The organism is Sphingopyxis sp. (assembly GCF_036675685.1).
Classification (GTDB): Bacteria; Pseudomonadota; Alphaproteobacteria; order Sphingomonadales; family Sphingomonadaceae; genus Sphingopyxis.
Window position 1 is genome coordinate 1 of the sequence record NZ_JAKFEM010000006.1, and the last position, 93153, is coordinate 93153.

Sequence of the window (93153 nt, forward strand, 5' to 3'; positions counted from 1 at the left end):
GCGCTCGACACGAGGCCGCCGCCGCCGAACGGATAGGGCGGCGGGTCGAGATAGATCGAACTCGGCGCGGGATCGAACGGGATGAGCGCGCCGCTGAACGGCGCATAATTGCTCGTGAAGCGCCCGACGTCGGCCGCTTTCACCATGAAGCCCGTGCTTGTCATGCCGAGCGGGTCGAAGAGCCGCGCCTTCAGGAACGCATCGAACGCCTGCCCCGACACGACCTCGATCAGCCGCCCCATCAGGTCGAGGCCGATCGAATAGCTCCATTTCGTGCCGGGTTCATAGACGAGCGGCAGCGCGGCGAGCCGGTCGGCCATGACAGCAAGGCTGGGTGCGGGCGTCACCGGCGCAAAGCCCGGGATCGGCAGGCGGCTCGCCTGCCCGCCGACGATGCCGGCATCGTCATAGGCCTTTTTGATCGGGCCCTTCTGGACGATATTATAGCCGAGCCCCGCGGTGTGGGTGAGCAGGTGGCGCACCGTGATCGGCCCTTTCGCCGGGCGGACGTCGGTGATCGACCCGTCGGGCGTGTTTTGGACCTTCATGTTCGCGAACGCGGGCAGGAAGTCGGCGATCGGCTGGTCGAGCTTCATCTTGCCGTCTTCGATCAGCAGCATCGCGGCGATGCCGGTGACCGGCTTGGTCATCGAATAGAGGCGCCAGAGCGTGTCGGCGCCGACCGGCGTCCCCCGGTCGAGCGATTGCACCCCCGCGCCGAAAAAGTCGGCCGGCGCCTGCCCCTTGCCGATCGCGGCGAGCGCGCCGGCGAGCTCGCGGTGGTCGACGAAGCCTTTGATAAAGGCATCGGTCGCGGGATAGAGCGCCGAACCGTCGACTTTCCACGCGAGCGCGGCGCCCGGCAGCAGCGCGGCGGTTCCGCCCAGCGCCAGTCCGCCCAGCAGCGCCCGGCGCGAAACCATCATGTTCATGCGTCTCTCTCCAGCATCTTGTCGACCAGCTTGCGATAGAGCGTCGGTAGCCCCGCCGCGTCAAGGTCCGAGATCGGCCACCATTCGCCTTCCGCTGCGGCACCGGAGACTTCGGGGGGTGCTTCGCGGCGCGCCAGCCGCAGCGTCAGGTCGAAATGGGTGAAACCATGGTCGACGCTGACAATCCCCGACTCGGCCCATCCCGACTCAGGGGGGCGCTCATCGGTCCACTCGCCGCCGGGCAGCGCGCGCATCCCGCCGAGCATGCCCTTGTCGGGGCGGCGGACGAGCCAGACCCGGCCGCGCTCCTCGATCCAGTGCGCGAGGCCGTGGCGATGCGGCTTAGCCTTCTTGGGCGGCTTGACCGGCAGCCGTTCGATGTCCGGGCGGCCGCGCGCGCGGCAATCGGCCATCACCGGGCAAATCGCGCAGGCCGGGCCGCGCACAGTGCAGATGGTCGCACCGAGGTCCATCAGCGCCTGCGCGAAGTCGCCCGGTCGATCGGAGGAAACAAGCGGAGCCAGCGCCGCGCGAATCTCGCGCTTCGCCATCGGCAGCGGCGTTTCGATCAGCCGGTGGCGCGCGATCACCCGCTCGATATTGGCGTCGACGACAACTGCGCCGCGACCAAAGGCGATCGCCGCCACTGACGCGGCGGTATAATCGCCGATCCCGGGCAGCGCGCGCAACCCCGCCTCGCTGTCGGGAAAGCGCCCGCCATGATCGCGAACGACGGCGCGCGCGCAGGCGAGCAGGTTGCGCGCGCGCGCATAATAGCCGAGCCCCGCCCACGCCGCCATGACGTCGGCGTCATCGGCCGCCGCCAGATCGGCGACGGTCGGCCAGCGTTCGGTAAAGCGCGCGAAATAGCCCGCGACCGCGGCGACCGTCGTCTGCTGCAGCATGACTTCGGCCAGCCAGATGCGATATGGGTCGGGTTCGCCGCCGCTGTTCGGCGCGATGCGCCACGGCAGCACCCGCGCCGCGCGATCGTACCAGCCGAGCAGGCGGCCCGCGAAGTCGCCAACAATGTCGCCAATCATGCTGGAAGTCTGGACGCTCACCCCCTGCCTATGGCATGGCACCGGCTATGGCGAAAGACGCGGATGAGGATGGGCCGGCCAAAAAGGCAAAGCCGAAAGGCGCAGCGAAGGCGGGGGCGAAAACCGCCAAGCCACCCGCGCGCGTCTATGAACGCCCGCGCGGCGGCGAAGCGCGCATGATCTCCGACCTCGTCCCCGAAATCGGCCGTGCCGCCTTTCGCAAGTTCGGCTTTATCCAGAGCTCGGTCGTCAGCCGTTGGCGCGAGATTGTCGGCGATCGGCTCGCCGACGTCACCCAGCCCGCGATGATTCGCTTTCCCGCCGGGCAAAAGGCCGGCGGCACGCTGCACCTGACGATCAGCGGCGCGCACGCCCCGATGCTGCAGCATGTCGCGCCCGACATCGTCGAAGCGGTCAACCGCTTCTTCGGCTATGCCGCCGTCGCGCATGTGCGGATGACGCACGGGCAGGTCACCCCCGCCGCGCCCGTTCAGCCGCCGGCAATGCTGAAGCCCGTACCCGCCGAGCTGGGGGACAGTCTGCGCGACATCGGCGACCCGGAGCTTCGGACCGTGCTCGAACGCATGGCCGCCGGACTGGCCGCAGCGCCGAAACTCCCTCGCATAAGCTAAAGGAAAGACGGCCGACGATGTCCGCTTTTGACGACCCGCTTCTCGATCGCCGCGCGGCGGTGCTTGCGCTTTCGGGCGCCGCATTGACCTTGCTCGCCGCGACGCCAGCTAAACCCGTTGCCTGGTCACAAACGGTCACCACTAGCCCGATCGGCGCCCATGTCATCGGCAACCCCGCCGCAAAGGTGCGGCTGGTCGAATATTTCAGTTACACCTGCCACGTCTGCGCCGATTTCGCGAAGGCGAGCTCGCTGCCGCTGAAGGCACAATATGTCGATCGCGGGCTCATCCTGTTCGAATATCGCAACCTCGTGCGCGATCCCGTAGACATGACCGCGGCGCTGCTCGCGCGCTGCGGCGGTCCCAAGGCGTTCGCGGGCAATCATCAGGCGATCTTCGCCGCCTTCCCGACCTTTATGGCCAAGGTGACGAAAGCAACCGACGCGCAGAAAACGAACTGGTTCGAAGGCACCACCGGCGAGCGCGCGCGCAAGATAGCGACGGACACCGGCCTTGCGGCGCTGATGCGCGCGCGCGGCTATACCCAGGCGCAGCTCGACGCCGCGCTCGACAGCGAGGTCGCGCAGGCCGAACTGACCGGCATGACCAACATCGGCCGGGGCGCCGATCGCATCGGGGGCACGCCAAGCTTTTTCATCAACGGCCAAGGCGCCGAAGTCACCGCTTGGCCGGCGCTCAAATCGAAACTCGACCTCGCACTCAAAGCCTCGTAAAAGCGCCGCATTCCAGTATAGAAAGATCGATCATGACCCTGCTGCGTACTGTCCTCCTGACCTCGATGGGCGCGCTCGCCCTCGCCGCCTGCGGCGAAAGCAAGACCGACCCCGCCAAGGAACAGGATGTGGTCGCCAAGGTTGCGGCGCCCGCCGGCAAGAGCTGGTCGCAGGTCGTGCGCGTCGAAGGCGACGGCGTGGTGATGGGCAATCCCGACGCGCCGATCAAATTGGAAGAGTTCGGCGCCTTCACCTGCGGCCACTGCGCGCAGTTCGCCAAGGATTCGCACGAAGAGCTGAAGCGCGATTTTGTCGACACCGGCCGCGTGTCGTACAAGCTGACGCCGTTCATGCTCCACCCGGTCGACGCAATTTCGGGCGCGATCGTCAAATGCACCGGCCCCGACCGCTTCTTCCCGCTCGCCGACGCGACCTTCCTCGAGCATGAGGCGTTCATCGCGGGCGCGTCGAAGCCCCAGCCAGGGATCGAGGAAGCGATGAAACTGCCGCCCGCGCAGCGCTTTCTCGCGCTCGCCAAGGGCTGGGGCATCGATCAATTCTATCAGCAGCGCGGTGTCCCTGCCGCGACGATCCAGCAGTGCCTGAGCAAGGTCGAAAATGTCGAGGCGATCGAGAAAGGCACCAATGCGGGGGTCGAGAAATATCAGATCACCGGCACGCCGACCTTCGTCATCAACGGCCAGGTCGCCGAAGGCGTCGCCGCCTGGGGCCTGCTGCGCGACCGCCTGCGCACGATGGGCGCGCGCTGATCTTGCTTCGCCCTCTCCTTCAGGGGAGGGCAGCGAGACTTGGGAGCTTGCTGCCTATGTCGCAGCGGGTGGGGTCTATCGGCCTTGCGCTGCCTCGATAGCCCCTCCCCTTCAGGAGGGGCTATTTGCCTACCCCCTTGCGACTCCCCCGCCCGCGCGGCATGACAGCTTGCAGGGGGATATGTGACACCAAGGTTGCAACATCCGCGATTCGTTGAACTGCACGGGGCGTCCCCGTGCAGATAAAGCGGCTGCGCCTCACCGGTTTCAAATCCTTCGTCGAACCCACCGAACTGCGCATCGAACCCGGGCTGACCGGCGTCGTCGGCCCCAATGGCTGCGGCAAATCCAATTTGCTCGAGGCGATCCGCTGGGTGATGGGCGAATCCAGCGCCAAGTCGATGCGCGGCGGCGGGATGGAAGATGTCATCTTCGCCGGCACCTCGACGCGCCCGGCGCGCGATTTTGCCGAGGTCGCGCTGCATTGCGATACCGAAGGCGCGCTCGTCGCCGGCCTGTCGGATGGCGGCGACGGCGACGATCTGGAGGTCATTCGCCGCATAGAACGCGGCGCGGGGTCGGCCTATCGCGCCAACGGCCGCGATGTGCGCGCAAAAGACATCGCGCTGATCTTTGCCGACGCCGCGACCGGCGCGCACAGCCCGGCGCTCGTCAGCCAGGGCAAGATCGCCAACGTCATCGCCGCGAAACCGACCGACCGCCGCGCGATGCTCGAGGAAGCCGCGGGCATCGCCGGGCTGCATGTGCGTCGCAAGGACGCCGAGCAGAAGCTGCGCGCGACCGAAACCAACCTCACCCGCCTCTCCGAAATCGTCGCCGATATGGAGGTACGCGCCAATGCGTTGCGGCGGCAGGCGCGCGCCGCCGAACGCTACAAGAAGCTGAGCGACGAGATCCGCATCGCCGAGGGGCGGCTGATCTACGCGCGTTGGCGCGATGCCGCCGCCGCCGCCGATCAGGCGCGCCGCGATGCCGACGCCGCCGAAACAGCGGTCAAGACCGCGCAGGACGAACTCGAAACCGTCTCGAAAGCGCAGACCGAGGTCGCAACGCGCGTCGCCGCCGCGCGCGCCGACGCGCAGGCGCAGCGCGACGCGCTCGCCGAAGCGACCGCGACGCAGGTGCGGTTGCAGGGCGAGGAGCGCGCCGCGCTACAGCGGCTCGAGGATCTGGCGGCGCAGCAAGCACGGCTCGCGGGCGACCGCGAACGCGAGGGCGAATTCGCGCGCGAAGCCCATGCCGCGCTGACCGCGCTCGACACCGAAACCAAATCGCTGGCGCACGACATCGCCGGCCATGACGCGGGCAAGGCCGCGCTGTCCGACGCCAATCTCGCGGCGCAGACGCGGCTGCGCGACGCCGAAGTCGCGCTGGCGCAGGCCCGCGCCAAGGCGGCGAGCGAAGCCGCCGACCGGCGCATCGCGGTGTCGGCACGCGACAGCGCCGAGGCCGCCGTACGCCGCGTCGCCAATGACAAGGCGCGCGTCGACGCCGAAATCGCTGCGCTCGGCGACAGCGCCGCGCTCGCCGCGACGCACGCCGAAAGCGTGAAAGCCGCCGAAGCCGCCGAAGCCGCCATCGCCGCCGCCGAAGCCGCGCTGCACGAGGCCGAGGCCGACCGCGAGGCGGTCGCCGCCGACCTCACGGGCATCGAAGCGGGGCTCGCCGAAGCCCGCGCCGCGCTCGCCGCGCTCGACGGCGAGAGGGCGACGCTCGAACGCGCGCTCGCCGCGGCGCGGAGCGACGAAAGCCGCATCCTCGACCAGCTTCGTGTCGCGCCGGGTTATGAGGCCGCACTCGCCGCCGCGCTCGGCGACGATCTCGACGCGGGGACCGACACGGAGGCCGCGCGCAGCTGGATCGGCGCGGATACGGCGAAAAACGACCCCGCCCTCCCGTCCGGCACACGCCCGCTCGCCGAATTCGTCGAGGCGCCCACCGCGCTCGCGAGGCGTCTTGCACAGGTTGCCGTGGCCGATACCGACGCCGGGCAGCCGCTCGCGGTCGGCCAGCGCCTCGTCACGACCGACGGCGTGATGCGCCGCTGGGACGGCTTCGTCACGCGCGGCGACGGCGCGACCGCGACCGAACGGCTGCAACGCCAGAACCGCCTCGACGAACTCGCCGCACAGCGCCCGCAGGTCGAACTCGGCGTGCAGGATCTGCGCGACCGGCGCGATGCCGCCGCCGCAAAGGCGTCGGACCTGACCGCCGCCGCCGCCGCGGCGCGCAAGGCGCTGGCGCAGGCCGACGAAGCGCGGCGTAGCGCGCTGCGCGCCGCCGACCAGGCGCAAGCCGCGATCGACCGCCACCGCGATGCCGCCGCGCTGTTCGACCGCCGCCTCGCCGAAATCGCCGACGCGGCGAAAGAGGCGGCCGAGCAGCTTGCCGCGCAGGAAGCCGCACTCGCCGCGCTGCCCGACGACAGCATCGCGCGCGCCGCGCTCGAAGCCGAAGAGCAAGCCGCCGAACGAGCGCGCATCGATGCCGGCACCGCGCGCGACGCGCTGGCGGCGCACGAACGGACGCTCGCGGCGCTCAGCGAGCGGCAGGCGGTCGTCAGCGCCGAAATCAAGAGCTGGAAAGCGCGCGCGGGCGAAGCCGCGCGGCGGGTGACCGAGATGGACAAGCGCGCCGACGCGCTGGCGGCCGAGGCCGCGAAGCTCGCCGACCTCCCCGCGCGTCTCGCCGAACAACGCACCGCCGCCGAGGCGCAGCAAGCGGCGCTTCGCGAGAAGGTCGCCGCCGCCGAGGCGCAGGAGCGAGCCGCCGAAGCGGCATTGCGCGAGACCGAGACCGCGCTGGCGGCGATCCGCGAGCGTGTCGCCGCAGCGCGCGAAACGCGCGCCGGCGCCATCGCCCGCTCCGAAAATGCCGAGCTGCGGCGGATCGAGATGGGGCGCCTGTCGGGCGAACGTTTCGAATGCCCGCCCCCGCTTCTCCCGCAAAAGGCCGGGTTCGAAAGCGACACGGTAAGCGATGCGAACGCCGAATCGGCGCAGCATGAGCGGCTGATCGCCGATCGCGAGCGACTCGGCCCGGTCAATCTTGTCGCCGCCGACGAGCTCGCCGAACTCGATAGCGAGCGCGAAAAGAATGCGGCGGAGATCGAGGAGCTGGCACAGGCCGTCAACCGGCTGCGCGGATCGATCGGCAACCTCAACCGCGAAGGCCGCGTCCGGCTGCTCGCCGCCTTCGAGGCGGTGAACGGCCATTTCCAGCGGCTGTTTACCACCCTGTTCAACGGCGGCCAGGCGCATCTCGAGCTCGTCGATTCGGACGATCCGCTCGAAGCCGGCCTCGAAATCATGGCGCAGCCGCCGGGTAAGCGCCTCGGCACGCTCACCCTGCTGTCCGGCGGCGAACAGGCGCTGACCGCGGTCGCGCTGATCTTCGGCCTGTTCCTCACCAACCCCGCGCCGATCTGCGTCCTCGACGAAGTCGACGCGCCGCTCGACGACGCCAATATCGAGCGTTTCTGCGATCTCCTCGACCGGATGACGCGCGAGACCAACACACGCTACCTGATCGTCACCCACAATGCGGTGACGATGGCGCGCATGCACCGCCTGTTCGGGGTGACGATGATCGAAAAGGGAGTCAGCCGCCTCGTGTCGGTCGACCTCGGCGCCGCCGAAGAACTGCTCGCGGCGGAGTAGACGAAATCAAATAGGGACAGTCCCCATTTAACTAAGGCGCCATCCCCACCACCAGCATCGCGGCGAATACCAGCAGCCCCGCAAAGCGGTTGCTGCGGAATTTGGCGAGCGCGTCGGCGCCGTTGGCGGGGTCGAGCGTAACCAACTGCCCGGTCAAATGGAGTGCCGCGGGAAGCAAGGCGACAAACACCAGCGGATCGGGCCGGACCATCCACAGCGCGCCGCCCCAGCAGGCGAGCGCCGCCACATAGCAGACCGCGACGCCGCCGCGCACATGGCTGCCCATCGCCCGCGCGCTCGACTTCACGCCGATCAGCATGTCGTCCTCGATGTCCTGCAGCGCATAGATCGTATCATATCCGATCACCCACGCGATGCAGCCGGCATAAAGCAGAGGCAACGCGAGTCCTGCACTGCCGCCGACCGCGACCCAACCGACGAGCGCCCCCCAGCTGAACACGAGTCCCAGCCACGCCTGCGGCCACCAGGTGATGCGTTTCATGAAGGGGTAACCGGCGACGAGGAAGAGGCTCGCCAGCGCAACGATCTGCGCGGCGCGCGGCAACTGGAGCAGCACGAGCAGCCCGACCAGCGACAGGAGCGCCGCCCACAGCAGCGCACCCCGCACCGACACCGCGCCGCTCGCGACCGGGCGCGACGCGGTGCGCGCGACGCGTGCGTCGAGGTCGCGGTCGACGATGTCGTTATAGACGCAGCCCGCGCCGCGCATCGCGATCGCACCGAGCAGCATCCACCCGAACAGGGGCCAGTGGCTGATCGCCCCGCCGCCAAGCGCGAGTGCCCAGGCGCAGGGCCAATAGAGCAGCCACCAGCCGATCGGACGGTCGAACCGCGCGAGCAGCGCATAGGGCCGCGCCGCGGACGGCAGCAAAGCTATAAGACCACGAAGCTGGCTGTCGGGAGGATGGAGGGCAGTCATCGGCAGCGGCGGATGTAGCAGCCGCGGCGTCCGCGATAAATGCCTGATTGCGCGGCGCCGCGCGCCGCGATCAGGTGCAGAGCGAGGGGGTTGCCGCCGGCGCCGGATTAAAGATGCCGCTGTTGTTCTCGCCCTGCAGGTCGCGTCCCTCGCGGATGAGGAAGGCGGCCGTTTCGCGAATCCGCCTCGACTGGAACCATTTGCCCCAGAGCAGCGATTTATAGTCGTAGGTGACCTCGACGAGCATGATCGCGGTGCCGCTCGACGCGTTGACACCAACGCCGGGGAAGGTCGTTCCCGTGGCACCCGTGCCTTGCGGGCCATAGGCTGAATCGACGTCGAGATCGCCGTAACAGCGCTGCCAGTGAATCCATTGCCCGCCGTCGGGATTGCGTTCGACGCTCGACAGGATGACCCGGCCGTTCGCCTTGAAATTCATGCCCTTCGATTGTTCCTCGACACCGGCGAAGACCTCGTTGATGTCGATCTCGCGCACGCGCGGTTGCGACAAATTGCTGCCAAAGGCGATACGCGCCGCATTGTCCGCGGCGCTCAGGCCGATCTGGTTCACGCGCGTCCCCGACAGGAGCAGGTTCGCATATTCGATGCCGCCGCAGCCGATCAGCACGAGGATGGGGACGCAGAAGGCCACCTCGATCATGACCACCGCGTTCACATCGCGCGCCAGATGGGCGGCCGCGCGTGTCCGCCGGACGATCCGCGCGCAGGTTCGTTTCAAAAATTCGGTCATGAGCAGATCACCTGAGTCGTCGACGTCGCGGCGTTATACGGCTGGTTGCGCAGCACGGTGGTCGCGACGAGCGTGCTTTGGTCCGACTGGCCAAGAAACTTCCACACCGGCAGCACGCGCGCCATCTTGAGCGAGGCGGTATAGAGAACCACATCTTCGGCGCCGCCATTGCCCGTCCGACCGCGGTCGGCGTCCCAGTTGCTGTTGGCGTTGACGTCCTCGAAACACTCACCGTTATCGTACTGACCGTTGCTGTTCGCATCGGTAAAGGCTTCGGGATCGCCGACTTCGCCAAAGCTTTCATATGCCTTGCGGACAAAAGTGACCTCGCCTCGGGGAAAGACGTTCAGCACCTTGCGGCGCACTTCATTGTCGAGTGCGGCCTGGTTGAGCGCATAGCCTTCCAGCGTCGCGGCGCGCGCCGCGGCGTTGACCACGCCTTGCAACTCCAGCCTGGCATAATATTGCCACGAAAAATCCATGATCCCCAACACGATGATCAGGAACATCGGCGCTGTCAGCGCGAATTCGACGATCGCGTTGCCCCGCTGATCATGGCGCAGGCGGCGGAACATGGAGCGCCGTGTCATTGCGACAACCGCAGTTTGGAAATCTGCCGGGCGATCGCCTGGAAATTTTCGTTGAGCTGCGTCGCATTGTTCGCCTGATACGCCTTGCCCGGCGTCGCGCAGCTGTTGAGCTGGCTGTTCAGCGTCACGCCAAAGCCGACCACCCAGATGGTGATATTCTTGGCCTTTGCCCTTTCGCAAAGCTGCAGGAAGCGGTTGTTGTGGCGCGCCGCCAGGTCGCTGTCGCTGGTCCCGCCAACGCGCTTCATCAACCACTCATAGCCTTGGAACGACAAATTGCCCATGTTCGGCGCCATTTCGCCGTCGGTCATGAAGACGATGTGGCGGCTGATCGGACGCGTGTTCGGCGCGGTGGCATTCTCATCGGCGAACATGCCGTCGGGCGACAGCAGGCGCACGCCCCACACCATACCCGCGTCATGATAGGTGCCGCCGACGGGCTGGAGCGACTGGATATAGGTGTTGAAGCTTCCCCGGTCGCTGGTCGTCTGCGTCGTCAGCTTCATCGCCGCGACTGGACAGACGCCCCAGCCGTTCGACCAGTAGCGCGAATAATTCTGCCAGCTGCCGTTGGTGCTGCTGCTGCTCGAAACATTGCTGCTGCTGACGCTGACCGCCCCCGTCGTCGACGGCGTGGCGCCCGGACTGCTGGCACGCGGAAAGGCGATTTGCGGGATGAGCACTTTCCATTTCGTATCGTCGTCGCTGGTAGGCGCGCTGTCGACGTCCATGTCATGGGCATCGGCCGGGGCCGCCTGTGTCGACCCGAACGGTTCGGTGGCGCGCTCCATGACGCAGCCGCCCCACGTGTTCGACACGGTCGCGCCGGCGTCGCCGGTATCGGTTTCGATCGCCGATCCGCCCTTTGCCTGGCTGACATCGAAAACACGGTCCTGATAGGTATATTTATTGTCGAACGACTGGGTCGGGGTTTCGGTGACCGTGGTCGCATAGGTGCGCGTAAAGGTCGCAACGCGGCGCTGGAGGCGGCACCGGTCGTTCGACCAGCGGTAGCGATAGTTATAATAGGTATAGGTCTGGTTGGTGTCGTAAGTCGTAATGCGATTGCCATTGCCGTCGACATATTGCGCGGTCTGGTTCGAGTTGGGCGAACCGCTGGGCGTCGGCGACGTGTCGGCCGGCGCTTCGAGATTTTCGCAGCTCGTGCTGTCCTGCCCGTTGACCGTGCTGACGTTCGAATAATTGCCATAGGTCGTGTTGCCGTCGGTATATTCCGCCGACTGCTCGCTGGTCGCATTGCCCCAGGTCACCTTGAACACCGGCGTACGCGACGGCAGCAGCACATTGTCCGACAGCCAGGCCGGATTCTTGGCATAAAGGATCGCCCCGACATTCGCCGTCGAGCTGTATGGAACCACGCCGAAACGCAGGCGGCCATCGCCGACATCCGCCGTCGTCAGCGTGTCGAAAAAGTCCATCGTCGCACTTTTGAGCGCGGTGATGCGGTTGACCGAGTCGCCCGAATTGGTCTGCGCCATCGACCCGGTGACGTCGAGCACCATCATCACATCGGCATTGGAAATTTCGAGTTTCGCCGTGCAGTTGACCGCGAGGTCGAATTCCTGGAAGTTGAAGACCTGCATCAATGCGGTGGGCAGTTCGGCGGATGCCGTGCCCGAAACGCTCGATGTCCCCACCGCCGTCGACGCGAAAGTCACCCCGCTGCTGCCATAAGCGTTGCTGGTGAAGTTGAAGTTGAACATCTTGTTCGCTTCGGCCTTCGCCGCGTCGGTGTAGGTGGTGCCCGTCATCGCGCGGCGGCCGGCGAGCACGCCGGCGTCGCACGCCTGTTGCAGGCGCAGCTGCGCCATATAGGCGCGCCCAATGTCGATGCCCGACCCGAGAAGCCCGATGACTGGCAGGATCGCTGCCGCGGTCAGGAACATCGCGTTGCCGCGCTTGTCGCGCAAAAGCCTGTTGGCGCCCAGCCGCAGCCGGCCGAATACGGTCCCTCGCATGGTCTAACCCCTCTTGGTCCAGACACGCGGCCCACTACAGATGCGTGGCTGGCATCTCGCACTAGGGCGAAACTGCTTACCAAACTGCTAATCGCCGAAGCGGGGTTATGCGCCAAAAACGGCCATTTTGACCTGTATCGGGACAGTTCCTCGCGATGCAGGCAAGTGATGCGCAAAATATCCGATTCTGCTACCGGTCTGTCCCATGCCTGCAACACCCGCCTGGCCGCCCGCCAGCACGCCCCGCCTGTTTGTCGACCTGCCGCTCGGGCCCGATGCCGCGCCGATGATCGACGGGTCCGCCGCGCATTATGTGCTGGGCGTCATGCGGCTGAAGGCCGGCGATCCGATCCTGCTGTTCGACAATCGCAACGGCGAATGGCTGGGGATCGTCGACGAAGCAGCGAAGCGTTCGCTGACCGTTCGCATCGAGCGCCAGACCCGCGGCATCGAACAAGTTCCCGACCTCTGGCTCTGCTTTGCGCCGGTCAAGAAGGCGCGGCTCGACTGGATCATCGAGAAAGCGACCGAACTCGGCGTCGCGCGGCTGCAACCGGTGATTACCGAGCGGACGATCGTCGAACGCGTCAAGCGCGAGCGGATCGAGGCGCAGATTATCGAGGCGTGCGAGCAATGCGGGCGCACCGCGCTCCCGACGCTCGCCGAACCCGTCAAGCTGCCGCAGTTGCTCCGCGACTGGCCCGCCGGGCGCGCGCTGCTGTTCGCCGACGAGGCCGGCGGCGCGCCGCTGGCGGCTACCGACGCGCCGGCACCCGCCGCGATTCTCACCGGGCCCGAAGGCGGTTTTACGGAGCGCGAGCGAGCGATGCTGCTCGACACCCCCGCGGTCCGCCGCATCGCGCTCGGCCCACGTATCCTGCGCGCCGAAACCGCCGCGATCGCGGCGATCGGCCTGTGGATGGCACAGCATGGCGATTGGTCGGCGGGCGGCTGACTCCCGCCAAATCTGTCCCGGCGCCGCACACAATTGCTGCCAAGTCCCCGATTTTAACCCAATATTAGCTATGTGTCGGCAATAGCGGCGCCATGCAACGGCGGGACCAGAGCCGATATTGCTGGCATGGGGGCCAGTGTTTGCAGTCTGTGCGAGCATGTATCATGCTCGTTTGGCTGGCGTTGACGCTTGCCAGCAATCCCGCTGCCGCACAGACGACGACCACCTACAGCAACACGACGACCGGCACGATCAGCGAAACCGCGACCGCGTGCGCCAGCCCGATGGTGCGGGGTTTCACCGTCGCGGCCAACGCCCAGGTCACCGATGTGAATATCGGGGTCCAGCTCACGCACAGCTATCGCGGCGACCTTCGCGCGACGCTGGTTTCGCCGTCGGGCACCGTGGTCAACCTGATCACAAACGTCGGGACTTCGGCGGACAATCTGAATGTCCTGTTCGACGACAGCGCGGCGGCGAGCATCACGACGCACACGACGAACGACAGCACGGCCGCGGCGCCGCCCTATCAGCGCATTTTCCGCCCCGAGAGTTCGCTGGCGAGCCTCAATGGCCAGGGCTCGGCCGGAACCTGGCAGCTGACCATCTGCGACTCGCTCAACGGCGACAGCGGCGCCTTCACGCGCGCCGACCTGACGCTGACGACGGTGCCCATTACGCCTTATGCCGACCTGTCGCTGGACAAGTCGGTGAGCAACGCGGCGCCGGCGTTCGGGACCAGCATCAATTATATATTGAGCGTGACCAACGCGAGCGCATCGCCGCTGACGGCAACGGGCGTCACCGTACAGGACACGCTGCCCGCCGGTTTCTCCTTCACCTCGGCGTCGGGGTTCGGCAGCTATAACAGCACGACCGGTGTGTGGACGGTCGGCAGCATCCCGCCGGGAACGACGCGCACGCTGACGATCACCGGCACCGTCGCCGCAACATCGGGCGCAACCGTCACCAACAGCGCAGAGGTCAGCGCGTCGTCGGCGTTCGACATGGATTCGACCCCGGGCAATGGCGCAGCGGGCGAGGATGACTTCGATTCGGCCAGCTTTACCGTATCGGGATCGCGCACCGCGGGAACCCCGCCAACGCTCGTCTGCCCGGTCGGGACAACGGTTCACGACTGGGACAGCGCCGCCTGGGCGGCGGGCACAACCAGCGGCAATTATGCGCTGACCGCGATCGGCACGATGAATTTCAATATCGGCATCAGCGGCGGCGTGTTCCTGAACAACGCCACCTATGGCGGCCAGTCACCGACGCGCCAGAATGTCGTCACCGGCGGCTTTTCACCGACACAATATTCGATCTTCCAGATCGTCGACATGACCAGCCCGGCCGGCGCCGTCACGACGACGATGACGCTGCCGACCGCCGTACCGGGCGTGCAATTCCGCCTGTTCGATGTCGATTATGCCGCGGGCCAGTTCGCCGACCGGGTGACCGTGACGGGCAGCTTCAACGGATCGCCCGTATCACCGACGCTGACCAACGGGGTCAGCAACTATGTCATCGGCAACAGCGCCTATGGCGACGTCGCTTCGGCCGACAGCAGCGCGAACGGCAATGTCGTCGTCACTTTTGCCGCGCCGGTCGACACGATCGCCATCATCTATGGCAGCCACAGCCTCGCCCCGACCGATCCCGGCCAGCAGGGCATGGCGATCCACGACGTCAGCTTCTGCCGCCCGACCACCAATCTGACGATCGCCAAGACGAGCAGCGTCGTCAGCGATCCGGTGAACGGCACCACCAACCCCAAGGCGATCCCGGGCGCAAGGATGCGTTACTGCATCCTCGTCACCAACAACGGCAGCGGCACCGCGACCGGCATCAATGTCGCCGACGCGCTGCCCGCCGGCACGACCTTTGTCCCCGGCTCGCTGCGCAGCGGCACAAGCTGCGCGGGCGCGGCGACGGTCGAGGACGACGATGCCGCCGGCGCCGACGAGAGCGACCCGTTCGGCGCGGCGATCGGCGGCACGACGCTGTCGGCAGTGACGGCGACGCTCGCGCCAGTCGCGGCGATGGCGGTGACCTTCGACGCGACGGTCAACTAGGGCTCAGGCCCATTACTTACGGGTCCGATTGCATTCTGTACCGAACTGTCTAAATGCGCGACATGAGCACGCGAACCACCTCGGACAGCAACGATCCCATCGTCGAAAACCGCGACCAGCTCGCGGTCCCCATGATCAAGGGCGAGAAGCCCAAGGACCGCTGGCGCATCGGCACCGAGCACGAAAAATTCGTCTATCGCACCGCCGACCATCACGCGCCGGGCTATGACGAACCCGGCGGCATCCGCGACCTGCTCATGGCGCTCACCCGCTTCGGCTGGGAACCGGTGATCGAGGGCGGCAACGTCATCGCGCTCGCGGGCAGCGACGGCACCGTCAGCCTCGAACCTGCGGGACAATTGGAACTTTCCGGCGCCCCGCTCGAGAATCTCCACCAGACCTGCGCCGAAACCGGCCGCCATTTGAAGCAGGTGAAGGAAGTCGGCGCCGAACTCGGGCTCGGCTTCCTCGGCGTCGGCATGTGGCCCGACAAGACCCGCGCCGAACTGCCGATCATGCCCAAGGGGCGCTACAAGATCATGCTCGATCATATGCCGCGCGTCGGCAGCATGGGCCTCGACATGATGCTGCGCACCTGCACCGTCCAGACCAACCTCGATTACCAGAGCGAGGCCGACATGGTGCAGAAGTTCCGCGTTTCGCTCGCACTCCAGCCGTTCGCGACCGCGCTCTTCGCCAGTTCGCCCTTTACCGAGGGCAAGCCCAACGGCTTCATGTCGTACCGCAGCCATATCTGGACCGACACCGACCCCGCGCGCACCGGCATGCTGCCCTTCGTGTTCGAGGATGGCTTTGGGTATGAGCGCTACGTCGATTATATGCTCGACGTGCCGATGTACTTCGTCTTCCGCGACGGCAAATATATCGACGCCGCGGGGCAGAGCTTCCGCGATTTCCTGAAGGGCGAGCTGCCCGCACTCCCCGGCGAAAAGCCGCGGCTCTCCGACTGGAACGACCATCTCTCGACCGCCTTCCCCGAAGTGCGGCTGAAGAGTTTCCTCGAAATGCGCGGCGCCGACGGCGGCCCGTGGAACCGCATCTGCGCGCTCCCCGCGCTTTGGGTCGGCCTGCTCTACGACCAGGGCGCGCTCGACGCGGCGTGGGATCTCGTCAAAAACTGGAGCATCGAAGAGCAGCAGGCGCTGCGCGACGCGGTGCCCCGCGAAGGCCTCTGCGCCCCCGCGCCGGGCGGCGGCACCGTCGGCGAACTCGCGCACCGCGTGCTCGACATCGCGGCGGCGGGTCTCGCCGCGCGCGGCGAGGTCAATTCGATGGGCGACAATGAAGTCGGCTTCCTCGAACCCCTCCGCCGCATCGCCAAGAGCGGCAAGTCGCCCGCCCACGACCTGCTCGACCGCTACGAAGGGCCATGGGCCGGCGACCTGTCGAAAATCTACGACGAGCTGAGCTTCTGAGGCTGCCTTCGGCGCTGGATAAGCCGAAACCGATGTCCGCTATGGGGTAGGGAGCTGACCTAGCCCCATATCACGGTCATCCCGGCGAAGGCCGGGATGACGAGGGTTGGCCGTTAACCGCCTGCCTATGGCGCTACAAAGGTCAAGGTCGACACATGCGTGGTGCCGGCAACCGTCTTCCCCGAAAGAACGCGTTCGCCTTTGACCTCGTGCGTCGTCGACAGCAGGTAGCGGCCCTTGCCGCGCGCCGGGACGGTGACCACGCCCTTGTCGTCGGCGAGGTAGGACTTCGCCCAGCGATCGGGGTCGATGATCGTCAGCTTGGCGCCGGGGAGCGGATGGCCTTGCCAAAGGACCGCGAAGCTGTAGCCGCCCGCGGTCAGCGGCGCGATTTCCAGCTCGAGCGCGTGACGCGTCTCGGTGCGCCCGGCGCGGGCGTGGTACACGACGCCTTGCAGCTTGCCGTCCTCGCCGGCCCACGGCGCGAAAACATTGTCGTCGACCAGCCGGACGTCGCCCGGCGCGGAAACAGCCGCTTCGATATGATTGACGCGGCGGACGAGCGCGGCAGGGCGCTCGCGGCTCTCGGTGAACAGGACCGGGGCTTTCAGATTCGGAAATTCGGGATCGCCGCTTTCCGGGACCGCCTCGGCGGGCTCCCCCAGATAAATTCGCGCCGGAGAGGTGCCGTCGCGTTCGATCCACACCTCGTGCGCCGCGGCGGGCGCGGCAGCGGAACCCAGGACCAAAAGCGCGGCGAGCCATTTTTTCATGCGGATTTTCCTTTGCCGATAGATGAGCGGGCAATCATTGTGCCGCTACACGGGCGGTGAGACAGGTATGACCCTTGGCAAGCCGTGCGCGTTATTGCAAACGATTATTACTAGCGAAAATAGCGCCTCCGCCGATACCCGGCCCCGAAGGGGGAAACCGCCCGCGCGGGCGTTTGCCGCTCCCAAAAGTGCAGCAATTTCGCAACACTGCTGACACGAACGTCAGCGGGCATCGCTTCGGCGATTGATCGCGCGCGCCGGGAAAGCCAAAGAGCGACTGGTTTTTCGTACCTCTCCCATCGTCAACTCTGTTTCAGGAAGCTTGCCATGCGCCACTTTCCTTCCGCCACCGCTATAGCCTTTGCCCTCGCCGCCACGGGCTGGGCCGCCCCCGCCGCCGCGCAGGACGCCGCGCCCGCCGCCGAAGACAACGGCACGCTCGGCGAAATCATCGTCACCGCGCAGCGCCGCGAGGAAAATCTGCAGGACATCCCCGTCTCGGTCGACGTCGTCAGCGGCGCGAAGCTCGACGCGATCAACTCGGGCGGCGGCGATATTCGCGCTTTGGCTGGCCGCGTTCCCAGCCTCAACATCGAGTCGAGCTTCGGCCGCACCTTCCCGCGCTTCTACATCCGCGGGCTCGGCAACACCGATTTCGACCTCAACGCATCGCAGCCGGTCAGCCTCGTCTATGACGATGTCGTGCTCGAAAACCCGATTCTCAAAGGTTTCCCGATCTTCGACGTCGACCGCGTCGAAGTGCTGCGCGGGCCGCAGGGCACCTTGTTCGGCCGCAACACCCCCGCGGGCATCGTCAAGTTCGACAGCGTCCGCCCCGACCGCGACGGCGGCTATGTCAAGGCAAGCTATGGCCGCTTCAATTCGCTCAACCTCGAAGGCGCGGCGGGCGGGCATCTGTCCGACACCATCTCGGCGCGGCTTTCGGCGATGTACCAGCGCCGCAGCGACTGGGTCGACAATCTCGCGACCCCGGACAAGAACGACTTCGAAGGTTATGAGGATTTCGCGGTCCGCGGCCAGCTGCAGTTCGAGCCGACCGATGCGTTCAAGCTCCGCCTCACCGGCCAGTATCGCAATTTCGACGGCACCGCGCGCGTCTTCCGCGCCAACATCTTCCGCCCCGGCAGCAACGATCTGATCTTCTACCCCGGCGTCCAGAATCCGGGCCAGACCCCCGCCGCGCCGGTCGATTTCGATCGCAATGTCGTGCGCACCGACGGCATCAATTTCCAGAAGCTCGAGCTGTATAACGCCGCCGCGACGATGGAATATGACTTCGGCCCGGTCACGCTGACCTCGGTCACCGCCTATTGGAACGGCAATTACGACAGCCGCGGCGATATCGACGGCGGTTTCGGCGCGGCCTTCCTGCCGAATTCGGGGCCGGGGATCATCCCCTTCCCCGCGCAGTCGCAGGACACGGTGCCGAGCCTCGACCAGTTCAGCCAGGAAATCCGCATCGCCTCGAACGGCGGCGCGATCGATTATCAGGCGGGCCTCTTCTATTTCGACGAAGACATCGACATCGGGTCGATCAACTATGACAATCCGACCGACACGGTACCGAGCGTCGTCGCGATGCAGCGGCAGGAATCGCGCGCCTGGGGCGTGTTCGGGTCGGTCACCGTCCCCGTCACCGACCGGTTCAAGCTGACCGCCGGCGCGCGCTACAACAATGACAAGCGCGACATGGTGGTAAACCGCACCGGCTTCTTCGGCGCGATCGGCACCGGCACCGCGAGCGTCGACGACGAGAATCTGACCTGGGACCTCTCGGCGCGCTACGAAGCGTCGGACAGCGTCAACCTCTACGCCCGCGTCGCCAAAGGCTATCGCGCGCCGAGCATCCAGGGCCGCGCCTTGTTCGTCTTCACGCAGGTTCAGGACGCGATCAGCACCGCCGACTCCGAAACGATCATGTCGTACGAAGCCGGCATCAAGACCGAATTCGACCGCCGCGTGCGCTTCAACCTCTCGGGCTTCGTCTATGACCTCAAAAACGCGCAGCTCACCGCGGTCGGCGGCGCCAGCAACGCGGCGCGGCTGATCAATGTCGACAATGTCCATGGCTATGGTTTCGAGGCCGAACTCGACGCGCGCCCGATCGACAATATGACGCTCACTGCGGGCATCAGCTACAACAATGCCAGGATCGACGATCCGGGTGCCTTCATCACCGGCTGCGGCGGCGGCTGCACGGTCACCGATCCGGTTCGTCCCGGGTCGCCCGGCATCTATTCGATCGACGGCAACCAGCTGCCGCAGGCGCCCAAATGGTCGATCAACTGGACCGCGGGTTACGGCGTTCCGGTCGGCGACGGCGAAGTCTATGTCTTCACCGACTGGGCGTACCGGTCGAAGGTCAATTTCTTCCTCTATGAATCGGCCGAATTCAACGACGATCATATGCTCGAAGGCGGGCTGCGCGTCGGGTACCGCACCGACCGTTATGACATCGCCGCTTTCGCGCGCAACATCACCAATGATGTGTCGGCGGTCGGCGCGATCGACTTCAACAACCTGACCGGTTTCGTCAACGAACCCCGCATCTGGGGCGTCGAGGCGAGTTATAAATTCTAGGGACGGCTATCCGCGCGGGGTTCGCCCCGCGCGGGTTACGCCACCGGCCCGACGCGCTCGTCGGGTTCGAGGCGGATCAACGGGCGTTTGCGCCCCGTCAGCCGCGTGAACAGGCGCGGGACGAAGGCATTGTCCTGCGCCCAGTTCCAATAAGCGACATAGGCGGGATCGGCGAGGAGATGCTTCTCCTCGGTCTTCGCGCGCCAGTAATAAATGCCGCTGACGAGCCCGAGCAGCACGACGTTGCGCGCCCCCTCGACCCAGCCTCCCGAGACGGCGAGGAAGGGCAGCGAGCCGACCCACCAGCTCAGATTCTTTGACACATAGGCGGGATGCCGCGTGAACTTGTAGGGGCCATGCGTGATGACGCCGCGGTGGGTCAGGTTCGAAAAGCGGATACCGAACGCCATCGTCGCCCAGCTGTAGACGGCGGTGAGCAGCGCCAGCGCGGTGGCCCAGACGATCAGCAGGCCATTATGTCCCGCAAGCCAATACCCCCAGTCGGACCCGTTCACCTGATAGTCGAGCGGACCGCCGCTCATCAGGATGAAGGGCGGATAGCAGACCAGCGCCGCGACCCACGCCATGCCATAGGGGTTGGCGGTGCGGATATGCGCGTCGAGCGGCTTCAACGTCAGGATATAGCCGACGGTCGCGATATGGACGTCGATCAGATAAAGGAAATTGAGCGTCCAGATCCCGGTCATATAGGGGTTCGCGAGCACCTCGCTCATCGGCACCGTCACCAGCGCCGAGAAATTCCCCGGCACGATCGACAGCATGAAGGCGGTGAAAAACCCCTTCACCGCCCACGCCCGCAGGTGGTGGCCGATGGCCTTGGCATCGACGGGCTGGCCGGGCGCGATCAGCCAGCGGCCGAAAGCATAACAGCCGTCGCGCGGCTCGATCATGCGCCGGTCGAGCCACAGCATATAGGGCACCGACACGAGCAGCAGCCACGGCGCCACCCGTTCGAGCAAATCCATCGAAAAGGCATATTGGCCAAACCAGTAATAGCGCATCGTCGCATAGATCAGCGCGATCAGCCCCCACGTCGCCCAGAGGCCGGCGAGCTTGGTCAGGCTGATATCGACCGTCTCGCGCCACGGGCGGCGCTGCGCCCAATCGATTCCGGTCGATGGATTGCGGTGAACCTTGTCGACCAGCACCGACCACAGCACCATCGGGACGCCGCAGGCGAGCACGCTGGCGATCGCGGAGTTCGGGCCGCTCATCGGCCCGCGATTGCCCCAGTCAACGCCCAGGAATGCCGCAATTTCGGGTGCAAACCGGGCGATCAGCAAATAGCCGACGAGCCCCGCGAGTCCGACGATACCGACCCCCGCGCTGACCGCCGAACGCGGGCGCACACCCGCCGGCGCAGGCTGGTCGGTTGCCGCTTCACCGGCGCCGGATCGAGCAGTTTTGGCCATGATAATCACCCGCTTAGCCCTACCCAAAATTGGTAAGCAAGCCGTCAATATAAATGGCCGATTCGCGCGCCATTTCCTGCCAAAATGGCAGTATCCGCACCCATTGACACCGTTCACCGCGCGATGGTTTCGACTCAGCCCGAGTCGCCCTTCAAAGATTCGCGCCGCCACAATGCGCCTGCTAAAGCGCCCATCAATCGGGGCGGAGGGCTCCTATATATAACAAGATGGGGTCGCCACTTGTCTTCGAAATCAACGGGCCTGCGCGATTTGCGCCAGCGCTTTTCGGCGCTGTTTCAGGACCATGAAATCTTCGTTCGCACGCACGGACATGTTCGCTTCCTGCGTGTCAGCGCCGTCTGGCAAAAGCGCGTCGCGCTGATCGCCGGCGTCGTGCTGCTCGTCTGGGCGGGCGCCACGCTCACCGTACTTGTCAACCAGCTGCTCACCGCCGATGAGCGCGCGGCGGTCGCGGAGCAACAGGCGGCCGCCACGGCTTCCGAAGCGCGCATCGCCAAATATCGCGATCGCGTCGCCGAAACCGCCGCCGATCTTGAGGAGCGCCAGGCGCTGCTCGAAAATGTCGCCGAAACCCATTTCGGCATCCATCCCGAGGCCGTCGCCACCGAACCCGTCGCCAAGGGTGAAGCCGCGACGACGGTGCCGCTCAAGACGAGCGCGATCGACCCCAATTTGCCACCCGAAGCCCAGGCGCTCGCGCGGGTCGAGGCGCGACAGGAAAGCTTCGCGAGCCGCTTGCTCGCCGCGGTCAACGAACGCGCCGCCAATGCCGAGATGGCGGTCGCCAAGCTCGGACTCGATCCGAAAGCGCTCGTCCGCAGCGCCGCGACCGGTCGCGGTGGTCCGTTCATCCCCTATCAGGGCCGCATGGGCAAAGCGAAGGCGCTCGGCGCGTCGTTCGCCGCGCTCGAAGGCGCCTTGTTCCGCATGGAAGTGCTCGAACGCACGCTCGTCGCCGTCCCGTCGGGCAACCCCGCCGACGTGCTGATGATGTCGTCGGGTTTCGGCTATCGCAGCGACCCCTTCACCGGCGCGGGCGCGATGCACGCCGGTCTCGATTTCCGCGGACCCGTAGGCACCCCGATCCTTGCCGCCGCCCCCGGCCGCATCAGCTTCGTCGGGCAGAAGTCGGGTTACGGCAATGTCGTCGAGGTCGACCATGGCCAGGGCATCATGACCCGCTATGCCCACTTGTCGGGCTTTACGTCGAAGGTCGGCGCGCAGGTCGCCGCGGGCGAACAGATCGCCAAAATGGGCTCGACCGGGCGTTCGACCGGTAGCCACCTGCATTTCGAAGTCCGTCTGAACGGCGTCGCGGTCAACCCGCGCCGCTTCCTGGAGGCCAAAGCCGATGTTCTCGAAGTCAAAGACGATGCCCGACAGCGAGTCGGCGCCATCACTGCCAGTCGCGGTGCCCGCTAAGATGGCGACCGGCGCGCGCCACACGACCTTTTCGATCCTGGGCGCGGACGTCGTCGTCACCGGCAATGTTGCCGCCAGCGTCGACCTGCATGTCGATGGCAAGATCGACGGCGACCTGAAATGCGCCAATCTCGTCCAGGGCGAGGCGAGCGAGATCAAGGGCGCGGTCGCCGCCGAAACCGCGAAGATCGCCGGCCTGCTCGACGGATCGATCGAGGCGAAGACGCTGATCGTCCACGCAACCGCGCGGATCACCGGCGACGTGATCTATGAGACCATCACGATCGAAAATGGCGGCAAGGTCGAGGGTAAGCTGAGCCACCGCCGCCACGGCGCCGCCGCGGCCAAGGCCCCGCCGCCGCTCGAAGTCGTCGAGAACAAGGCGGTCGGCATCTGATCCGGGGGGCCGCTTTGCGCGGCCTTCAATTCGATACCGCAACCTCGCGACCCTGCGAACCTCCGGGCGCGTCATGGTGCCGCTGGACAACCACCTTGTTGCGCCCGCCGCGCTTCGCGTCGTAAAGCGCCTCGTCGGCAAGCCGGTATAGCTGCTGGAAATCGCAAGCGGGCCGCACCTCGGCGACGCCGACGCTGGCGGTGACCAACCTGTCGCCGACAACCTCGCTATGATCGCAGGCGGCGATTCCCCGCCGGATGCTTTCGGCGAAGCGGCCGAGGATGATCCCCTCCATCCCGATCGTCAGCAAACCGAATTCCTCACCGCCGAGCCGGGCAACGGTGCACATCGGTCCCTCCCAGCGCTCGATCCGGCGCGCGATGCCGCACAGCACCGCGTCACCCGCTTCATGGCCGTGAATGTCGTTGATCGACTTGAAGCGGTCGATGTCGACGAGCAACAGCGCGGCCGGAAGATTGTCGGCGCGCGCGTGTTCGAGGAGCGGCGTCACGCTATCGACGAAACCGCGGCGGTTGGGCAGGCCGGTCAGCGGATCGCGCCGCGCGAGTTGCTGCGCCTGTGCCTCGGCGGTGCGCGCATGATCGCGCTCGACGCGCAGATGTGCGAGCCGGCGCGTCGCCGCGGCGGCGAGCCACAGCGCCTGCCAGGTCGCGGCGACGAACACGAGCAGCTTCGATCCGCCGCCCCAGAAGCCGTCCTCGACATCGACGATATGGATGAAGGCGAGCATCGCCATCGGCAGGCCCCAGGCCGCGAGGAAATCGCGCGCCTCGACCGAACCGCGCCGCCACGCCCAGCCCAGATAAGCGGTGACGATCAGCAGGTCGGCGATGACCACCAGCCCCAATATGTCGGCGAGGGGTCCGAGGCTGCCGCTGCGTATCAGCGCGAGCGGGATACCGGCGATCCCGACCCCGAGACCAACGACGAGCGCCGCCCGCCTCAGCCGGTTCGGCACCGTGCCGCGATCGACCGCCGTCACCGCGCTTATCGTTGCCAAGGTGATGGCGAGACAGGCAAGGAACGTACAGATCTGCGTCGACACCGTCCCCGCCATTCCCGGGACGAGCGCGAGATGCACCTGCGACCAGAGGCTGCCCCAAAGCAACATCGTTCCCGACCAGGCGGCCTGCCACGCCAGATATTGGCGGCGCACCGCAAAGGCGAGCGAAAGGCTGTAGATGCAACTGACCAGCAACAATGTGAGCGCGGCGCCGACTGTCGCCGCCATGCCCGCCGACTGCATCCCGGCCTCGGCCTTCGGAATGAGTCTTGCGTGGAGGAGTTCGTGGCTCGCAAGCCCGTCGAACCGCATCGTCACCGCGGTCAGCGGCACGCCGCGGTCGGGCGCTTCGAACAATATCTGCCCGCCGGTGCGCCAATGCGACCCATAAGCGCCCGCGCGCACCTGCTGCCAGCGCGTCGTGCCGTCGACGTAGGAAAAGGCGACGGCGAGCCGGTCGAACCGCGACTGATGCACCATGAGCGCGACATCGCTGCGCTGCGCGCCGGGCCCATCGAGCGGGGCGCGAAGCCAGAGGCTTCCCCGTTGATAGCCCGACGGGGTTCCCGTGCAGGAGAAGCGACGCGCCGACAGACCGGCGTCGTTCACTTCCGCACCGCTCACCGAATGGCACAATGGTTGATTGACGTGGAGCGGCAGGGCTTTCGCCGGAGCGGCCCACAGGGCGAGCGCGAGGACGGCGAAGCCGAGCGCGAGCCGGCTGCACAGCTTTGCAAAAAGATCGCCCGCCGCAGTCATGCCGACCCTATCGCATCAATATGTTCGGAAATGTTTACCATCGCCAGAGAACCGCAGTTCAGCGCCGGTCGGGGCGACCGACCTGCATCCTGACTTCGATCCGGTCGCCAAGCCCGACCCGTTCGGATCTCTGGATCGCGACCTTGATCGGCAGCAGATAGGTTCCATCGCGGGGAAAGAGTGTGGTCGCAAATTCACTTTCGCCGACCTTCGCCACCACCGGCACGACGCCCCAACCATAGCTCTCGGTCATCGCGGCATAGCGGATGGCACCGACGTGCGCGTCCGGAATCGCGGCAAAGAGAAAGGGTGCGGGGCCGCGCCATTCGATGATCGCGGCTTCGAAGACGATCTCCTCCATCAGTTCCTCGGTGCCTGCCGCCGATAGCTCAGCGCCTCGGCGATATGGATGCGTCCGATGTCGAGCACGCCTGCCAGATCGGCGATCGTGCGCGCGACGCGCAGGATGCGCGTATAACCGCGCGCCGAGAGGCGCATCGCCTCCGCCGCCTGCGCGAGCAGCTTGCGGCCTGCTTCGTCGGGAGTGGCGACCGCTTCCAACAGCTCGCCGTCGATTTCGGCATTGGTCCGCGCCTTGTGGCCGGCATAGCGCGCGGTCTGGCGCTCGCGCGCCGCCGCGACGCGCGCCGCGACCTCGGCGCTGCCTTCGGCGGGGGGCGGCAGGACGAGATCGGCGGCGCTCACCGCCTGCACCTCGACATGCAGGTCGATGCGGTCGAGCAGCGGCCCCGAGAGCTTCGCCTGATAATCGGCGGCGCAGCGCGGCGCACGGCTGCACGCGAGCGACGCATCGCCGAGATGCCCGCAGCGGCACGGATTCATCGCCGCGATCAGCTGCACGCGCGCGGGGAAGGTCACATGCGCGTTGGCGCGCGCGACGCTGACCTCGCCCGTTTCGAGCGGCTGGCGGAGCGAATCGAGCACGCCGCGCTGGAATTCGGGAAGCTCGTCGAGGAAGAGCACGCCCAGATGCGCGAGGCTGACTTCACCCGGCCGCACCCGTAGCCCGCCGCCGACGAGCGCGGGCATCGACGCCGAATGATGCGGCGCGCGGAACGGCCGCGCGCGGACGAGCCGCCCGCCTTCGAGCTGCCCGGCGACCGAGGCGATCATCGACACCTCGAGCGCTTCGGCTGGGGTGAGGTCGGGCAGGATGCCGGGCATGCACGCCGCCATCAGCGACTTGCCCGCCCCCGGCGGCCCCGACATCATCAGATTGTGCGCGCCGGCGGCCGCAATTTCGAGCGCGCGCTTTGCGGTCTCCTGTCCTTTCACCTGGCTCAGGTCCACCGTTCGGACCGGCGCATCGACCTCGCCCGGCACCGGCGGCGCCAGGATCGCCATTCCCTTGAAATGATTGAGCAGCGACAGGAGATCGGGCGCGCCAAGCACCTCGACATTGCCCGCCCACGCCGCCTCGGGGCCCTGCGCGGCGGGACAGATCAGCCCGCGCTCGACGCTGCCCGCATGGATCGCGGCGAGCAGCACCCCCGGCGACGGCGCGACGCGCCCGTCGAGCCCGAGTTCGCCGACGACGACGTATGACGCCAGCGTTTCGGGATCGACCACCCCCATCGCGCCGAGCAGCGCGAGCGCGATCGGCAGGTCGTAGTGCGAGCCTTCCTTGGGCAGGTCGGCGGGCGAGAGATTGACGGTGATGACCTTGGGCGGGAGCGACAGGCCGATCGCGGCGATCGCGGCGCGCACCCGCTCACGGCTTTCGCCGACCGCCTTGTCGGGAAGGCCGACGACGACGAAGCGCGGCACCCCGGGCGTGACCTGGCACTGCACCTCGACCCCGCGCGCGTCGATGCCAAGATAGGCGACCGTAGATACGATGGCGACCATATTCCCCCCGGAACAGCACCGATGTGCCCCCTTTGTTCCAGCACCCTCTTTAGGGCAAGCGGCGGGAAGGTCGAGTCTTTTTCGGATGTTGGCGAAGGTGCCGCGCAGCGCAACGTGGATTGCACATTTGACAACATACCAACTAGTCGGTATGTCGATTCGCATGACGACGAATCAGCCCCCTTCGACTCCCCGGCGCGCCTCGCGCCCCGCCGCCGCCCGCGCTGTCCCCCCGGCGGGCGGCGGCACCCGCGCGACACGCGGCAGCGCGCGCGACAAGCTGATTGCCGCCGCGCATGCGACGGTGCGGCGAAAGGGTTATGCCGCGACGACGGTCGACGAGATTTGCGCGGTCGCCGGGGTCACCAAGGGCGCCTTCTTCCACCATTTCGCCTCGAAAGAAGCGCTGGCGGTCGCGGCCGCCGAGGGCTGGACCGAACGCGCGCGCCCGATGTTCGAGATGCTGCCGCACACCAAGCTGGCCGATCCGCTCGACCGCCTGCTCGGCCATATCGATTTCCGCTTTTCGATGCTCGACGGCCCGGTCGAGGATTTCACCTGCTTCGTCGGCACGATGGTGCAGGAAGCCTATGCGACGAATCCCGCGATCCGCGCCGCGTGCGAGGCGAGCATCAACGCCTATTGCGAGGCGCTGGCCCCCGACATCGAGGCGGCGATCGCGCGCCACGGCATTTCGCACGGCGTCGGCGCGATGAGCCTCGCGCGCCACGTGCAGGCGGTGCTGCAAGGCGCCTTCATCATGGCGAAAACCACCGACGACCCCGCGATCGCGCGGGATACCGTCACCCACCTGAAGCGTTACATCCTCATGCTGTTCGGCAGAGGCTGACGCATCCCCCCAAGAAGAGAGAAGAGAGAGGAGTCCCCCAATGTCCAAAATGATTTTCGTGAACCTTCCCGTCACCGACCTCGAAAAGTCGAAGGCTTTTTATGAAGCGGTCGGCGCGACCAACAACCCCGCCTTCACCGACGAGACGGCGGCGTGCATGGTGATTTCCGAAGGGACGATCCACGCGATGCTGCTGACCCATGCGAAGTGGGCGGATTTCACGTCGAAGGCGATCCCCGATGCGCGCACCACCGCGCAGGTCATGCTGTGCCTGTCGGCCGACAGCCGCGACGAGGTCGATGCGCAGGTCAAGAAGGCGACCGCGGCCGGCGGCAAGGCCGACCCGACCCCGACGCAGGATTTCGGCTTCATGTACGGCCGCAGCTACGAGGACCCCGACGGCCACATCTGGGAAGTGATGTGGATGGATCCCGCCGCCATCCCTGCCGGTGAACCCGCCGAAGCGATCGCCTGACACACATAAGGGAGGAGGAAGAGGATGACAGACCAGCACCCCACCAAGGGCCAGTTGATCGCCGGCCGCGTCTTGAGCGGCCTCGTGATCCTCTTCCTGCTCTTCGATGCCGGGCTCAAGCTCGTCGCGCCCGAGGTCGCGATCAAATACAGCCCGCCCAGCCTCGGATGGCCGCTCGACGTTCCGACGATGACGATGCTCGGCAGCCTGCTGTTGATCCCGACGCTGCTCCATATCTGGCCGCGCACGGCCATTCTCGGCGCGATCCTGATCACCGGCTATCTCGGCGGCGCGATCGCCACGCATACCCGCATCGGCAGCCCGTTGTTCAGCCACATCTTGTTCGGCGTCTATCTGGGCCTGATGCTGTGGGGCGGCCTGTGGCTGCGCGATCCCCGGCTGCGCGCGCTGATCCCGCTTCGGGCAGGAGCGAGCCAATGAGCTTTCAGGCCTATATCGACAATGTCCAAACCAAGACCGGCAAATCGGCCGACGAGCTGAAAGCCATCGCGATCGACAAGGGCCTCGCCGACGAAAGCGGCCTCGCGCCTGGCGTCAAGGCAGGCGCCGTCATCGACTGGCTGAATGCCGATTTCGACCTAGGCCACGGCCACGCGATGTCGATCGTCGCCTATATCAAAGGGAAGAGGAACTAGATCATGCTCCCCCACCGCTATCCCCATACCGCAATCATCCCCGCCCCTTCGACTGCCTTGCAGGCACTCACGGCATGTTTTGCCCTGCTGGCGAGCGCCACGGCGCTGACCGCGCCCGAAACGGCGCAGGCGCAGACGGCTCCTACAGCTGAGACGGCCACTCCGGCGAGCACCGCCAAGAGCGATTTCGTCGCGGTCGAGGGCGCGCGCATCCATTATCAGGTCCACGGCGACCTCGCCTCGGGCAAGACCCCGCTGCTCATCCTCCACGGCGCCTTCATGTCCGCCGATGCGATGAAGCCGTTGATCGACCCGTTCCTGGCTGCTCGCCCCGTCATCGCCATCGATGCCCGCGGCCATGGCCGGTCGGGAGGGGTCGACGGCAAGCTGAGCTATGACCGGATGGCCGACGATGCTGCCGCCGTACTCGCAAAGCTCGGCGTCAAGCAGGCTGATGTGCTCGGCTATTCGATGGGCGGATCGACCGCGGTCGCGCTCGCGGTCAAGCACCCCGGCAAGGTGGGCAAGCAGGTGATCCTGTCGGCGACCTCGCGGCTCGACGGCTGGTATCCAGAGGTGCTCGCGGGCATCGCCAAGCTGACCCCCGAAATCTTTGCCGGCAGCCCGATGGAGAGCGAGTATAAAAGGCTGTCGCCCGAACCGAACGGCTTCCCCAAGCTGGTCGAGAATATCAAGGCGATCGACGCCACGCCCTTTGTCTTTCCCGACGAAGCGATCCGCGCGATCCCGGGCAAGACGATGGTGATCATCGGCGATGCCGACGGCGTGACGCTCGACCATGCGATCCAGCTGTTCAAGCTGCGCGGCGGCGGCGATGTCGCGGCGGCGACGCAGGGTTTCCTGACCGCGGCGCCCAAGGCACGCCTCGCGATCCTGCCCGCAACCTCGCACATCGGCATCATGACCGAGGCGCCCGCGATCACCGCGATGGCGACGGCGTTCCTCGACGACAAGGTGCCGCCGATGCCCGCCGGTTTCTAGCCCGTCCCAACGACAAAGAGAGAGGAACGATCATGTCCATCAACCCCAATGCCGGCATCGAAGTCACCGCTTTCGACTGGGTGCCCGATTTCGCCCGCGGCTATGTCCGCGACCTGCGTCCGCGCTGGGCGTGCGAGGAAATCGGCCTCGATTATGCCGAGCATCTGATCAGCGCGATCAACCGCCCCGCCGACCATTTCCTGTTCCAGCCGTGGGGCCAGGTTCCCGTGCTGAACGACAATGGCATCCGGCTGTTCGAGAGCGGCGCGATCCTGCTCCACCTCGCCGAAAAGGATGCGCGGTTGATGCCGCGTGACCCGCAGGCGCGCGCGAGCACGCTCGCCTGGCTGTTCGCCGCCTATAACAGCGTCGAGCCGATGCTGTTCGAGCTGGGCAATGTCGACATCTTCGCCACCGAAGAGGAATGGGCGAAGCTGCGCCGGCCGAGCCTGATCGAGTTCATCCAGGGCCGGCTTGGCCGCCTCAACGATGCGATGGGCGACAAACAATATCTGGTCGATGACTTCACCGTCGCCGACATCGCGATGGCGACGGTGCTGCGCGAAGGCGTCGAAGCCGGGCTGATCGCCGAACAGCCGCGATTGCAGGCCTATCTCGACCGCTGCCTCGCGCGTCCGGCGTTCCAGAAAGCGCTGGCGGCGCAGCTCGCCGCCTTCAGCGAAGAAGCGGGCCCATCCGCCTGAAAACAACTCCAAACCCCCGAAGGAGAGAGAAGATGACCTATGTAGAAGGATTTGTCGCCGCGGTGCCCACCGCCAACAAGGACGTCTATTACAAGCATGCCGCCGAAGCGGCGCCGCTGTTCAAGGAATTCGGCGTGCGCCGCATGGTCGAATGCTGGGGCGACGACGTCCCCGACGGCAAGGTCAACGACCTGAAAGGCGCAGTGCAGGCGAAGCCCGACGAGACCGTCGTGTTCAGCTGGTTCGAATATCCCGACAAGGCGACGCGCGACGCCGCGAACCAGAAGATGATCAGCGACCCCCGGATGCAGAGCATGGGCGAAACCATGCCGTTCGATGCGAAGCGGATGATTGTCGGCGGCTTCGATTCGATCCTCGACGACGCCAAGGAAAGTGCGGGGGGCGAAGGCAAGACCGGCTATGTCGACGGCTATGTCGTACCCGTCCCCGGCGCCAACAAGGAAGCCTATCGCACGCTCGCCAAAAAAATGTCGGGCGTGTTCATCGACTATGGCGCGACGCGCGTCGTCGAAGCGTGGGCCGACGATGTCCCCGACGGCAAGGTCACCGACTATGCGAGGGCCGCGCACAAGAAGGACGGCGAGACCGTCGTCTACAGCTGGGTCGAATGGCCGAGCAAGGAAGCACGCACCGCCGGCTGGGAAAAAATGGCGGCCGACGAGCGGATGAAGCCCAGTTCCGAGGACACGCCGTTCGACGGCGCGCGCATGATCTATGGCGGTTTCGTCCCGATCGTCGAAGCCTGACGGCGCGCGAAACTGCGCGGGTGGAAAGCAGGAAGGACCGAAAAGATGATGAAACTCTACGGAACGCCCCCCACCCGCGCGCTGCGTGCGATGTGGTTGCTGAACGAACTCGACCTCGCCCATGAAATAATCCCGGTCGATCTGCGCGCCGGCGAGCAGCTGACGCCCGAATTTCTGGCGATCAATCCCGCCGCGAAACTGCCGGTTCTGGTCGACGGCGATGTAGTGGTGAGCGAATCGGCGGCCATCCAGCTCTATCTCGCCGACAAATATGGCGACCGCTTCCCCGGCGGCGGCCTGATTCCCGATACGCCCGAAGGCCGCGGCCAAATGTATCGCTGGCTGTTTTTCCTGATGACCGAGATCGAAGGGCCGCTGTGGCGGATCGCGTTGCACAGCTTCCTCTATGCGCCCGACGAGCAATCGGCCGGGGAAATTGCGCTGGCGAGGCGCGATTGCAAGCGGATGATCGCGGTATTCGAGCAGCATATGCAGGGGCGCGACTTTGTCGTGGGCGACCAGCTGACGGTCGCCGATTTCAACGCCGCCTATACGCTCGATTGGGCGAACCTCGAAGACATGCTGGACGATGCCCCCGCGCTGCAGGCCTATCTGACGTCGATTTACGCGCGTCCCAAGGCGCCGGTGACGATCGCCGAGGGCATGGCCGCGCTGGAAGCATGACCCGCAAAGCGGGCTAAGGAGAGAGAGATGGCCAGCAACGAAGAGCGCCGCGATCCAGACATAAGGCGCACCGCTTCGTGCCAATGCGGCGCGGTGACGCTGGAGATGGTCGGCAAGCCGATCGTCGCGGCGACCTGCTATTGCCATAGCTGCCAGAAGGCCGGGAAGGCGTTCGCCGCGCTTACCGGTGCTTCCGGAGTGGTGGGTGCCGACGGCGGCACGCCGTACCTGCTCGTCCGCAAGGACCGCATCGCCTGGCTGTCGGGATCGGACGAGCTCGAAGAACATCGATTGCAGCCCGACGCACCAACGCGGCGGTTCGTGTCGCGCTGCTGCAACTCTCCCATGTTCCTGGAGTTCACCAAGGGGCATTGGTTGAGCATCTATTCAGCGCGCATCCCCGAAGGCGAGCGCCCGCAGGCCGAGATGCGGACGATCGTCAAGGACCGGCCCGACGGGGTCGAGCTGGCCGATGACATACCCAATTATGCGACGCCATCGGGCAAGTTCATGTGGCGGCTGCTGACGGCGTGGGTCGCGATGGGCTTTCGCGCCCCGCCGCTCGAAGCGACGAAAGGATATGGGCGATGAGCAAGGACATCGAGCGCGTCGAGATGCACAATATCATGAGCCCCGGCCATGTGATGCGCGTCGACAAGGCCAAATATGACGCGATGAAGGACGCGATGCTGGCGGCGGTGCCAAAAACCGTGCCGGGGCAGACCGTCGCCGAGATCAAGGCGCGCGTCCTGCCGCTGCTGCCCGAGGATTTGTTCCCCGGCGGCGCCAAGGCCGGCTGGTGGCTGAAAGGCGTCCAGCTCGACCTCGAGGCCAAGGGCGTCATCGCACGCGAAAACAGCAAACCGATGCGGTTGCATCGCATGTGACACGCACTGCGCACGGGGGCTATACACGGTCGCCAGCGAGCGCCGGAACGAGAGAAACGGCAAATGGAACATCTGTCCTTCCCCAACGAAAGCGCCGATTATCGCGCCGCGCGGATCGCGCTGCTCGACGCCGAGATCGCGCTGCGGCGCCAGGTCGAGGCGGTCGCGGCGAAGCGCCGCGCGCTGCCGCCGGGCGGCGAGCTGCCCGAAGATTACAGCTTTGAACGGATCGGCGCATACCAGCGGCCCGGGGCGGTGAAGCTGTCCGGGCTGTTCGGCGATAAGCCGAGCGTCATCCTCTACAGCTTCATGTTCGGGGCGGAGCGCGAAGCGCCGTGCCCCGGCTGCACCCATATGCTCGACGCGATCGACGGCAGCGCGCGCCACGTCGGGCAGCGCGCGCCGCTCTATGTTGTCGCCAAGTCGCCGATCGCGCGGCTCGAGGCGTGGGCGAAGGAGCGCCGCTGGCCGCACCTGATCTTCCTGTCCGACATCGACGGGCGCTACTCGGCCGATTATTTCGGCGACACGCGCCGGATGACCGACGCCAAGCGCGCCGAACGCGGGATGAAGCCGGGCGAGGATTGGGACGAGACGATCTTCAACGTCTTTCGCAAGGATGGCGGAACGATCCGTCACGTCTGGGCGAGCGAGATGTCCTATGCGCCCGAGGATCCCGGCCAGCACCACCGCGCGGGCGATCTGGTCGATCCCTTGTGGGGGCTACTCGACATGACCCCCGAGGGGCGCGCCGACTTCTTCCCCAGCCTGACCTACTAAACCGGAACATCGAGGAGAGAGACGATGGCCAAGGCAGCGAATTTCATCTGGTACGAACTGATGACAAGCGATCCCGCGGGCGCCGCGGCCTTTTACGGCGCGGTCGTGGGCTGGAACATTCCCGCACAGGGCGAGGCGACCGCGGGCGGGATCGATTATCGCATGATCGGCCGCAGCGACGGCGGCAATGCTGGCGGGGTGCTCGCGCTAGGCGCCGACATGCTCGCGGGCGGCGCGCGGCCGGGCTGGCTTGGCTATCTCGAGGTCGATGATGTCGACGCGACGATCGATGCGATCAAGGCCGATGGCGGCGCAGTGCAGATGCCGGCGATCGACCTGCCTGTCGGGCGCATCGCGATGGTCACCGACCCGCAGGGCGCGCCCTTCTATATCATGGACCCGATCCCGCCCGAGGGTGCCGGCGAGGGCGAGAGCGACGTATTTTCGGTCACCGAAGCGCAGCGCGTCCGCTGGAACGAGCTGGCGACGAGCGACCCCGACGCCGCCATCGCCTTCTACAAAAAGCATTTCGGCTGGGGCCAGGAGGGCGAGATGGATATGGGCGCGCTCGGCGCGTACCGCTTCATCCAGCGCGGCGACGTGATGATCGGCGCGGTGATGCCGCTGATGGAAGGCTATCCGGTGCCGATGTGGTCCTATTATATCGGCGTCGACGACATCGACCGCGCGCTCGCCGCGGTGCGCGCCAATGGCGGCACCGTCACCAACGAACCGATGGAAATCCCCGGCGGCGAGTTCGCGATGAACGCGATCGATCCGCAGGGCGCCCCCGTCGGCTTCGTCGGCCCGCGCAAGGGCTGAATATCCCCACGGAAAGGAGAGAGACGATGGAAAACCAGGGCCCGACCTCGGGACTGACCCCCCACATTGCAATCGCCGACAAGCGCGCGAGCGAGGCAATCGACTTCTACAAAAAGGCGTTCGGCGCGACCGAGCAGGTGCGCATGCCCGCCGAGGATGGCGTGCGCCTGATGCACGCGCACCTGCTGGTCAACGGATCGTCGCTGATGATGCACGACGATTTCCCCGAATATTCGGGGAGCGCGATGGCCGCGCCGTCGGGCGTCACGCTGCACCTGCAGGTCGACGACACCGATGCCTGGTTCAAGCGCGCGGTCGACGCGGGCGCCACCGCGGTGATGGGTCCCGAGGATATGTTCTGGGGCGACCGCTACGGCCAGGTAAAAGACCCGTTCGGCCACCTCTGGTCGATCGGCACCCCCATCAAAGGAGAGACGAAATGAGCACCAACAAGAACCCCGTCAGCCTCTGCCTCTGGTACGACAAGGACGCCGGAGAAGCGGCCAAATTCTATGCCGCAACCTTTCCCGACAGCGCGGTCGGCGCCGTCTATCATGCGCCGAGCGATTTCCCCGGGGGCAAGGAAGGCGACCCGCTGACGATCGAGTTCACCGTCCTCGGCGTTCCGTGCATCGGCCTCAACGGCGGTCCCACCTTTCCGCAGAGCGAAGCCTTCTCCTTCCAGGTCCATACCGACACGCAGGAGGAAACCGACCGCTACTGGAACGCCATCGTCGGCAATGGCGGTGCCGAAAGCGCGTGCGGCTGGTGCAAGGACAAATGGGGCCTCAACTGGCAGATCACCCCGCGCGTGCTGACCGACGCGATGGCAAACCCCGACCCGGCGCTCCGTAAGCGGACATTCGAGGCGATGATGACGATGAAAAAGATCGACGTCGCCGCGATCGAAGCCGCGATCGGGGGCGAAGCCGTTGGCGCGGCGTAGCCCCGCACTCCTCGCCTGGGCCCTCTGCGGCACGCTCGACATCGCCTATGCGGCGGTGTCGAGCGTGGTGCAGGGCGGCACCGTCACCGGTATGCTGCATGCGGTCGCCAGCGGGCCGTTCGGCGCCGAAGCCGCCAAATGGGGCATCGGCGGTGCGCTCGCCGGGCTCGCGACCCATTATGCGATCATGGGCGCGATGGTCGCGGCGTGGTTCTTTGTCGCGCGGCGCTGGTCGACGCTGACGGCGTGGCCGTGGTGGCTCACCGGCACGATTTATGGCCTGATCCTCTATTACATCATGAACGGGATCGTCCTGCCGCTGCGTTTCGGGTCGCCCTTTCCGCCCACCGATCTCGTCAAGGGCGCGATCGCACTCTTCCCGCATATCTTTTTCGTCGGCTGGCCACTCGCCTGGCTCACCCGCAAAGGAACCCATTAATGCTGATTTTCTATGGCCACCCCTTTTCGAGCTACAGCTGGAAGGCGCAGATCGCGCTCTATGAAAAGGGCATCGATTTCGAATATCGCAATGTCGACCCCGAATTCCCGGAGCATGGCAAGGAACTGCACGCGCTCTGGCCCATCGGCAAATTCCCGCTGCTCGTCGATGGCGACCGGACGCTGTTCGAAACCTCGATCATCATCGAATATCTCGACCGCGTGCAGCCCGATCCGCGGCTGATTCCCGAGGATCCCGATGCGGCATTGCGGGTGCGGCAGATGGACCGCGTCTTCGACCTGCATGTGATGGCGGTGATGCAGGACATCGTCAACGACCGCATCCGCGGCCCCGAAGGCCATGCGCCGATGATCGTCGACAAGGCAAAGGCCGCGCTCGACACCATCTATGCGTGGCTCGACAAGGAGCTTGCGGGCGACGGCTGGGCGACGCCGGCGGGCTTCACCCTCGCCGATTGCGCGGCGGCGCCGTCGCTCTTCTACGCCGACTGGGTACACCAGATTCCGGTGCATCATGAAAATCTGCGCGCCTATCGCGCGCGCCTGCTCGCGCGGCCATCGGTTGCCCGCGCCGTCGATGGCGGGCGGCCTTATCGCGGCTATTTCCCCGGCGGCGCGCCCGACCGCGACTAAGCCCGCTTCGGAGCGGCGTCCCATATCGAGGTTAACGGCGCGCTGACCGCACCGCTTGACGCCTTGGTAGGCGCGCCCGCGCGAGGGCGGTGGCATGACCTTGCCGGCCGCCCTCGTCCGCACGCTTTTCGTCGCGCTTTGCGCGGCGGTGCTGGCCTTTGCCCCGGCGCATGCACAGCAGGTGGTCACGATCACCACGACGGTGACCTGGACCTATGACGAGGTCGAGGGCGACGGGGACAGCGCGGTCATCGACGAAGACGCGGCGCTGCTCGATGACGAGGCCCTGGCCGAGGACGCCGACTTCGCCCCCACCCGCCGCTACGCGACCGGCGCCACGCTCGCGACCCTCGGCCATGCAAAGGCAAATTTCGGCCCCTTCGCGGTCATCGATGCGACGACCGTCCGCATGGCGGGCGACGTCACCTCGGCAACCCCGCGCCAGTTCGCGGCGATGCTCGCCGCCTTTCCGGGTCTCAAACGGCTCGAGATGATCGATTGCCCCGGCAGCCTCGACGAGGAAGCGAATTTGATCCTCGCCCGCGCGATTCGCCGCGCGGGGATGGAAACGATCGTTCCGGCGGGCGGCTCGATCCGTTCGGGCGCGGTCGAACTCTGGCTCGCCGGCACCACCCGCCGCGCCGCGCCCGACGCCGAATTCGGGGTCCATAGCTGGGCCGACGAAACTGGGCGCGAGGCGAGCGACTATCCGGCGAACGATCCGGTCCACGCCGAATATCTCAGGCTTTACCGCGAAATGGGGCTGAACGACGCCAAGGCGCGCGAATTCTACGCGCTGACCAACAGCACCCCGTTCGACGAGGTCCGCTATCTGACGCGCGATGACATGGCGCGATTCGTGGCGCTCAACTGACCGCCTTCCCCCTTGATGGGGGAAGGATATGGAGCCTTATCGTGAAGCGATTAGGCGGAGTTGGATGGGGGTGATGGTGCAGCCTTGCGCCGTCGTTTCAGGTCGAGAGCGCACCCCGACCGCTGCGACTAGCGAACAAGTTCGCAAGTCTCGCTGCCTCCCCCATCAAGGGGGAGGTCTCAACGCGGTTGCAACCCGTCCTGTTCCACCCCACATCGCCCACCATGGCGAACCGCAGCCTTTACCAGCGATTGCGCACGAACCCGCGGGTGCGGACAGCGCTGTTCGTCCTTGGCGTGTTGCTGATGATCGCGGCGCCGCTGCTCGGCCCGCTGCCGGGGCCGGGCTTTGTCATCCTGTTTCCGGCGGGATTGATGCTGGCTTTGCAGAACAGCGAATGGGCGAAGCGCGTCTATGTCCGCTTCAAGCGGCGCCACCCGCGCTACGCCGGCTGGACCGACCGGTTGATGCGGCGCACCAGCGCGGCGCGGCGGCGCGAGCGCGAAGCGCTGGCGGCATCCGATAGCGAAACGTTGGAAAACGGCCCCAATGCCAATTGACTTTCCGCCGACTCTCGCTTATCCGCGCCTCCATCAGTGGCCGCCCACGTTTGGCGGCCCTTTTCTGTTAGAGCCTTTGAAGAGAATTTGGGGATACCGCGATGAAGCGTACCTTTCAACCGAGCCGCCTCGTGCGCAAGCGTCGCCACGGTTTCCGCGCCCGCAAGGCGACTGTCGGCGGCCGCAAGGTTCTCGCCAACCGCCGCGCGCAGGGCCGCAAGAAGCTGTCGGCCTGACCGCTGACGCTTCTGCACCGGCCCCGCTGGTGCGAACGCTTTCAAAACGTAGCGAATTCCTGGCCGCCAATCGCGGCCTTCGCTTTCCCATGCCCGGTTTTGTCCTGCTCGTCCGTCCCCGCGGTGACGATGAGGACGCGATGGGCATCGGCTATACCGTCAGCAAGAAGGTCGGCAACGCCGTCGCGCGCAACCGGATGAAACGCCGGCTGCGCGAGCTTTGCCGCACCGCGCTCCCCGAATCGGGAATCGCGGGCGCGGACCATGTTCTGATCGGCCGGCCGGGCGGCAATGACATCGTCTTTGCCGATCTGGGCGAGCAGCTCGATTCGGCGTTGCAGCGCGCCGCGAAGAAGATCGCAGCGAAGGCGCCATGATCGCCCGACTGCTGATCCTGATCGCGCGCGGCTGGCAAATCGGCCCTTCACGCATCCTTCCGCCCACTTGTCGTTACTCGCCGTCGTGCAGCGCCTATGCCATCACCGCGCTCCAGCGTTACGGTGCGATCAAGGGTGGCTGGTTGGCGACAAAGCGGCTATTGCGCTGCCATCCTTGGGGGGGCCACGGCCACGACCCCGTTCCCTGAACGGCATTTCCCCGACAATTGATATGAAGTGAGACAGAAGAGCGTGGACGACAACAAGCGTAACATGATCACGGCCATCCTGCTGTCGGTGGCGATCCTGATCGGCTGGAATTTCGTCGCGGCGGAATTTTTCCCCACGCCCGACAAGCCCGATGTGACCAGGACGGTCGCGGGCACGAACGGCGCGGCGCCCGCGGCGACGCCGGGCCAGCCGGCCGCGCTGCCCGCCCCCGGCATGCCCGCGCCCACCACGGCGCAGGCGATCCGCCCGATCGAAGCCGTGCTCGCCGAAGGCAACCGCATCCCGATCGACACCCCCGCGATCAAGGGGTCGATCAACCTTGTCGGCGCGCGCATCGACGACATCACGCTCAGCAAATATCGCCAGACGATCAAGAAGAACTCGCCCCCCGTGCGCCTGTTCGCGCCGGGCGGGACGAAAGCCGCCTATTTTGCGAGCATCGGCTGGTCGGCGCAGGGCATCGCGGTGCCGGGCGCGAACACCGTCTGGACCGCGACCGGCACGAAGCTGACCCCGACGACCCCGGTGACGCTGAGCTGGACGAACGCGACCGGCCAGACCTTTCGCATCGAGTACAGCATCGATGCCAATTACCTGATCACCGCGAAGCAGACGATCGCCAACATGGGCGCCGCGCCGGTGAACGCGAGCAGCTTTGCGCTGATCGACCGGTTGGGCATACCGACCGATCCGCACGAACAGGATAGCTACACGATCCACGTCGGCCCGACGGGTTTCCTCGACGGCAAGACGATAATCGACACCGATTATGACGATGTCGAGGAAGCGCCGAACCGCAGCGTCCGTTATAATTCGGGCGCCTGGCTCGGTTTCAGCGATAAATATTGGCTCGCGGCGGTTGTGCCCGCCAAGGGCGAGCGCATCACCGCCGCGATCAGTTCGCCCGCCGCGAACAATTACCAGACGCTGTTCGCGCGCGATTTCACGCAGGTCGCGCCGGGCAAGCAGGTCACCACGACCAGCCGCATCTTCGCCGGGGCCAAGGAAGTCTACACGCTCCAGCGCTATGAGAACGACCAGGGCATCACGCGTCTGTCGAACGCGATCGACTGGGGCTGGTTCGAATTTTTCGAAGTGCCGATCTTCAAATTGCTCGACTGGCTGTTCAAGCAGGTCAACAATTTCGGCGTCGCGATCATGGCGCTGACCTTGATCATCCGCTTGGCTATGTTCCCGATCGCGCAGCGCCAGTTCGGGTCGATGGCGCAGATGCGCCTCGTCCAGCCCAAGATGAAGGCGCTGCAGGACCGGTACAAGGACGACAAGCCCAAGATGCAGCAGGAGCTGATGAAGCTCTACAAGGACGAGAAGATCAACCCGCTCGCCGGCTGCCTGCCGATCCTGATCCAGATCCCGATCTTCTATGCGCTGTACAAGGTGCTGATGCTGACGATCGAAATGCGGCACCAGCCGTTCATCCTGTGGATCAAGGATCTGTCGGCGCCCGATCCGCTGCATATCCTCAACCTGTTCGGCCTGCTGCCCTTCACCCCGCCGTCGATCCTCAGCATCGGCGTGCTCGCGGTGATCCTGGGCATCACGATGTTCCTGCAGTTCCGCCTGAACCCGCAGGCGACCGACCCCGTGCAGCAGCAGGTGTTCAAGATCATGCCGTGGCTGTTCATGTTCATCATGGCGCCGTTCGCGGCGGGCCTGCTGCTTTATTGGATCACCAACAATATCCTGTCGATCGCGCAGCAGCAGTGGATGTACCGCAAATTCCCGCAGCTGAAGGCGGCACCGACGACGTGAGCGACAGCGAAGATCTTGATCCGGGGGCCGACCCCGAACGGGCAGAGCGCGCGCGCAAGCTGTTTTCAGGGCCGATCGCGTTCCTGAAATCGGCGCCCGCGCTCCAGCATCTGCCGCCGCCGAGCGTGCCCGAGATCGCGTTTGCGGGCCGCTCGAACGTCGGCAAGTCGTCGCTGCTCAACGCGCTGACCAACCGGGGCAACCTTGCGCGCACCTCGGTCACGCCGGGGCGGACGCAGGAGCTCAACTATTTCGACGTCGGCGAGGATCCGCTGATCTTCCGGCTGGTCGACATGCCGGGGTACGGCTTTGCCAAGGCGCCGAAGGATGTCGTCAAGAAATGGCGATACCTGATCAACGATTACCTCCGCGGGCGGCCGGTGCTCAAACGCACTTTGGTACTGATCGATAGCCGTCACGGCATGAAGGACGTCGACCGCGACGTGCTCGAAATGCTCGACGTCGCCGCGGTCAGCTATCGCCTCGTCCTCACCAAGGCCGACAAGATCAAGGCGACCGAACTCGCCGAGGTCCAGGCCGCGACCGAGGCCGAGGCGCGCAAACACCCCGCCGCGCACCCCGAAGTGATCGCGACGAGCAGCGAAAAGGGGCTGGGTATTGCCGAGCTGCGCACAGCGGTGCTGGAGGCGGTCGAGTCTTAATATCCTCTCCCCTTGAGGGAGAGGATGGTGCAGGTTGCGGACTTGTCCGCTACCGAAACCTGGAGAGGGGGCGGGCGCACGCAACCGTTGACACCCCCTCTCCCAGCTACGACTAGGCAGCAAGCAGCCAAGTCTACGCAACCCTCTCCCTCAAGGGGAGAGGGTCTCAAGGAGACCCCATGAAACTCTTCCTCGGCAACAAAGCCTATTCCAGCTGGAGCCTGCGCGGCTGGCTCGCGGTCAAGCATAGCGGCCTGCCGTTCGAGGAAGTCACCGTCCCGCTCTATGACGAGGATTGGTCGAACCGGCGCGAAGGCGACGAATTCGCGCCGTCGGGCGGCAAGGTGCCGATCCTGTGGGACGGCGACGACATCGTCGTGTGGGACAGCCTCGCGATCATCGACTATCTCAACGAAAAGACCGGCGGCACGCGCGGCTATTGGCCCGAGGATATGGCCGCGCGCGCGATGGCACGGTCGATGGCGGCCGAAATGCACTCGAGCTTTGCCGCGCTCCGCCGCAACCACAGCATGAACATCCGCCGCATCTATCCGCCGGCCGAGCTTTTGCCCGAAGTGCAGGCCGACGTGATCCGCATCCTGCAGATCTGGGCCGAGGCGCGCGCGCGTTTCGGCGGCGAGGGCGATTATCTGTTCGGCGACTGGTCGGCCGCCGACATCATGTTCGCGCCCGTCGTCACCCGTTTCATCACTTACTCGATCCCGCTACCGCGCTTCGCGCTTCCCTATTGCCAGGCGGTGATCAGCCACCCGTGCATGCAGGAATGGATCGGCGGCGCGCAGGCCGAGGACTGGATCATCGAGAAATTCGAGGGACCGGTCGAGGGTTAGGGGATGCGGCTCGTCGGATAGGGCGTGCCGTCCTTGTGAAAATAGCCGTCGGGCGTGAACAGCATGTCGATGTCCGAATAACCGCCGCCGGTGTCGTATTTCTTGCCGCCGCCTAATGCGACGAAAACACAGTCGCTGTCCGATTCGTTGACCAGATGATGACCATTGGTGCTGCCCTTGGGCCAGGCGGCGATGTCGCCCGCGCGCATCGGCCAGCGGCCGTCATCCTCGATCAGCACCGCCTCGCCCGAAATCATCACCAGCATCTCGTCCTCGCCGTCGTGCCAGTGGCGCTGCGACGACCAGGCGCCAGGTTTGAGCACGACGTGACTGGCGGCGAAATCGCTGAGGCCCGTGACGGGCGCGAGGCGGCGATACCAGCGGCCTTGCACGGGCTCGTGATAGGGCGCGGGATAGCCGGTGGTATTGGTCTGCGGAATCGTATCGAGATCGAGCTTGGGCATGGCAGTCCTCAAGATTTTGTTCCTTCTTTGTTTCGCACAAAGCCGGCGCGATGCAAAGCCTCGACTTGGGTATCGGCGAGGGGGTAAGGGAGCGGCATGACCATGACCGTCGACCCCATCGAGCTCGCCAAGGCGCTGATCGCCGCGCCGAGCGTCACCCCCGCCATGGGCGCCGTGTTCGACGCGCTCGAGGCGGCGCTCGTCCCGCTCGGCTTTACCGTCGAGCGCTTCATCGACGGCATCGAGCCCGACGGGCCGGTCGAAAACATGCTCGCGGTGCGCGAAGGCAAGGGACCCAAGCATTTCGGCTTTGCCGGGCACCTCGACGTCGTGCCGCCGGGCGTCGGCTGGACCGGCGACGCCTTCGCGCCCGAAATTCGCGGCGAGCTGCTCTATGGGCGCGGCGCGGTCGACATGAAGGGCGCGATCGCAGCGTTCGTGGCCGCCGCTGCCGCGACGCCGCAAGAGGCGGGAACGATCAGCCTGATCATCACCGGCGACGAGGAAGGCGCCGCGATCTTCGGCACCCGCGCTTTGATGGAACATATGGACGCGCGCGGTATCCGTCCCGACATGATCGTCGTCGGCGAACCGACCTCGGTGAACCGGCTCGGCGACATGGTGAAGATCGGCCGGCGCGGGTCGGTCAATATCTGGATCGACGTGCCCGGGACGCAGGGCCATGTCGCCTACCCCCACCTCGCCGACAATCCGATCCCGAAACTGGTCAAGATATTGGCGGCGATCGACGCGGTGGTGCTCGACGCCGGCAACGACTGGTTCCAGCCGTCGAACATCGAATTCACCGATGTCGAGGTCGGCAATGGCGCGACCAACGTCATCCCCGCGTCGGCGCGCGCGCGGCTGTCGATCCGCTTCAACGACCAGCATAAGGGCGCCGACCTCGTCGCGATGATCGAGCGCATCGCGCACGATGTCGAACCGAACGCCAGGATATTGGGCAAGATTTCGGGCGAGGCCTTCCTGACCCCGCCGGGCGACCTGTCGGAGCTGGTCGCCGAGGCGATCCATGCCGAAACCGATGTCACCCCGGACATGTCGACGACGGGGGGGACGTCGGACGCGCGCTTCCTCCATGCGCTCTGCCCCGTGGTCGAATTCGGGCTGACCAACGCGACGATGCACAAGCTGGACGAGGCGGTCGCGGTGGAGGATTTGCGCACGCTCAGCGCCATCTATCGCGGCATATTGATGCGCGCGCTGCTGGATTGATTGGCTCGCACAAAGCCACGAAGCCACAAAGAGATTTCCAACATCCGTTCGTGCTGAGCTTGTCGAAGCCCCCTTCGACTGCCTGCCAAGGCAGGCGCTCAGGACAGGCTTCGACAAGCTCAGGGCCAAACGGAGTGGGGGATGCCTTTGTGGTTTCGTGGCTTTGTGCGAGCTAATCTCGCGCCTGCTCCCGGCGGAGGATCACATAGACCGCCCCCGCCCCGCCGTGGCTGATATGTGCGGGTCGCAGCGCGACGATCTGGTCGGCGTAGGGCGAGTAAGCGAGCCAGTCGGGCAGCGAAGCGCGGATCGCGCCGCGCGGGCGCGGGTCGCCGTGCATCTGCGGCAAGCGGTCGGCGCCGGGACGCAGCCGCCCCGCGACGACGAGCAGCACCCGCGCGCCGCGCAGCAGCCCGCGGCCGATCGCCTCGTCGAGCAGCGCCTGCGCAGAGGCCAGCGTGTGACCGTGGAGGTCGATGCTGAGGTCGGGGCGCACGAGCCCCTTGCGCAAGCGGCGGTCCCAATGGCCGTCGAGCGTCGCAGTGCCATGCGTCCGGCGCGGCCGGGGAAGCGCGGCGGCGGGACGCGCAACGGCAGCGGCCGGTGCGGCGGTGCTGCGCGGGGTCGGCTTGGGCGGACTGATGGTAGGCGGGGCAACAGGAGCCAGCGGCGCTTGTGCTTTGGGCAGCGGCTTTACGGTCGCCGCGACCTTTTTCCACAGCGCGCTTTCGTCGGGGGCGAGCCGCCGCACCATGACGGCGTCACTGCGCCGGGATCAGCCGCGCGATGCTCGCGCGCGGCAGCAGCAGCATCGCCGAACCACGCGCCGCCATGCCGCCGGCGATTGCGCGCGCGTCGTCACCCGCGCCCCAGAAACTGTCGAAGCGGTTGGCGCCCTTGATCGCGCCGCCGGTGTCCTGCGCGATCCACAGCCCATTGGGCTCGGCGCGGTCGAGCGAGAGGATGACAGGGGCACCGAGCGGCACATATTTGGGATCGGCGGCGACGCTCGCGCGGCCGGTCACCGGGACGCCGAGCGCGCCCAGCGGCCCGGGGCCGGTGAGCTCGCGGAAGAAGACCCAGCTGGGATTCTCGTTCATCACCGCCACGCCGCGCACCGGGTCGGCGCGGAGATAATCGAGGATGCCCTGCATCGAAGCCTGACCGCGCTGAAGCTCGCCGCGGTCGAGCAGCAATTTGCCGATGCCGACATAATCGCGGCCATTTTGCGTATCATAGCCGATGCGCATGATGCCGCCGTCGGGCAGGCGGAGGCGCCCCGAACCCTGCACCTGCAGGAAGAAGAATTCGGCGGCGTCGGCGGCGTAAGCAATCTCTAGCCCGCGCCCTTCGAGTGCGCCGCTTTCGATCGCCGCGCGGTCGTAATAGCGCACGAAATTGCTGCCATCGACGCGGCCGCGAAGCTTGCGGCCCTTCAGATCGTCGGAAAACTGGCCGAGATCGACATCGACCAGATCGGCCGGCCGGCGATAGATCGGCACGTCATAGCCCGGCCGCTTCGTGCGCGAGCCAGCGATTTCGGGCTCATAATAGCCGGTGACGAAGGCGGTGCCCGCGCCGACCTGCACCGTGCCGAAATAGCGGGTGAAAAAGGCCGCAGCGTCGCTGTCGGCCCAGTTTTTTCCCGCGTTGCAGCTTTCGGTCCAGTCGGCATTCTGCGTGAGGCCGCTGGCATCGGCGCGGCGCTGGACCGACGGGCAGCTGATCCGGAACGCCGCGAGCGCCGCTGCTGCCTGCGCGTCCGTCACGCCGAGGGTCGCGAAATCGGGGCCGGCGAGCACGCCGCTGGCGGCCGCAGTCGTCGCGCCGGCCGGAACGGCGGCAGCGGGAAGCGGCGCGCGCGGCGTCGCGGGAATCGGCTTGGCAGCGGCGCCCGGCCGTTCCGAGGGGCGCGGCTGGTATGGCCGGGGCGCTGTGGTGGGCCGCGACGGGGCAGGGGCGGTCGCACCAGGGCGGCTGCTACCCGTGTCGGGAATGACCGAGGCGCAAGCCGAAAGCAGTGGCAGGACGGCGAGGAGCGCGAAACCGAAAGCGCGCGCGCGCGGCGCCCCCACCATCATGACCATGGGGTCAGGCTGCTTCGGCTTCGTCGAGCAGCCAGTTGGGATCGCTGCTGCCGATCGCGCGGCGGAAGGTCCACCGATCGTCGGTCTGCGACGCATCGCTCATCGATCCGGCGATCATCCGGCCTTCGGAATCGCGGGTCACCGCGCTGATGTCGGCATGATAATGGACCGTGACGCGCGCCTCATTGCGGTTCATCTCGACCTCGGTGATCTTGGCCGAATCGATGCGGACCAGCCGGTTGTCGAGCGTTTCGCCGCGCGCTTCGCGCGCCGTGATGGCGTCGGCAAAGGCTTCGTAGCTGTCATCGTCGCAAAGGTCGCGCAGCGTATCGCGATCGCCCGCCCAATAAGCCTCGAGGATCATGCGATAAGCGGCTTCGGCGCCTTCCATGAACCGCCCGGCGTCGAAGCTGCGGTCGGTCGCAAGCAGCTGGCGCAGCCCGGCTTCGGCAGCGGGTTCATAGACGAGACCCGAGGTATCGGCGGCCGCAGTGCTCGCGGCGGGCGGCGTTTCGCCCTCTTCCAGCCGCACGGGGGCAGGGGCGGCGCGCTCGTCGCGGCGCGGCGGCACGGGTTCCTGCTCATGCCCCGTGCGCTTGCCGAGGACCGAGTAGAGCCGCATGCCGAGGAAAGCGGCAATCATGGCGAGCAAGACGATCGAAAAAGCAGTCACGGGCAACAGTCCAATGCGGGCAATGGCAACATCTTGGCCAATACATAGGCCATACGAAGGCAGGTTTCAAATAGCCATGACCGCAGCGGGGCGACAGGTCAACGATTCACCCTCCCCATCCGCCCTTACGGCGCCCCCATTGTGCTGGGCGCCGGGCGCTGCTAAGCGCCGCCGCAACCGTCCGCCGCGGTCCCGACACGGTCTGCGGCCCGGATAATCGTTTCAATCTTTCCAGTGAAAGCATCTCTATCATGGCTGACGAGACCAGCGCCGACATCAACAATCCCGCCCTGCAGCCCAACGGCGAAGACACGAGCCCGGCGATCGGCCTGATTTCGCAATATGTGAAGGATCTGTCGTTCGAAAATCCGAACGCGCCCGCGGTTTACCAGTGGCAGGACGCGCCGCAGATCGACGTCCAGTTCAACATCGCCGCCGACAGCGTCGGCGACAATCTGTACGAAGTGTCGCTCAAGATCGACGTCACGTCGAAGACCGATCAGGGCACGAGCTTTGTGATCGACCTGAAATATGCCGGTCTCTTCGGCGTCCGCAATGTTCCCGACGACCAGCTGCAGCCCTTTTTCCTCGCCGAAGCGCCGCGCATCCTGTTCCCCTTTGCCCGCCGCGTCGTCGCCGATGCGGTCCGCGACGGCGGTTTCCCGCCGCTGCTGCTCGAACCGATCGATTTCCACGGCCTGTTCATGCAGCAGGCGCAGCAGATCGAGGCCGAACAGGCGGGCGACGTCGCGCCGGTTGGCCAGGCCTGACCCTGATCGACGGGACGGGCTGACGGGGTGAGCAGCCTGATCAAAAATGTCGGGACGATCGGCGGGCTGACGATGGTCAGCCGCGTCTTCGGTTTCGCCCGCGACATGCTGCTCGCGCGCGTGCTCGGCGCCGGCCTCGCCGCCGACGCCTTCCAGCTCGCCTTCACACTGCCCAACACCTTTCGCCGCCTGTTCGCCGAGGGCGCCTTCTCGGTCGCCTTCGTCCCCATGTACAGCCGCGCGCTGCATGGAGAGGGCGGCGAAGAGGAAGCGGCGAAATTCGCCGACGACGTGCTTTCGATCTTCCTGTGGGTGTTGCTCATCTTTTCGGCGATCATGATGATCGTCATGCCGGGGATCGTCTGGCTTCTCGCGCGCGATTTCCAGGAGGTGCCGGGCAAATTCGACCTCGCGGTCTTCTTGAGCCGGCTGACCTTTCCCTACCTCGGGCTGATCAGCCTCGTCGCGATGCTGTCGGGCCTGCTCAACGCGCGGTCGCGCTTTGCCCCCGGGGCGCTGGCGCCGGTGCTGCTCAATATCGTGCTGATCGCGGGGATCACCGTCGGCTGGTGGCTGCGCGGCGACAGCCATGACGACCGCATCGTCGCCACCGCGCTCGCGGTCTCGGTCAGCCTCGCGGGCGTGGCGCAGCTTGCCTATCTTATCCGGGCGGTGCGGCGCGCGGGGCTGCGGCTCCACTGGCGCTTGCCCAAGCTGACCCCCGAAGTGCGCAAGCTGGGGATGCTGATCCTGCCCGCGACCTTCGGCGCCGGAATCTACCAGATCAGCCAGTTCGTCGACACCTTCTTTGCGACCTCGCTGCCGCAGGGGTCGCTGACCTTGCTCAAGCTCGCCGACCGGCTGAACCAGATGCCGCTCGGCATCGTCGGAATCGCGCTCGGCACCGCGATCCTGCCGATGCTGTCGCGCCATATCCACAGCGGCGACGCCGCCGAAGCACAGCGGCTGCAGGGCAATGCCTTCGAGATCGCGACGCTGCTAACGCTGCCCGCCGCCGCCGCGCTCGCTATTTGCGCCCCCGCCTTTGTCACCGCATTCTTCGTCGGCGGACGCTTCACCGACGCCGACGGCGCGATCATGGCGCAGATCGTCGCCGCGCTCGTCGCGGGGCTTCCCGCCTATGTCATCGTCAAGATCCTGAACCCGGGCTTTTTCGCGCGCGAGGATATGCGCACCCCGGTGTGGACCGCGCTCGCCGCGCTGATCGTCAATATCGCGATCAACCTCTATGTCGTCGAGCGTTACGGCATCGTCGGGCTCGCCGGCGCGACCGCGGTGTCGGCCTCGCTCAACTGCATCCTGCTCTACGCCGTGCTCCACCGCCGCGGCTGGTTCCATTTCACCGCAAAGCTTGCCGGAAAGATCGCGCGCCAGCTCGTCGCCGTCGCCGCGATGTCGGCGCTGCTCTGGTGGATGATGCCGATGATGGCGCCCTGGTATGGCGGCGGCGTGTTCGACCGCATCTGGTCGCTCGCGGCGCTCGTCGGCGCAGGCGGCGCGGTGTTTTTCGCTGCCGCCTTCCTCGTCGGCGCGCTTGACAAGGATCTGGTCGCCATGCTCACGCGGCGGCGCGCCAAACCAGGCGCCACAGAGGAGTAAGACATGCGGACGCTATCGGGCATCCAGCCCACCGGAAATTTGCATCTCGGCAATTATCTGGGCGCGATCCGCAACTGGGTGCGCATGCAGGACGAGATGCCGGGCGAGAAACTCTATTTCCTCGCCGACCTCCACGCGATCACCGTCTATAACGACCCCGCCGAGCTGACCGCGAACACGCGCGAGATGGCGGCGGCGCTGATGGCGGCGGGGATCGACCCCGAAAAGGCGATCCTGTTCAACCAGGCGCGCGTCCCAGCGCACGCCGAGCTGGCGTGGCTGCTGTTCTGCACCGCGCGGATCGGCTGGCTGAACCGGATGACGCAGTTCAAGGAAAAATCGGGCAAGAACCGCGAGGGCGCGAGCGTCGGCCTGTTCGCCTATCCGGTGCTGCAGGCGGCCGACGTGCTGATTTATCAGACGACACACGTCCCCGTCGGCGACGACCAGAAACAGCATCTCGAACTCGCGCGCGACATCGCGACCAAGTTCAACCTCGACACCGGCACCGAAACCTTCACGCTGCCCGAGCCGACGATCCCGGCGGCCGCGGCGCGGATCATGAGCCTGCGCGACGGCAATGCGAAAATGTCGAAATCGGATCCGAGCGATGCGAGCCGCATCAACCTCGTCGACGATGCCGAGACGATCATGGCGAAGATCCGCAAGGCCAAGACCGACGCCGAGCCATTGCCGGCGGAAGCCACGGGCCTCGAAGGGCGCCCCGAAGCGCGCAACCTCGTCGCCATCTACGCCGCGATGGCCGACGAAAGCGTCGATCAGGTGCTCGCGCGCTTTGCCGGGCAGGGGTTCGGTGCGTTCAAGCCCGCGCTCGGCGAGCTGCTCGTCGAAACGCTGCGCCCGATCGCGACGCGCCTTGCCGAACTGAAAGCCGATCCGGCGGCGATCGACGCGGCGCTCGAGGCGGGCGCGGCGCGCGCGTCGGCGCTCGCGCGGCCGACGCTCGACGCCGCTTATGCCGCATTGGGATTGTGCCGCTAATAGACCGGAAGAACTTGCTTATCCGCGGCGGCACCCCATATTCAGTCGCGGAACGAAGGCGCGACGAACCGGGTTCAACCAAGGTTAAGTCGCATCGGCGTAGTCATGGTATAAGAGCGCGGGCTTATGCGCGCACCCCGAATTACGGAGCCAAGACGATGAGCAAGATGAACCTCCGGCGGCTGGGCCTGGCCGCCATGACGGGCGCGGCGCTGGCGCTGGCCGGCTGCGCGACCCCGTTCAAGGCCGATGTGGCGCGTTTCCAGACACAGCTTCCCGCCCCGCAGGGGCAAAGCTTCGTCGTCGAGGCGAGCAATCCCGCGCTGCAGGGTGGCATCGAGTTTGGCCACTATGCGAACCTCGTCGCGGGCGAGCTGACCCGCTACGGCTATCGCCCCGCGGCGCGCGGCGAGAATGCCGACCTCGTCGTCCGCATGGACTATGGCGTCGACAAGGGGCGCGAACGCGTCGTGTCGAGCCCCGGCTTCGGCGATCCCTGGTATGGCGGTTATGGCCGCGGCTTCTATCGCCCGGTGATCGTGAGCGGTCGCGGCGGGCGCCGCTATGTCTATGGCTATCGCGACCCGTTCCTGTGGGGCGGTTTCGGTCCGGGCTGGGGTTATAACGACGTCAGCAGCTACACCGTCTATACCAGCGGGCTGAACCTGCAGATCAACCGCGCCGCCGATGGCTCGCGGCTGTTCGAGGGCCATGCCGAGGCGCAGTCGCGCGACAATAATCTGCAGGCGCTCGTCCCGAACCTCGTCGAGGCGATGTTCACCGGCTTCCCCGGCAATTCGGGCGAGCGGGTACGGATCACCGTGGCGCCGCCCGAAAAGGGCTGAGCTGTCTCGCAAGCTGAAACAAAGGCCCGCCCTCCATCTGGAAGGCGGGCCTTTTGCTTTGGAGAGGAGCGATGTCGGCTTCCCGACCGGCAGGCGCCCTATCAATCATCGTCACCCCGGACTTGATCCGGGGCCTGCCTTCTTGAAGGAAAAGGCGGGCCCCGGATCAAGCCCGGGATGACGGAAGTGGATGATTGAAAGGCAGCTCCCCACCCCAAAGCCGACGCCGGCCTCACGGCCCTAAAACGATGTGGATAACCCCGGGGACAACCCCGGTATAACCTGTGGATCAGCCGTTCAAACTGCGCCGGATCGCGGCGATTTCGGCGTCGAGTTCGCTGTCGGCGACGCGCAGCGCCTCGACCGTGCGCACGGCATGGATCACCGTCGAATGGTCGCGCCCGCCAAAGCGCCGCCCGATCTCGGGATAGGAGCGCGGCGTCAATTCCTTCGCCAGGTACATCGCGACCTGCCGCGGGCGGGCGATCGCGCGGACGCGGCGCTTCGACGCCATTTCGGACTTGTCGAGCCGGTAATGCGCGCAGACCGCGCGCTGGATTTCGTCGATCGTGATGCGCGGGCGCGCGGTGCGGACATTTTCGGCCAGCCGATCCTCGGCGAGCGCGAGATCGACCGTCGTGCCGGTGAGCGCGGCATAGGCGAGCAGCTTGTTGAGCGCGCCCTCGAGCTCGCGGATGTTGCGGGTGAAATGCTTGACCAGATAGGCGACGACATTGCCGGGCACCTCGAGCATCGGCATCGCAAGCAGGCGCTGGCGGATGATGCGCTCGCGCAGATCGTCCTCGGGCGCCTCGATGTCGGCGACGAGACCGCCCGACAGGCGCGAAAGCAGCCGCGCCTCGACCCCGTCGAGCATCGCCGGCGGGCGGTCGGCGGTGACGACGAGGCGCTTGCCCGCGGTCATCAGGTCGTCGATCGTGTGGAGCAATTCCTCCTGCGTCGAATTCTTGCCGATCACGAATTGCAGATCGTCGAGCAGCAGCAGGTCGGCGGCGCGCAGCCGCGACTTGAATGCCATCATGTCGCCGCCGCGCATCGCGCCGACGAATTCGAGCATGAATTTTTCGGCCGACATCAGGATGATGTTCGCGGTCGGGTGCTCGGCCGCATAGGCCTGCGCGATCGCCTGGAGGAGGTGCGTCTTGCCCTGGCCGGTGCCCGAGCAGAGGAAGAGCGGGTTGAACTGCGGCCTCTCCGCCATTGCCATGCGGCGCGCGGCGTTGGCGGCAAGGATATTGCTGCGCGCGACGACGAAGCGGTCGAACGACAGGCGCGGGTCGAAAGGCGACGGGACGGCGAGTGCCGGCGCCGCGGACGTGTCGAAGGTCGGCAGCGGCGGGGTCGCAAGGATCGCGGCGCGCTCGCTTGCCGCCGCACCGCCGCGCACCGTGACGCCGCGGACCGCGGGCAGCTGCTGGCGCCACGCGAGTTCGAGCCGGTCGCCAAAGCGCTCGTTGATCCAGTTCGCCGAAAAGCGGCTGGCGGTTTCGAGCGTCACCACGCCCGAGAGCGCACAAAAGTCGGCAAAGCGCACGGGCCGCAGCCAATGGTCGAAGGTGCGGGCGCCAAGGTCGCGGCGCAGCCCTTCGGCGACGCGCGGCCAGAGCGTTGCGGCATCGCCGCTCATCGCTCCATTCCTTGCGCCATCCTCATGCCGATACCCGCTCTCTGTCACGCCGTGCCGCCCCCTTTGGTCCCCTCCGCCAGACCAGCGCGCGGCCGCTGCACACGCCGATCCGTCGCCTGCGCCGGGCGCAAGCATCCTTTCCGGGGTACACAGCCCGAAGAAGTGCGAATCATGTCGATGTGGCGGCCGCCAGCGAAGGCCGACGACCCCCCTGTCTAGTCAGGGCGCGGCGAGTCGATCAAGGGCAGCCATGTAAAAATACTGAAATAAAAATCTTGACTCGCCGGGGGTGCCGGAATCGCGCGAAAACCGTCTTTTATCTATGCTTTTCAAAAGCTTATTTATGACAATCCAGCGACAGATCAACGAATCGCCGTAAATCCGTCACTTACCGCGGTGCAACACTATTGCCATCGCCCGGTAACAATTGCGGGCACAAAAAAGGACCCGCGAGCCTGAAGCCAGCGGGTCCTTTTTGTTCCCTTTCGGGACGCGTCGAATCAGGCGATCGCGTTCACGCTTTTGGTCAGGCGCGAATATTTGCGCGCCACGGTGTTCTTGTGGAGCACACCCTTGGCAACGCCGCGCGCCATTTCGGGCTGGGCGGCCTTCAGCGCGGTCGCTGCAGCGTCCTTGTCACCGGCGGCGACGGCGTTCTCGACCTTCTTCACCAGCGTGCGGATGCGCGAAACGCGATTCTTGTTCACGACGGTGCGCGCCTGGTTGCGGCGGATGCGCTTTTTTGCCTGCGGCGTATTGGCCATAAATTCCTCGGTTTCCAAACGGTCTAAGTCAGTCGGAGCGCAGCGTCACCGGAGCAGCCGAATCGCGCAAACAGGCGAATCAATGTCCGGATACGGCCGGTTCCGGTACGACCGGACCCTGCTCGAAGGGTGCGCCCATAGCCAGACTGCCTCCGTCGGTCAATCATTTTTGCGGTGAATGTGCCGCATCATCGCTGGCATTTAGGGCAATAGAAGGTCGATCGCCCGCTCTGGACGATCCGCGCGATCGTCCCGCCGCATTCGCATGGATCGCCTTCGTGCCCGTAGACGCGCCAGTCCCTGGCGAAATAGCCGAGCTCACCGTCGGGCTGCCTGTAATCGCGCAGCGTCGAGCCGCCTGCGGCGATCGCGGCCTCGAGCACCGCCTTGATCGCAGGCACCAGCACCGCAAGCTTGGCGCGCGACACATCGGCCGCCGCGCGCGTCGGGGCGATTCGCGCCATGTTGAGCGCCTCGCATACATAGATATTGCCGAGCCCCGCGACGATCGCCTGGTCGAGCAGCATCGCCTTGATCGGCGCCCGCCGCCCGGCGAGCACGCGCGCCAGATAGGCGGCGTCGAAGGCGTCCGACAAGGGCTCGGGACCGAGCGTGACGAAAGCGGGAAAGCCGGTCAGCGGGTCGCCCGCGATCAGGTCGACCGACCCGAAGCGACGCGGATCGTGGAGCATCAGCCGCTGCCCCGCCGCGGTGTCGATCAAGAGATGGTCATGCTTGCCGGGTTCGCCCGCGCCGATCCGCCAGCTGCCCGACATGCCGAGGTGGAAGATCATGTGATCGTCGCGGTCGGTCGTAATGATCCCATATTTGGCGCGGCGCGACAGGCTGGTGACGATCGCACCGGTCAGCCGCTGCGCAAGATCGACCGGAAAGGGCCGGCGCAGGTCGGGGCGCAGCGTCGAGACGCGGACGAGACGCTGGCCCGTGAGGTGCGGCGCAAGACCGCGGACGGTGGTTTCAACTTCGGGAAGCTCGGGCATGATGAGCGGGGGCTACGCGCCATTTGCTTGCGCGACAAGGCCCCGCTAAAGGCGCATCTGACTATCGCTCTCCCCGCAAAGGCGCACATCCATGGCCACCCCCGAAACCGTCAGCTTTGGCTACGAACAGGTCGCGGCGACCGAAAAGACCGCGATGGTCGGCGAGGTGTTCAGCCGCGTCGCGCGCAAATATGACATCATGAACGATGCGATGTCGGGGGGCATGCACCGATTGTGGAAGGACCGTTTCGTGCGCCGGGTGAAGCCGCGCGAAGGCGAGACGATCCTCGACATGGCGGGCGGCACCGGCGATATCGCGTTTCGCATGGAGCCCTCGGGTGCCAGCATCACCGTCGCCGACATCAACCCCGACATGCTCGGCGTCGGCGTCGAACGCGCGGCGACACGCGGCATCGACAGCCTCGTGTGGAGCGAGCAGAATGCCGAGAAGCTCAGCTTCCCCGACCAGTTCTTCGACGCCTATACGATCGCCTTCGGCATCCGCAACGTCACCGATATTCCCGCCGCGCTCGCCGAAGCGCACCGCGTGTTGCGCTATGGCGGCCGCTTCTTCTGCCTCGAATTTTCGACCAACGAATGGCCGGGCTTCGCGCAGGCCTATGACGCCTATTCGCATCATCTGGTGCCCAAGCTCGGCAAGCTGATCGCCGACGATGAGGACAGCTATCGCTACCTGATCGAATCGATCCGCCGTTTTCCGCCGATGCCTGCGTTTGCGAAAATGATCCGCGAGGCGGGATTCAGCGCGGTGAAGGTCGAGCCGATCATGGGCGGGCTGGTGGCGATCCACAGCGGGTGGAAAGCGTGATGGCTGCTCCTTTCTTCTCCCCTCCCGCTTGCGGGAGGGGTCGGGGGAGGGCCTGTTTGCTAGGCCAATACCTCGACATGCCCTCCCCTAGCCCCTCCCGCAAGCGGGAGGGGGACCAAGCGTGACCCGGCCCGTCATCCATATTGCCCGCCTGCTGAAATGGGGCCGCATCCTCGCGCGCCACGGCGCGCTCCGCGGGATCGAAGCCGCGCCCGAAACGCCGCCCGGCGTCAAGCGACTGTGCCGGATCGCGCGGCTGGGCACGATCCAGCCGAAAATCCCCGACTATGCCGCCGCCTTCCAGGCGATCGGCCCCGCCGCGGTCAAGCTCGGCCAGACGCTCGCGACGCGCCCCGACCTTGTCGGCGAAGAGGCGGCGCGCAACCTGCTGATGCTGCAGGACGCGCTCGAGCCCGTGGCGTTCGATCGCATCAAACAGGAAATCGAGGCGACCTTCGAAGCGCCGCTCGAGACACTCTACGCCGAATTCGACCCCGAGCCCGTCGGGTCGGCGTCGATCGCACAGGTCCACCGCGCGGTGACGACCGAGGGGCGCCAGGTCGCGGTCAAGGTCCGCCGTCCCGGGATCGACAAGCAGTTCGCGCGCGACATCGACACCTATGAATGGGCCGCCGCGCATCTCGAGGCGCTCGGCGGCGAAGCGACGCGGCTGCGCCCGCGTCAGGTGATCGCCAATTTCCGCCGCTGGACGCTGCGCGAACTCGACCTCCGCCGCGAGGCCGCGTCGGCGTCCGAACTCGCCGACGCGATGGTCGGGGTTCCGACCTATCAGGTCCCTGCGATCGACTGGGACCGCACCGCAAGCCGCGTGATGACACTCGACTGGATTGACGGCATCAAGATTTCGCACCGCGACGCGCTGGTCGCGGCGGGGCACGACATGGAAGCGCTCTCGGCAAACCTCGTCAACGCCTTCCTGCGCCAGGCGATCGCCGAGGGTTTCTTCCACGCCGACATGCACCAGGGCAATTTGTTCGTGAAAGCCGACGGGACGATCGCCGCCGTGGACTTTGGCATCATGGGGCGGATCAACCGGCAGGCGCGCTACTGGCTCGCCGAAATCCTCTATGGGCTGACCACGGGCAATTACCGCCGCGTCGCCGAGATTCATTTCGAGGCGCAATATGTGCCCGATTATCACAATGTCGAAGAGTTCGCGACGGCGCTGCGCGCAGTCGGCGAACCGATGCGCGGCAAGCCGGTGAGCGAATTGTCGGTCGGCCAGATGCTCGACGGGCTGTTCGCGATCACGCGCGATTTTGACATGCAGACGCAGCCGCACCTGCTGCTGCTGCAAAAGACGATGGTGATGGTCGAGGGCGTCGCGACGATGCTCAACCCCAAGATCAACATGTGGGACGTGTCGGGCCCCTTCGTGAAGGAATGGATCCGCGACGAGCTCGGCCCCGAGGCGGCGCTCGCCGACGGCCTCCGCGAGCAGGGCAAGACGCTCGCGCTGATCCCCGACATCATCCGCCGCCTCGACGCGCAATTGCCCAAGAAGGGGGCCGCCCCGCCCGCGCCGCCGCTGCCCGAGATTCCGCTAATGTGGGACAAGGGCGAGAAGCGCCGCTGGTGGCGTTATGCGTTGACGGCATTGGTTGGCGCGGCGGTGGGGGCTGCAGCACTCAACTGGCTGGGTTGAATCGACCGGCAAATGCGCATACCTTATGCGCAAGGAGAATGGCGATGAACCGTCCCGCACGATTCGAAGGGCCCAAAAAGGCGACCAATGTGTCGCTGAGCGCCGAGCTAGTCGAAGAAGCCAAGCAGTTGGGCATCAACGTCAGCGAGGCTTGTCAGACGGGGCTTGCCGCCGAGGTCAAAAAGGCCCGCGAGGCAGCGTGGAAGGAAGAAAATCGCGCTGCTATCGAAAGCTGGAACGACTATACCCGCAAGAACGGCCTTCCGCTTGCCAAGTACCGGCAATTCTGATGGCGCAATTCGACGTGCATGAAAGCCGGCTGGGCGAAGAGCTGCTGCTCGATTGCCAGAGCGACCTGCTCGACCATTTTGGTACGCGTTTCGTCGTTCCTCTGTTGTCGGCGCAAACCGCCAGAACGCTTCCGCGCCTGCACCCACTGTTCATCATCGACGGCGAGCAGCATATTCTTGCGACGCAACTCGCATCGGCCGTCGACGTCGAAGATCTGGGTCGCAAGGTCGGCTCGCTTGCGGACCAGCGCTATGACATACTGAACGCACTCGACGTGTTGCTGACGGGGGTTTGATGATGACCAAGCCCCGCATCCTGCTCATCATCGGCGGCGGTATCGCCGCCTATAAATCGATCGAACTGGTCCGCCTGCTCAGGAAAGCGGGCTATGTCGTGCGCTGCGTCATCACGCGCGCGGGCGAACAGTTCGTGACCCCGCTGACGCTCGCAGCGCTCAGCGAAAACAAGGTCTATACCAACCTCTTCGACCTCAAGGACGAGGTCGAGATGGGCCATATCCAGCTAAGCCGCGAGGCCGACCTGGTCGTCGTCGCCCCCGCGACCGCCGACCTGCTCGCCAAGATGGCCGCCGGAATCGCCGACGATCTCGCAACCACCCTGCTGCTCGCGACCGACAAGCCCGTGCTCGCCGCGCCCGCGATGAACGTCCGCATGTGGCTCCACGCCGCGACACGGCGCAATGTCGCGACGCTGCGCGGCGACGGGGTGACGGTGATGGAGCCCGACGAGGGCGAGATGGCGTGCGGCGAATATGGCCCCGGCCGCCTGCCCGAGCCCGCGGCGATCAAGGCGGCGATCGATACGGCGCTGGCCAATGCCCCGGCGCCGGTCGCGCTGACCGCGCCGGCGACGCTCGCCGACCAGCCCGATTTCGCGCCCGCGAACCGGCGCCCGCTCTATGGCCGCCGGATCCTGATCACCGCGGGGCCGACGCACGAGCCGATCGACCCGGTGCGCTACATCGCCAACCGGTCGAGCGGGAAGCAGGGCTTTGCGATCGCCGCCGCCGCCGCCGAAGCCGGCGCCGAGGTGCTGCTGATCGCGGGCCCCGTCCCGCTGCCGACCCCGCCCGGCGTGATTCGTGTCGATGTCGAAACCGCGACCCAGATGGCGGCGGAGGTTGCCGAGGGCCTGCCCGTCGATGCCGCGATCATGGTCGCCGCGGTCGCCGACTGGCGCGCCGCCGACCCCGCGGGCCAGAAGATCAAGAAGGACGGCAGCGGGCAGGTTCCGCCGCTCGCGCTCGCCGAAAATCCCGACATCCTCGCGGGCCTTGCGAAGTCGCCCGAACGCCCGGCGCTGCTGATCGGCTTTGCCGCCGAAACCAACGACGTCATCGCGCACGCGCAGGCGAAGCTCGCACGCAAGGGGTGCGACTGGATCGTCGCCAACGACGTCGCCGCCGACCCGATGGGCGGCGAGAGCAACCGGGTACATATCGTTAGCAAAACCGGGGTAGACAGCTGGGACCGGCTGCCCAAGCAGGCCGTGGCCCGCAAATTGATGGAAAAGATCGCCGATGAGCTCGATACGCGTGTCCCCCCAGAATAACATTGGGAATCCGATTGAAATCGCCATCCAGCGCCTGCCCAACGGCGGCGGCCTGCCCCTGCCCGCCTATGCGTCGGGGGGCGCGGCGGGAATGGACGTCGTCGCGGCCGAGACGCTGACGCTGCGCCCCGGCGCGCGCCACGCGGTCGCCACCGGCTTCGCGATGGCGATCCCCGCCGGCTATGAGGTGCAGGTGCGCCCGCGCTCGGGCCTCGCATTGAAGCATGGCATCACCTGCCTCAACACGCCGGGGACGATCGACAGCGACTATCGCGGCGAAGTGAAGGTGATCCTCGCCAACCTGTCCGAGGATAATTTCGACATCAAGCGCGGCGACCGCATCGCGCAGCTCGTCCCCGCGCCGGTTCAGCGCGCGACGTTCGCCGAAGTGACGACGCTGGACGAAACCGAGCGCGGCGCAGGCGGCTTCGGATCGACCGGGGTCGAAAGCGACCCTGTCGACGAAACGGCGAACGCCGCCGGCCTCGCCTCGCTGTCGGGAATCCGGCTGCGGCGACCGGGCGAATAGTGCTCAGCGACGCCGAACTCGACCGTTATGCGCGCCAGATCATCCTGCCGGCGTTCGGCGGCGCGGGGCAGGCAAAGCTGAAGCGCGCGCATGTCGCGGTGATCGGCGCAGGCGGGATCGGATGCCCCGCGATCACCTATCTGGCAGCGGCGGGCGTGGGCCGGTTGACGATCATCGACCATGATGTCGTCGAACTCTCGAACCTCCAGCGCCAGCCCTTGTTCACCGACGCCGACATCGGCGCGCTGAAAGCCGAGGTTGCGGCGAACGCGGCGCGGCGGATCAACCCGCATGTCGAGGCGGTCGCGGTCGCCGAGCGTATCGATGACGGCAATGCGGAGGCGCTGCTCGCGGGCGCCAGCCTGATCCTCGACGGCTGCGACAATTTCGAAACCCGGCTCGCCGTCAACCGCGCCGCGGTCGCGCTGCACATTCCGCTGCTCAGCGCGGCGATCGGCGCGTTCGAGGGACAGGTCGCGCTTTACGAAGGCTGGCGTGAGGGCAGCGCGTGCTATGCCTGCCTCGTCGGCAGCGATCCTACCCAAGAAGGGATCAATTGCGCCGAAACCGGGGTGATGGGGGCGCTCGCGGGGATGATCGGGACGATGGCGGCGCTTGAGGCGGTCCGCGCGCTCACCGGCTGGGGCACGTCGCTTGCCGGGCGGCTCGCGATCGTCGATATGCTGGACCGCCGCTGGCGCGAGGTCGGTGTGCCCCAGGATCCGCTATGCCCGACATGCCGAGCCTGAACATCGTCGTTGCGGTCGCCGAAGGGCGGCGGCTGTACGCTGCGCTCGAAGCCGCGATGGCCGCCGCGGCGCTGGGACGCCCGGTGCGTCTCTTCCTGCAGGGCGAAGCCGTGGCGCTGCTGCGCGATCCGGTGTCCTTCGCGGGCGACGCGGCGCGCCAGGCGGCGGGCCAACCCGACCTCGCCTCGATGGTCGAGGAAGCGATCGCAATGGAAATCGAACTTTTCGCCTGCCAGTCGGGCATGGCGCTCATCGGCGTCGCGGCGACCGAACTGGTGCCGCACGTCAAAGCGGCGGGACTGGTCAGCTTCATGGCGAACATCGGCGGCGAGGACCGATTGGTCGTTTATTGAGCTGTTCCCCTCCCGCCTGCGGGAGGGGATTCACGGATTATCGCACACTTTGATCGCTTCGGAATCGGGGCGCGTCCCCTCGGGCACGAAGCGCGCGAGATAGCCGCCGGCGTGCTGCTTGTCGTCATAGGACACGAGCTTGTATCCCACCGCCTCGAACTCGCAGACGAGCAAACGAAACGGCGTGCCATGCTGTGCGATCGGGCGGTCGCCGTCGACGACGATCACCTGGCCGCCCTTGCGAAGCGCGGGACGCAGCCGCCACAGGAAGGCGTAGGGTTCGCCGATCTCGTGATACATATGGACCATGAACACGCGGTCGAAGCTGGCGGCGGGCAGGCGCGGATCGTCGACCGCGCCCAATTTCAGCGAGACATTGTCGAGCCGTTCGCGCGCGACACGGTCGGCGAGCCGTTCGATCACCTCGGGCATGATGTCCTGCGCGAGGACGCGGCCGCCCGCGCCGACCCGCTGCGCGAGGCGCACGGTGTAATAACCGTCGCCCGCGCCGATGTCGGCGACGGTCATGCCGGGGCGGACGTCGGCCGAGTCCATGACGTCGTCGGCTTCGTTGACGCGGTCGCGGGCTTCCTCGGTCGACCATTTGGTCGAGACGGTCGGCGCGACCGGCCGGTCGGCGGGCGGGAATTCGCGCGCGGTGGGGGCGCGGTCGCTGTCGTCGTCCCACGGCGCATCGTCGCAGCTGCCGAGCAGCGGCAACAGCGCCAGCGCGGCAAGGAGGGCCGCGCGCCGCATCAGTCGATGTCTTCCACGTCGACCTTTTCGCCGGTCACCTTCTGCGACAGCGCGGCGGCCATGAAGGGATCGAGCGCGCCGTCGAGCACGTCGCCGGGCGCGGTCGAGGTCACCCCGGTTCTGAGGTCCTTCACCAGCTGATACGGCTGGAGGACATAGGAGCGGATCTGGTGGCCCCAACCGATCTCGGTCTTCGCCTGATATTCGCCCGACGCCTCGGCCTCGCGCCGCTGCAGCTCGGCCTCGTACATCCGTGCCTTCAGCATCCCCATCGCGGTCGCGCGGTTCTTGTGCTGCGACCGGTCGTTCTGGCTGGCGACGACGATGCCCGTCGGAATATGCGTGATGCGCACCGCCGAATCGGTCGTGTTGACGTGCTGCCCGCCCGCGCCCGAAGCGCGATAGGTATCGATCTTGAGGTCGCCTTCGTTGATCTCGATGTCGATATTGTCGTCGATCACCGGATAGACCCAGACGCTGGAGAAGCTGGTATGGCGCCGCGCCGAACTGTCGTAGGGCGAGATGCGGACGAGGCGATGGACGCCGCTTTCGGTCTTGGCATAGCCATAGGCATTTTCGCCCTTCACGAGCAACGTCGCCGACTTGATGCCCGCCTGTTCACCCGCCTGATATTCGACCAATTCGACCTTCATCCGGCGCTTTTCGGCCCAGCGGCTATACATGCGCTGGAGCATCTCGGCCCAATCCTGGCTTTCGGTGCCGCCGGCGCCGGCATGGACTTCGATATAGCAGTCATTGGCGTCGGCTTCGCCCGCGAGCAGCGCCTTGATCTTGTCCTCTTCGGCGCGCGCGGCGAGCGCGGCGAGGCTCGCCACCGCCTCGTCGACCATCGCCTCGTCGCCTTCCATCTCGGCGAGCTCGATCAGTTCGGCGGTGTCGTCGCGCTCGGTCTCGATCGCGCGCGTCGCGCTGATCGCCTCGTCGAGGCGGCGGCGTTCGCGCATGACCTCCTGCGCCGCCCTGGGATCGTTCCACAGCGTCGGGTCCTCGACCTTCGCATTGAGTTCGTCGAGCCGGCGCACCGCGCGGTCCCAGTCGAGGAAACGCCGCAGCAGCGCCAGCGCGGCGCCAATCTTGTCGATATGATCCTGCGCTTCGGCGCGCATGTCCTTGCTCCTGAATCTAATGGCGTCCGGCCATAGTTGGACGAACACAGTCCCACAAGGCCGCATCCAGACGAGGCAAGCCTTCGAATTTCGTCCATCCTCGCCCGTTTGTCCTGGGGAGCCATTGAGCTTGTCGAAATGGCATCTCGAAGGACCTGAGGCTGTGCTCGGTCCTTCGAGACGGGGCTTCGACAGGCTCAGCCCCTCCTCAGGACGAACGGTTATCTGTGAAACGATGCGTCAGATGATGCCGCCGCGATCGTCGAGGAAGTCGCTGTCGGTGCGTCCCGCCTTGCCCTTCTGCGTCGGCGCGGCCTGCCGCCGCTGCGTCTTGATCGGCTTGATTTCCTCTTCGCGGATCGTCCGGCGCGGCTCGCTTTCGGGCTTGAACGCCTCCCAGATGATCGACGCCTTGGGGTCGGTCCCCGGCCAGCTGCCATAGACGCGGCGGCCCGACTGGCGGTCGATCCGCACCATGCGCACGCCCTTGGGCGCGGTGAACGGGATCGGCTGGCTGTCGGCGAGCGATTCGTCGAAGAATTGTTTGAAGATCGGCGCCGCCAGACTGCCGCCCTGCGCATAGCCGCCCATGTTTCGCGGCTGGTCATAGCCGATATAGACGCCCGCGACGACATCGGGCGTCCCGCCGACGAACCAGACGTCGTTCGGGCCGGTGGTCGTGCCGGTCTTGCCGAACAGCGGCACGCCGAGGTCGCGCAGGCGCACCGCGGTGCCGCGCTGGACGACGCCCTCGAGCATATGGACGACCTGATAGGCGGTCATCGGGTCCATCAGCTGCTTGCCCGATTTGGCGAAGCGCGGCATCGGCCGGCCGTCCCAGTCCTTCTTGTTGCAGCCTTCGCAGGCGCGCCAATTGGCCGGGAAGATCACCTTGCCGCGACGATCCTGCGCATAGTCGATCACCCGCGGCTTGAGTTCGCGGCCGTGGTTGGCGAGCATTGCGAAGGCATTGGTGATCTTTTCGACCGTCGTCGACCCGGCGCCGAGCGCGGTCGACAGATAGGGCTCATGCTTGCCGATGCCCATCGTCTGAATCGTCTCGACGATCGGTTCCATGCCGATCTGGCTCGCGGTCTTGACCGTCATCAGATTGCGTGACTGTTCGAGGCCCCAGCGCATCGTGTGCTCGCCGCTGCCGCCCGCGCCGCCGAAGTTGCGGAAGCATTTGTTGCCGAAGCGCGCACCCTGATAGACGCAGAAGGGCCCGTCGACGATCAAAGTCGCGGGGGTCATGCCATTGTCGAGCGCGGTCGCATAGACGAAGGGCTTGATCGTCGAGCCCGGCTGGCGTTCGGCCTGCGTCGCGCGGTTGAAGGGCGAGAGGCGGACGTCGAAACCGCCCTGCATCGCATAGATGCGCCCCGAATGCGGGCTTTCGGCCATGAAGCCGCCCGACACCTCGGGAATATTCTTGAGCGCGTAAGAACCGCCGCCGGTCGCTTTCACCGCGATCAGGTCGCCCGGGCGCATCGCCGAAAAGGCGCTGCCGCCGGTCTTGCGATAACCCAGGGTCGCGGCGCCCGCGGGCAGGGTGCCCGTCGTGCCGTCGGCAAAACCGATCTGCGCCGCGCCCGCCGATTTGGAAATCACCGCGGCGATCCGCCAGCCGTCATAATCGATGCCGATGAAGCTCGACGCGAGGCGGCTTGCCCACTGGTCGTCGGCCTCGATCGTCGCGATCGGCCCCGACCAGCCCTTGCCCGCGTCGTAGCGGAGAAGCCCGCGGCGCAGCGAATTGGCCGCCGCTGCCTGCATCTTGCCGTCATAGGCGGTGCGCACCCACAGGCCGCCGGCATAGACGCTGTGCGGGCCCTTGTCGGCGGTCTCGCCGAATTCGGCGATCAACTGGCGCCGTACTTCTTCCATATAATAGCCGCCGACCTGCGCGATCGCACGGTTGCCGCTGTCGGTCAGCCCGAGCGGCATCGCCTTGGCCGCGTCGCGCTGCGCCGCGGTGATCCAGTCGTTGCGGTACATTTCGTCGAGGACGAAATTGCGCCGGGCGATCGCCTTGTCGGCGTTGCGCGCGCGGCCATAGGTTTCGGGCGCCTTGGGCAGGATGGCGAGGAACGCCATTTCATGGAGCTGGAGCTGGTCGACATCCTTGTCGAAATAGGCGCGGCTCGCGGCCTGGACACCGAAGCTGCGGCGGCCGAGCGGGATCTCGTTGAGGTACAGCTCGAGGATCTGTTCCTTGGTCAGCGCGTCCTCGATCCGCATCGCGAGGATCGCCTCGCGAATCTTGCGGCGGTAGCTGACCTCGCCCGTCAGCAGCAGATTCTTCGCCACCTGCTGCGTGATCGTCGAGGCGCCGATCGGCCGGCCGCTGCTGCTGAGGTTGGTGATGATCGCGCTGACGATGCCCGGATAGTCGATGCCGCCATGGCTGAAGAAGGTGCGGTCCTCCGCCGCCAGATAGGCGCGGACGAGCAATTGCGGATATTCGCTATATTCAAGCTGGACGCGCCGTTCGCGGGCATAGCTGTGGACGGGCTTGCCCTCGGCATCGCGCACCATCGTCGGCAGCGGCGGTTCATAATCGCGCAGCTGGTCGACCGAAGGCAGGTTGCGCGCGAAGAGAACCCAGACCAGCGCGAGAAAAAGGACACCGGCAAGCGCGACATAGCCGAGCCAGCGGAACCAGCGCCGCGTCCACATATCGCGAAACCATGCGATGACGGCATTGCTGTCGCGGCGCAGGCGCAAGCGGAAATCGGGCGGACTGTCGGCGGCCATATGTCCCCGCCTCTAAAGCCTGTATCGTCGAAAGGGAAGCGTGCTTGCGGCGAGGCGCGCGACTACTCGTTTCCCGTCAGGTCGAGCAGCGCCGCGCGCAGCATCGCGGCGACTTCGGCAAGCACTATATCGGTCGAAACACGGTCCTCCTCGTAGAGCATTTCGTCGGCGGCGAAACCAAGCTCGACCGCCAGCCGCAGCCGCGACCACAGCGCGGCGCGATCGATCGCAGAGAGATGCGGCGCGCAAGCATCGGCAAGCCGGTCGGTCACGTGCCGATGCGATTCGAGCCGGATATGGACGAGCCGCGGCGAGGCGTGGAGCGCACGCAATATCCACACCGCCCCCGGCTCGGCGCGCGTCACCGCGGCGTTTTCGGCCAGGAGATCGCCGATATGGTCGGCCATGGCGGCGATCCCCGTGGGCGCATGGCGGGCGATCCAGCTTTCGAGCACTGCATTCTGACGCGCCATCAGCCGCCGCCCCAACGCCTCCAGGACCGCATATTTGTCGCCGAAATAGCGATAGAGCGCCGGGGGCGTCAGCCCGGCGCGCGCGGCGATCATATTCGTCGAAATCCGCTCGAGCCCGACCTCGGCCAGCAAATCGCCGGCAACGTCGAGCAGCCGGTCGCGGGTCTGGCGCGCGCGGTCCTGCTGCGGCGGGCGCCTGACAGCAGGGGGCGCAGCGACGGTCACCGCGCACGACCGCGTGCGCTGACCGGCCAGATACCGACCAGCGTATCGCCCGCGACGACATGGTAGGAATCATAGAGATTCACCGTCGGGTCGCAGTGCGGCACCGTCAGGCTGACCGGATCGCCGGGAGCGAGCTCAATCCCGATGTCGGGCGCGATCAGCGCCGCATGCTCGTCGCCCATGAAAGCAAAGAACGCCGTTTCGGGCGCGCCGCGCTGGACCACCGCGACGCCGCCATCGGTCGACAGCGATTTATACCCGGCGTCGATGGTGACGAGGCCGCTGTGGTTGGCGCTGACGACGCGCGAATCGACCGCCAGCGCGACCTCGAACGGCGGCTCGCCGCCATCGGCGATGTCGCAATCGAGATATTGCTTGTCCATGAAGATATAGCTGCCCGCCTGCAGCTCGGTGAAGACGCTGAGTTCGAGGTCGATGCGGTGGGTGCCGGTGCCCGACCCGGTGACGATGTCGGGCGCGAAGCCCGCGGCGGTCAGCGCCGCGATCACCTCCTGCAGATAGGCGGTGCGCTCGACGATCGCGGCGCGGCGTTCGGCGTAATTTTCGATATGCTGCTGCGACCCGCAGTAGAATTGCACGCCGCGATATTGGAGGTTGGGAGCGGCGGCGATGGCCTGCGCCAAGGCGACCGCGGCTTCGGCCGATGCAACACCGGTGCGCGCAATCCCGGGGTCGATGTCGATGATGACATCGAGCCGCGCTTCCGCCGCCGCGAGCGCCGCCTGCAATCGCGCCGTCACGCCCGGATGATCGACGACCGCCATCAACCCTTCGGCATGCATCGCAAGCTTCGCGAGGCGATCGAGCGCAGCGGGTGCGGCAACGGGCGAGGTGATGAGGATGCCCGCGATCCCGCCTTCGGCAAGGACCTCGGCCTCGCCGATCTTGGCGCAACAGACCCCCACCGCCCCGGCCTTTTTCTGGCGCCGCGCAATATCGACGCTCTTGTGCGTCTTGGCGTGCGGACGCAGTGCGACGCCGTGATGGACCGTCAGCGCAGCCATCCGCTGAATATTGCGGTCAAGCGCCTCGACATCGAGGACAAGCACCGGGGTGTTGAGGTCGGCGCGCGAGCCTTGCTGGCCGATCAGATGGTCGTGCAAATCACGGTCGGTCGTCATACGAACAATGTCTCCAGATGCGGGTTCAGGAACTTGCCTTGCGGGTCGGCGGCGGCGCGGACGGCGCGATAGCGACCGACCAGCGGATAGAGCGCATCGACGTCGGCGCGGCTCAGCCTGTGGCGCTTAGCCCAATGCGGCCGGCCGCCATGGGCGCGAAAGATCGTCTCGGCGTCGGCGAACAGCGCGCGCCACGGCATCTTCGCATATTGGTGCATCGAAATGGCGGCGACGGGTCCGGCGTTCATCGGGCTCATCCATATATCGTCACCCGCGACGACGCGATATTCGAAGGGAAAGGTGACGGGCAGGCGCCTGCGCCGGATCCAGCCGACGATTTCGTCCAGCGTTTCGAGCCCGGCGCCGCGCGGCATTTCATATTCCATCTCCTCGAACCGTATATTGCGGTCGGACGGAAAGATGCTGTGCGCCGGGCCGCGACGACGGCCTGAAATACCGCTTCGCATCATCAGGCGCTGAAGAAGCGGCGTGAGAAACGGCAAGCGCGCCGAGATGCCGAGGATACGGCGAAAGGTCGCTTCCTCGATGTCGGTCGTGGTCGGAGGCGGGTCGCACGGATCGCACAGGTCGAGCGTCTTCAGAATCACATCGTCGCTGTGCGGAAAGAACCAGAATTCGACATGGCGGTGCTGCCGGGTCAGTTCGTCATAGCTCTCGCGCACCTCGGCCCAGCGGCGCTTTTCGATCCGTTCGGCGAGATGGAAGGCGGGGACGACCGCGACGTCGATCTCGGTCGCGATGCCGAACAGGCCAAGCGACAGGCGCTGCGCCTGATAGAGGTCGGCGTTGGTGTCGACATCGCACCAATGCGCCTCGCCATCGGCGCCGACCAGCCGGAAACCGCGCGCAAAGGTCGACAGCGAGCCGAGCTCGTTTCCGGTGCCGTGGGTGCCCGTCGCCATCGCGCCGGCAAGCGACTGCGGGTTCACATCGCCCTGGTTGGCGAGCGCCAGCCCCTCCTCCCACAGCGCCGCGGTCAGCCGGCGGATGCTCCAGCCGGCGGGGATGCGTGCGGTGCGGCGGTCGGCGGCGATACGGATTTCGCCTGCCATATCCTCGAGGCTGAGGATCAGTTCGTCCGATTCGCACAAAGGCATGAAGCTGTGCCCGGCACCGGTCGCGCGCAGCCTGTGGGCGCTGCGAACGAGCATCGCCAGCTCGTCCTCGCTATGCGGGCGCGCGATCGAAGCGGCCGCGGTGACGCTGCCCGACCAGTTGCTCCAGCTCATGACCATCTCCCGAAGCCAGCCCGGTACGCTGTCCGCACCAGAAAAGTTAGTCAAGACTAACTTTTAAACTTCGTCATTCCGGCGAAAGATAGGGAGGCACGGTGTCAACGCGCCGCGACCCGCCGCGCGAAATGGATCTGCACCGCGTCGCGCACCCCGCGCGCGACCTTTTTCTGGCCCGCCGCCGAGGCGAGGAATTCGCTATCTTCCTTGTTCGAGATGAAGCCGGTTTCGAACAGGACCGACGGCGTATCGGGCGCCTTCAGCACCACGAACGACGCGAAGCGGTGCGCATTGGTGCGGAACTTGACCGTCTCGCTGGCCTCGCGCTGAAGCAGCCGGGCAAAGTCGGACGCGACATTCATCGTTTCGCGCAGGGTGAGGTCGAGCAGGATCGACGACACATCGCCGCTATGCGCCCCCAGGTCGACGCCGTTGATGATATTCGCCTTGTTCTCGCGCGCCGCGAGCCGCGCCGCCTCGCGGTCGGACGCGACTTCGGACAGCGTGTAGACCGACGCGCCGCTCGCGCTTTCATTTTCGGCCGCATCGGCGTGGACCGAAATGAACAGGTCGGCCTTCAGCCGCCGCGCGATGCCGAAGCGTTCCTCGAGCACCAGATAGCGGTCGTCGGCACGTGTCAGCGCGACGCGCACGCGGCCCGAGGCGAGCAGATCGGCGCGGATCGCGCGGGCGAGCGCGAGGGTGATGTCCTTCTCGCGCTTGCCGCTGTGCGGGCTAATCGCGCCGGGGTCATGCCCGCCGTGCCCGGCATCGATTACCACCAGCGGCAGACGGCTGTTGTCGGGGCCTTCGATGCGCGGAAGCTGCACCGCGGGCTTCGGTTTGCCGATCGGGACGGTCACGCTGTAGCGTTTTTCGGGCGGCTTGGCACGGAAGCCCGCGGGCGGCTGCAATAAAGTGCGCGGTCCGCGCGACGCACGCTCGAACTCGTTCGCCGAGACCGGACGCAACTGGAAGGTCAGGCTGCGGCCGTCGGCGGCGAAGCGCGCACCCGCCAGCACCGCCGGCTGCGCGAGGTCGAGCACGATGCGCGCGGTGCCGGGTCCCGGCTGGCCCTGGCGCACGGCGCGCACCAGCCCCGCGCGCGCATTGGCTGCTTGGGGCGAGCGCCCGGTCTCCGCCCCCGCAATGTCGAGCGCGATGCGGTCGGGCCCTGCAAGCAGAAAGGTCGAGGCGCCCGCAACCAGATCGTCGAAACGCAGGGTGATTTCGGAATCGCGGATTTCGATCGCGCCGATCTGGCCCGCCAGCGCCGCCGCGGGGTTCCAGATCATGGCCATCAGGACGAAGCACAGCCCCATGGCGCTTCTATGCCGCCATGGCCTGACGATGGTCCAGTGCTTATTCGAAAACATGAGGCCTCCGGCGGCGGAAAGTCGTGAACCATCCGTTAGCCATCGCCCGTCAAACCGCCGTCAACCGGCAAGGTTAACGGCTGATTCAATATCAGCCGCGCCATCGGCATAATTGCAACACGTCCGCGCCATCCTATCTTTGTGCGGTGGTTGTGGTTGCCGTCGGGGCATGCCGATGCTAGCACGCCATCACTGACGGTGTCGTTCCCGGTGCCGTCCGGCCTTTTGAGGGGAAGGCCTGCTCCGCAAATCCGCGGAACATGGCCGCCTTGGTGCCGGATATGCGGGGAAGGACGACCTGCCGTCAGTCCACCCGGTTGACCGGACAGTCGGGGCGATCGTCAGACGCCCGCCCTGCCCGCCCGCTCACCCCGTAACAGGTTGATGCCGCATGAGGCTTGCCATGCCCTCTTCATTCCGCGACGCGGGCGCTTTCGCCCCGGCTGTCGCCGGACATGAGGACCGCATGCGCGTCCAGGACCGGACGCAGGCCGCTCGCGGCAATAACGTCTTTTTTCTTTTCACCCGTATCCGCCGCGGCCGCCCTTTCGGGAGGTTTGCGGGATTTTTTGATGGCGCGCCAAGGCGCGCTTGGAGTGTTTATAATGACCACGCGCATGTTGATCGACGCGCGGCACCGGGAAGAAACCCGGGTCGCCGTCACCAAGGGAAACCGCATCGAGGAGTTTGATTTCGAGTCCGCCGAGCATAAGCAGCTCAAGGGCAATATCTATCTGGCCAAGGTAACCCGTGTCGAACCGTCGCTGCAGGCGGCGTTCGTCGAATATGGCGGCAACCGCCACGGTTTCCTCGCCTTTAGCGAAATCCACCCCGACTATTACCAGATTCCGAAGGAAGACCGCGAAGCCTTGCTCCGCGAAGAGGCCGAGCACGCCGCCGAAGCCGCGATGCGCGCCGAGGAAGACCTCGACGAGCTCGAAGGCGATGTCGCCGACGTCGAATATCACGACGAAGACGAGAATGGCGACAGCCGCGCCGATCGCGACGACGACCGTGATGATCGCGACGACCGTGATGACGGCGACGACAGGGGCGACGCCGAGAATGGCGAAGAGGGCGGCGAAGGCTCCGAGGAAGGCTCAGAAGGAGCCGGGGATGGCCGCGGCGACCGCCGGGGCCGTGGGCGCGGACGCGGCAACAACAACCGCAAGGGTGGCCGCGGACGTGGCCGCCGGGGCGACGACGAAGATGGCGAAAACCGCATGTCGCTGCGCCGCCGCTACAAGATCCAGGACGTCATCCGTCGCCGCCAGGTGATGCTGGTCCAGGTCGTCAAGGAAGAACGCGGCAACAAGGGCGCCGCGCTCACCACCTATCTGTCGCTCGCCGGCCGCTATTGCGTGCTGATGCCGAACACGATGCACGGCGGCGGCATCAGCCGGAAGATTTCGAACGGCGCCGATCGCCGCAAGCTGAAAGCGATGATCGACGAGCTCGCGCTGCCGCCGACGATGGGCTGCATCGTCCGCACCGCCGGGATGAGCCGCACCAAGGTCGAGATCAAGCGCGACTTCGACTATCTCGCCCGCCTGTGGGACGAAATTCGCCAAAAGACGCTCGAATCGAGCGCACCGGCGCTGGTCCATTCGGACAGCGACCTGGTGAAGCGCGCCATCCGCGATATTTATCATAAAGACATCGAGGAAGTGCTCGTCGAGGGCGACGAGGGCTACAAGGCCGCGAAGCAGTTCATGAAGCTGCTGATGCCGAGCCACGCGCGGCGCGTGAAGCAATATGCCGACCCGGTCTCGCTCTATCAGCGCTACGGCGTCGAAGACCAGCTTGCGGGGATGCTCAACCCCGTCGTCCAGCTGAAATCGGGCGGTTATCTGGTGATCAACCCGACCGAGGCGCTGGTGTCGATCGACATCAACTCGGGCCGCTCGACGCGCGAACATAATATCGAGCAGACCGCGCTCAGCACCAACCTCGAGGCGGCGCACGAAATCGCCCGCCAGCTGCGCCTGCGCGACATGGCGGGGCTGGTCGTGATCGACTTCATCGACATGGATCATGGCTCGAACGTCCGTAAGGTCGAACGCGCGATGAAGGATGCGCTGAAGAATGACCGCGCGCGCATCCAGGTCGGGCGCATCTCGGGCTTTGGCCTGATGGAGATGAGCCGCCAGCGCCTGCGCACCGGCGTGCTCGAGGCATCGACGCGTCCGTGCCCGCATTGCGAAGGCACCGGGCTTGTCCGCACCGCCTCGTCGGCGGGCCTGTCGGCGTTGCGCCTGATCGAAGAAGAAGCGGCACGCGGCAAGGGCAACAAGATCACCCTGCGCGCGAGCCAGGAAGCGACCTTCTACCTCCTCAACGAAAAGCGCCGCGAACTGCGCGAGATCGAGGAACTCTACGGCGTCACGGTCGAAATCCTGCCCGACGGCGAGACCGAGGGCGCGCGCATGGCGGTCGAGGTTAGCGGCCCGCCGCCGATCGCACGCCGCAGCTTTGCCCCGATCGCCCCGATCGAGGATGACGAGGACGACGACTTCCCCGAGGACGAGGAAGAGGAAGAGGCCGCGGAGGAAGCCGCCGAAGATCGTCCCGCGCGTCCGCGCGAACGCGCCCGCGAGGATGCCGATAGCGACACCGACGGCGAAGGCCGCAAGCGTCGCCGCCGCCGCCGTCGTGGCCGCCGCGGCCGCCGCGACGAGGAAGGCAATGAAATCCCCGAAAGCGCCGAAGATCAGGGCGCCGACGGCGAAGCGGCCGACGAGGGCGAAGGCGCGGCCGCGCCGGCCGAAGTCGAGAGCGAAGCCGTGGAGGCCGGGGAAACCGAAGCCAAGCCGCGTCGCCGCCGCGGTGGCCGTGGCCGCAAGCCCAAGATCGATGCCGCCGACAGCGTCGATGGCGAAATCGCCGAAGCCGAAGCGGTTGCACCGGTAGAGGCCGAAGCCGCCGAGCCGGTCGCCGAGGAAGCCCAGGCTGCCGAGGAAAAGCCGAAGCGCAAGCGCGCGCCGCGCAAGACCAAAGCTGCCGCCGAAGCCGAAGCCGCCGAAGCGGTGGTGGAAGCTGTCGAAGCAGCGCCCGTCGTTGAAGCCGCGGCTGAACCCGAAGCCGAAGCCGAGGCCGCCAAGCCGGCGCCCAAGAAGCGCGCGAGCCGCGCCAAAAAGGCCGTCGCCGCCGAAGCAGCGCCCGAAGCCGCCACGACGCGCGAGGCCGAACCGGTCGCCGCCAATGGCGACGAGGACGGCGTAGGTCCCGACGGCGAACCGCGTCGCGGCTGGTGGCAGCGCACGTTCGGCAATTGACCCGATCGCTTGCCCACGCGCGCCCGGACCCAGCCGAAGCCCTTCCGGCTTCAGTTGAGGTTCAGGCGCGCGGGGCAAGAAGCCCGGCGATGACCCCGTCGATTGCCTATCGGGCGGACGCCTGGCGTTCGCTTTTCCGTATCCTGCTGACATTGCTCGCGATGGTCGCCATCGCGATGCGCCCCGCGATGGCGCAATCGATCCTGCGCGACGCCGAGACCGAGGCGCTGTTCCAGGACATGATGGACCCGCTGCTCGTCGCGGCGGGACTCCAGCCGGGGCAGGTGCGCGTCCATCTGCTCGGCGATCGCAGCATCAACGCCTTTGTCGCCGGCAGCCAGGACATCTATGTGTTCAGCGGGCTGATCGAGGCCGCCGACAGCGCCGAAGAGGTGCAGGGCGTGCTCGCGCACGAACTCGGCCATGTGATGGGTGGCCACGCGATCCGCGTCAACGAAGGCGCCAAGGTGGCGACGGGGATCTCGCTACTCAGCCTGCTGCTCGGCGCCGCGGCGATTGCTGCGGGCGGCGGCGAAGCCGGAATGGGCATCATGATGGCCGGCCAGCAGGCCGCGCTTGGCAAGTTTCTGGCTTTCACGCGCGTGCAGGAATCGACCGCCGATGCCGCCGGCGCGCAATATCTGTCGAAGGCGGGGATCAGCGGCCGCGGCAGCCTGGCCTTTTTCAAGAAACTGCAGAATCTCGAATTCCGCTATGCGGTGAAGCAGGACGACGATCAGGCCTATGGCCGCACCCACCCGATGTCGGGCGATCGTATCCAGACACTGCGCGAGGTCTATGTCATCGATCCGGCGTGGAACAAACCCGCCGATCCCGCGATCGAAAAGCGGTTCCAGCGCATCAAGGCCAAGCTGTCGGGCTATATGACCGACCCCGAACGCACGCTGCGCAAATTCCCCGAAAGCAACACCAGCATTCCGGCGCGCTATGCGCGCGCCTATGCGTGGCACAAGAGCGCCTATCCGCAAAAAGCGCTGGCGGAGGTCGAAGGCCTGCTCGCCACCAATCCGAGCGATCCCTATTTCCTCGAACTCGAAGGCCAGGTGCTGCTCGAATCGGGGCGGCCCAAGGAAGCGATCCCGGCGCTCCGCAAGGCGGTGATCAACTCGCGCTCGCAGCCGCTGATCAGCGCGACGCTCGGCCATGCACTGATCGCGACCGAGGATCCGGCCAATTTTGCCGAGGCCGAAGAGGTGCTGAAAACCGCGGTCGCGCTCGACAACCAGAACCCTTTCGCCTGGTATCAGCTCGGCATCGTCTATGCGAACAAGGGCGATCAGGCGCGCGCCGCGCTCGCCTCGGCGGAACGCTACAGCCTGGAGGGTGGACAGTCGGCGCTCGCGCTGCGTAATGCCGAAATGGCGATGCAGGGCCTGACCCAAGGGTCGCCCGACTGGATCCGTGCACAGGATATTTCGCTGGTGGCTCGCGCCGAGGTGGAACGCGAGCGCAAACGGCGTTAGATTCGGGCTGACGAACTAGGGCACGCATCGCCAACATCGATGCGCAAGGGCAACAAGTGACTGATAAAAAAGACGACTATTACCAGCCATGGCTGCGCAATCCCGCGCCGACGCCGGACGCAGCCCCGCTGCCGTCCGCGACGCCCGACGAAGGACTGGCGAAACCGCGCGAAACGCCGCCCGTCGGCATCGACCTCTCGCGCTATTCGGCCGATGAAAAACCTGTACGCAAACCCGTGGTCACATCGGGCCAGCTGAAGGCGGGCGCCGCCGGGCTGTGGCAGGCGCTGCGCGACGGCGGCAGCGCCTTTGCCGAATGGACGATCCGCATCGGTGACCGCGCCGACATTCCCGCACGCGTGGAGGCGATGGAGATTCCCCGCCGCGCGAGCGAACTGGCAGCGAAGACGGGTGCGTTGACCGCGCGCGCCGCGCGCGCGGCCGGGCGCGGGTCGGCGCAGGCAGGCCGCGCTGCGGCAAAGGCGAGCGGCGAAGCGTGGGACAAGATGGCGCTCGGCGACAAGGCCCGGAAGCTGTCGAGCGAAGCCGGGCGCGGGCTCGGCGAAGTCGCCGACAAGACGAGGGCGGGCGTGGTCGACATCGCCAAGGCCGGCACGGGAAGCATCCGGGACAGCATCGGCGAAGCCGCAACCAAGCTGCGCCCCAGCCCGCGCGAGGAACCGACACCGCCGCCCTCGGGCCTCGAACAATTGCTCGCGCGCGAGGAAGCCGCCGCGCGGGCTACCGAACCGGCGGCGCCCGACCTGCCGCTGTTTGCGGGTGACGCAGCGATCCCGATGGCCGCCAAGCCGGCGGCGACAAGAGCAGCAGTAGAAGACGACGACCGCTCGCCGCTCGTCCAGCAGACGGCGAAAAAGCCCGCGGGCACCAAGGCCATGTCGGCAGGGCGGTTGCCGCAGGTGAAGGGGATGGGGATGGAGGGCGTGTCCACGCGCATATGGGCGATGGGCCTCGGCGGCATACTCCTGCTCGCGCTGATCTTCTGGCTCGGCGGCCGCTTCGGCGGCGGGATGAGCAAGAGCGAAGTCGAGACGATCGTTGCCGATTACATCAAGGCGAACCCGCAGATCATTCCCGAAGCGCTCGAAGCGCAGCGCAATGGCGAAATCGCCAAAGCGATCGACGCGATCCGCCCCGCGCTCGAAAAACCCTATGCCGGCGCGTGGGCGGGCAATGCCGACGGCGACGTCACGCTGGTCGTCTTCACCGATTATGCCTGCGGTTTCTGCCGCGCGAGCGTGCCCGACGTCGACCGGCTGATCCGCGAGGACCGGCGCGTCAAGGTTGTGTTCCGCGAACTGCCGATCATCGCACCGCAAAGCCGCGATGCCGCGCTGATGGCGCTCGCCGCGGCGCGGCAGGGCAAATATGACGCCTTCCACCACGCGATGTTTGCGGCGGGCTCGCTCGACAAGGCGGCAATCGCCGCCGCCGCCGCCAAGGTCGGCGTGGTCACCGACGGCACCGCCGATGCGACCGCGAACGAGGCGCTGTTCCAGCGCGAGCTCGACAGCAACCTCGCGATCGCGACCCAGTTACAGCTCAATGCCACCCCGACATGGATCGTCGGCAACCAGCTGTTCCAGGGCCAGATCGGCTACGACGGGTTGAAGCAGGCCGTTGCGAAGGCGCGGGCGGCGAAGAGCTGAACAGATGGCGAACTTTCCCTCCGTTCGTCCTGAGGAGGGACTGAGCCGAGGCGAAGGCCCGTCTCGAAGGATCAAGCGCCGCGCCAGCGTCCCCTTCGACTGCCTTGCAGGCGCTCAGGACAGGCTTCGAGACGCCATTTCGACTGCGCTCAATGGCTCCTCAAGGCGGACGAATGGGGAGGGCACGGCCCTTTTTCTCGCCAAATGACCACCACCGTCACCCATGATGAAGCGCTCGCCAACGCCCGCCGCCTGCTGAACGGAGAGCCGGGCGCGGCGCTGGCACAGGCGCAAGCGATCATCGAGGCAGTGCCGACATCGGCCGCCGCGCACCGGCTCGCCGCCCATGCCCTGCGCGCGATGGGCCGCGAAGCGGAGGCGCAAGCGGCCTCGCTCGCCGCCGTCGGCGCGACGATCCACGACAAAGGGATGATAGCGGCGGCGCTCGCGCTTGCCGAAGACCGCCTGCCCGACGCCGAAGCGGCGTTGCGCCAGCGGCTTCGCGAGGATGCCACCGACGTCGCGGCGATCCGCATGCTCGCCGAGGTTGCGGGGCGTATCGGCCGTTATGAGGATGCCGAGAAACTGCTGTCGCGCGCCTTGCAGATCGCGCCGGGTTTCGGCGCCGCGCGCGCCAATCTCGCGACCGTCTTTTACAAGCAGAACCGCTTCGCCGAGGCGGCCGAGACGCTCGATGCGGTGCTCGGTGACGATCCCGACAATCCCGCGCACGCGAACCTCAAGGCCGCGGCGCTCGGCCGCATCGGCGGTTATGACGAAGCGCTCGCGCTTTATGAAGAGCTGGCCCGCCGCTTCCCCGATCATGCCAAGCTGTGGATGAGCTATGGCCATATGCTGAAGACGGTCGGGCGGCAGGACGACAGCATCGCCGCCTATCGCCGCGCGCTCACCGCCGATCCGGGGCTCGGCGAAATCTGGTGGAGCCTCGCCAACCTCAAGACGATCCGCTTCGATGCCAGCGACCGCACGGCGATGGAAGCGGCGCTTGTCGCCGCCGAACCCCATGGCGAAGCGCACGCCGACGACCGGCTGCACCTGCACTTCGCGCTCGGCAAGGCGTATGACGATGCGGGCGAGCATGAGCCCGCCTTTCGCCATTATGCCGCGGGCAATAGCATCCGCTCCGGCCAACTCGGCTATCGTGCCGCCGAGACGAGCGCGACGGTCGACGCGATCATCGCTGCCTGCACCCCCGATTTCTTCGCAGCGCGCGCCGGCGCGGGCGACCCGGCACCCGATCCCATTTTCATCCTCGGCATGCCGCGCGCCGGATCGACGCTGATCGAACAGATCCTCGCCAGCCACTCGGGGATCGAGGGGACGATGGAGCTGCCCGACATTCCCGCGCTCGCGCTCGGCCTCGGCCGCGAGACGAAGGACGACGGGCGGCGCTGGATCGAAGCGCTGGCCGAAGCGCCGCCCGAACAACTTGCCGAGATGGGCAGAACCTTCCTTCGGCGCACCGCGGTGCAGCGCAAGACCGCCAAGCCCTTCTATATCGACAAGCTGCCGAACAACTGGCTCTACACCGCCTTCATCCGCCTGATTCTGCCGGGTGCCAAGATCATCGACGCACGGCGGCATCCGCTCGATTGCTGCTTTTCCAACTTTCGCCAGCATTATGCGAAGGGGCAGGCGTTCAGCTATGGCCTTGCCGACATCGGCGCCTATTACCGCGACTATGTCCGCCTGATGGCGCATATCGACACGGTGCAGCCGGGCCGCGTTCACCGCGTGATCCACGAGGCCTTGCTCGACGATCCCGAAGCCGAGGTGCGTGCGATGCTCGCTTTTCTGGACCAGCCGTTCGAGCAGGCGTGTCTGGCGTTCCACACCAACGCGCGCGCGGTGCGCACCGCGTCGAGCGAGCAGGTGCGCCGGCCGATCAATCGCGACGGCGTCGGGCAGTGGCAGCCGTATGGCGCATGGCTTGGGCCGCTCCGCGATGCGCTCGGCCCGGTGCTGGAGGCCTATCCGGGCGTTCCTGCCGATTTCGATTAAAGCGCCGGCGCAAATTCGTTGCCTTTGGGCAACAGCGTTCGACATTTTCGATCAACCGCCCTCCCGCGCCGACAACAAGACTTGCGCTTGCGCTACGCTGCGTCATTCTCGCGTCACATAGCTGTCATTTGAGGGGGATCTGATGCGCAAGTTGACCATGGTACTGGCAAAGGGCGGCGCGATGCTGCTGGGCAGTACGATCCTGTGCACGTCGGGGACGGCGCTCGCGCAGCAGACCAACACCGACGACGATCGCGACATCGTCGTCACCGCGTCGAAGCGCGAGGAAAATCTGCAGGATGTGCCGCTGGCGATCACCGCGATCGGGACCGAGCGGCTCAGCGAACTGCAGGTCAAGGAATTCCAGGACGTCGTCAAATTCCTGCCGTCGGTGACGATCCAGACGCTCGCGCCGGGGTTCAGCCAGGTCTATTTCCGCGGCGTCGCCTCAGGCGAGAACGCCAACCATTCGACCTCGCTGCCGACGGTCGGCACCTATCTCGACGAAATGCCGATCACGACGATCCAGGGCGCGCTCGACATCCACGCCTATGACCTGGCGCGCGTCGAGGCGCTCGCGGGACCGCAGGGCACGCTTTACGGCGCGAGCTCGATGGCGGGCACGATCAAGCTGATCACCAACAAGCCCGACACCAGCGGCACTTATGGTTCAGCGGGGCTCGAACTCAACAGCGTGTCGCGCGGCGGCATCGGCGGCGTCGCCGAAGGCTTCGTCAACGTGGCGCTCAGCGATCGCGCGGCGTTGCGCCTCGTCGGCTGGTATCGCCACGACGCGGGGTATATCGACAATATCGCGGGCAGCCGTACCTATCCTTCGAGCGGCATTACCCAGACCAACGACGATCTGGTCGAAAAGGATTATAACACCGTCGACACCTATGGCGCGCGCCTCGCGCTCGGCATCGAACTCGACGACAATTGGACGCTCCGCCCGACGCTGATGGGCCAGATCCAGAAAGCGAATGGCAGCTTCGCCCAGGAACGCTCGGCAGCCGTCACGCGCAGCCTGCAAACGGTACAATACAACCCCGAACGCAGCGACGACAAATGGATCCAGGCCGCGCTGACGATCGAAGGCAAGATCGGCAGCTGGGATCTGACGGTCACCGGCGGGCATTTGCGCCGCAAGACGCTGACCGACAGCGACTATTCGGACTATGCCTATTTCTATGACGCGCTCTATGGTTCGGGCGCCTATATCTATGACAATGATGGCGATCTCATCAGCCCGAACCAGTATATCCAGGGCATCGACCGCTATCGGCGCAGCTTCGGCGAAATCCGCGTCGCCTCGCCCGCCGATGCGCGCATCCGCTTTATCGGCGGACTGTTCTGGCAGCGCCAGTCGCACAATATCGAACAAAATTATATCATCGACGACCTGTCCGACGATCTGCAGGTGCCAGGCACTGTCGACGACATCTGGCTGACCAAGCAGCTGCGCGTCGACCGCGATTATGCGGCGTTCGGCGAACTCAGCTTCGACATCACCGACAGGCTGACGCTGACCGGCGGCGCCCGGGTGTACAAGTTCGACAACAGTCTTGTCGGCTTTTTCGGCTACAACAACCCCGGTTACAGCAGCAATCCGGTCTACGCCTGCCAGGGCCCGGCGATCGTCGACGGTTCGCCGTGCACCAACCTCGACAAACGGACCAAGAAGACCGACTTCATCCACAAGCTGAACCTGACCTACAAATTTACCGACGATGTCATGGTCTATGCGACCTGGTCGCGCGGTTTCCGGCCCGGCGGCATCAACCGGCGCGGGTCGCTGCCGCCCTATGGATCCGACACGCTCGACAATTATGAACTGGGGTGGAAGACCAGTTTTGGCCCGGTTCGCTTCAACGGTGCGGTCTATCAGGAGGATTGGAAGAATATCCAGCTGTCCTTCCTGGGGGCCAACGGGCTCAGCGAAGTCCGCAACGCGGGCATTGCTCGCATCCGCGGGATCGAGGCCGACCTCAGCTATCGTTCGGGCGGCTTCTCGCTCGGCATGGGCGCCAGCTACAACGACGCGACGATCCGGCGTGACTTCTGCGCCGTCGCGACCCCCGATTTCGATTGCACGACGCCGGGCAACAGCTTGCTTGCTCCGTCGGGGTCGCGTCTGCCCGTCACCGCGAAGTTCAAGGGCAATGCCGTCGCGCGCTATGAATTCCCGATCGGCGGGGTGGACGGTCATGTCCAGTTCGCGGTCAACCACATCGGCAAGCGGCGGTCCGACCTTCGGCCGTTCGAAAATGACATCGTCGGCAACTTCAAGGCCTATACGACCGCCGATTTCAGCGTTGGCGTCAAGGGCGAGGGCTGGGATGCCGAACTGTTCGCGACGAACCTGTTCAACAGCCGCGGCGTGATCAACAGCGCGGTCCAGTGCGGCGAAGCGATCTGCGGCGACGCCGGCGGCGGCACCACCAACGGCGGTGTCTTCTACGACAATGTCATCCGACCGCGCCTGATCGGGGTCAAGGTGAGCAAGGATTTCTGACCTCGCCGATGACATGAGCGGCAGCGAAAGGCTGGGCGGCAAGCTCGGCCTTTCGATGGGCATCGCGCTCGTCATGGGCAATATGATCGGCTCGGGGGTGTTCCTGCTCCCCGCGAGTCTCGCGCCCTTCGGCTGGAACGGCGTTGCGGGCTGGGCGATCACCATCGCCGGCGCGCTCGCGCTCGCCTTCGTCATCGCGCGGCTCACCGTTGCCTTTCCGCACGCAAGCGGGCCGACCGGCTTCGTCCAGCTCGCCTTCGGCAGCATCCCCAGCTTCATGATCGGCTGGGCCTATTGGGTGTCGGTGTGGACCGCGAACGTCACGCTGGCGGTCGCGAGCGTCTCCTTCCTCAGCCTCTTCGTGCCCGCGCTCGGCGAGCATATGGCGATCTCGACCATCGCGCTGATCTGGCTGGTCACCGCGATCAACTGGCGCGGCGCACGCGCGGCGGGTCGCTTCCAGGTCGTGACGCTGCTGATCAAGCTGATCCCGCTGCTGACCGTCGTCATCCTGATTCCGATCGCCTTCGGCCGCGGCGAACCGGTCACGGTCACACCCTTCCCCACCGAGGGCCTGTCGCTGGCGGCGGTCAGCGGATCGGCGATCCTGACGCTCTGGGCGCTGCTTGGTTTTGAATCGGCGAGCGTCGCCGCCGACAAGGTCGACAATCCGACCACCACCATCCCGCGCGCGACGATCATCGGCACGCTCGCGACGGGCATCCTTTATCTGATCGTCTGCTCGGCAATCGCACTGATGCTGCCCGCGGCCGAGGTCGCGACGTCGGAAGCGCCCTTCTCGCTGTTCGTCGAAACCTATTGGGGCCACGGCCCGGCGGTGTGGATCGCAGCCTTCGCCGCGGTCAGCGCGCTTGGCGCGCTCAATGGCTGGACGCTCATCCAGGCCGAGCAGCCGGCGCGACTTGCGCAGCAAGGGCTGCTGCCCGCCTGGTTCGCGCGCGAGAACAGCCATGGCACGCCGATCGCCGCGCTGCTGTTGTCGAGCGTGATCGCGACCGCCTGCGTCATCCTCAACAACAACAAATCGACCAGCGAAATGTTCACCTTCATGGCGGTGCTGTCGACCTCGGTGACGCTGTGGCTCTATCTCGCCTGCGCCGCCGCCGCGCTGCGGCTGCGCGTCGCGGTTCCGGTGGCGCTGCTCGGGCTTGCCTACGCCATCTGGACTTTGTGGGGCGCCGGGATCGGGGTCAGCGCGCTAAGCCTGATCCTGATGGTCGCGGGATTGCCGCTCTATGCCTGGACGCGGTTCAGCGCCAACGCGGCGCAAAGAAGCCCCGGTCGCGCAGGATGACCTCGGCCGCATTATGTCCCGGCGCGCCGGTGACCCCGCCGCCGGGATGCGTGCCCGCCCCGCACATATAGAGGCCTTTCAACGGCCCGCGATAACCGCCATTGCCGAGCACGGGGCGCGCGGACCACAGCTGGTCGAGGCTCATATTGCCGTGCATGATGTCGCCGCCGACAAGGCCGAACTTGCGTTCGAGCCCTTTGGGCGAGAGACGCGTCTGGGCGATGATGCTGGCGCGGAATCCCGGCGCATGCTTCTCGACCGTGTCGATGATGCAGTCGGCGGCGGCGCCTTCCTCGTCATCCCAATCCCTGCCATCGGGCAGTTCGGGCGCAAATTGCTGGCAGAAGAGGCTCGCGACGTGACAACCCGGGGGTGCAAGGCTGTCGTCGACCGTCGAGGGGATCAGCATCTCGACGATCGGCGCCCTCGACCAGCCATGCTGCTTCGCGTCGAGGAAAGCGCGGTCCATATAGTCGAGCGTCGGCGCGAGGATGATCCCCGACTGGTGATGCTCGCCCGGTTCGGGGAGGCAAGTGAACTTCGGCAGTTCCGACAGCGCGACATTCATGCGGAAAGTTCCGCTCCCCGCCTTGAAACCCTTGATCCGGCGCTGGAAATCGGCGGGGAGGTCGGCGGCATCCATCATCCGTTCGTAGAGCAATTTCGGCCCGACATTGGCGATGACGCGCGCCGCGGCAATCTCCTCGCCGCCGACGAGCTTGACCCCGACCGCCTTGCCGCCGTCGACGAGCACCTTCTCGACCGGGCTTTCGAGGCTGATCTCGACCCCGAGGTCGCGGCACACCTTCGCCATGATCTCGGTGATCTTGCCCATGCCGCCGACGCTGTGGCCCCACGCGCCCTTCTTGCCGTTCACCTCGCCGAAGACGTGATGCAGGAGGACATAGGCGCTGCCGGGCGTGTCGGGGCTGGCATAATTGCCGACGACCGCGTCGAAGCCGAAGGCGGCCTTGACCGCCTCGCTCTCGAACCAGGCGTCGAGCATCGTTCGCGCCGATTTGGTGAACAGGTCGAGCACGTCGCGCTGTTGTTCGAGGCTGAGGCCCGCAAAGCGCCGCCCCTGTCGCGCGCCGTCGATCAGCGTGCGCAGCCCTTCGCCGACGTTGGGCGGGACGCGTAGCGCAAGATCGCGGAGCAGTTCGGCGACATTTTCGAGCGCGTCATAATATTGCGGCAGCACCTCGGCATCGCGGTTCGAGAATTTGCGGAACTCGGCCTGCGTGCGTTCGAGCCCGCCGCCGAGCTTCAAATAACCGCCATCCTCCTGCGGCAGGAAATTGCTGATCGGCCGCTCGATCACGCGATAGCCATGATCGGCGAGCTTCATGTCGGCGATCACCTTGGGCTGGAGCAGGCTGACGGTGTAGCTCGCGACCGAATTTCGGAAACCGGGGTGAAATTCCTCGGTCACCGCGGCGCCGCCAACGACGTCACGCGCCTCGACGATCCGCACCTTCAGCCCCGCCTTGGCGAGATAGAAGGCGCAGACAAGGCCGTTGTGGCCGGCGCCGATAATCAGGGCGTCATAGGCTTTGGTCATTGAAACTCTTTCGCAAGCTGGGATTGGACATGCTGGCGGCCGAAGCCGAGGCCGAGGATGCGGCCCGGGATACGGCGAAGCAGCGGGATATGGTTGAGCAATCGGACCGCGAGCGGGACGCGGGTGATTTCGCCGCGCAGCATCGGTTCGATGATATTCTGATGCGCGAAGCGCTGGAGCCCCTGCATCCGCGTCGTCGGTTTCCAGCGGCGCTCCTGCACCTTGCCGAGCAGCGGGTCGGGGTCGGCTCCGGCGGCGAGCGGCCCAGCGAGAATGTTGGCGGTGGCGACGGCATCCTGCACCGCGAGGTTGATGCCGACCCCGCCGACCGGCGACATCGCGTGCGCCGCGTCGCCAATCGCGAGCAGCCCGGGACGCGACCAGCGCGTCAGCCGGTCGAGCGCGACCGAAAGCAGCTTGACGTCATCGAAGCTCTGGATCGCGTCGATCCCGGCGGCAAGGCCGGGCGCGATCTCGACGATCCGGTCGCGAAAGGCCGCAATGCCGCGCGCTTCGATCGGCGCGAAGCCCCCCTTTTCGATGATCTGCGCGCACTGCCAATAATCGCCGCGCGGGATCGCGACGACCATGCCGCCCTTGTCGATCGTGCCGAGCGCGACTTCGGACATGTTGACGCCCGCGGGAACGGGGATGCGGAACCACAGTACGTCCATCGGCGCGCCGAGATCCTCCAGCGGCAGTTCGGCGGCATCGCGCAGCACCGATCGGCGCCCGTCAGCGGCGATCACGAGCCGCGCGGGCAAAGTCTCACCGCTTGCGAGAGTCACGCCGCTAACCCGGTTCGCGGCGTCATAGGTGAGCCCGGTCGCCTCGGTCGACATGCGGAGGTCAAAGGTCGGATATTTCCGGCCCTGCCCCGCGATAAAATCGAGCAAGTCCCATTGCGGCATCATCGCGACAAAGCGCGCCGCGACGGGCAGATGCTTCATTGTCGCGATCGTATATTGCCCGCCGAGCAGGTTGAGCGTCATCGTGTCGATCGCGGCGTGCGGTTCTTTCAGCAGCTCGTCGAGCAGCCCGATTTCGTGGAAAAGCTCGAGCGTCGAGGGATGCACGGTATCGCCGCGGAAATCGCGGAGGAAATCGGCATGCTTTTCGAGCACGGTGACGGGCACGCCGGCGCGCGCCAGCAGCAGGCCGGCGACCATGCCGGCGGGGCCGCCGCCGACGATGATGACTGGATCGCTCATCCTTCTCCCCTCCCGCTTGCGGGACGGGCCGGGGGGGCCTGTCCCGCTGACAATCGACCGGGAGGAAACAGGCCCTCCCCTAACCCCTCCCGCAAACGGGAGGGGGACTTTACCTGCTCCACCCCGGCGGCGGCGCCTGTTCCAGCCGTGCCTCCGGAATCAGATCGCGCATCCGCGAACAGAAATGCTTGAGGCAGACCTCCTTGTCGCTGAGCGGCCCCATGGTGAAGCTCTTCGACTGCATCCCCTGCTGGACGCGCGTGATCAGCAACGTGTCCTCGGCATTGACCTGCCGGTTGATGCGCCAGTTCAGATAGCGCGCGGCCTTCATCTCGCGGCGCTCATCGGGGAGCACGTATGAAATCTCGCGGATCAGGCAGGTCGTCGGCCCGGTCGGTAGCCACTGCATGAAATCGACCTGGTCGGGATAGATGTCGAAGGCGACGTTGGGCCAGAGCTTGAAATAGAGCCAGTGGCGCTGCTTGTCCGCGGGCAGGTGCGGCACCGGCGGCAGCAGCCGCTGGTACATGCGTTCGGACCAGTTCACCGATGGCCGGTCGATCAGGTCGCCCCACATGCGGTCGACATTGTCCTCGGCCTCGACGCCATAGCTTTTGCCGAACAGGCGCGTGAGGCCGGGGTGCGCGACGGGGATGTGGAGCCCGTCCGAATAATTGTCGCCGACATTCTTCCAGTTCACATCGCGCGGGCGGAGCGTGACGCGGCCGAGCGCGCCGAGCTCCTCGAAACGATAGGGCGCGACCTGCGCTTCATAGGGCGCCATCATGCTCGCCACCGACGGGCCGCCGTCATCCTCGAGCCGCACGAACCAGAAGCCGCGCCATTGTTCGAGGTCGACAGACACCAGCCCCGCCTTGCCCTTGTCGAGCGTCGGATAGCTCGCGCTGTCGGGCACCCCGGTCAGCCGGCCGTCGAGTTCGTAGGTCCAGGCATGATAGGGGCAGACGAGCTTTTTCGCGCAGCCGACCACGCCGTCGACGAGGCGCGAACCTCGGTGGCGGCACACATTGGTGAAGGCGCGCACATTGCGGTCGGTGCCGCGCACCAGAATCACGCTCTCGCCGCAATAATCGATGCTGTGCCAGTCGCCGACGTTCGGAATATCGCTGTCATGACAGACGACCTGCCAACTCGGACGGAAGATATGTTCCATTTCAGCAGCGTAGAAATCGGGGTCGCTATAGGTCCAGGCGGGAAGCGACCAGCCGTCGAGTGGGTCGATGTTGTCGAAAGTGTCGCGCAGCGTTGCCATTGTCCCGTCCTTATTGTACAAGCGTATAACAGCATGCAACCCGTTCGCCAAGCCTTTACGCGCGAAAGCGCCGATGCCCGCCGGGCAGACCTGATCGAGGCGACTGCTGCGTGCCTTGCCGAGCATGGCCTTGCGGGGACGAATGTTCGCGCCATCTGCGCGAAAGCGGGCGTGTCGCCGGGGTTGCTGCGCCATTATTTCGGCGGGATCGACGATCTGGTCGCGGCAACTTATGAAGCGACGAGCGACCGGATGGACGCGATTTTCGCGGCCGCAGTTGCGAATGCCGCGCCCGACCCGCGCGCGCGTCTGTCGGCCTATCTGACCGCCAGCTTCCGTCCGCCGGTGACCGATCCCGAACTTCTCGGCGCATGGACCGCCTTCTGGGCAATGGCCCGCAGCGATGCGCGCATGGCGGCGATCCACGCGGAAAGTTACGCAGGCTATCGCGCCCGGCTGGGCGAACTGCTCGTCGCGTGCGGCGCGGCCGACGCCGAGCGGCTGGCGATCATGCTGACCGCGATGGTCGACGGGCTGTGGCTCGAACTGTCGCTCGACGCCGATAGTTTCGGCGCCGAGGCGGCGGTCGCGATGGTCGAGCGGGCAGTCGGCGCGCTGGTTTAGCCGTCGCCCCCGCGGAGGCGGGGGCCGTTATCGACGTAGTGCAAGGTTGCCAGCGGCCCCCGCCTTCGCAGGGGCGACGTTCTTTATTTCAGCCTTACTTCGACAAATCCCTCAGCAAACTGTCCCAATGCGCCAGCGCCGGGGCGATCGCATCGACCGGGGCGCGCTCGTTGAGCCCATGCGCAAAGCTGTCGCTCGCCTTGCTGAACAGGCCCGCGACGCCATAGCTCGGTACACCGGCGATGCGGAAATGGTAGCTGTCGGTTGCGCCGGCGCTCATCGACGGGATGATCGGCAGGCCCGGCGCGCGCGCATGCACCGCCTTCGTCACCGCCGCCATGACGTCGGGCCGGAGCGGCGAGGCGTCGCTCGCGCTGGCATCGGGATCGGTCTTTACCACCACCGCGGGGTCGGCGATGATTTTTTCGAGTTCGGCGCGCACCGTTTCGACCGGGACGCCGGGGAAGATCCGGCAGTTGATGTTCGCGGTGGCGCGCTGCGGCAGCGCGTTTTCGGCATGGCCACCCTTGACCAGCGTCGGCACACAGGTCGTGCCGATCTGGCCGACATATTCGGGATCGGCGCGGATCGCCGCGATCGCCTTGGCGTCGGCGGGGTTGGCGGCAAAGGCCTTGAGCGCGGCGCCGATGTCGCCGCCGACCTGGTCGGCAACGATCGGCATGCCGATCTTCGTCAACTCATTCTGCTGCGGCGTGAAGCGATAGGCGCCGACCTTGGCGAGCGCGGTCGACAGCTGGACGATGGCGTTGGTGTCCGAGGGGCGCGAGCTGTGTCCGCCGGGGTTGGTGACTTCGAGCGTGAAGTCGGCATAGCTCTTTTCGCCCGCCTGCAGCCCGTAATATTTGGGTTTGCCGTCCTCGCCGATCAGCCCGCCGCCGCCGTCGCCGTTGAGAGCGAATTCGGCGCCCTTATATTTGGCTGCGAGCGCGCGCGTCGTCATCATCGAGGTTTCTTCGTCGCCCGAGAGCAGAAGGATGATCGAGCGCTTCGGCTTGAACCCGTCCTTCTTGAGCTGCGCCATCGTCGCGACCATCATCGAGACGTCGAACTTGTTGTCCTCCGACCCGCGGCCGAAAATATAGCCGTCCTCCTCGACCGGCACGAAGGGATCGCGCGTCCAGTCCTTGGGGTCGGCCTCGACCACGTCCATATGGCCGAGCAGCACGATCGGCTTGCCCTTGCCCGTTCCGGCGAGCGTCGCGGCGAAGGTTGCGGTTTCGCCGATGGGCGTGATGACGATGTCGCTGTCGGCATAGCCCGCCGCCTTGAGCACGCTCGCATAATAAGCGGCGAGCTCGGGCACCTTGCCGCGCCCCGCAACCGTCGGGATTGCGATGCTGTCCTTCAATATCTTCTTCGCGGTATCGGTGTCGGCGGGTTTGGCATGGACGGGCGCGGCGGCGAGCAAGGCGGCGGAAGCAAGGAAAATGGAAACAAGACGCATGTCGTCGACCCCTTTTGGAATGTTTTTCAATCCGTTCGGGCTGAGCTTGTCGAAGCCCTGCCCTTCTTCTCGCATGCTGAAGGAAGAACGGCCCTTCGACAATCCCGGATCACGTCCGGGACAGGGCGAACGGATTTTTTAAGCAGCCGCCTTCTTCGCTTTCGGCGTGGGAGTCTTCGGCTTGAACCGGCAGAGATCGCTCACAGGACAGCGCCAGCATTCGGGCGTGCGCGCCTTGCAGATATAGCGCCCGTGGAGGATCAGCCAGTGATGCGCGCCGACACGAAACGGCCCGGGTGTATTCTTCTCGAGGCTCTTTTCGACCGCGAGCACCGTCTTGCCCGGCGCGAGCCCCGTGCGGTTGCCGACGCGGAAGATATGCGTGTCGACGGCAAAGGTCTCCGCCCCGAACGCGCAGTTCATCACGACATTGGCGGTCTTCCGCCCGACGCCGGGCAGTTCGACGAGCGTGTCGCGGTCACCCGGCACCTCGCCGCCGAAATCGCGGACGAGGATTTCGCTGAGGGCGATGACATTCTTCGCCTTGGCGTTGAACAGCCCGATCGTCTTGATGTGCTGCTTCAGCCCCGCTTCGCCGAGATCGACCATTTGCTGCGGGGTCTTCACCTCGGCGAATAATTTGCGCGTCGCCTTGTTCACCCCGACATCGGTCGCCTGCGCCGAGAGCACGACCGCGACGAGCAACTGGTAGGTGTTGCCATATTCGAGCTCGGTCTCGGGATCGGGATTGAGTTCGGCGAGCCGGCGGTAAAATTCGAAGATGTCGGCTTTTTTCATCGGCCGTCATGGTCCTTGCCTGTGGCAGCCCCGGAAACGGCCGCGCGGATTCCCGCCGTGCGGGCATGCCAGATCGCTTAACCGGGATGAAGGCAGAAGGCCACGGTCCGTGGCCGCAAGAAGGCCCCCGACGCGAACGCCGGGGGCCTTCCCATGCAGCGCCGTTCGGTCGTTAGAGGAAACGGTCGGCGGAGAAGCGCGTCGAAGCCGCCTTGGTCACCGCCGCGGTCACCGCGTCGCCCTGCCGTTTCGAGCGTTCGAGATCGGCCGAAAAGGCCTTTGCCCCGACCGCCATGCCCTTGGCCATCGCATCGGCGACCTGTTTGTCGTCGACCGTTTCGCTCTTTTCGGCCAAACCATAGCTGAGTTCGAGCATCTGTTTGGTGATCCCGCCGACGACATAGGTTTCGAACGCCTCCCAGTTCGGCACCGCCAGTTCGGGCGGCAGCTTTTCGATCGCGCGAATGTCGAGCGGCAGAAATTCGCGCCAAACCGGAAAATGCGGGAGGATCCAGCTATAGAGCGTACAGCGCGATGCGCGGCGGCCGATCGCGTCGCGCGCAAAGCCGCCCAATTCCCAGATCGGCAGGCGCGGGCTGACCAGTTCGGCGAGCGGATAGCGGATGACGAAACCCCATGTCGCGCGCATGAACATGCAATTCTGCTTGGCGGGGGCGCCAAGCCATTTGGCGACATTGAGGAAATAATCCTTGATCCGCGCATAATGCGCCCGGCCGACATCGGTATGTTCGAACCCGAACGCCTTGGGATCGTCGTCGGGAACCGGATCGACCTGATCGCCCGAACGCGGACGCCCGATCAGATTGACGTCCATCCAATGATGCCAGGTCGAATCGACAATCACCCGTCCGACATTGCCCTGATGGCCGTCATAGGCGCCGATCGCCCCGAACTCCTTGCCCGTCGCCGGCCCCTTGTTGCGATCGTTGCCCGGTTGGCCGCCCCGGCCCTCTGTATGATCGCCCTGGACCCGCGCCCAGGCGACGATGTCGGGGGTTTCGCGGTGCCCGTTCACTTCGGGATATTCGGCTTTGCCCGTGTATGAGCCGAATCCAAAGGTCGCGGTGGTATTCGATGGCTCGATCACCTCGCCCTCGTGCGGATGGTCGGGCAAAATGTCGATGACCCCGTCCTTGCCGCAGAGCACCGGATGCGGCGCCCAGCGCCGCTGGAAGATGGCCGACGACCAAAGCGGATAGCGCCGCACCCGCGTGCGCATCGGGATATCGTCCGATTCGTCGTTGAAGGTGTAGAAATTGTCATGCCCGCGAACGAGCGTATCGTGGCGGTTCAGCCCGAAGTTCTGCGGCGGGTTTTGCGCCACCGACCATTTGCGCATCGTCGCGACGCGCGGAATGCGGCCGCACAGCGAAGCGCCGAGGTCATAATGATCGCCCACGGCAAAAACCCCGCCCTGCCGTTCGTCCATCCAGCGCGCGATGATTTCCAGTTCCTGATCGTTCAGGCGCTGGCTGTCGTTGATATTCTGCCGCGCGCCAAAGAACCAGATCTGGTCATAGTCGTTGATGTTGAACCCGGCCTGGGTAAAGCGGAAGCCATTCATGTCGGCGGCGCCCAGCGGATCATTCTGTCGATGCGCCTTGGTCAGATCGAACTTGATCCACCAGTCGGGGCTGTTTTCGAGCAGGTCGCAAAGCGCCGACAGGCTGAAATACAGCCGGCCGAAGGTGATGTTGACGAAACCGCCGTCATATCCATCGACGACCATCAGGATTTTCATCCGGCACGGTCGCAGCGCCCAGGGCAGCAGGACATCGCCGCGATCGATCGCGTCGAATCGCAGCCGGTTGACGTCGCGAAGCGCCACACGTTCGACAATATTTTTTGCAAGTTCAGGCATGTCAGTCTCCAATCGATTGTTCGAATTTTGGAAACGACCCAAGCTGCCGATATGCACCCCTCCACGTTACTTGGATTGGACTGAAACGACAGAATATATTTCTATGGAAATCGATTAGAAAAGCATATTTTTCTTTGATTACAGTTATTTAACTGGCGGCGGCGGTGTATATCCATCCGCGGCGGTTCGGCCGATCGTCAGAGCCCCAGCACCTGCGGCATCGTGTAGCGCCCGGGCTTCTGGCCGGTCAGCCACAGCGCCGCGCGCACCGCACCGCGTGCGAAGATCATGCGGTTTTCGGCGCGGTGCGACAGCGTGATCATTTCCTCGGGGCCCGCGAAGATCACATCATGATCGCCCGCGACGGTGCCGCCGCGCAAGCTCGCGAAGCCGATCTTGCCATGGCCGCGCGCGCCGGTGACGCCGTCGCGGCCGCGTTCGGAACAGGTAGCAAGGTCGATGCCGCGCCCCTCGGCCGCCGCTTGCCCGAGCAACAGCGCGGTGCCGCTCGGCGCGTCGATCTTCATCCGGTGGTGCATTTCGACGATCTCGATATCATATTCGGGGTCGAGCCGCGCCGCCGCCTCGCGCACCAGATGCGCAAGCAAGGTCACCCCCAGCGAGGTGTTGCCGGTCTGGAGCACGGCGATTTCGCCCGCGGCATGATCGATCAGATAATGATGGCGTTCCTCGAGCCCGGTCGTGCCGATGACGATCGGCGTTTTGGCCGCGATACAGGCGTCGAGGGTCGCCTCGAGCGCCTTGGGCGAGGAGAAATCGACGAGCACGTCGCTCTCGGTCGCGAGCTTCACGACATTGCCGCCCTTGTCGACGCCGCAGCCGCGCTGCCCCGCCTCGGATATCGCGGCGGCGAGCGCAACGCCCATCCGCCCTTCGCTGCCGATAATGCCGATGCTGGTCATGACCCCATTCCCCATTTGCCCTGACCCCGGATCTGGTCCGGGGGAAGGGCTGTCCTTGCTAAACCGACGCTTTGAAGGAAGAACGGTCCTTCGACAAGCTCAGGACAAACGGAGTAGGAATGGCGCGCCCGATCGAGAATATCGTCATCCTGACCGGCGCGGGCGTTTCAGCCGAAAGCGGCATCGACACGTTCCGCGACGCCGGGGGCCTGTGGGAACAGCACCGCGTCGAGGATGTCGCGACCCCCGAAGCCTTCGCGCGCGATCCCGACCTCGTGCTGCGCTTTTACGACATGCGGCGCGAGGCAATCCAGACCAAGGCACCCAACGCGGCGCATCAGGCGCTGGCGCGGCTCGACGCGGCATGGCCGGGCGAACTGCTGATCGTCACCCAGAATGTCGACGACCTGCACGAGCGCGCGGGGGCAAAGCGGCTGATCCATATGCACGGCGAGCATCTGGGCGCCTGGTGCACCGCGTGCGATGCGCGAATCGCATGGACCGGGCCGCTGCTCGACCGGCCAGCCTGCTCGGCGTGCGCCACGGTGGGCATGCTTCGCCCCGACATCGTCTGGTTCGGCGAAATGCCGTACCGGATGGACGAGATTTATCATGCGCTGAACCGCGCCGACCTGTTCGTGTCGATCGGCACCTCGGGCGCGGTCTATCCGGCCGCGGGGTTCGTGCGCGAGGCGCGCGCAAGCGGCGCGCGGACGTTGGAGCTCAATATGGAACCGAGTCAGGGGTCGCACTGGTTCGACGAAGCACGGTACGGACCGGCGAGCGTGCTGGTACCGGCGTGGGTGGAGGAGATTTTGGCATGACCGGGGGAGTGATTGGGCGCTGTCATTGCGGCGCGGTGTCGATCGCGGTGCCGACACCGCCGCGCGAGGTGCCGCAGTGCAATTGCAGCCTGTGCATGGCGACCGGCTTCCTCGGCAGCTATTACGACCCCGCCGACGTCCGCATCACCGGCGGCGAAGCGTGCGATGCTTATATCTGGGGCGACCGGATGATCGCGAGCTGGCATTGCCGGACGTGCGGGGTCGGCACCCACTGGACGCCGCTCCCGGGAACGCCGCCCAATCGCATGGGGGTCAATATCCGGATGTTCGCACCCGAAATCTGGGAAAACCTGCCCGTTCGCAGCGTCGATGGGCGATCCTTCTAACGCCGCGCGGCGAAAAAATCCCTGAGCAGCGCCGCCGCCTCGCCCGCGCCGATGCCGTCATAGATTTCGGGGCGGTGGTGGATCGTCGGCTGCGCGAAGATACGCGGACCGTGGACGATCGCACCGCCCTTGGGATCGTCGGCGCCATAATAGAGCCGCGCGATGCGGGCGTGGGCGATCGCGCCGGCGCACATCGCGCAGGGTTCGAGCGTGACATAGAGGTCGCAGCCGTCGAGGCGTTCATTTCCGAGCTTTGCCGCCGCGGCGCGAATCGCGACGATTTCGGCGTGCGCGGTCGGGTCGTGCGATTCGCGGGGGCGGTTGTGACCCTCGGAGACGACGGCCCCATCCTTGACGATCACCGCGCCGACGGGCACTTCGCCCCACTCCGCCGCGATTTTGGCGAGGTCGAGCGCGCGGCGCATCGGTTCGGGCAGCGGGAAATGGGCCATTTCCTCCCGCTAATCGCTTGACGAATCTTCGGCAAGCCGATAAGCGCGCGCCTTTCCCGGCTCACTCCGGTCCTGCGTTCCCCGATTTGTCGGGAAGCACCCGGACGCCGACCCGAAATTTTTGAACGAGGAAGACCATCATGTCGCGCATCTGCGAACTGACCGGCAAGGGCCGCCAGGTTGGCCACAATGTGAGCCACGCCAACAACAAGACCAAGCGCACCTTCCTGCCCAACCTGCAGAATGTGACGTTGCTGTCGGA

At 66.1% G+C, this 93153-nt stretch carries 90 protein-coding genes; 57 read left to right on the top strand and 33 right to left on the bottom strand.

All coding sequences use genetic code 11. The annotated features are described in order from the left end of the window. Positions 1–932 (bottom strand): serine hydrolase domain-containing protein (locus tag V6M50_RS03465; protein WP_332817152.1); only part of this gene is annotated, 932 nt, incomplete at its 3' end. Then, positions 929–1975: an A/G-specific adenine glycosylase gene (locus tag V6M50_RS03470; protein ID WP_332817232.1), complete on the bottom strand. Its 1047-nt coding sequence runs from the start codon at positions 1973–1975 to the stop codon at positions 929–931. The genes V6M50_RS03465 and V6M50_RS03470, both read right to left, overlap by 4 nt. A 47-nt stretch (positions 1976–2022) precedes the next feature. Between V6M50_RS03470 and V6M50_RS03475 the strand changes: the two genes are divergently transcribed. The 4 genes from V6M50_RS03475 to smc all read left to right on the top strand — a co-directional run bounded on the left by V6M50_RS03475 (position 2023) and on the right by smc (position 7791). Further along, positions 2023–2607 carry a DUF721 domain-containing protein gene (locus V6M50_RS03475; RefSeq protein ID WP_332817153.1) on the top strand — a complete coding sequence of 195 codons (585 nt, stop codon included), beginning with the start codon at positions 2023–2025 and terminating at the stop codon, positions 2605–2607. Positions 2608–2624: 17 nt separating this feature from the next. Next, the gene (locus V6M50_RS03480) at positions 2625–3341 is read left to right on the top strand and encodes a thioredoxin domain-containing protein (protein WP_332817154.1); all 717 of its coding nucleotides are present in this window, start codon (positions 2625–2627) and stop codon (positions 3339–3341) included. A 32-nt stretch (positions 3342–3373) separates the two neighbouring features. Next, complete coding sequence (locus V6M50_RS03485; RefSeq protein WP_332817155.1) at positions 3374–4111, top strand: thioredoxin domain-containing protein; 738 nt, start codon at positions 3374–3376, stop codon at positions 4109–4111. Between the two features lie 236 nt (positions 4112–4347). Further along, positions 4348–7791 carry a chromosome segregation protein SMC gene (gene smc / locus V6M50_RS03490; protein WP_332817156.1) on the top strand — a complete coding sequence of 1148 codons (3444 nt, stop codon included), beginning with the start codon at positions 4348–4350 and terminating at the stop codon, positions 7789–7791. Positions 7792–7822: 31 nt separating this feature from the next. Here smc and ubiA read toward each other — a convergent pair whose 3' ends face one another. From ubiA to V6M50_RS03510, 4 genes are all read right to left on the bottom strand, one after another. Continuing rightward, complete coding sequence (gene ubiA, locus V6M50_RS03495) at positions 7823–8731, bottom strand: 4-hydroxybenzoate octaprenyltransferase (RefSeq protein ID WP_332817157.1); 909 nt, start codon at positions 8729–8731, stop codon at positions 7823–7825. Positions 8732–8801: 70 nt separating this feature from the next. Further along, positions 8802–9482 carry a TadE/TadG family type IV pilus assembly protein gene (locus tag V6M50_RS03500; RefSeq protein WP_332817158.1) on the bottom strand — a complete coding sequence of 227 codons (681 nt, stop codon included), beginning with the start codon at positions 9480–9482 and terminating at the stop codon, positions 8802–8804. Further along, the gene (locus V6M50_RS03505; protein ID WP_332817159.1) at positions 9479–10072 is read right to left on the bottom strand and encodes a TadE/TadG family type IV pilus assembly protein; all 594 of its coding nucleotides are present in this window, start codon (positions 10070–10072) and stop codon (positions 9479–9481) included. Before V6M50_RS03505 ends, V6M50_RS03500 begins: the two co-directional genes overlap by 4 nt. Beyond that, positions 10069–12051 carry a TadE/TadG family type IV pilus assembly protein gene (locus V6M50_RS03510; RefSeq protein WP_332817160.1) on the bottom strand — a complete coding sequence of 661 codons (1983 nt, stop codon included), beginning with the start codon at positions 12049–12051 and terminating at the stop codon, positions 10069–10071. Before V6M50_RS03510 ends, V6M50_RS03505 begins: the two co-directional genes overlap by 4 nt. 205 nt (positions 12052–12256) lie before the next feature. On the opposite strand from V6M50_RS03510, the gene V6M50_RS03515 reads away from it, so the two are divergent. The 3 genes from V6M50_RS03515 to V6M50_RS03525 all read left to right on the top strand — a co-directional run bounded on the left by V6M50_RS03515 (position 12257) and on the right by V6M50_RS03525 (position 16517). Continuing rightward, complete coding sequence (locus tag V6M50_RS03515; protein WP_332817161.1) at positions 12257–13006, top strand: 16S rRNA (uracil(1498)-N(3))-methyltransferase; 750 nt, start codon at positions 12257–12259, stop codon at positions 13004–13006. A gap of 164 nt (positions 13007–13170) precedes the next feature. Further along, entirely contained in the window at positions 13171–15081 is a 1911-nt protein-coding gene (locus V6M50_RS03520) for a proprotein convertase P-domain-containing protein (protein ID WP_332817162.1), read from the top strand. Between the two features lie 62 nt (positions 15082–15143). Continuing rightward, positions 15144–16517 (top strand): glutamate--cysteine ligase, encoded by a 1374-nt coding sequence (locus tag V6M50_RS03525; RefSeq protein WP_332817163.1) that lies wholly within the window; start codon positions 15144–15146, stop codon positions 16515–16517. 125 nt (positions 16518–16642) lie between these two features. On the opposite strand, the gene V6M50_RS03530 is transcribed toward V6M50_RS03525, so the two are convergent. Further along, positions 16643–17290, bottom strand: coding sequence for a DUF4198 domain-containing protein (locus V6M50_RS03530; RefSeq protein WP_332817164.1), 648 nt, complete (start codon positions 17288–17290; stop codon positions 16643–16645). Between the two features lie 327 nt (positions 17291–17617). Between V6M50_RS03530 and V6M50_RS03535 the strand changes: the two genes are divergently transcribed. Continuing rightward, positions 17618–19891 (top strand): TonB-dependent receptor, encoded by a 2274-nt coding sequence (locus V6M50_RS03535; protein ID WP_332817165.1) that lies wholly within the window; start codon positions 17618–17620, stop codon positions 19889–19891. A 35-nt stretch (positions 19892–19926) separates the two neighbouring features. On the opposite strand, the gene V6M50_RS03540 is transcribed toward V6M50_RS03535, so the two are convergent. Continuing rightward, the gene (locus V6M50_RS03540) at positions 19927–21333 is read right to left on the bottom strand and encodes a methyltransferase family protein (protein ID WP_332817166.1); all 1407 of its coding nucleotides are present in this window, start codon (positions 21331–21333) and stop codon (positions 19927–19929) included. A 231-nt stretch (positions 21334–21564) separates the two neighbouring features. Here V6M50_RS03540 and V6M50_RS03545 point away from each other — a divergent pair, with 231 nt between their 5' ends. Together V6M50_RS03545 and V6M50_RS03550 are read left to right on the top strand one after the other, a co-directional pair. After that, positions 21565–22767, top strand: a complete 1203-nt coding sequence (locus tag V6M50_RS03545; RefSeq protein ID WP_332817167.1) for a M23 family metallopeptidase — start codon at positions 21565–21567, stop codon at positions 22765–22767. Position 22768: 1 nt separating this feature from the next. After that, positions 22769–23164 carry a bactofilin family protein gene (locus V6M50_RS03550; protein WP_332817168.1) on the top strand — a complete coding sequence of 132 codons (396 nt, stop codon included), beginning with the start codon at positions 22769–22771 and terminating at the stop codon, positions 23162–23164. Between the two features lie 25 nt (positions 23165–23189). Here the strand turns inward: V6M50_RS03550 and V6M50_RS03555 are convergent, their stop codons facing one another. From V6M50_RS03555 to V6M50_RS03565, 3 genes are read right to left on the bottom strand one after another with little or no spacing between them, the layout of a single operon-like run. Further along, positions 23190–24947, bottom strand: a complete 1758-nt coding sequence (locus V6M50_RS03555; protein WP_332817169.1) for a sensor domain-containing diguanylate cyclase — start codon at positions 24945–24947, stop codon at positions 23190–23192. 58 nt (positions 24948–25005) lie between these two features. Further along, complete coding sequence (locus V6M50_RS03560; RefSeq protein ID WP_332817170.1) at positions 25006–25308, bottom strand: DUF1905 domain-containing protein; 303 nt, start codon at positions 25306–25308, stop codon at positions 25006–25008. Beyond that, the gene (locus V6M50_RS03565) at positions 25308–26816 is read right to left on the bottom strand and encodes a YifB family Mg chelatase-like AAA ATPase (protein WP_332817171.1); all 1509 of its coding nucleotides are present in this window, start codon (positions 26814–26816) and stop codon (positions 25308–25310) included. Before V6M50_RS03565 ends, V6M50_RS03560 begins: the two co-directional genes overlap by 1 nt. Before the next feature lie 163 nt (positions 26817–26979). Here V6M50_RS03565 and V6M50_RS03570 point away from each other — a divergent pair, with 163 nt between their 5' ends. From V6M50_RS03570 to V6M50_RS03690, 24 genes are all read left to right on the top strand, one after another. Continuing rightward, the gene (locus V6M50_RS03570) at positions 26980–27666 is read left to right on the top strand and encodes a TetR/AcrR family transcriptional regulator (RefSeq protein WP_332817172.1); all 687 of its coding nucleotides are present in this window, start codon (positions 26980–26982) and stop codon (positions 27664–27666) included. Positions 27667–27706: 40 nt separating this feature from the next. Then, complete coding sequence (locus tag V6M50_RS03575) at positions 27707–28141, top strand: VOC family protein (protein WP_332817173.1); 435 nt, start codon at positions 27707–27709, stop codon at positions 28139–28141. Positions 28142–28165: 24 nt separating this feature from the next. Then, on the top strand, positions 28166–28582 hold the full coding sequence (locus V6M50_RS03580; protein WP_332817174.1) for a DoxX family protein: 417 nt from the start codon (positions 28166–28168) through the stop codon (positions 28580–28582). Beyond that, complete coding sequence (locus V6M50_RS03585) at positions 28579–28797, top strand: DUF4287 domain-containing protein (RefSeq protein ID WP_332817175.1); 219 nt, start codon at positions 28579–28581, stop codon at positions 28795–28797. The genes V6M50_RS03580 and V6M50_RS03585 overlap by 4 nt, the downstream gene beginning before the upstream one ends. Positions 28798–28800: 3 nt before the next feature. Next, positions 28801–29799 carry an alpha/beta fold hydrolase gene (locus tag V6M50_RS03590; protein WP_332817176.1) on the top strand — a complete coding sequence of 333 codons (999 nt, stop codon included), beginning with the start codon at positions 28801–28803 and terminating at the stop codon, positions 29797–29799. Positions 29800–29831: 32 nt separating this feature from the next. After that, positions 29832–30503, top strand: a complete 672-nt coding sequence (locus V6M50_RS03595) for a glutathione S-transferase family protein (RefSeq protein WP_332817177.1) — start codon at positions 29832–29834, stop codon at positions 30501–30503. 32 nt (positions 30504–30535) lie between these two features. Then, positions 30536–31270, top strand: a complete 735-nt coding sequence (locus tag V6M50_RS20320; RefSeq protein ID WP_443030476.1) for a DUF1428 domain-containing protein — start codon at positions 30536–30538, stop codon at positions 31268–31270. 45 nt (positions 31271–31315) lie between these two features. After that, entirely contained in the window at positions 31316–31954 is a 639-nt protein-coding gene (locus V6M50_RS03610) for a glutathione S-transferase family protein (RefSeq protein WP_332817178.1), read from the top strand. Positions 31955–31981: 27 nt separating this feature from the next. Continuing rightward, positions 31982–32545, top strand: coding sequence for a GFA family protein (locus tag V6M50_RS03615; RefSeq protein ID WP_332817179.1), 564 nt, complete (start codon positions 31982–31984; stop codon positions 32543–32545). Continuing rightward, on the top strand, positions 32542–32841 hold the full coding sequence (locus V6M50_RS03620) for a DUF6958 family protein (protein ID WP_332817180.1): 300 nt from the start codon (positions 32542–32544) through the stop codon (positions 32839–32841). The genes V6M50_RS03615 and V6M50_RS03620 overlap by 4 nt, the downstream gene beginning before the upstream one ends. Before the next feature lie 63 nt (positions 32842–32904). Next, positions 32905–33621 carry a DUF899 family protein gene (locus V6M50_RS03625; RefSeq protein WP_332817181.1) on the top strand — a complete coding sequence of 239 codons (717 nt, stop codon included), beginning with the start codon at positions 32905–32907 and terminating at the stop codon, positions 33619–33621. Positions 33622–33645: 24 nt separating this feature from the next. Continuing rightward, entirely contained in the window at positions 33646–34443 is a 798-nt protein-coding gene (locus V6M50_RS03630) for a VOC family protein (protein ID WP_332817182.1), read from the top strand. Positions 34444–34469: 26 nt separating this feature from the next. Beyond that, positions 34470–34886 carry a VOC family protein gene (locus tag V6M50_RS03635; RefSeq protein WP_332817183.1) on the top strand — a complete coding sequence of 139 codons (417 nt, stop codon included), beginning with the start codon at positions 34470–34472 and terminating at the stop codon, positions 34884–34886. Continuing rightward, the gene (locus V6M50_RS03640) at positions 34883–35389 is read left to right on the top strand and encodes a VOC family protein (RefSeq protein WP_332817184.1); all 507 of its coding nucleotides are present in this window, start codon (positions 34883–34885) and stop codon (positions 35387–35389) included. Before V6M50_RS03635 ends, V6M50_RS03640 begins: the two co-directional genes overlap by 4 nt. Beyond that, positions 35376–35828, top strand: a complete 453-nt coding sequence (locus V6M50_RS03645; RefSeq protein ID WP_332817185.1) for a hypothetical protein — start codon at positions 35376–35378, stop codon at positions 35826–35828. Before V6M50_RS03640 ends, V6M50_RS03645 begins: the two co-directional genes overlap by 14 nt. Beyond that, complete coding sequence (locus tag V6M50_RS03650) at positions 35828–36481, top strand: glutathione S-transferase family protein (RefSeq protein WP_332817186.1); 654 nt, start codon at positions 35828–35830, stop codon at positions 36479–36481. The genes V6M50_RS03645 and V6M50_RS03650 overlap by 1 nt, the downstream gene beginning before the upstream one ends. Before the next feature lie 94 nt (positions 36482–36575). Next, positions 36576–37355 (top strand): alpha/beta hydrolase, encoded by a 780-nt coding sequence (locus tag V6M50_RS03655; protein ID WP_332817187.1) that lies wholly within the window; start codon positions 36576–36578, stop codon positions 37353–37355. A gap of 224 nt (positions 37356–37579) precedes the next feature. Further along, positions 37580–37915, top strand: coding sequence for a PGPGW domain-containing protein (locus tag V6M50_RS03660; protein ID WP_332817188.1), 336 nt, complete (start codon positions 37580–37582; stop codon positions 37913–37915). A gap of 101 nt (positions 37916–38016) precedes the next feature. Next, positions 38017–38151, top strand: a complete 135-nt coding sequence (rpmH, locus tag V6M50_RS03665) for a 50S ribosomal protein L34 (protein ID WP_058808820.1) — start codon at positions 38017–38019, stop codon at positions 38149–38151. Between the two features lie 29 nt (positions 38152–38180). Next, positions 38181–38528 carry a ribonuclease P protein component gene (gene rnpA, locus V6M50_RS03670; protein WP_332817189.1) on the top strand — a complete coding sequence of 116 codons (348 nt, stop codon included), beginning with the start codon at positions 38181–38183 and terminating at the stop codon, positions 38526–38528. Further along, positions 38525–38737: a membrane protein insertion efficiency factor YidD gene (gene yidD / locus V6M50_RS03675; protein ID WP_332817190.1), complete on the top strand. Its 213-nt coding sequence runs from the start codon at positions 38525–38527 to the stop codon at positions 38735–38737. The genes rnpA and yidD overlap by 4 nt, the downstream gene beginning before the upstream one ends. 28 nt (positions 38738–38765) lie before the next feature. Continuing rightward, a complete protein-coding gene (gene yidC / locus V6M50_RS03680) occupies positions 38766–40532 on the top strand; it encodes a membrane protein insertase YidC (RefSeq protein WP_332817191.1) in 1767 nt (588 codons plus the stop codon). Continuing rightward, a complete protein-coding gene (gene yihA, locus V6M50_RS03685) occupies positions 40529–41194 on the top strand; it encodes a ribosome biogenesis GTP-binding protein YihA/YsxC (RefSeq protein ID WP_332817192.1) in 666 nt (221 codons plus the stop codon). The genes yidC and yihA overlap by 4 nt, the downstream gene beginning before the upstream one ends. A gap of 179 nt (positions 41195–41373) precedes the next feature. Then, a complete protein-coding gene (locus V6M50_RS03690; protein WP_332817193.1) occupies positions 41374–42045 on the top strand; it encodes a glutathione S-transferase family protein in 672 nt (223 codons plus the stop codon). Here V6M50_RS03690 and V6M50_RS03695 read toward each other — a convergent pair. After that, positions 42042–42509, bottom strand: coding sequence for a cupin domain-containing protein (locus V6M50_RS03695; RefSeq protein WP_332817234.1), 468 nt, complete (start codon positions 42507–42509; stop codon positions 42042–42044). The genes V6M50_RS03690 and V6M50_RS03695 overlap by 4 nt on opposite strands. 96 nt (positions 42510–42605) lie before the next feature. Between V6M50_RS03695 and dapE the strand changes: the two genes are divergently transcribed. Then, positions 42606–43742: a succinyl-diaminopimelate desuccinylase gene (gene dapE / locus V6M50_RS03700; protein WP_332817194.1), complete on the top strand. Its 1137-nt coding sequence runs from the start codon at positions 42606–42608 to the stop codon at positions 43740–43742. 172 nt (positions 43743–43914) lie between these two features. On the opposite strand, the gene V6M50_RS03705 is transcribed toward dapE, so the two are convergent. From V6M50_RS03705 to V6M50_RS03715, 3 genes are read right to left on the bottom strand one after another with little or no spacing between them, the layout of a single operon-like run. Further along, complete coding sequence (locus V6M50_RS03705) at positions 43915–44496, bottom strand: Smr/MutS family protein (protein WP_332817195.1); 582 nt, start codon at positions 44494–44496, stop codon at positions 43915–43917. Between the two features lie 7 nt (positions 44497–44503). Then, positions 44504–45829: a murein transglycosylase A gene (mltA, locus tag V6M50_RS03710; RefSeq protein ID WP_332817196.1), complete on the bottom strand. Its 1326-nt coding sequence runs from the start codon at positions 45827–45829 to the stop codon at positions 44504–44506. Positions 45830–45833: 4 nt separating this feature from the next. Then, on the bottom strand, positions 45834–46502 hold the full coding sequence (locus tag V6M50_RS03715) for a Tim44/TimA family putative adaptor protein (protein ID WP_332817197.1): 669 nt from the start codon (positions 46500–46502) through the stop codon (positions 45834–45836). Between the two features lie 251 nt (positions 46503–46753). On the opposite strand from V6M50_RS03715, the gene secB reads away from it, so the two are divergent. The 4 genes from secB (at position 46754) to V6M50_RS03735 (ending at position 50739) form a co-directional block, all read left to right on the top strand. Beyond that, positions 46754–47272, top strand: a complete 519-nt coding sequence (secB, locus tag V6M50_RS03720; RefSeq protein WP_332817198.1) for a protein-export chaperone SecB — start codon at positions 46754–46756, stop codon at positions 47270–47272. Positions 47273–47299: 27 nt separating this feature from the next. Beyond that, positions 47300–48892 carry a murein biosynthesis integral membrane protein MurJ gene (gene murJ, locus V6M50_RS03725; protein ID WP_332817199.1) on the top strand — a complete coding sequence of 531 codons (1593 nt, stop codon included), beginning with the start codon at positions 47300–47302 and terminating at the stop codon, positions 48890–48892. 3 nt (positions 48893–48895) lie between these two features. Beyond that, on the top strand, positions 48896–49894 hold the full coding sequence (gene trpS / locus V6M50_RS03730; protein ID WP_332817200.1) for a tryptophan--tRNA ligase: 999 nt from the start codon (positions 48896–48898) through the stop codon (positions 49892–49894). Positions 49895–50052: 158 nt separating this feature from the next. Then, a complete protein-coding gene (locus V6M50_RS03735; RefSeq protein WP_332817201.1) occupies positions 50053–50739 on the top strand; it encodes a DUF4136 domain-containing protein in 687 nt (228 codons plus the stop codon). 289 nt (positions 50740–51028) lie between these two features. Here the strand turns inward: V6M50_RS03735 and dnaA are convergent, their stop codons facing one another. From dnaA to mutM, 3 genes are all read right to left on the bottom strand, one after another. Beyond that, positions 51029–52387, bottom strand: coding sequence for a chromosomal replication initiator protein DnaA (gene dnaA / locus V6M50_RS03740; RefSeq protein ID WP_332817202.1), 1359 nt, complete (start codon positions 52385–52387; stop codon positions 51029–51031). 500 nt (positions 52388–52887) lie between these two features. Then, complete coding sequence (gene rpsT, locus V6M50_RS03745; RefSeq protein WP_332817203.1) at positions 52888–53151, bottom strand: 30S ribosomal protein S20; 264 nt, start codon at positions 53149–53151, stop codon at positions 52888–52890. Between the two features lie 188 nt (positions 53152–53339). Beyond that, positions 53340–54152 (bottom strand): bifunctional DNA-formamidopyrimidine glycosylase/DNA-(apurinic or apyrimidinic site) lyase, encoded by an 813-nt coding sequence (gene mutM, locus V6M50_RS03750; RefSeq protein WP_332817204.1) that lies wholly within the window; start codon positions 54150–54152, stop codon positions 53340–53342. Between the two features lie 91 nt (positions 54153–54243). Between mutM and V6M50_RS03755 the strand changes: the two genes are divergently transcribed. The 8 genes from V6M50_RS03755 to V6M50_RS03790 all read left to right on the top strand — a co-directional run bounded on the left by V6M50_RS03755 (position 54244) and on the right by V6M50_RS03790 (position 60141). After that, positions 54244–54981: a class I SAM-dependent methyltransferase gene (locus V6M50_RS03755; protein ID WP_332817205.1), complete on the top strand. Its 738-nt coding sequence runs from the start codon at positions 54244–54246 to the stop codon at positions 54979–54981. A gap of 121 nt (positions 54982–55102) precedes the next feature. Continuing rightward, entirely contained in the window at positions 55103–56647 is a 1545-nt protein-coding gene (gene ubiB / locus V6M50_RS03760) for a 2-polyprenylphenol 6-hydroxylase (protein WP_332817206.1), read from the top strand. Positions 56648–56691: 44 nt separating this feature from the next. Beyond that, positions 56692–56937: a type II toxin-antitoxin system CcdA family antitoxin gene (locus V6M50_RS03765; RefSeq protein ID WP_332817207.1), complete on the top strand. Its 246-nt coding sequence runs from the start codon at positions 56692–56694 to the stop codon at positions 56935–56937. Then, positions 56937–57233 (top strand): CcdB family protein, encoded by a 297-nt coding sequence (locus V6M50_RS03770; RefSeq protein ID WP_332817208.1) that lies wholly within the window; start codon positions 56937–56939, stop codon positions 57231–57233. The genes V6M50_RS03765 and V6M50_RS03770 overlap by 1 nt, the downstream gene beginning before the upstream one ends. A gap of 2 nt (positions 57234–57235) precedes the next feature. Then, entirely contained in the window at positions 57236–58510 is a 1275-nt protein-coding gene (gene coaBC, locus V6M50_RS03775) for a bifunctional phosphopantothenoylcysteine decarboxylase/phosphopantothenate--cysteine ligase CoaBC (RefSeq protein WP_332817235.1), read from the top strand. Continuing rightward, on the top strand, positions 58479–59039 hold the full coding sequence (dut, locus tag V6M50_RS03780; RefSeq protein ID WP_443030477.1) for a dUTP diphosphatase: 561 nt from the start codon (positions 58479–58481) through the stop codon (positions 59037–59039). The genes coaBC and dut overlap by 32 nt, the downstream gene beginning before the upstream one ends. Then, entirely contained in the window at positions 59036–59788 is a 753-nt protein-coding gene (locus V6M50_RS03785; RefSeq protein WP_332817236.1) for a HesA/MoeB/ThiF family protein, read from the top strand. Before dut ends, V6M50_RS03785 begins: the two co-directional genes overlap by 4 nt. Beyond that, positions 59767–60141 (top strand): DsrE family protein, encoded by a 375-nt coding sequence (locus tag V6M50_RS03790; protein WP_332817209.1) that lies wholly within the window; start codon positions 59767–59769, stop codon positions 60139–60141. The genes V6M50_RS03785 and V6M50_RS03790 overlap by 22 nt, the downstream gene beginning before the upstream one ends. 30 nt (positions 60142–60171) lie before the next feature. Here the strand turns inward: V6M50_RS03790 and V6M50_RS03795 are convergent, their stop codons facing one another. The 7 genes from V6M50_RS03795 to V6M50_RS03825 all read right to left on the bottom strand — a co-directional run bounded on the left by V6M50_RS03795 (position 60172) and on the right by V6M50_RS03825 (position 69250). After that, the gene (locus V6M50_RS03795) at positions 60172–60897 is read right to left on the bottom strand and encodes a class I SAM-dependent methyltransferase (protein ID WP_332817210.1); all 726 of its coding nucleotides are present in this window, start codon (positions 60895–60897) and stop codon (positions 60172–60174) included. Further along, positions 60897–62024 (bottom strand): peptide chain release factor 2, encoded by a 1128-nt coding sequence (gene prfB, locus V6M50_RS03800; protein WP_332817211.1) that lies wholly within the window; start codon positions 62022–62024, stop codon positions 60897–60899. Before prfB ends, V6M50_RS03795 begins: the two co-directional genes overlap by 1 nt. Positions 62025–62264: 240 nt before the next feature. Continuing rightward, a complete protein-coding gene (locus V6M50_RS03805) occupies positions 62265–64781 on the bottom strand; it encodes a penicillin-binding protein 1A (protein WP_332817212.1) in 2517 nt (838 codons plus the stop codon). Between the two features lie 62 nt (positions 64782–64843). Beyond that, a complete protein-coding gene (locus V6M50_RS03810) occupies positions 64844–65479 on the bottom strand; it encodes a TetR/AcrR family transcriptional regulator (RefSeq protein WP_332817213.1) in 636 nt (211 codons plus the stop codon). Beyond that, positions 65476–66621, bottom strand: a complete 1146-nt coding sequence (locus tag V6M50_RS03815; RefSeq protein ID WP_332817214.1) for a DSD1 family PLP-dependent enzyme — start codon at positions 66619–66621, stop codon at positions 65476–65478. The genes V6M50_RS03810 and V6M50_RS03815 overlap by 4 nt, the downstream gene beginning before the upstream one ends. Continuing rightward, positions 66618–67871, bottom strand: coding sequence for a D-arabinono-1,4-lactone oxidase (locus V6M50_RS03820; protein ID WP_332817215.1), 1254 nt, complete (start codon positions 67869–67871; stop codon positions 66618–66620). The genes V6M50_RS03815 and V6M50_RS03820 overlap by 4 nt, the downstream gene beginning before the upstream one ends. A gap of 104 nt (positions 67872–67975) precedes the next feature. Beyond that, positions 67976–69250: an N-acetylmuramoyl-L-alanine amidase gene (locus tag V6M50_RS03825; protein WP_443030478.1), complete on the bottom strand. Its 1275-nt coding sequence runs from the start codon at positions 69248–69250 to the stop codon at positions 67976–67978. A gap of 605 nt (positions 69251–69855) precedes the next feature. On the opposite strand from V6M50_RS03825, the gene V6M50_RS03830 reads away from it, so the two are divergent. The 6 genes from V6M50_RS03830 (at position 69856) to V6M50_RS03855 (ending at position 81531) form a co-directional block, all read left to right on the top strand. Next, on the top strand, positions 69856–72525 hold the full coding sequence (locus V6M50_RS03830; protein ID WP_332817216.1) for an Rne/Rng family ribonuclease: 2670 nt from the start codon (positions 69856–69858) through the stop codon (positions 72523–72525). Between the two features lie 89 nt (positions 72526–72614). Continuing rightward, on the top strand, positions 72615–74009 hold the full coding sequence (locus tag V6M50_RS03835) for a M48 family metalloprotease (RefSeq protein WP_443030479.1): 1395 nt from the start codon (positions 72615–72617) through the stop codon (positions 74007–74009). 56 nt (positions 74010–74065) lie between these two features. Next, positions 74066–75679: a DsbA family protein gene (locus tag V6M50_RS03840; protein WP_332817217.1), complete on the top strand. Its 1614-nt coding sequence runs from the start codon at positions 74066–74068 to the stop codon at positions 75677–75679. Between the two features lie 204 nt (positions 75680–75883). Continuing rightward, positions 75884–77701 (top strand): tetratricopeptide repeat-containing sulfotransferase family protein, encoded by a 1818-nt coding sequence (locus V6M50_RS03845; protein WP_332817218.1) that lies wholly within the window; start codon positions 75884–75886, stop codon positions 77699–77701. A 142-nt stretch (positions 77702–77843) separates the two neighbouring features. After that, positions 77844–80216, top strand: coding sequence for a TonB-dependent receptor (locus V6M50_RS03850; RefSeq protein WP_332817219.1), 2373 nt, complete (start codon positions 77844–77846; stop codon positions 80214–80216). Positions 80217–80229: 13 nt separating this feature from the next. Further along, positions 80230–81531: an amino acid permease gene (locus tag V6M50_RS03855; protein WP_332817220.1), complete on the top strand. Its 1302-nt coding sequence runs from the start codon at positions 80230–80232 to the stop codon at positions 81529–81531. Here the strand turns inward: V6M50_RS03855 and V6M50_RS03860 are convergent. The 3 genes from V6M50_RS03860 to V6M50_RS03870 all read right to left on the bottom strand — a co-directional run bounded on the left by V6M50_RS03860 (position 81488) and on the right by V6M50_RS03870 (position 85576). Next, positions 81488–83092 (bottom strand): phytoene desaturase family protein, encoded by a 1605-nt coding sequence (locus V6M50_RS03860; protein ID WP_332817221.1) that lies wholly within the window; start codon positions 83090–83092, stop codon positions 81488–81490. The genes V6M50_RS03855 and V6M50_RS03860 overlap by 44 nt on opposite strands. Then, on the bottom strand, positions 83089–84303 hold the full coding sequence (locus tag V6M50_RS03865; protein WP_332817222.1) for an FAD-dependent oxidoreductase: 1215 nt from the start codon (positions 84301–84303) through the stop codon (positions 83089–83091). Before V6M50_RS03865 ends, V6M50_RS03860 begins: the two co-directional genes overlap by 4 nt. Positions 84304–84412: 109 nt before the next feature. Further along, positions 84413–85576, bottom strand: a complete 1164-nt coding sequence (locus tag V6M50_RS03870) for an aromatic ring-hydroxylating oxygenase subunit alpha (RefSeq protein WP_332817223.1) — start codon at positions 85574–85576, stop codon at positions 84413–84415. Positions 85577–85609: 33 nt separating this feature from the next. On the opposite strand from V6M50_RS03870, the gene V6M50_RS03875 reads away from it, so the two are divergent. Further along, positions 85610–86200, top strand: coding sequence for a TetR/AcrR family transcriptional regulator (locus tag V6M50_RS03875; RefSeq protein WP_332817224.1), 591 nt, complete (start codon positions 85610–85612; stop codon positions 86198–86200). Between the two features lie 94 nt (positions 86201–86294). Here the strand turns inward: V6M50_RS03875 and V6M50_RS03880 are convergent, their stop codons facing one another. The 4 genes from V6M50_RS03880 to dapB form a co-directional block, all read right to left on the bottom strand. Beyond that, complete coding sequence (locus V6M50_RS03880) at positions 86295–87665, bottom strand: M20/M25/M40 family metallo-hydrolase (protein ID WP_332817225.1); 1371 nt, start codon at positions 87663–87665, stop codon at positions 86295–86297. 138 nt (positions 87666–87803) lie between these two features. Further along, positions 87804–88463: an endonuclease III gene (gene nth, locus V6M50_RS03885; protein WP_332817226.1), complete on the bottom strand. Its 660-nt coding sequence runs from the start codon at positions 88461–88463 to the stop codon at positions 87804–87806. Positions 88464–88635: 172 nt separating this feature from the next. Further along, positions 88636–90345, bottom strand: coding sequence for a hypothetical protein (locus V6M50_RS03890; protein WP_332817227.1), 1710 nt, complete (start codon positions 90343–90345; stop codon positions 88636–88638). A 197-nt stretch (positions 90346–90542) separates the two neighbouring features. After that, positions 90543–91268: a 4-hydroxy-tetrahydrodipicolinate reductase gene (gene dapB, locus V6M50_RS03895; RefSeq protein WP_332817228.1), complete on the bottom strand. Its 726-nt coding sequence runs from the start codon at positions 91266–91268 to the stop codon at positions 90543–90545. A gap of 119 nt (positions 91269–91387) precedes the next feature. On the opposite strand from dapB, the gene cobB reads away from it, so the two are divergent. Next, positions 91388–92092 (top strand): Sir2 family NAD+-dependent deacetylase, encoded by a 705-nt coding sequence (cobB, locus tag V6M50_RS03900; RefSeq protein WP_332817229.1) that lies wholly within the window; start codon positions 91388–91390, stop codon positions 92090–92092. After that, on the top strand, positions 92089–92439 hold the full coding sequence (locus V6M50_RS03905) for a GFA family protein (RefSeq protein ID WP_332817230.1): 351 nt from the start codon (positions 92089–92091) through the stop codon (positions 92437–92439). Before cobB ends, V6M50_RS03905 begins: the two co-directional genes overlap by 4 nt. On the opposite strand, the gene tadA is transcribed toward V6M50_RS03905, so the two are convergent. Further along, positions 92436–92891, bottom strand: coding sequence for a tRNA adenosine(34) deaminase TadA (tadA, locus tag V6M50_RS03910; protein ID WP_332817231.1), 456 nt, complete (start codon positions 92889–92891; stop codon positions 92436–92438). The genes V6M50_RS03905 and tadA overlap by 4 nt on opposite strands. Before the next feature lie 140 nt (positions 92892–93031). Here tadA and rpmB point away from each other — a divergent pair. Further along, a partial coding sequence (rpmB, locus tag V6M50_RS03915; protein WP_332817239.1) for a 50S ribosomal protein L28 occupies positions 93032–93153 on the top strand: 122 nt, incomplete at its 3' end.

Coding starts and splice junctions, on each gene's coding strand:
- V6M50_RS03565 (WP_332817171.1), bottom strand. CDS start 26,816: ATGGTCGCCATCGTATCTACGGTCGCCTATCTTGGCATCGACGCGCGC.
- V6M50_RS03650 (WP_332817186.1), top strand. CDS start 35,828: ATGCTGATTTTCTATGGCCACCCCTTTTCGAGCTACAGCTGGAAGGCG.
- V6M50_RS03625 (WP_332817181.1), top strand. CDS start 32,905: ATGGAACATCTGTCCTTCCCCAACGAAAGCGCCGATTATCGCGCCGCG.
- V6M50_RS03590 (WP_332817176.1), top strand. CDS start 28,801: ATGCTCCCCCACCGCTATCCCCATACCGCAATCATCCCCGCCCCTTCG.
- V6M50_RS03820 (WP_332817215.1), bottom strand. CDS start 67,871: ATGAGCTGGAGCAACTGGTCGGGCAGCGTCACCGCGGCCGCTTCGATC.
- V6M50_RS03485 (WP_332817155.1), top strand. CDS start 3,374: ATGACCCTGCTGCGTACTGTCCTCCTGACCTCGATGGGCGCGCTCGCC.
- V6M50_RS03660 (WP_332817188.1), top strand. CDS start 37,580: ATGGCGAACCGCAGCCTTTACCAGCGATTGCGCACGAACCCGCGGGTG.
- V6M50_RS03620 (WP_332817180.1), top strand. CDS start 32,542: ATGAGCAAGGACATCGAGCGCGTCGAGATGCACAATATCATGAGCCCC.
- V6M50_RS03475 (WP_332817153.1), top strand. CDS start 2,023: ATGGCGAAAGACGCGGATGAGGATGGGCCGGCCAAAAAGGCAAAGCCG.
- V6M50_RS03470 (WP_332817232.1), bottom strand. CDS start 1,975: ATGATTGGCGACATTGTTGGCGACTTCGCGGGCCGCCTGCTCGGCTGG.
- V6M50_RS03535 (WP_332817165.1), top strand. CDS start 17,618: ATGCGCCACTTTCCTTCCGCCACCGCTATAGCCTTTGCCCTCGCCGCC.
- V6M50_RS03585 (WP_332817175.1), top strand. CDS start 28,579: ATGAGCTTTCAGGCCTATATCGACAATGTCCAAACCAAGACCGGCAAA.
- V6M50_RS03580 (WP_332817174.1), top strand. CDS start 28,166: ATGACAGACCAGCACCCCACCAAGGGCCAGTTGATCGCCGGCCGCGTC.
- V6M50_RS03705 (WP_332817195.1), bottom strand. CDS start 44,496: ATGGTGCGGCGGCTCGCCCCCGACGAAAGCGCGCTGTGGAAAAAGGTC.
- V6M50_RS03640 (WP_332817184.1), top strand. CDS start 34,883: ATGAGCACCAACAAGAACCCCGTCAGCCTCTGCCTCTGGTACGACAAG.
- V6M50_RS03735 (WP_332817201.1), top strand. CDS start 50,053: ATGAGCAAGATGAACCTCCGGCGGCTGGGCCTGGCCGCCATGACGGGC.
- V6M50_RS03575 (WP_332817173.1), top strand. CDS start 27,707: ATGTCCAAAATGATTTTCGTGAACCTTCCCGTCACCGACCTCGAAAAG.
- V6M50_RS03655 (WP_332817187.1), top strand. CDS start 36,576: ATGACCTTGCCGGCCGCCCTCGTCCGCACGCTTTTCGTCGCGCTTTGC.
- V6M50_RS03695 (WP_332817234.1), bottom strand. CDS start 42,509: ATGCCCAAGCTCGATCTCGATACGATTCCGCAGACCAATACCACCGGC.
- V6M50_RS03615 (WP_332817179.1), top strand. CDS start 31,982: ATGGCCAGCAACGAAGAGCGCCGCGATCCAGACATAAGGCGCACCGCT.
- dapB (WP_332817228.1), bottom strand. CDS start 91,268: ATGACCAGCATCGGCATTATCGGCAGCGAAGGGCGGATGGGCGTTGCG.
- V6M50_RS03690 (WP_332817193.1), top strand. CDS start 41,374: ATGAAACTCTTCCTCGGCAACAAAGCCTATTCCAGCTGGAGCCTGCGC.
- V6M50_RS03770 (WP_332817208.1), top strand. CDS start 56,937: ATGGCGCAATTCGACGTGCATGAAAGCCGGCTGGGCGAAGAGCTGCTG.
- V6M50_RS03905 (WP_332817230.1), top strand. CDS start 92,089: ATGACCGGGGGAGTGATTGGGCGCTGTCATTGCGGCGCGGTGTCGATC.
- trpS (WP_332817200.1), top strand. CDS start 48,896: ATGCGGACGCTATCGGGCATCCAGCCCACCGGAAATTTGCATCTCGGC.
- rpsT (WP_332817203.1), bottom strand. CDS start 53,151: ATGGCCAATACGCCGCAGGCAAAAAAGCGCATCCGCCGCAACCAGGCG.
- prfB (WP_332817211.1), bottom strand. CDS start 62,024: ATGCGCGCCGAAGCGCAGGATCATATCGACAAGATTGGCGCCGCGCTG.
- V6M50_RS03875 (WP_332817224.1), top strand. CDS start 85,610: ATGCAACCCGTTCGCCAAGCCTTTACGCGCGAAAGCGCCGATGCCCGC.
- dut (WP_443030477.1), top strand. CDS start 58,479: ATGAGCTCGATACGCGTGTCCCCCCAGAATAACATTGGGAATCCGATT.
- coaBC (WP_332817235.1), top strand. CDS start 57,236: ATGACCAAGCCCCGCATCCTGCTCATCATCGGCGGCGGTATCGCCGCC.
- ubiA (WP_332817157.1), bottom strand. CDS start 8,731: ATGACTGCCCTCCATCCTCCCGACAGCCAGCTTCGTGGTCTTATAGCT.
- V6M50_RS03595 (WP_332817177.1), top strand. CDS start 29,832: ATGTCCATCAACCCCAATGCCGGCATCGAAGTCACCGCTTTCGACTGG.
- V6M50_RS03850 (WP_332817219.1), top strand. CDS start 77,844: ATGCGCAAGTTGACCATGGTACTGGCAAAGGGCGGCGCGATGCTGCTG.
- yidD (WP_332817190.1), top strand. CDS start 38,525: ATGATCGCCCGACTGCTGATCCTGATCGCGCGCGGCTGGCAAATCGGC.
- V6M50_RS03480 (WP_332817154.1), top strand. CDS start 2,625: ATGTCCGCTTTTGACGACCCGCTTCTCGATCGCCGCGCGGCGGTGCTT.
- V6M50_RS03755 (WP_332817205.1), top strand. CDS start 54,244: ATGGCCACCCCCGAAACCGTCAGCTTTGGCTACGAACAGGTCGCGGCG.
- rpmH (WP_058808820.1), top strand. CDS start 38,017: ATGAAGCGTACCTTTCAACCGAGCCGCCTCGTGCGCAAGCGTCGCCAC.
- V6M50_RS03860 (WP_332817221.1), bottom strand. CDS start 83,092: ATGACCAAAGCCTATGACGCCCTGATTATCGGCGCCGGCCACAACGGC.
- tadA (WP_332817231.1), bottom strand. CDS start 92,891: ATGGCCCATTTCCCGCTGCCCGAACCGATGCGCCGCGCGCTCGACCTC.
- V6M50_RS03635 (WP_332817183.1), top strand. CDS start 34,470: ATGGAAAACCAGGGCCCGACCTCGGGACTGACCCCCCACATTGCAATC.
- nth (WP_332817226.1), bottom strand. CDS start 88,463: ATGAAAAAAGCCGACATCTTCGAATTTTACCGCCGGCTCGCCGAACTC.
- V6M50_RS03835 (WP_443030479.1), top strand. CDS start 72,615: ATGACCCCGTCGATTGCCTATCGGGCGGACGCCTGGCGTTCGCTTTTC.
- V6M50_RS03550 (WP_332817168.1), top strand. CDS start 22,769: ATGGCGACCGGCGCGCGCCACACGACCTTTTCGATCCTGGGCGCGGAC.
- V6M50_RS03765 (WP_332817207.1), top strand. CDS start 56,692: ATGAACCGTCCCGCACGATTCGAAGGGCCCAAAAAGGCGACCAATGTG.
- V6M50_RS03510 (WP_332817160.1), bottom strand. CDS start 12,051: ATGCGAGGGACCGTATTCGGCCGGCTGCGGCTGGGCGCCAACAGGCTT.
- V6M50_RS03520 (WP_332817162.1), top strand. CDS start 13,171: ATGCTCGTTTGGCTGGCGTTGACGCTTGCCAGCAATCCCGCTGCCGCA.
- V6M50_RS20320 (WP_443030476.1), top strand. CDS start 30,536: ATGACCTATGTAGAAGGATTTGTCGCCGCGGTGCCCACCGCCAACAAG.
- cobB (WP_332817229.1), top strand. CDS start 91,388: ATGGCGCGCCCGATCGAGAATATCGTCATCCTGACCGGCGCGGGCGTT.
- secB (WP_332817198.1), top strand. CDS start 46,754: ATGGCTGACGAGACCAGCGCCGACATCAACAATCCCGCCCTGCAGCCC.
- V6M50_RS03570 (WP_332817172.1), top strand. CDS start 26,980: ATGACGACGAATCAGCCCCCTTCGACTCCCCGGCGCGCCTCGCGCCCC.
- V6M50_RS03845 (WP_332817218.1), top strand. CDS start 75,884: ATGACCACCACCGTCACCCATGATGAAGCGCTCGCCAACGCCCGCCGC.
- V6M50_RS03855 (WP_332817220.1), top strand. CDS start 80,230: ATGAGCGGCAGCGAAAGGCTGGGCGGCAAGCTCGGCCTTTCGATGGGC.
- mltA (WP_332817196.1), bottom strand. CDS start 45,829: ATGGTCATGATGGTGGGGGCGCCGCGCGCGCGCGCTTTCGGTTTCGCG.
- V6M50_RS03815 (WP_332817214.1), bottom strand. CDS start 66,621: ATGACGACCGACCGTGATTTGCACGACCATCTGATCGGCCAGCAAGGC.
- V6M50_RS03530 (WP_332817164.1), bottom strand. CDS start 17,290: ATGAAAAAATGGCTCGCCGCGCTTTTGGTCCTGGGTTCCGCTGCCGCG.
- V6M50_RS03610 (WP_332817178.1), top strand. CDS start 31,316: ATGATGAAACTCTACGGAACGCCCCCCACCCGCGCGCTGCGTGCGATG.
- mutM (WP_332817204.1), bottom strand. CDS start 54,152: ATGCCCGAGCTTCCCGAAGTTGAAACCACCGTCCGCGGTCTTGCGCCG.
- V6M50_RS03890 (WP_332817227.1), bottom strand. CDS start 90,345: ATGCCTGAACTTGCAAAAAATATTGTCGAACGTGTGGCGCTTCGCGAC.
- V6M50_RS03880 (WP_332817225.1), bottom strand. CDS start 87,665: ATGCGTCTTGTTTCCATTTTCCTTGCTTCCGCCGCCTTGCTCGCCGCC.
- V6M50_RS03555 (WP_332817169.1), bottom strand. CDS start 24,947: ATGACTGCGGCGGGCGATCTTTTTGCAAAGCTGTGCAGCCGGCTCGCG.
- V6M50_RS03560 (WP_332817170.1), bottom strand. CDS start 25,308: ATGGAGGAGATCGTCTTCGAAGCCGCGATCATCGAATGGCGCGGCCCC.
- V6M50_RS03505 (WP_332817159.1), bottom strand. CDS start 10,072: ATGACACGGCGCTCCATGTTCCGCCGCCTGCGCCATGATCAGCGGGGC.
- V6M50_RS03795 (WP_332817210.1), bottom strand. CDS start 60,897: ATGCGGCGCGCGGCCCTCCTTGCCGCGCTGGCGCTGTTGCCGCTGCTC.
- V6M50_RS03525 (WP_332817163.1), top strand. CDS start 15,144: ATGAGCACGCGAACCACCTCGGACAGCAACGATCCCATCGTCGAAAAC.
- dnaA (WP_332817202.1), bottom strand. CDS start 52,387: ATGAGCGGCGATGCCGCAACGCTCTGGCCGCGCGTCGCCGAAGGGCTG.
- V6M50_RS03790 (WP_332817209.1), top strand. CDS start 59,767: ATGCCCGACATGCCGAGCCTGAACATCGTCGTTGCGGTCGCCGAAGGG.
- V6M50_RS03865 (WP_332817222.1), bottom strand. CDS start 84,303: ATGAGCGATCCAGTCATCATCGTCGGCGGCGGCCCCGCCGGCATGGTC.
- V6M50_RS03500 (WP_332817158.1), bottom strand. CDS start 9,482: ATGACCGAATTTTTGAAACGAACCTGCGCGCGGATCGTCCGGCGGACA.
- V6M50_RS03805 (WP_332817212.1), bottom strand. CDS start 64,781: ATGGCCGCCGACAGTCCGCCCGATTTCCGCTTGCGCCTGCGCCGCGAC.
- V6M50_RS03830 (WP_332817216.1), top strand. CDS start 69,856: ATGACCACGCGCATGTTGATCGACGCGCGGCACCGGGAAGAAACCCGG.
- V6M50_RS03515 (WP_332817161.1), top strand. CDS start 12,257: ATGCCTGCAACACCCGCCTGGCCGCCCGCCAGCACGCCCCGCCTGTTT.
- V6M50_RS03630 (WP_332817182.1), top strand. CDS start 33,646: ATGGCCAAGGCAGCGAATTTCATCTGGTACGAACTGATGACAAGCGAT.
- V6M50_RS03870 (WP_332817223.1), bottom strand. CDS start 85,576: ATGGCAACGCTGCGCGACACTTTCGACAACATCGACCCACTCGACGGC.
- V6M50_RS03825 (WP_443030478.1), bottom strand. CDS start 69,250: ATGTTTTCGAATAAGCACTGGACCATCGTCAGGCCATGGCGGCATAGA.
- dapE (WP_332817194.1), top strand. CDS start 42,606: ATGACCATGACCGTCGACCCCATCGAGCTCGCCAAGGCGCTGATCGCC.